55 protein-coding genes, 3 tRNA genes, 2 rRNA genes and 1 pseudogene (1 of these 61 running past the window's edge) are annotated in these 87,601 nt (G+C 63.8%); 31 read left to right on the top strand and 30 right to left on the bottom strand.

Annotation, left to right across the window (positions count from 1 at the left end; genetic code table 11):
• The 6 genes from KIH81_RS06620 to KIH81_RS06595 form a co-directional block, all read right to left on the bottom strand.
• A 23S ribosomal RNA gene (locus KIH81_RS06620) occupies positions 1–2,367 on the bottom strand; the annotation flags it as partial.
• Between the two features lie 460 nt (positions 2,368–2,827).
• A 16S ribosomal RNA gene (locus KIH81_RS06615) occupies positions 2,828–4,355 on the bottom strand.
• A 734-nt stretch (positions 4,356–5,089) separates the two neighbouring features.
• Entirely contained in the window at positions 5,090–7,993 is a 2,904-nt protein-coding gene (locus KIH81_RS06610) for a glycoside hydrolase family 3 N-terminal domain-containing protein (protein ID WP_214304623.1), read from the bottom strand.
• A gap of 176 nt (positions 7,994–8,169) precedes the next feature.
• Positions 8,170–9,471, bottom strand: a complete 1,302-nt coding sequence (locus KIH81_RS06605) for an ATP-binding protein (protein WP_214304622.1) — start codon at positions 9,469–9,471, stop codon at positions 8,170–8,172.
• Positions 9,472–9,477: 6 nt separating this feature from the next.
• Positions 9,478–10,236: a LytR/AlgR family response regulator transcription factor gene (locus tag KIH81_RS06600; RefSeq protein ID WP_214304621.1), complete on the bottom strand. Its 759-nt coding sequence runs from the start codon at positions 10,234–10,236 to the stop codon at positions 9,478–9,480.
• A 187-nt stretch (positions 10,237–10,423) separates the two neighbouring features.
• Positions 10,424–13,330 (bottom strand): glycoside hydrolase family 3 N-terminal domain-containing protein, encoded by a 2,907-nt coding sequence (locus tag KIH81_RS06595; RefSeq protein ID WP_214304620.1) that lies wholly within the window; start codon positions 13,328–13,330, stop codon positions 10,424–10,426.
• A 347-nt stretch (positions 13,331–13,677) separates the two neighbouring features.
• Here KIH81_RS06595 and KIH81_RS12365 point away from each other — a divergent pair, with 347 nt between their 5' ends.
• The 7 genes from KIH81_RS12365 to KIH81_RS06560 all read left to right on the top strand — a co-directional run bounded on the left by KIH81_RS12365 (position 13,678) and on the right by KIH81_RS06560 (position 22,357).
• Positions 13,678–16,344: a serine/threonine-protein kinase gene (locus tag KIH81_RS12365; protein ID WP_236029360.1), complete on the top strand. Its 2,667-nt coding sequence runs from the start codon at positions 13,678–13,680 to the stop codon at positions 16,342–16,344.
• A 147-nt stretch (positions 16,345–16,491) separates the two neighbouring features.
• Complete coding sequence (locus KIH81_RS06585) at positions 16,492–17,460, top strand: thioredoxin domain-containing protein (RefSeq protein WP_214304619.1); 969 nt, start codon at positions 16,492–16,494, stop codon at positions 17,458–17,460.
• A 196-nt stretch (positions 17,461–17,656) separates the two neighbouring features.
• Positions 17,657–17,730: transfer RNA gene (locus tag KIH81_RS06580), tRNA-Thr, on the top strand.
• Positions 17,731–18,035: 305 nt separating this feature from the next.
• Positions 18,036–19,595 carry an aggregation-promoting factor C-terminal-like domain-containing protein gene (locus KIH81_RS06575; protein ID WP_214304618.1) on the top strand — a complete coding sequence of 520 codons (1,560 nt, stop codon included), beginning with the start codon at positions 18,036–18,038 and terminating at the stop codon, positions 19,593–19,595.
• A gap of 105 nt (positions 19,596–19,700) precedes the next feature.
• The gene (gene rsmA / locus KIH81_RS06570) at positions 19,701–20,663 is read left to right on the top strand and encodes a 16S rRNA (adenine(1518)-N(6)/adenine(1519)-N(6))-dimethyltransferase RsmA (protein ID WP_214304617.1); all 963 of its coding nucleotides are present in this window, start codon (positions 19,701–19,703) and stop codon (positions 20,661–20,663) included.
• Positions 20,663–21,640 carry a 4-(cytidine 5'-diphospho)-2-C-methyl-D-erythritol kinase gene (locus KIH81_RS06565; protein WP_214304635.1) on the top strand — a complete coding sequence of 326 codons (978 nt, stop codon included), beginning with the start codon at positions 20,663–20,665 and terminating at the stop codon, positions 21,638–21,640. The genes rsmA and KIH81_RS06565 overlap by 1 nt, the downstream gene beginning before the upstream one ends.
• Positions 21,641–21,685: 45 nt before the next feature.
• Entirely contained in the window at positions 21,686–22,357 is a 672-nt protein-coding gene (locus KIH81_RS06560) for a LytR C-terminal domain-containing protein (protein WP_214304616.1), read from the top strand.
• Positions 22,358–22,609: 252 nt separating this feature from the next.
• On the opposite strand, the gene KIH81_RS06555 is transcribed toward KIH81_RS06560, so the two are convergent.
• Positions 22,610–24,028 (bottom strand): CCA tRNA nucleotidyltransferase, encoded by a 1,419-nt coding sequence (locus tag KIH81_RS06555; RefSeq protein ID WP_214304615.1) that lies wholly within the window; start codon positions 24,026–24,028, stop codon positions 22,610–22,612.
• An 87-nt stretch (positions 24,029–24,115) separates the two neighbouring features.
• Here KIH81_RS06555 and KIH81_RS12185 point away from each other — a divergent pair, with 87 nt between their 5' ends.
• From KIH81_RS12185 to KIH81_RS06525, 5 genes are all read left to right on the top strand, one after another.
• Positions 24,116–25,453 carry an NUDIX hydrolase gene (locus KIH81_RS12185; protein ID WP_214304614.1) on the top strand — a complete coding sequence of 446 codons (1,338 nt, stop codon included), beginning with the start codon at positions 24,116–24,118 and terminating at the stop codon, positions 25,451–25,453.
• 65 nt (positions 25,454–25,518) lie between these two features.
• Positions 25,519–27,813: a DUF6049 family protein gene (locus KIH81_RS06545; protein WP_420829135.1), complete on the top strand. Its 2,295-nt coding sequence runs from the start codon at positions 25,519–25,521 to the stop codon at positions 27,811–27,813.
• Positions 27,810–31,841: a murein biosynthesis integral membrane protein MurJ gene (gene murJ, locus KIH81_RS12065; RefSeq protein WP_236029358.1), complete on the top strand. Its 4,032-nt coding sequence runs from the start codon at positions 27,810–27,812 to the stop codon at positions 31,839–31,841. Before KIH81_RS06545 ends, murJ begins: the two co-directional genes overlap by 4 nt.
• 132 nt (positions 31,842–31,973) lie before the next feature.
• A complete protein-coding gene (locus tag KIH81_RS06530) occupies positions 31,974–32,405 on the top strand; it encodes an endonuclease domain-containing protein (RefSeq protein WP_214304613.1) in 432 nt (143 codons plus the stop codon).
• Between the two features lie 174 nt (positions 32,406–32,579).
• Complete coding sequence (locus KIH81_RS06525; protein ID WP_214304612.1) at positions 32,580–33,761, top strand: NAD(P)/FAD-dependent oxidoreductase; 1,182 nt, start codon at positions 32,580–32,582, stop codon at positions 33,759–33,761.
• Between the two features lie 154 nt (positions 33,762–33,915).
• Here the strand turns inward: KIH81_RS06525 and KIH81_RS06520 are convergent, their stop codons facing one another.
• From KIH81_RS06520 to rpmH, 8 genes are all read right to left on the bottom strand, one after another.
• Complete coding sequence (locus KIH81_RS06520) at positions 33,916–35,358, bottom strand: ParB/RepB/Spo0J family partition protein (protein WP_214304611.1); 1,443 nt, start codon at positions 35,356–35,358, stop codon at positions 33,916–33,918.
• Positions 35,355–36,332 (bottom strand): ParA family protein, encoded by a 978-nt coding sequence (locus tag KIH81_RS06515; protein ID WP_193852550.1) that lies wholly within the window; start codon positions 36,330–36,332, stop codon positions 35,355–35,357. Before KIH81_RS06515 ends, KIH81_RS06520 begins: the two co-directional genes overlap by 4 nt.
• Positions 36,333–36,590: 258 nt before the next feature.
• Positions 36,591–37,256, bottom strand: coding sequence for a 16S rRNA (guanine(527)-N(7))-methyltransferase RsmG (gene rsmG, locus KIH81_RS06510; protein WP_214304610.1), 666 nt, complete (start codon positions 37,254–37,256; stop codon positions 36,591–36,593).
• A 268-nt stretch (positions 37,257–37,524) separates the two neighbouring features.
• Positions 37,525–38,049: a Jag family protein gene (locus tag KIH81_RS06505; protein WP_109055918.1), complete on the bottom strand. Its 525-nt coding sequence runs from the start codon at positions 38,047–38,049 to the stop codon at positions 37,525–37,527.
• Positions 38,050–38,186: 137 nt separating this feature from the next.
• A complete protein-coding gene (gene yidC, locus KIH81_RS06500; RefSeq protein WP_109055919.1) occupies positions 38,187–39,200 on the bottom strand; it encodes a membrane protein insertase YidC in 1,014 nt (337 codons plus the stop codon).
• The gene (gene yidD, locus KIH81_RS06495) at positions 39,197–39,514 is read right to left on the bottom strand and encodes a membrane protein insertion efficiency factor YidD (protein WP_109055920.1); all 318 of its coding nucleotides are present in this window, start codon (positions 39,512–39,514) and stop codon (positions 39,197–39,199) included. Before yidD ends, yidC begins: the two co-directional genes overlap by 4 nt.
• 3 nt (positions 39,515–39,517) lie before the next feature.
• Positions 39,518–39,871, bottom strand: coding sequence for a ribonuclease P protein component (gene rnpA, locus KIH81_RS06490; protein ID WP_109055921.1), 354 nt, complete (start codon positions 39,869–39,871; stop codon positions 39,518–39,520).
• Between the two features lie 35 nt (positions 39,872–39,906).
• The gene (gene rpmH, locus KIH81_RS06485) at positions 39,907–40,041 is read right to left on the bottom strand and encodes a 50S ribosomal protein L34 (protein WP_007054596.1); all 135 of its coding nucleotides are present in this window, start codon (positions 40,039–40,041) and stop codon (positions 39,907–39,909) included.
• A 314-nt stretch (positions 40,042–40,355) separates the two neighbouring features.
• Here rpmH and dnaA point away from each other — a divergent pair, with 314 nt between their 5' ends.
• The 7 genes and pseudogenes from dnaA (at position 40,356) to KIH81_RS06450 (ending at position 51,482) form a co-directional block, all read left to right on the top strand.
• The gene (gene dnaA, locus KIH81_RS06480; protein ID WP_214304609.1) at positions 40,356–41,858 is read left to right on the top strand and encodes a chromosomal replication initiator protein DnaA; all 1,503 of its coding nucleotides are present in this window, start codon (positions 40,356–40,358) and stop codon (positions 41,856–41,858) included.
• An 850-nt stretch (positions 41,859–42,708) separates the two neighbouring features.
• The gene (gene dnaN, locus KIH81_RS06475; RefSeq protein ID WP_109055923.1) at positions 42,709–43,833 is read left to right on the top strand and encodes a DNA polymerase III subunit beta; all 1,125 of its coding nucleotides are present in this window, start codon (positions 42,709–42,711) and stop codon (positions 43,831–43,833) included.
• A pseudogene (gene recF / locus KIH81_RS06470) lies at positions 43,833–44,957 on the top strand (DNA replication/repair protein RecF); the annotation flags it as partial. The gene dnaN and the pseudogene recF, both read left to right, overlap by 1 nt.
• A gap of 275 nt (positions 44,958–45,232) precedes the next feature.
• A complete protein-coding gene (locus KIH81_RS06465) occupies positions 45,233–45,703 on the top strand; it encodes a DciA family protein (protein WP_214304608.1) in 471 nt (156 codons plus the stop codon).
• Positions 45,704–45,987: 284 nt separating this feature from the next.
• Positions 45,988–48,078, top strand: coding sequence for a DNA topoisomerase (ATP-hydrolyzing) subunit B (gene gyrB, locus KIH81_RS06460; RefSeq protein WP_214304607.1), 2,091 nt, complete (start codon positions 45,988–45,990; stop codon positions 48,076–48,078).
• Between the two features lie 56 nt (positions 48,079–48,134).
• A complete protein-coding gene (gyrA, locus tag KIH81_RS06455) occupies positions 48,135–50,822 on the top strand; it encodes a DNA gyrase subunit A (RefSeq protein ID WP_420829132.1) in 2,688 nt (895 codons plus the stop codon).
• A gap of 135 nt (positions 50,823–50,957) precedes the next feature.
• A complete protein-coding gene (locus KIH81_RS06450; protein WP_109055926.1) occupies positions 50,958–51,482 on the top strand; it encodes a DUF3566 domain-containing protein in 525 nt (174 codons plus the stop codon).
• Between the two features lie 312 nt (positions 51,483–51,794).
• Here the strand turns inward: KIH81_RS06450 and KIH81_RS06445 are convergent, their stop codons facing one another.
• On the bottom strand, positions 51,795–52,841 hold the full coding sequence (locus KIH81_RS06445; RefSeq protein WP_214304606.1) for a LacI family DNA-binding transcriptional regulator: 1,047 nt from the start codon (positions 52,839–52,841) through the stop codon (positions 51,795–51,797).
• 115 nt (positions 52,842–52,956) lie between these two features.
• Entirely contained in the window at positions 52,957–53,976 is a 1,020-nt protein-coding gene (locus tag KIH81_RS06440) for a LacI family DNA-binding transcriptional regulator (protein ID WP_236029357.1), read from the bottom strand.
• A gap of 212 nt (positions 53,977–54,188) precedes the next feature.
• Here KIH81_RS06440 and lacZ point away from each other — a divergent pair, with 212 nt between their 5' ends.
• Together lacZ and KIH81_RS06430 are read left to right on the top strand one after the other, a co-directional pair.
• Entirely contained in the window at positions 54,189–57,506 is a 3,318-nt protein-coding gene (gene lacZ, locus KIH81_RS06435) for a beta-galactosidase, LacZ type (RefSeq protein ID WP_236029356.1), read from the top strand.
• A gap of 278 nt (positions 57,507–57,784) precedes the next feature.
• Positions 57,785–58,870, top strand: a complete 1,086-nt coding sequence (locus KIH81_RS06430) for a VanZ family protein (protein ID WP_214304605.1) — start codon at positions 57,785–57,787, stop codon at positions 58,868–58,870.
• A gap of 299 nt (positions 58,871–59,169) precedes the next feature.
• On the opposite strand, the gene gdhA is transcribed toward KIH81_RS06430, so the two are convergent.
• Both gdhA and KIH81_RS06420 read right to left on the bottom strand, forming a co-directional pair.
• Positions 59,170–60,516 carry an NADP-specific glutamate dehydrogenase gene (gene gdhA / locus KIH81_RS06425; protein ID WP_214304604.1) on the bottom strand — a complete coding sequence of 449 codons (1,347 nt, stop codon included), beginning with the start codon at positions 60,514–60,516 and terminating at the stop codon, positions 59,170–59,172.
• 118 nt (positions 60,517–60,634) lie between these two features.
• Complete coding sequence (locus KIH81_RS06420; protein ID WP_214304603.1) at positions 60,635–61,069, bottom strand: Lrp/AsnC family transcriptional regulator; 435 nt, start codon at positions 61,067–61,069, stop codon at positions 60,635–60,637.
• A gap of 376 nt (positions 61,070–61,445) precedes the next feature.
• Between KIH81_RS06420 and KIH81_RS06415 the strand changes: the two genes are divergently transcribed.
• The gene (locus tag KIH81_RS06415; RefSeq protein WP_420829134.1) at positions 61,446–62,714 is read left to right on the top strand and encodes a pyridoxal phosphate-dependent aminotransferase; all 1,269 of its coding nucleotides are present in this window, start codon (positions 61,446–61,448) and stop codon (positions 62,712–62,714) included.
• A 329-nt stretch (positions 62,715–63,043) separates the two neighbouring features.
• Here the strand turns inward: KIH81_RS06415 and KIH81_RS06410 are convergent, their stop codons facing one another.
• From KIH81_RS06410 to KIH81_RS06400, 3 genes are all read right to left on the bottom strand, one after another.
• Positions 63,044–64,018 (bottom strand): DUF5692 family protein, encoded by a 975-nt coding sequence (locus KIH81_RS06410; protein WP_214304602.1) that lies wholly within the window; start codon positions 64,016–64,018, stop codon positions 63,044–63,046.
• A 252-nt stretch (positions 64,019–64,270) separates the two neighbouring features.
• Positions 64,271–64,346 (bottom strand) — tRNA-Ala (locus KIH81_RS06405).
• 41 nt (positions 64,347–64,387) lie between these two features.
• A tRNA-Ile gene (locus KIH81_RS06400) sits at positions 64,388–64,461 on the bottom strand.
• 215 nt (positions 64,462–64,676) lie between these two features.
• Here KIH81_RS06400 and KIH81_RS06395 point away from each other — a divergent pair.
• Both KIH81_RS06395 and KIH81_RS06390 read left to right on the top strand, forming a co-directional pair.
• Complete coding sequence (locus tag KIH81_RS06395) at positions 64,677–65,555, top strand: acyltransferase domain-containing protein (RefSeq protein ID WP_214304601.1); 879 nt, start codon at positions 64,677–64,679, stop codon at positions 65,553–65,555.
• 192 nt (positions 65,556–65,747) lie between these two features.
• A complete protein-coding gene (locus KIH81_RS06390; RefSeq protein ID WP_214304600.1) occupies positions 65,748–66,458 on the top strand; it encodes a YgjP family zinc-dependent metalloprotease in 711 nt (236 codons plus the stop codon).
• 17 nt (positions 66,459–66,475) lie between these two features.
• Here the strand turns inward: KIH81_RS06390 and KIH81_RS06385 are convergent, their stop codons facing one another.
• Complete coding sequence (locus KIH81_RS06385) at positions 66,476–67,339, bottom strand: FadR/GntR family transcriptional regulator (RefSeq protein ID WP_214304599.1); 864 nt, start codon at positions 67,337–67,339, stop codon at positions 66,476–66,478.
• Positions 67,340–67,509: 170 nt separating this feature from the next.
• Here KIH81_RS06385 and KIH81_RS06380 point away from each other — a divergent pair, with 170 nt between their 5' ends.
• From KIH81_RS06380 to gnd, 3 genes are all read left to right on the top strand, one after another.
• A complete protein-coding gene (locus KIH81_RS06380) occupies positions 67,510–68,934 on the top strand; it encodes a GntP family permease (protein ID WP_214304598.1) in 1,425 nt (474 codons plus the stop codon).
• A 143-nt stretch (positions 68,935–69,077) separates the two neighbouring features.
• On the top strand, positions 69,078–69,647 hold the full coding sequence (locus tag KIH81_RS06375; RefSeq protein ID WP_236029355.1) for a gluconokinase: 570 nt from the start codon (positions 69,078–69,080) through the stop codon (positions 69,645–69,647).
• Between the two features lie 69 nt (positions 69,648–69,716).
• Entirely contained in the window at positions 69,717–70,610 is an 894-nt protein-coding gene (gene gnd, locus KIH81_RS06370) for a phosphogluconate dehydrogenase (NAD(+)-dependent, decarboxylating) (protein WP_214304597.1), read from the top strand.
• Positions 70,611–71,092: 482 nt separating this feature from the next.
• Here gnd and KIH81_RS06365 read toward each other — a convergent pair whose 3' ends face one another.
• On the bottom strand, positions 71,093–72,148 hold the full coding sequence (locus KIH81_RS06365) for a LacI family DNA-binding transcriptional regulator (RefSeq protein ID WP_214304596.1): 1,056 nt from the start codon (positions 72,146–72,148) through the stop codon (positions 71,093–71,095).
• Between the two features lie 21 nt (positions 72,149–72,169).
• Positions 72,170–72,409, bottom strand: a complete 240-nt coding sequence (locus KIH81_RS06360) for a hypothetical protein (protein WP_214304595.1) — start codon at positions 72,407–72,409, stop codon at positions 72,170–72,172.
• 248 nt (positions 72,410–72,657) lie between these two features.
• Here KIH81_RS06360 and KIH81_RS06355 point away from each other — a divergent pair, with 248 nt between their 5' ends.
• Together KIH81_RS06355 and KIH81_RS06350 are read left to right on the top strand one after the other, a co-directional pair.
• Positions 72,658–73,965: an MFS transporter gene (locus tag KIH81_RS06355; protein WP_214304594.1), complete on the top strand. Its 1,308-nt coding sequence runs from the start codon at positions 72,658–72,660 to the stop codon at positions 73,963–73,965.
• A 25-nt stretch (positions 73,966–73,990) separates the two neighbouring features.
• Positions 73,991–76,078, top strand: coding sequence for a beta-galactosidase (locus KIH81_RS06350; protein WP_214304593.1), 2,088 nt, complete (start codon positions 73,991–73,993; stop codon positions 76,076–76,078).
• A 208-nt stretch (positions 76,079–76,286) separates the two neighbouring features.
• Here KIH81_RS06350 and KIH81_RS06345 read toward each other — a convergent pair whose 3' ends face one another.
• The 4 genes from KIH81_RS06345 to KIH81_RS06330 form a co-directional block, all read right to left on the bottom strand.
• A complete protein-coding gene (locus KIH81_RS06345; protein ID WP_214304592.1) occupies positions 76,287–76,766 on the bottom strand; it encodes a Dps family protein in 480 nt (159 codons plus the stop codon).
• Positions 76,767–76,853: 87 nt separating this feature from the next.
• Entirely contained in the window at positions 76,854–78,188 is a 1,335-nt protein-coding gene (locus tag KIH81_RS06340; RefSeq protein WP_214304591.1) for a hemolysin family protein, read from the bottom strand.
• Positions 78,189–78,336: 148 nt separating this feature from the next.
• On the bottom strand, positions 78,337–81,312 hold the full coding sequence (locus tag KIH81_RS06335; RefSeq protein WP_214304590.1) for an FHA domain-containing protein: 2,976 nt from the start codon (positions 81,310–81,312) through the stop codon (positions 78,337–78,339).
• A 335-nt stretch (positions 81,313–81,647) separates the two neighbouring features.
• Entirely contained in the window at positions 81,648–82,328 is a 681-nt protein-coding gene (locus KIH81_RS06330) for a carbonic anhydrase (protein ID WP_214304589.1), read from the bottom strand.
• Between the two features lie 276 nt (positions 82,329–82,604).
• Between KIH81_RS06330 and ahpC the strand changes: the two genes are divergently transcribed.
• Positions 82,605–83,168: an alkyl hydroperoxide reductase subunit C gene (ahpC, locus tag KIH81_RS06325; RefSeq protein WP_100493703.1), complete on the top strand. Its 564-nt coding sequence runs from the start codon at positions 82,605–82,607 to the stop codon at positions 83,166–83,168.
• Between the two features lie 94 nt (positions 83,169–83,262).
• Positions 83,263–85,161 (top strand): FAD-dependent oxidoreductase, encoded by a 1,899-nt coding sequence (locus tag KIH81_RS06320; RefSeq protein WP_214304588.1) that lies wholly within the window; start codon positions 83,263–83,265, stop codon positions 85,159–85,161.
• Positions 85,162–85,336: 175 nt separating this feature from the next.
• On the opposite strand, the gene KIH81_RS06315 is transcribed toward KIH81_RS06320, so the two are convergent.
• Positions 85,337–87,601, bottom strand: the final stretch of a protein-coding gene (locus KIH81_RS06315; protein ID WP_214304587.1) for an Ig-like domain-containing protein. The gene runs 2,682 nt beyond the window's last position; the window shows 2,265 of its 4,947 coding nt (coding positions 2,683–4,947); its start codon lies off the right edge, out of view; it ends in the stop codon at positions 85,337–85,339.

Genomic DNA, 87,601 nt, shown 5'->3' with positions numbered 1-87,601 from the left:
TGGCCGAGGTTAGACATCCAATGCGAACAGAGCGGTATTTCACCTTGCGACTCCACACCGGCTGGCGCCGGCGCTTCGAAGTCTCCCGCCTATGCTACACAATCCACACCGAATGCCAATACCAAGGTATAGTAAAGGTCCCGGGGTCTTTTCGTCCTTCTGCGCTTAACGAGCATCTTTACTCGTACTGCAATTTCGCCGAGCTCCTGGTCGAGACAGTGGGGAAGTCGTTACGCCATTCGTGCAGGTCGGAACTTACCCGACAAGGAATTTCGCTACCTTAGGATGGTTATAGTTACCACCGCCGTTTACCGGGGCTTGAATTCACCGCTTCACCCTGAAGGGCTGACGGATCCTCTTAACCTTCCGGCACCGGGCAGGCGTCAGTGCATATACAGCGACTTGCGTCTTCGCATGCACCTGTGTTTTTGGTAAACAGTCGCTACCCCCTGGTCTGTGCCACCCCCAACAGCTCCAGGAGCAAGTCCTTTCACCATCGGGGGTCTCCCTTAAACCGAAGGAACGGGAGTGATTTGCCGAGTTCCTTGACCAGGATTCGCTCGATCGCCTTGGTATTCTCTACCTGACCACCAGTGTCGGTTTGGGGTACGGGCGGACTGACGCCCTCACGCCGAAGCTTTTCTCGACGGCCGGGATCACCGGATCCACGCTAACGCGCGTCCCATCGCACCTCACCCTACATGCCCCCGGATTTGCCTGGGGGACGGGCTGCGTGCTTGGCCCCGGAAAACCACCTCCGGAGCCGGCCACCCTTCCGTGTCACTCCTGCGCTGACCTACTACCGCTACAGTCCCAACGGAACCACCATCCGACCCCCGAAGGGGAATTCAGGAGGAACCGGAGGTTAGTACTCACGGGCTCGGTTTTGCCGGTCGCCAGCCGGTACGGGAATATCGACCCGTTCATCCATTCGACTACGCCTGTCGGCCTCGCCTTAGGACCCGACTCACCCAGGGACGATGAACGTGGCCCTGGAACCCTTGGTCATCCAGCGGCGGGGATCTTCACCCCGCTTTCGCTACTCATGTCTGCATTCTCACTCCCCTGCAGTCCACGGCCGGTTTCCACCGCCGCTTCGCCCCGCAGGGGACGCTCTCCTACCCAACAATCCAAAAAGACTGTTGCCGCGTCTTCGGTGGCGTGCTTGAGCCCCGCTACATTGTCGGCGCGGAACCACTAGACCAGTGAGCTGTTACGCACTCTTTCAAGGGTGGCTGCTTCTGAGCCAACCTCCTGGCTGTCTATGCGACTCCACATCCTTTCCCACTTAGCACGCGCTTGGGGACCTTAGACGACGGTCTGGGCTGTTTCCCTTTCCACGACGAAGCTTATCCCCCGCCGGGTCACTGCCAGGATACACGTCACGGGTATTCGGAGTTTGGTTGCTATTGGTACCCGATACGGGCCCGCAAGCATCCAGTAGCTCTACCCCCCGGACGCAATCACCTGACGCTGCACCTAAATGCATTTCGGAGAGAACCAGCTATCACGGAATTTGATTGGCCTTTCACCCCTAACCCCAAGTCATCCCCCCGGTTTTCAACCCAGGTGGGTTCGGTCCTCCACACGGTCTTACCCGCGCTTCAACCTGCTCAGGGCTAGATCATCCCGCTTCGGGTCCAGGACACGCGACTAAAACGCCTTTTAAGACTCGCTTTCGCTACGCATACCCCACACGGGTTATGCTCGCCACGCACCACTGACTCGCAGACTCATTTTTCGATAGGCACGCCGTCACCCCGCAGGGCTCCGACGGTTTGTAGGCGCACGGTTTCAGGGACTGTTTCACTCCCCTCCCGGGGTGCTTTTCACCTTTCCCTCACGGTACTAGTTCACTATCGGTCAGACAGGAATATTTAGGCTTATCTCACGGTCGAGACGGATTCGCACGGGGTTCCACGGGACCCGTGCTACTTGGGAGGCGCGATCGACGGGACATGCGCATACGGGTACGGGGCCCTCACCCTCTACGGCCCGGCATTCAATCCGGTTCCCCTCGCACACGTCTTTATCACCGCCGCCCGGCACGTCGGCACCGGGACACACGCTCCCACAACACCCCACACGCAACCCCCGACGGGTATCACACGCATGAGGTTTGGCCTGATCCGCTTTCGCTCGCCACTACTCACGGAATATCCTTTCCTGCAGGTACTGAGATGTTTCACTTCCCTGCGTACCCCCCGCAAAAGCGGTAACCGCCCATGACGGCGGCTGGGTTCCCCCATTCGGAAATCCTCGGATCAAAGCCCGGTCGGCGGCTCCCCGAGGCCTATCGCGGCCCCCCACGTCCTTCATCGGTCCTGTCTGCCAAGGCATCCACCATACGCCCTTCAAGACAACACACAACACACAACAGGCGTTGCGTGATCCCGAAAACAGCTAACTCTGGACTCCCAGACAACAAATCAACACATCAAACGATCACAAAACGATCGAAACGAACAACAAAAACAATAATCTCATTTTCGAGTTCGAAACGAAATCAACAACAAGAAAAGAATCAAAAGAAACTTTCTTGCTCGCGTCCACTATCCAGTTCTCAAACCACCACGCACCCACCAGCCGACCACCGGGCCGAAACCCAGGCAACCAAACCCATGGGGCAGCGAATCGCACCCGAGAATAACCTCGGGGGTGGCGATCCGGGAGCCCAAAAGCGCATCCATACCACTCCACGGCCATCCCACGACGGACAGGCCGAAAGCCCATGATCTCTTCCACACCAGCAACCCCGACCGAACCGCGACTGTCGCGGACGCGGGGCACACACCGGCCAGCGAACACTGGCCTGAATACTCCGTAGAAAGGAGGTGATCCAGCCGCACCTTCCGGTACGGCTACCTTGTTACGACTTAGTCCCAATCACGAGCCTCACCTTAGACGGCTCCCCCCTCCAAAAGGAGGTTAGGCCACCGGCTTCGGGTGCTGCCCACTTTCATGACTTGACGGGCGGTGTGTACAAGGCCCGGGAACGCATTCACCGCGACGTTGCTGATTCGCGATTACTAGCGACTCCGCCTTCACGCAGTCGAGTTGCAGACTGCGATCCGAACTGAGACCGGTTTTCAGGGATCCGCTCCGCCTCACGGCGTCGCATCCCGTTGTACCGGCCATTGTAGCATGCGTGAAGCCCTGGACGTAAGGGGCATGATGATCTGACGTCATCCCCACCTTCCTCCGAGTTAACCCCGGCGGTCCCCCGTGAGTTCCCATCCTAACATGCTGGCAACACGGGGCGAGGGTTGCGCTCGTTGCGGGACTTAACCCAACATCTCACGACACGAGCTGACGACGACCATGCACCACCTGTGAACCCGCCCCGAAGGGAAACCACATCTCTGCGGCTGTCGGGAACATGTCAAGCCCAGGTAAGGTTCTTCGCGTTGCATCGAATTAATCCGCATGCTCCGCCGCTTGTGCGGGCCCCCGTCAATTTCTTTGAGTTTTAGCCTTGCGGCCGTACTCCCCAGGCGGGATGCTTAACGCGTTGGCTCCGACACGGAACACGTGGAACGTGCCCCACATCCAGCATCCACCGTTTACGGCGTGGACTACCAGGGTATCTAATCCTGTTCGCTCCCCACGCTTTCGCTCCTCAGCGTCAGTAACGGCCCAGAGACCTGCCTTCGCCATTGGTGTTCTTCCCGATATCTACACATTCCACCGTTACACCGGGAATTCCAGTCTCCCCTACCGCACTCCAGCCCGCCCGTACCCGGCGCAGATCCACCGTTAAGCGATGGACTTTCACACCGGACGCGACGAACCGCCTACGAGCCCTTTACGCCCAATAATTCCGGATAACGCTTGCACCCTACGTATTACCGCGGCTGCTGGCACGTAGTTAGCCGGTGCTTATTCAACAGGTACACTCACAAACGCTTGCTCCCTGCTAAAAGAGGTTTACAACCCGAAGGCCTCCATCCCTCACGCGGCGTCGCTGCATCAGGCTTGCGCCCATTGTGCAATATTCCCCACTGCTGCCTCCCGTAGGAGTCTGGGCCGTATCTCAGTCCCAATGTGGCCGGTCGCCCTCTCAGGCCGGCTACCCGTCGAAGCCATGGTGGGCCGTTACCCCGCCATCAAGCTGATAGGACGCGACCCCATCCCACGCCGCAAAAGCTTTCCCACAATCGCATGCGCTCATGTGGAACATCCGGCATTACCACCCGTTTCCAGGAGCTATTCCGGAGCATGGGGCAGGTCGGTCACGCATTACTCACCCGTTCGCCACTCTCACCAACCAGCAAGCTGGCCGGATCCCGTTCGACTTGCATGTGTTAAGCACGCCGCCAGCGTTCATCCTGAGCCAGAATCGAACCCTCCACAAAAAAACTTGCAGAAAAGCCAATAGATGACTCTCAAAAACAAAATTGACAAGCAATCCTTTTAAGGAAAAGGACACACTCACAAAAACCACACCCCAATTCAACCCCTCCCAGGGAACCCAACCAAAACAAGGCCGGGCTTGAGGCATACTGGCAATCATTGACTATAAAGAAGTAGTACAAACACGCTCTTGAGTTCTCAAACCACCACCACACACAAACCAACCCGAACACCGTAAAACCATTGAAATGGAAGGAATCCGAACCGCTCAGCGGCAGCGAATGAATAACTTACACGAAACCAAAAACAAACGCAAACCGAGGCATGACAAAACCCGAGAAAACCGCACCATAGCAACGTTCTCTCGGCGTGTCGCAAACAGCCGATTTCACCCCTGCTACTGCCAATATAACGCCACCAAACACGGCGAAATGCCCTAAAAATTGTTTAGTATCGGCGTGTTCTCCATAAATTCATTTGCGCAGACACATCAGCACAACGCAAACTAGCCGAATCCAGGGAGGCCATCGGTTGGGCAGTGATGGCCGGCTCGGATTCGGCTGGTTATTTGGTTATTCGGGCGTCCGGGTCAGGAGAAGAACAACCCGGCACACGATTTCTGGGCGATGACCACCTTGCCCGTCTTGCTCCACTTCCCCATGCCGCCAACGAACACGGAAGGACTCAATGCGAGAGGCAGAAAACAGGCAAGGTGCACATCAAGGATGATCGGACACTACTTATCGATGTCACCGGCTTCCACAATCACAACCGGCTTACGGCGGACCAGGAAGCGGCGGATGGCGACGGTCTCCAGGCCGATGAACAGCACAGCGGCGACGGCCCAGACCACATACATGGCCACGCGCCACAGAGGCGTATCAACGTCCGGCTCACCGTTCTCGTACATCCAGCTATTGGCTGTGGCGTACAGGATGTTGTGCGCCGCATTACGCATCGCTTTCACGGAAGTGGCGGAACGATCGGACACATGGTTCGTCACGTCGAGTGTGGCCAGCATGAGGTCGTTGCCGTTGCGAATCTCCTGATCGGCGTTCTGGAACAGGTCGTAATTGCCGAAGTAATCCGTCACCACCATGCCGCGGAAGCCCCACTCATCGCGCAGCACATTCTGCAGCAGGTGTGCGTTGGCGCCCGAGTATGTGGTGCCGATGTAATTGAACGAGCTCATCATGGCGGTGGCATGGCCATCCTTCACCGCCGCTTCGAACGGCTTGAGGTAAATCTCGCGGATCGCCTGCTCATTCGACCACGTGCACAGCATGTTGGTGCGGTTGGTTTCCTGATCGTTCAAGGCGAAGTGCTTCACGAAGGCATACACCCCTTGCTTCTGTACGGCACCAACTTCCGACGACACCATGGCGGCGGAAAGCACGCTATCTTCCGAGAAGTACTCGAAGGTACGTCCGGCGAACGCATTGCGGTGAATGTTCACGGCTGGCGCATACCAGCCGGTGATATGCATGTCATGTGCCATCTGGGCGATCATCTTGCCGAAGCGTTGGGCCAGATCGACGTTCCAGGTGCAGGCGAATGCGGTGGCGGCGGGGAAACCAATCGAGCCAATGCCGGTGAAGTTGTTGTTCAACGCAGCAGGACCGTCCGCATCGACCAGCTGGATCTTGCCGATGGAGTTGATGGCTGCGTTACCGAAGCCGCCATTGGCGATCAGATTGTCCATATCGTCGACAGTCAGCTCGTCCAACAACTTGTTCCACTGGGGATCGTCGTAGTCCTTGCCGGTCAGATCGGCCAGACGCACGCCGTTCTTGGCGCCGGTGGTCGGCATCTCATCGGAATCGTCGTTGTGATCCGTCGCCTTGTAATTGCCGTTGTTGACGAACTTGGACTTCGCTTCGTCGGACATCGACAGGCTGACCGGAGCGGCGGTCGCCTTGCTGTAGTTCGCAAAATGATCGGCGCGCGACAGGTAGGTCACATCGCCCGCGGCATCATCGAACTGATTGGTGGCCGCGGTCTGATCGCCGTTGTGGGTGTTATCGTCGGAATCGTAGGTGATGGTCTTCGGCACATTCACGGTCCGATCTTCGAGCACGGTATGCGAGTCGGAGCGAATCGACACCTCATAATCGCCCTGTTCGAGCACCCAGGCCTTGGCGTTCCGGTAATCGTACGATGCCATATCATCGTCATCGAACTCGATGGACAGAGTCTGCGATTCGCCAGGCTTGAGTTCGTCGGTCTTGTCGAACGCCATAAGGTTGGCCGAGGCCTTCTCGATGCCGCCGTTGGTGTACGGCGGATTCACATACGCCTCCACCACATCGCGGCCAGCACGGTCACCGGTATTGGTGACGGTCACGTCGAAGCCGATCTTGCCGTCCTTATAGGAGACGTCGCCCATCTTCTGCGTGAACTTCGTATAGCTCAGGCCATAACCGAACGGGTATTGCACGGTCGAAGCGTAGTCGATGAGTCCTTCGTCTGCGGCGGTCTCATAGAACTTGTACCCCACGTAGATGCCTTCGACGTAGTTGACGAACGTAGGCGTCACGTCCTGGCCGGAGAAGGAGCTGGTCATCGCGAACTCGTCGACGTTGTCGTAGGTGAAGTTGCCGACGTTGTTGAAGGTCGGCGCGGCGGTCAGATCCTTGACGAAGGTGTCCGATGTCTTGCCGGAGGGGTTCAGCTCGCCGCTGAGCACCTCGCCGAGGGCGGAGAAGCCGGTCTGGCCGGCGGGCGGACACCAGACAACGGACTTGATCTGCGGGTAGGAATCAAGGAAGTCGAACTGGAACGCATTCGCGCCGTTGTATACCAGCGTGACCTTGTCGAAGTTCTTGGTGACCAGGTCGAGCATGTTCTTCTCGGTCTGGGAGAGCTGCAGGAAGTGGTCACCCTTCTGGAAGTCCTCGTAATCCTTGGAATTGTTGTGGTAGGTGACGCCGTCGGCCTTCATGTCCTTCGGCAGGTCAGTGCCCTCGCCACCGACTCGGGTGATCACCACGATGGCGGCGTCGGAGAAGTCCTTCGCGTCCTTGATCAGACTGTCCGAATAGTCGGAAGCGGGCACTTCAGGCAACGTCCAATCGACGTTGAACATGCCGACTTCCGGACGATCCTTGCGGTAGTCGGTGTACAGCTTGGATAGTTCGGTGTTGGTTTTGATGCCCGCCTCATGCAGTCCGTCAAGCAGGGAAATGGTCGGGTACTGGTCCGACATCGATCCGGAGCCGGTGCCGCCGTACACGGGATTGGTGGAGCCCCAGCCGAACACGTTGACCTTCTTGGAGGACAGCGGCAGGTTAGCGTCATCGTTCTGCAACAGGGTGATCGCTTCCGACTGCACGTCCTTGGCGAGCTTGTTCGCAGCAGCGACTGTGCTGCTGGACAGCGTGTACTTCTTGGCCGAGGCATTGTTCAGAATGGTGGACAGCGGGCCGCTCACCATTATCGAGGCGGCGACCACCACGGCCACCAACACCACCAGCCAAGACTCGGAATGGATGAGCTTGCGCATGGACACGGACTTGACGGTCTTCTTGTTGACCGCAAACGTGATGATCACAGCCAGCACCAGAATCACACCGGCCGCTGCCAGATACGGAACCAACGATCCCATGACTGCGGCAACATCGGCCATGTTGATATCCAACATGACAGGTCTCCTTAACTCTCATTATGCGTGGGCGCAACAGCCGCCGCAGGTTTCGTTGCCTGTCGTTCGGCTACTGTGCCGGTGAACAATTCCGAGGATATGAATCTGCTCTTGCCGCCACAGCGCACCTCGCATGAGAGGTCAAGTCGAACGCATGAATGGGAGGGACCGCGCTTTCACGCGGGGATGGGAAGCACCACGCTGACGGAGAAGATGCCGTCCTCGGCCTTCATGGCCATCTCACCTTGGTATTTATGCACCTGCCAGGCCATGGACCGCGTGCCGAATCCATGTTCGGCAGCATCGGCCTTCGTGGTGCACGGCAGACCATCACGGAACACTGGCTGCCGTTCGGGAGCATAGCTGTTCTCCTCTTCCGCCACCAGAAGACCACCTTTCGCCGTGAGGGTGAAGTTGATGATCTTCCGCTCGGGCTGCCGGACCGCATCCACGCTTTCGATGGCGTTGTCCAGCATGTTGCCGAACAACGCATACACGTCCGCGTCGCTCATGAATCCAAGACGGCTGCCGTCCGCGATGCAGGTGAAGGTGATGCCCTTGCCGGTGCAGTACAGCCCCTTTTCCGTCAATAAGACGTCCAGGCATTCGTTGCCGGTGTGGAACATGGAATCGTAGATGCGGATGTTGTTCTCGATCTTTTTAGCCATGTCAGCCGTAAGTCCGCCGCCGCTCAGTGAGGCGATGGACTTGCGGATATCGTGGCATCGGATATTGATCAGTTCGATGTTCTCCTTGGCCAGTTCATGGTGATGTTCGGCCAGTCTCGCCTGCTGGCGCATCACTTCCAGGTCACCGTAGAGATGGTCGCTTGAGGAGATCAGCACCAGAATGACCAGCAGAAGCATGGAGGTTATCGCGTCGTAGCTGAATCCGACGAACATGACTTGCTCGGACTGCCCGTCCAGCATCACCATGTTGAATACGATGACGAACGCGAGCGCGACGACGCTGATCAAAACCCAGGTGACACGGCTGCGAACCTTCGCGTACTCGATGACGAACGATCGCCCCAGAATCAGGTAGGCCACCAGATATACCACCGCGAAAAACGCGAGACTGGCCGCCTGGGAACGAAGGAACGTCAGATGAGACCCCAGCGGAGAGTGGGTCAACGATGCGAGAAGCCCCACCGCGATATGCTGCAGGGTGTATCCCGCCGCAACGACGACCAGTGATTCCAACCATGCTGATTTGGTGCATTCGCGCAACAACGCGATGAGCGATGCCGCGCATATCGCGTAATAGCCGGTCAACGACAGCACTTGGACGAGGTGCCCGGCGGCGAAGTGGGACAGTACCGCCATAAGCAGCTGATACAGCACGTCACCGATGATCACGTATGCCGGCAAGGTCAGCAGCCAGACGGTTTTACGCCACATCAGCTGTTTGGAGAACACCGCGGCGCCGCACATCAGCAGCAAAGGAAACAATCCGTATCCGAACCAGTCAGCAAGCATGATCGTTCACCTTCCGTAATACGCGGCTAGGGCCTGCATGAGGGGTTTACGTTTGGAGCGGGAGACGGGTAGGGTCTGGCCGTCCACCACCACGGTGTCGCCGTTGACGGCCTGCACCCATTCGAGGTTGACCAGGCAGTAACGGTTCGAGGCAGCGAAATGCACGGGCTCCAGCAGCGCGGCGGCCTCCTTGAGGCTGGACCAGACCTTGTACGCCACACGCTCGGTGTGATAGATGACCTCGTGGCCGAGCACCTCCACGTACCGCACGTCATGCGAGGAAAGGAACTGCGTGCCTGTGCCCACGGTAAGCGGGATGGTGACGCCCTGGCGTTTGGCCACCAGATCCTCCACCTTGCGCATCTTGAGCGCGAATCCGAAGTAATCAATGGGCTTGACGAGGTAGCCAATGGCGTCCACGTCGTAGCCGACGGCCGCGTACTGGGCCATTTTGGTGGTGAAGACGAGCACGACATGGCTGTCGATCTCGCGCAACCGGTGCGCGGTTTCGAGGCCGTCGATGCCGGGCATTTCCACGTCCAGGAACATCGCGTCGAATTCGGCCTTGTAGTCGTCCAGGAAGGACTCGCCGTCCGTGAATCGGGTGATGGTGTAGGCGGGGTGCGATTGGGTGCCGGAGCGGGCATCATGCTCGGCCGCCGTGCCGCGCGATTCGTCTTCACGCTCGGCGTAGTACCGTTCGATCATCTCCGCGGTGCGTGCGGCGTCGGTATCGTCGTCATCGACGATGGCAATGCGAATCATCGGCGATTCTTCCTTTCCCAGCCAATACATCGGGTGACTCCCCTCAGTCGCCTATGGCGACAGCTCCCCTCAGCGAGGGGAGCCGGAAATCTCTCTCCAGTCTCGCATATGCGAAACGGCTCGTCCGGTATTGGGACGAGCCGTTTGGCTATTCAATTATTCAGTTATCCGGGCCATCGCGCGGGTCTCAGGCCTGAGTGGTCGGAGCCACTGCAGCAACGACCTGCTTGCGGCGCTTGAGGAACTTCATGATGGTCAGGACCTCAAGGGCGATCACCAGGACGGCGGTCACGCCCCAGGCCACGTACATGGCGGTCTTCCACATCGGGGTGTCGACCTCGGGCTCGCCGTTCTCGTACTGCCAGCCGTTGGCCACGGTGTACAGAATGTTGTGGGCGGCCGTGCGCATGGCCTTCACGGAGGTGGCGGACTTGTCGGTGATGTGGTTGGTGATGGAGGTGGTGGCCAGCATCGCGTCGTTGCCGGCTCGGACGAGCTGGTCGGCGTTCTGGTAGCCGTTGCCGGAGAAGTAATCGGTCAGCACGAAGCCCTGGAAGCCCCATTCGTTGCGCAGCACGTTCTGCTGGAGCGGAGCGTAGGCGCCGGCGTAGGTGTTGCCGATGTAGTTGAAGGCGCTCATCACGGCCTGTGCGCCGCCTTCCTTCACGCTCATCTCGAACGGCTTCAGGTAGATCTCACGGATCGCCTGTTCGTTGGCCCAGGTGCACAGCATCAGGTCTCGGTTGGTTTCCTGATCGTTCAGGGCGAAGTGCTTCATGAAGGAGTACACGCCCTTCTCCTTGGCGCCGGCGATCTGGTTGGAGGCCATCACGCCGGAGAGCAGGCCGTCCTCGGAGAAGTACTCGAAGGTACGTCCGGAGAAGGCGTTGCGGTGGATGTTCATGGCGGGTGCATACCAGCCGGCCACGTGCATGTCGCGGGCCATCTGGCCGATCATCTCGCCGAACTGCTTGGCCAGGTCCTTATTCCACGTGCAGGCGAAGGCGGTGGAGGCCGGGAAGCCGATGGAGCCCACGCCGGTGAAGTTATTGTTCAGGGAGGCCGGGCCGTCGGCGTCGGTCACCTGGATCTTGCCGATGGAGGTCACGGCCTGGGTGCCGTAGCCGGCGTTGGCGATCAGGTTGTCCATGTCGTCGAAGGTGAGTTCGTCGAGCAGCTTGTCCCACTGCGGGTCGTCGTAGTCCTTGCCGGTCAGATCGGCCAGACGCACGCCGTTCTTGGCGCCGGTGGTCGGCATCTGGTCATCGGCGTTGTCGAACTTGGTGGGATCGTAGTTGCCGTTGTTGTAGAAGGTGGACTTGGCTTCGTCGCTCATGGAGAAGTCGGTCGGAGCGGCGGTCGCCTGCTTGTAGTTGGCGAAGTGGTTCGCACGGGACAGGTACGTCACGTCACCGGCGGCATCGTCGAACTGGTTGGTGGCCGCGGTCTTGTCGCCGTTGTGCGTGTTGCTGTCGGAGTCGTAGGTGATGGTCTCCGGCACGTTCACGGTCTGCTCGTCGATCACGGTGTGGGAGTCGGACTGGATGGACACCTCGTAGTCGCCCTTCTCCAGCACATACGCCTTGGCGTTCTTGGAGTCGTAGGAGGCCATGTCGTCGTCATCGAAGGAAATCTTGACGGTCTCGGACTCGCCCGGCTTGAGCTCCTTCGTCTTCTCGAAGGCCACCAGGTTCACGGAGGCCTTCTCGATGCCGCCATCGGTGTACGGCGGGTTGTAGTACGCCTCAACCACGTCCTTGCCGGCCACATCGCCCGTGTTGGTCACGGTCACGTCGAACGAGATCTTGCCATCGGAGTACGTCACGTCGCCCATCTTCTGATCGAACGTCGTGTACGACAGGCCGTAGCCGAACGGGTACTGCACCACGTCGTCGTACTTGATCAGGCCCTCGTCGTCGGCGGTCTCGTAGAACTTGTAGCCCACGTAAATGCCCTCGACGTAGTTCACGAAGCTCGGGGTGGCGGTCACGGCACCGGCGAAGGAGTTGAAGGAGACCTCGAACTCATCGGCGTTGTCGTAGTTGAAGTTGCCGAAGTTGTTGTAGGAGACGGACTTGGTGAGGTCCTTGAGGAAGGTGTCGGAGGTCTTGCCGGACGGGTTCACGTCACCGGCGAGCACCTCGCCGAGGGCGGAGAAGCCGGTCTGGCCGGCGGGCGGGCACCACAGCACGGACTTGATCTGCGGGTAGTCGGCGAGGAAGTCGAACTGGAAGGTGTTGGCGCCGTTGTAGATCAGCGTGACCTTGCTGAAGTTCTTGGTGACCAGGTCGAGCATGTTGCGCTCGGTCTGGGAGAGCTGCAGGAAGCTCTGGCCCTTCTGGAAGTCCTTGTAATCCTTGGAATTGTCGGTGTAGGTGATGCCGTCGGCGGTCATGTCCATCGGCAGGTCGGCGCCCTCGCCGCCGACACGGGTGAGCACCACGACGGCCTCGTCGGAGAAGGACTTGGCGTCGGAGATCAGGGAATCGGAGTACTGGTCGGCCGGCACTTCGGGCAGGGTCCAATCCTGGGCCCACATGCCCACTTCCGGACGGTCCTTGCGGTAGTCGGTGTACAGCTTGGTCAGCTCGCTGTTGGTCTCGATGCCGGCTTCCTTCATACCGTCAAGCAGGGAGACGGTCTCGTACTGGTCGGACATGGAACCGGAACCGGTGCCGCCGTAGACCGGATTGGTGGAGCCCCAGCCGAACACGTTGATCTTCTTGTTGGCCAGCGGCAGGTTGGAGTCGTCGTTCTTGAGCATGGTGACGGCCTCGGTCTGCACGTCCTTGGCCAGCTTGTTCGCGGCGGCCACGGTCGAATCGGACAGCTGGTACTTGGTGATGGTCGCGTTGTTGAGCAGCGTGGCCAGCGGGCCGGACAGCATCATGGACACGGCCACGACGATGCCGACGAGCGCCACGAGCCAGGATTCGGAATGAATGAGCTTGCGGTTGGCCACGGCCTTCACCGTCTTCTTGTTGACGGCGAACGTGATGACGATGGCCAGTACCAGCAGCACGCCGATGGCGATGAGATACGGTGTCAGCGAACCGATGACGTTCAATACGTCGGCCATGTTGATCTGCAGCATGGGGTCTCCTCCTTGATTCTTACCTTTGCGCGGCATGCCTGCCCGAATCCGATATCGTTATCGAATCCGAACGGCGGCCCGGTGGCACTGCCCTAGCCACGCTGGCCGCCGGATGCGTCCGTCCGGCTCTCCTTTGGGGCCGACGGCACATCCTTGATGCCGATGACCTTAGGTTCGCAGATTCGCATCCGCCGTGTAAGGCGATACCCCCATCCTGTCATTTCGGGCGCATAATCTGCTAGCACACGTCACCCGCGACGCACAGGAGAAATGCGCGAACGGTCGCTTTCGGTGCAAGAACGGCTCATCCGAAAGGACCACGGCGCTCCAGCGGGGGCCCGGCTAGGATGGAGTCCATGAGCGATCTGAACGCATTGAATCTTGAACCGGGCGAAGTGGTGGGCGGCTACACGCTGATATCCCGCCTCGGTTCGGGGGCCATGGGTTCGGTCTGGCGCGTGCGGGACGACGGCGGCCAGACGTACGCGATGAAGATCCTGCGTGATTCCCTGGCCGAGGAGTCGGACGACGCGATGGCGGCGGGCGCGGGCCCGGCCGCGGAACAGGACCCCAATCTCAAGCCGGACGTGACCCCGCGCGAACGCCTGCGCCGCGAGGCCATGGCTTTGAAGAAGGTCAACCATCCGGGCGTGTGCGGCATCGTGGATATGGAGCTGGACGATTCGCTGGCGTTCATCGTCACCGAACTCATCGAGGGCCGCAACCTCAAGGATGACGTGGCCGTCAACGGCCGGTACATCGGCGACGATCTCGAACGGCTGGCCCGCAAGCTCATCGAGGCGGTCAAGGCCGTGCATGCGGCCGGCATCGTCCACCGCGACATCAAGCCCACCAATGTGATGGTCTCCGCGTCCGGCCCGGTGCTGGTCGATTTCGGCATCGCGATGGGCGAAGGCGAAAGCCACGTGACCCGCACGGGGCTGGTGATGGGCACGCCCGGATTCATCGCCCCGGAAATCATCGAGGGCGCCGAATCGGACGAGGCGACCGACTGGTGGTCGGTGGCGTCCGTGCTGGCGTTCGCGGCCACCGGCGCACCCGTGTTCGGTGTCAAGCCGATGATGGCGGTGCTGGAGCGCGCGGCCTCGGGCAATGCGAACCTTACCGGTCTGCCGGCCGGCACGCTGGCGGCCTTCCGCGCGGCGCTCAGCCCGGATCGCAGCAAACGTTGTACGCCCGATCAGCTGTTGCACGCCATCGCCCTGGACGCGCTCAATCCCGCCGCATGGCAGGGTACGCAGGCCGGGCCGTTCGGTGCCGGCGCGATCGCGGGAGGCGTGGCCGCGCTGGCCGGAGTCGGAGCCGGAACGTCCGACGGAACCGAGGCGATGCCCCCTTTTGGTTCGGCCTCCGGCGCAACCGCTGGCGCTGACCCCGACAATCCCCGCACGGTCTGGCGGACCGCGGACGACGCCGACATCATTCGCACCGAAGCCGTGTCGGGAGGCCCACCCGCACCGCCGGCACCGCACTCCGCGACCGCCGTGCTGTCCGCGGGGGCTCCCGCGACCACCGTCTTCCCCGCATCCCCGGCAGGCACGACCATCGCCAACGCGACGGTGCCGCTGGCGGACGCCTCCGGCACCCGCGGTGCGGACGCACCCACGCGCACGCTGGTGGGACGCGCGACCGGCGCCGACCATGGCACACGGGTGTTGCCCGAAACGAACGTCCAAACGGCCGCAGCGGCACCGGACTCCGTGCGCGACATCCGCGGAACCGCGCCGCGCACGGCCGGCATGGCCGCACTCTCGCGAGAATCCGCACAACCGACCGGCAATGTGCCGGCGTTCCTGCAATCGCAGGAGACCGTGGCGCCCACGTCGTTGGCCGGTGCGACGGTTCCGTTGGCCGAACGCACCGCGGTGATGCCCTCGGGCGCCACGGCCGCAACTACACCTGCACCGCTGCAACCCATGCCTTCCGTATTCCCACCCGTGCAGGCCGGCGGCATACTGGCCGGACAGAACGGACAGACGGGCCAGAGCGCGCAAAGTGGACAGGCGTATGCCCCGAACGGTTCGCCGTACGGCACCTATGGCCAGCCGCAGCCCGCCTATGGCTCGCCTGGCTACGGCTCACCCACCTACGGCGCAATGGGCGACACCCAGCCCACGATCGCCGATCCGACCATCCGGCCGGCGTTGCAGCGCATCATTGACCAGACCGCGCAGGCCTCCCCAACCGAGGCGATCGCACAGGCAAGCGCGCAGACACTCGCCCAGTCGCAGCCGGGGCCGAATCCCGCGGACGTACGTCGTGGCGAATACCTCTCGCGCGGCACGCTGCCGTTGTGGCTGATCGCGGTCCCGTTGGCGCTGCTGGCCTCCGTACTACCGGTCATCGCCCTGTTCACCGCCGCCGCGGTGTTGTGGCTGCTGCTCACGTTGGCATACAACGCCGAATCGCAGCTGGAGCGCGAGGGCCGGCGAGGCGGCGAACGTAAGGGCTCCGATTCGCTGATTCGCGCGGCCACGCTCCCCTGGCATCTGCTCAAGGGACTGCTGCTCATGCTGCCGCGACTGGCATTGATGACAACGATCGCCGCAGTCGGCACGTCATTGGCCGCGGCGCTGCTCAACCTGCCCGTGGAGACGGTGGATTGGGTCGCGGGTCCGTGGACCCTGCCGATTCCGGTGCTGACCGACATGTCGACCTCCCCGACCGGACTGGTGTTGGGCGGGTTCACGGCGGCTGGCTGGCTGGTCACGGCGTTCGGGCCGCGGGCCGTGATGGTCCGTCTCGGCGCCGGCGTGCTGCGTGGCATCCGCAGGCCATCCTCAGCCGCGGCCGCGGGCATTACGCCGGCAGGTGAAGCGCTGTTGGCCTCCGCGTCCCCCGCGCTCGGACCGAACGGTTCGCCGAATACCGCCGCCGCTCCCAAGGGCGGACGACGGGACGCCGTTTTGATTGTCGTCTGGCTGATCGCCTTCGTGGCGCTGGGCGCACTGTCGCTGTCCAGCCAGCCGATCGACTGGACGCCGCTGCTGTAACGCTATGCCAGCTGTGCCATTCAAGTGGCACAGCAAGGGCGGCACTTTTACGCAGAATTCACCTCAGAGCCGACCTTCGCGGCCGCTTCCTCAGGCCCGGCCATTATGATGGGGCCCATCCATTGAACTGTTTTCAGGGGGAGATTCATGGCAGATCCAAAGCGTCAGGCCAAGCGCGTCACGCGCGCCGAGCGCCGTGCGGCAGAGGAGGCGGCCCAGAAGGCCCAGGCCGAACGTGCGGCCAAGGAGCGCAAGCAGCAGACCATCATCGGATGCATCGTGGTGGCCATCATCGTGGTGCTGGTGGCCATCGGCGGATTCGCGGTGTACAAGGCCACGCATTCCAGCAGCAGCAGCCAGACCACCGCCTCGGATGTGAACGAGGCCTACAAGACGCTGCAGTCCGTGAAGACCAAGCCCGCCAACGCCGACGACAAGGCCGGCTTCACCATCTCCAGCAAGGGCTACGGCAAGTCCGTGGACGGCGCCCCTACCGTGGGTATTTATATGGAGCCGTTGTGCCCGGGCTGCGCGGCCGTGAACCGGCAGCTCGACCCCACGCTCGTCAAGCTCATGGACGCGGGCCAGCTCAATCTGGAGCTGCATTTCCTGAACTTCCAGGACAACAAGAGCTCGGACAACTACTCCAACCGTGCCTTCAACGGCGCCATTTACATCGCCGAGCATGACAGCGACCCGAACCACCTCATGAACTACCTGTCCAACATCTACGCCGAGGACTTTCAGCCCGGCGAGCTGACCAACTACGTGCCGGTGGACAACAGCAAGCTTGAGGAGCAGGCCGTCAAGGCCGGGGTCAGCAAGGACGTGGCGGCCGCGGCGTTCAGCGGCAAGAACGAGTATGTGGACTGGCTCACCGCCTCGAACAACTACACGATCCAGCGCCCGGAGCTCTTCTCCTCGTCCGGCAGCTTCTCCTCCCCCACGCTCACCATCAACGGCGAGTACTGGGCCCTCAACAACGTCTCCCTGGCCGGTCTCGACCTGAAGGACGGCTTCCTCAAGGCCATCGGACTGGACTCCGATCAGGTGGGCGTGGAAGGCAAGATGCCCTCGATCGGCTCCAGCAAGAAGCCCATCGACATCACGGCCTGATAATCGGCCCGATCCCCGTGCGGGGCAACGGGGGCATACGTAAGGGAAGTCGCGGTTCGTCCGCGGCTTCCCTTTTTTGCTCTCTGTTCAACCAAGATCGACATGAAACCGAGGTGACAGGCGACACAGCGGCCGCGCATTCGGGGACTGCTGGTATGCTATTCATTTGTTCCGAACGATTGATGTTCGGTAACACGCCTCTTTAGCTCAGATGGCCAGAGCGGCCGCCTTGTAAGCGGCAGGTCGTCGGTTCGATCCCGACAAGAGGCTCGTCGCGTGGGAAAAAAGCGTATCATGGATATGCGCGGTTTTTCCGGCGCACTGAATTCTTGCCTTGGGTAAGTAATCCAGGAGCCTTCCCCCAACTATGGGCTTCCTGGACTTAAGGGCGGAGCGTCCCCCAACCAGCTCCGCGCCTTCAAGGGGGCGGGAACATCCCCTTCTCTCCCGCCCCCCTTTCTTCTTTTTCTGCGCAACCGGGCAGGAATGGTGACGGTGAGGAGCGCAACGGGCGGCGCGGCCGGGGCAACCATTACGATGGTGGGCGTAAGTCTTCGTACAACGGAAAGGGAACCATGGCACGGCGTTGGACCCCGCAGCGGTTTGTTGCACTGCGTCGCATCCGCGTGATCGCCAGCGTTCTATCGCTCAGTCTGGCCATGGGCGGCACGTTCGCCTTCACCGCCCGCAAATCCGTGGCCTTGAACGTCAACGGCGAGACCACGCAGGTCACCACCTACGCCATGACCGCCACCCGTCTGTTGCAGGAGCAGGGCATCGACGTCAAAACCCACGACATCGTGCAGACCTCCTCGGGCAATACGCTCGCCGACCATGCCGTGGTCACCGTGCGTTCCGCCTACCAGACCACCATCAACATCGATGGCGTCTCCGTGCCGTTCTGGACCGTGGCCACCAGCGCCGAACAGCTGCTGGGCTTCTTCGAGGAGAACGAGACCAACGCCACCAAGATTACGGTGGACATCGACAACGTATACAACCAGCTCACCGGCGGACTGGTAATCAACAGGAAGGGCCCGGTCACCGTCATCGCGGACGGCAAAAGCTCGGTGGCCCCGAACGGCAAGCTCCCGGCCGCATCCATCCTCGATTCCAAGGGCATCGTGCTGGGCAAGGAGGATCGCGTCAGCGTCGAGAAGGACGGCGACAAGACCATCCTGCGCGTGCGCCGCGTGACCCATGGCGAGGAGACGCGCACCGTGACGATTCCGTTCTCCACCCGCACGATCGTGGATAATTCGCTGGCCGCCGGACAGACGGAAGTGCGCCAGCAGGGCGTCAACGGCGAGAAGACGCAGGTGTACGACGTCACGTACGTGGACGGCGAGGCCGAATCGGAGACGCTGAAGTCCGAAACCGTGACCAAGATGGCCGTCGACCAGATCATCGCCGTGGGCCCGTCCGCCACCGTCAACAAGAACGATTCCAGCACGACCAACGGCAGCGGCAGTTCGTCCGCGAACGGTTCCGCAAACGACTCGACGTCCGGCGATTCCGGTTCCGGCAGCGAGGGCAGCGGCTCCACCGACAACGGCGGCAACGCCGACAACGGAAACAGCTCCGGTAACGGAAACGGCAACACCGGCGGAGGCAACGGCACCGGAGACAATTCCGGTAGCAATACGGACAATAACGGCACCGATAACAACGGTAACGCCAATAACGGCGGCACCAGCAACGATTCCGGTTCCGACAACAACGGCAGCGCCGACGACGATTCGGGCAACAGCGGAGGCAACACCACCCCCGATCCGACGCCCACGCCCTCCCCGGACAACGGCTCCTCCTCCGGCCGACTCTGGCATCCGACCCCGGCGCAAGCCCAGGCCTATGCGGCAGGAGCGGCGGCCCAGCGCGGCTGGACCGGCAACGAATGGGATTGCCTGGTCAAGCTGTGGACGCGCGAGTCAAGCTGGCTGTGGTACGCCGAGAACGCCTCCTCCGGCGCGTACGGCATCCCGCAGGCCCTGCCGGCCGACAAGATGGCCACGTTCGGCGCCAACTACCGTGACGACGCCGCCGTGCAGATCGACTGGGGACTGGCGTACATCGCCGAGCGGTACGGCAGCCCGTCGGTGGCCTGGCAGCATTCCGAAGACGTCGGCTGGTACTGACCGCCGGACGATAACCGAAACGGCGACGACCAATCGCATCGGGCGCAACCACAACACAGCATCGCCGGAACACCACGGCAACCACCAAGGCATAAGGGACAGCGTATGAACAACGAAACCACCACCGCGCAGACCGGACAGGACGCCGGCAACCAGCCGGCCGGGCACCTGTTGGGCGCGGCCGACATCCGCCGCATCGCGGCCGAAGCCGGCGTGAGCCCCACCAAGAAGTTCGGGCAGAACTTCGTGATCGACCCGGGCACGGTCCGTCGCATCGTCCGCGAGGCGGGCGTGACCGCCAATGATCACGTCATGGAGGTGGGTCCTGGCCTCGGCTCGCTGACCTTGGCGATCCTGGAAACCGGCGCTTCGATGACCGCGGTGGAGATCGACCCGCCGCTGGCCGAACGCCTGCCGGACACCGTGGCCGAGTTCATGCCCGAGGCTTCCGGTCGTCTGGCCGTGGTCAACCGGGACGCCCTGACCGTGACGCCCGAGAACGTGCCGGATTTCAACGATGACCAATCGTTCACGCTGGTGGCCAACCTGCCGTACAACGTGGCCACGCCGATTCTGCTCACCCTGCTGGAGCGGTTCGATAACCTCGGCTCGTTCCTGGTGATGGTGCAGAAGGAGGTGGCCGACCGCCTGTCCGCCAAACCCGGCTCCAAGATCTACGGCACGCCGAGCGTGAAGCTCGCCTGGTACGGCACCGCCGAGCGCGTGGGCACGATCGGCCGCAACGTGTTCTGGCCGGCCCCGAACGTGGATTCCGCGCTGGTGAAGTTCACCCGTTATGCCGCGGACGATGCCTCGGCCCCCGGTACCGGTCCGGATGCGGCCCCGCGCGAGCTCACGTTCCAGCTCATCGATGCCGCGTTCGGCCAGCGCCGCAAGACGCTGCACGCCGCATTGAAGCATATGGTGCCCGCCGAGGTGTTCGAGGCCGCCGGCATCGACGCCACGCGGCGCGGCGAGACCCTGACCATCGACGAGTTCGCCGCATTGGCCAAGGCGCTGGACCAGTACAACGGCCGATCCCAGGCGACGCAGGGCGGGGCGGCATGATGAGCCCGGTACTGACCCGTCCGCGTGCGACGCAGCATCGCGCGGCACAGCATCTCACCAAGGACGAACTGGCGCAGACTCCGGCCGGCGCGATGACGGTGAGCGTCGATTGCCCGGCCAAGACGAACCTCACGCTTGAAGTGGGGCCCACGCATGACGAGTGGGGCGGCAGGCATGCCCTGGACACCGTGTACTGCGCGGTGGGCGTGTACGACACGGTGACCGCCACCGCCAAGTATCCGGGCGCGGGATTCTCGCTGGACATCGAGGGCACGCATCTGGGCGATCTGGCCGCATCCAGCAGTGATATGCGCCGCAATCACGCGGTCTTGGCCCTGTTCGCCATGGCCGAGGCCGCCGGACGGGATCCGGATGTGGCGTTGACCATCACCAAGCGCATTCCCGTGGGGGCCGGTCTCGGCGGCGGTTCGGCGGATGCCGCGGCCACGCTGCTGGCCGTCAACCGACTGTGGGATCTCGATTGGCCCGTCGACCGGCTGCGTGCGATCGCCGCCACGTTGGGCGCGGATATGCCGTTCTGCGTGGCCGGCGGATTCGCTCACGGCACCGGATACGGCGAACGCATCGAGGACATCACGCCGGACAGCCCGCGGGGGCGCGAGCTTGCGGCCCAAGGCTTTGCCGGGGATGTGCTGGTGGGCGCCTATCAGTCGCAGCTGAGCACGCCCGAGGTGTACCGCACGTTCGATGCGGTGGGCGCCGGCGAGGGCGACCGGAATCATCTCCAGGCCGCCGCGATCAATCTGCATCCACGCAGTGGCCGGGCGGTCGACGCCGCGGCGCAGGCGGGCGCACGGCATGCGTTCGTGTCCGGATCGGGCCCGTCGGTGGTGGCGTTCGTGGATGGCGGGGCGGCCGCGCAGCGCGTGATCGACGCCTGGCGTGCGGACGGTCTGGTGGACCGCATCATCCGCGCCAAGGCACCAGCCAAACCGCTCGTGCGCGTCAGCCAGTGACGCTAAGGTAGCAACAAGCCATAGGACCCAGAAGGAAGTCGAACGATGACGCAACAGGTAGACGAACGTGAGGCTCGCAAGGCGTATGTACGCCACCGTCAGACCGTCGTATTCTCCATCACCGGCGCGGCGCTGGCGGTCATCATGGTCGTCTCGCTGCTGTTCAACTTCCATGTGTTCGGACTGGGCGCGTACGTGACGCCCACCACCGAGCCGAATTACGGCAACGCCGCCCCTTGCGCAGTCAAGGGCAAGGACGGCAAGGCCAAGTACGTGGCCAACGGCTCCGTGGGTATCCAGGTGCTCAACGGCACCGGTCATCTCGGATTCGCCTCGGCCGTGGGCAACGCGCTGACCAAGCGCGGCTTCAGCGTGCAGTTCATCGGCAACTACCAGGTCAAGAAGGGCAAGGTGATGGTGGCCAAGACGGACGTGGAACGCACCACCATCTACTTCGGCAAGAACGCCGTGAACGAGGCGTACACGCTGGCCGGCAACTTCACCGATGCCACGATGATCATGACGGCCCGTGAGGACCAGCTCATCGACGTGGTGCTCGGCGCCACCTTCACCGACCTGCAGGATACGAACGCCTCACCGCAGGAAGGCAAGGAAATCACCAGCATCGAAGGCTGCAAGGCCGCCGACAAGATGACCAACCTGCCGGCCGACACCGATCACACCGCCTACACGGCCCAGCAGACCCAGCAGCAGTAAATAAAATAGCAGTAAGTAACGGAATCGGCCTTTGGCCGATAGAGTATTCCGCGGTCTTATGACCACTTCTCTTCTCTCCCCCACCCGGCTTCGCCGGGAGCCCCCTCGTCAGAGGGGGCCGAGAACCTACACGTATACACCTTGCCTCCCTCTGACGAGGGAGGTGGCATCGCGAAGCGATGACGAAAGGAGAGAAGAACCGCAAGCATAAGCTTGCGGAATACTCTATCGGCCAAAGGCCGATTCCTCTTTTTATTGCGTCACCTCGGCGTACCAGCGCTTCAGTTCGGCCACGGCGACGTCGTGTTCCACCGGGCCGTTATCGAGACGATAGTCGAGCATGTGCTTGTAGGCCTTGCCCACCATGGGGCCGGGTTCCAGTCCCAGCAGCTCCATGATCTCGTTGCCGTCCACATCCGGGCGGATCGCGTCGAAGTCCTCCTTCTCCTTCAACGCGCGCACGCGCTCCTCCATCTCGTCCATCGCGTCGGAGAAGATCTGCGCCTTGCGCTTGTTCTGCGTGGTGGCGTCCGCGCGGGTGAGGCGGTTGAGGCGCTCGTACAGGTGGCCGGAGTCCTTGACGTAGCGGCGCACGGCCGAATCGGTCCACGGCTCGTCCACATATCCGTGGAAGCGCAGGTGCATGTTCACCAGTTCGGACACGTCCTCCACGATGTGATGGTCGAATCGCAGCGCCTTCAGACGCTTGCGGGTCATCTTGGCGCCCACCGCGTCGTGATGGTGGAAGCTCACCTTGCCGCCCGGCTCGAACCGGCGGGTCTTCGGCTTGCCGATGTCGTGCATCACGGCCGCCAGACGTAGCGTCAGGTCGGGGGCCGGCACCGGGCCGTCCGGGCCGGTTTCCAGCGCGATCGCGCGCTCCAGCACGATCATTGTGTGCTCGAACACATCCTTGTGACGGTGGTGCTCATCGATCTGCAGCTGCAGGGCCGGAATCTCGGGGAAGACGATGTCCGCGAGGCCGGATTCCACCAGCGCTTCAAGGCCGGCGCGCGGCCGGTCGGACAGCAGCAGCTTGGTCAGTTCGTCGCGCACGCGCTCGGCGGAGACGATCTCGATGCGGTCGCGCATGGAGGTGATGGCCTCGGCCGCGTCCGGCGCGATATGGAAACCGAGCTGGGCCACGAACCGCACGGCGCGCATCATACGCAGCGGATCGTCATCGAAGGACTGACGCGGATCCACCGGCGTACGCAGCACGCCCTTGGCGAGGTCGCTCGCACCGCCGAACGGATCCACGAACTCCAGTTCCGGCACACGCAGCGCCATCGCGTTCACCGTGAAATCACGACGGGAGAGGTCGCCTTCAAGCGTGTCACCGTAGTTGACCTCCGGCTTGCGGGAGTCGGGATCATAGGTGTCCGAACGGTAGGTGGTCACCTCCACCTTGACTTCGGTGCCGTCCGGGCGGCGACGCATGGCACCCAACGTGCCGAACTTGCGGCCCATGTCCCAGAAGCCGTCGTGCCCCCAGCGGCGCAGGATCGGCTCGAACTGTTCGGGCCGGGCAGACGAGCAGAAGTCGAGGTCGTGGCTGGGCCGGTGCAGCAGCAGGTCCCTGACCGGTCCGCCGACCAACGCCAGCTCATAGCCTTGCTCGGCGAACATTCGACCAAGTTCGATGGCTTCGGGCCACACTTCGAAATCCAATGGGCACTCTCCCGCATATCACGTTTTTTCTGCCCTACCAGCATACCGTTACCCCACCTGCACACGGGGTTGAGTATGGTGGAGAATATGATTACGCCCGCCGACCTTGCCCGCATGCTGCGGCAAACACCAGATTCGGCGGACAACCGTACCCAAGACCAGCTGCTGTATACGTCCGAAACTCCGCGTCATTCCGCCGATTCCGCCGCCGATGCACACGATGGCGCCCCGGCTTCCGCCGCGCAATCGTCCAGCGCCGAATCGGATGACGCCGATGCTCCGGCGGCCGCGGCTCCCGTTTCCGCCGTCCGCTCGGACGCCCGAAACGACAGGCCGTCCGCATCGCGGTCATCTTCCGATTCATTTGTGGACAGCTCCCCCGCAGCGGCGTCGCCACGCCCGCAGGCCCCGGTGATGCCCACGCCGGCGACCGTGTTCGGCATGCGTGCGATGGTGACCATCGCCACCGCCAACGGCACCATCGCCGGCCAGTCCGACGGCATCGTGGCGGAGGCCGGCGCCGAGGCCATCGTGGCCCCGCATGCCGCCGATTCGGCCGTGGTCGTGTCCGATTCCGTCGAGAACCCGATTGCCGCCGCTGGACTGCCGGTGCCGCCCGAATCACCGGAATTGCCTGAATCGCAGGCCCCCGCGGCAGCGGAACAGGCCGAACCCAGCGGCCCTACACCGGCCAGCGTGTTCGGCCGGCGCGGGCAGAACACGCGCGGCTCTCACCCCGGACAGAACGGCCATAACAACGGGCAGAACGGCGGCCGCAGAGGCAATCGCAAAGGCACCAATCCGGCGGCACGCATCGCCGCTGCGGCAGCGGCCGCACGATTGGCCGGCGCCTCGCAAGGCACGGGGACCGCGGTCCCCGCTCCGGCCCAGCCTTCGGTTCCCAGCGGCCCCACACCGGCCATGATGCCGCAGCGCCGCACCTCCGACGGCCCCACCACGTTCGCGTCCCTGGATGCTCAGGAATTGCCAGTGGTGCGCGAATATTCGGCCGGCGGACTGATCTTCGACGACCAGAACCGTGTGGCCATCATCGCCCGTCACTCCCGGTCCGGGCATCTCGAATGGTGTCTGCCCAAGGGCCATATCGAAAAGGGTGAGACCCCGCAGCAGACCGCCGTGCGCGAGGTGCACGAGGAGACCGGCATCCTGGGCGAGGTCATCGACTCCATCGCCACCATCGATTACTGGTTCACCGGCACCACGCAGCGTGTGCACAAACTGGTGCATCATTTCGCCTTGCGTCAGACCGGCGGCGAACTGACCGTGGAGGGCGATCCGGATCATGAGGCGGAGGACGCCATCTGGGTGCGGTTCGACGATTTGGACGACGTGCTGAGTTACCCGAACGAACGGAAAATCGCATGGTTGTACGCCAGGAAGAAGAACAGGCAGGCAAACGAGTGAATCTACCCGCAGTATTCCGCCGTCACGGGCTCCTCGCGCGCGTGCTGATCACGATGCTGACCCTGGTGGCGCTGGTGGTGGCCCCGCTTTCCCCCGTGTCTGCCTGGGCGGAGGGAACGGACGATCAGAACGGGTCCAGCGCGACCGCCGACGCCGGCGACACCAATAATGATGCCGGCGATGGTACCGATGCCGACAACGGCGACCGTCCCAAGCAATCCCTGACCATCGAGCAGAGCACCGCCGTGGTCACCGATACGTCCGGCTTCCATCTCAAGGTGATGGTGGCCAACAACAGCGACAAGCCCACGGCGTCCGGCACGCTGGAAGTCAGCACCAATGCGCTGCTCACCTTCATCTCCCGCGCGGACATCCAGTCCTGGGCGGAAGGCACCGCGCCGATCCCCACGCCGAACGAGATCGGGCACGTCACCGTGCCGGCGATCCCGGCCGGTGGCACCGTGACGGTGAACCTGGACGTGGCATCGGACCGGCCCGCCCTGCAGGTCATCGAGACATGGGGCCCGAAGCCGCTCCTTCTGTCGTACATCGTCAACGACCAAATATTGGTCAATCTGACTAGTTTTTTGACCCGCTCGCCGGACGGGCTCAACACCGCGCAGACGCCGGCCATGGGTTTGACGGTGGCCATGCCGCTGACCTCGGATAACTGGCAGGTCAACGCCACCGCCGTCAACAATCTCGTCACGGACAATACCGGCACCGGCGATGCCAAGCAGGGCGCGGCCACCAGCAGCGGCAAGCCCGGCACCATCACCAACGGCAAGGGCGAGAACAAGGACGAGAAAGACACAGGCACCGGCGACAGCAACGCCAGCGGCCAGCTCATCACCCTGTCCGAACAGGACGAGACGGCCGCCCAGGCACTGGCCCAGGCACTGAACCGCCATCGCAAACTGCAGGTGGTGGCCGATCCGGTGTATCTCAAGGCCTCGGATATCGACCCGGACGTGGACGGCGTGATGCAGCCCGCCGACTTCGACATCACCACGTACTCCGCGCTGGACAGCGGCAAGTCGTACGCCAAGGCCGGCGTCACGGACGACCAGTGGAGCGCGGACCAGTCGCAGACGCTGTACGCCGACGAGGAGGGCGAGGACATGCAGTCCGCCGCCAAGACCAGCACGTATGCCTGGCAGGGCAATGCCGGCTGGTCGCTGGATGCCCTGACCAAAGCCAGCGAACAGGGGTACTCCACGGTGATCGCGGACGCCTCGTTCGACAGCGAACAGTCGGACACCGTGCATACCGGCACCTACGTGGTGAACACGGACGCCGGCGACGTGACCGTGCTCAAGGAGCAGGCGGAACTCGGCAAACTGGCCCAGGGCCAGCCCACCAGCAAGGACGCGAACGGCGAGGCCAGCGACGCCGGCCGTCTCGCACGCCTGCTCGCCCAGAGCGCGTTCTACCAGATGGAGCAGCCCTACACGTCCCGCAACCTGCTCATGACCTTCTCCCGCGACAGCTCCGCGGTCTGGATCGATCAGGTGATGGGTGCCCTCGAACAGGCCTCCTGGCTCAATCTCACGGATCTGGAGACCATGGCCAAGGCCGAGCCGTACAGCGTGAGCGACACGGTGAATCTCGACGATTCGGGCAAGTCCCAGGTGTCCGCAGCCCGCACGGCGTTGAAGCAGCTGGCCGGCAGCCGCCAGGACATCATGCGTCTGGCCGGTGCCGTGCTCAAGCACAGCGTGGATTCCGACGACGTCTCCTCGGTGGTGGATATCAGCGCGCTCGATCCGCAGGCGCTGGCCCGGCAGGACGCCGCGGCCACGGCCGCCAGCAACGGCGACCCGACCTCATGGGTGGCCTCGCTGCTCGCTGCGCATGACAGCATGGCCCTGCGCGCGCTGTCCGGTTCGCAGCAGACGGACACCGGTCAGCGCATGACCGTCGCCACCCGCGCGTTGGCGGATACCCTGCTCGGCAAGGTCTCCATCACGCCTTCGGAATCCGTGTCGGTGTTCAGCGAATCCGCGAAGATGCCGGTGACCGTGAGCAACAAACTGCCGTATGCGGTGAGCGTCAGGGTCAATTCGATCACCGATTCCATGCAGATCGTGACCTCGCGCACCACGGACATCGAAATTCCGGCGAACGGCGAGGCCCAGGTCTCGTTCACCATCCGAGTCTCCACTTCAGGCTCCACCGTCGCCCATGTCTCGCTGGCGGATCGTAACGGCCAGGCGTTCGGCAACGTGCAGAACACCGCCATCACCAGCGTGATGCGCATCAGCGACATGAGCGGCTTCATCATCATCGGCTTCGCGGTGCTGCTGGGCATCGTGGGTCTGTGGCGTCAGTTCAACCGTAAGAAGGATCCCGACGAATGAGTTCGACCGTTGGCCGTAATTCCCTGATCATGGCGTCCGGAACCGCGGCCTCCCGCGTGACCGGTCAGCTCCGTACGATTCTCCTGGCCGCCGCGATCGGCACCACCGGACTTGCGGCCAACGCCTATCAGGCGGGATCGATGATTCCGCAATCCGTGTTCACGCTGGTCTCGGGTGGCATTTTCAACGCCGTGCTGGTGCCGCAGATCGTGCGCACGATGAAGGAGAAGGACGCCCAGGAGCGTCTGAACCGACTCATCACGCTGGCCATCGGTCTGCTGCTGGCGATGACCCTGATCATGGCCGCCGCCGCTCCCCTGCTCGCCCGACTGTACGTGGGCAGCAACGACCATCAGATGATGGCGCTGACCACCGCGTTCACGCTGTGGTGCATGCCGCAGGTGTTCTTCTACGGCCTGTATACGGTGTTGGGGCAGATCCTGGCCGCACGAGACCATTTCGTCACCTATGCGTGGAGCTCCACGGGTGCGAACGTGATCAGCTGCGCCGGCTTCACGGCGTTCATCCTGCTGTTCGGCAAGGCCAACGAGCAGCCACTCGACTTCTGGACGGCGGACAAGATCGCGCTGACCGCCGGCACCTGGACGCTGGGCGTGGCGTTCCAAGCGCTGATCCTGTTCCTGCCGCTGGCGCGTATCGGCTTCAAATACCGGCCAAGTTTCGGCCTGACCGGCTTCGGCCTTAAGGCCATGGGCCCGGTGGCGCTGGGCTCACTCGGCGTGGTCATCACCAGCGAGATTTCGGGCATCGTGCTGACCCGCGTGGCCACGCTGGCCCCGCAGCGCGCTCATGAACTGACCGGCGCGAGCCTGTTTGACATCGCCGGTAACGCCACCTACCAGAACGCCTACACGTTGTTCGTGCTGCCGTATTCACTGCTCGCCGTATCCGTGTCCACGGCGATGTTCCCGAAGATCTCCCGGTCCGTGGCCGCGCATGATCTCGACGAGGCCCGGCATGACCTGGGCAGCGCGCTGAACAACGTGGGACTGCTCATCATGTTCTTCGCGGCCGCGATGATCGTGTTCCCCGAACCGATCATCCGCGCGCTGCTGCCCTCGGTCTCGATGGACGAGACCATGCTCATCTCCTATGCGTTGATAGCATTGTCTGTTGGGATTCCTGCATGCTCAGCCTTTCTGCTCATTCAGCGTACGTTCTACGCATTCGAAGACGGCTTGCATCCATTCCTATCAGCGCTCATACAGTACGGATCCGTTTCCGCTCTTATCGTCGCCGGCACGCTGATCCTGCCACCCGAGCACTGGGTCACCGGCATCGCCTGCTCCGTCACCCTCGCGGCATTCCTTGCGATGCCGCCCACGATCATCATGCTGCGCAAACGGTTCGACGGCAGTCTCGGCGGCCGGGCCATCATGCTCACGTACGGCAAGGCCACGCTCGCCGCGGTGGCAGGCGGACTGGTCACCTGGCTCATCAAGAAGCCAATCACCGCACTGTTCGGCGTGAGCATCCAGCCGACCGGCGGCCATATGGGATGGTTCGCCGCGCTCGGCATCTGCGTGGTGCTCACCATCGTGCTGGCGGTGGTGTACGTGGGTGTGCTGTGGGTGCTGCGCACGCCGGAACTGACCGGTGCGGCGCGGATGGTCGGTGCACGGCTCGGACTGGGCCGACGCCGCGGACCGCAGGCCACGCAGTCGCAGGATGTACAGTCGCAGGCACAGCAGCCCGCTCAGCCCGCGCAACCGCAGCCGCAGGATGCCGGGGCAGACCAAGCCGTCAATTCCCTTGCAAAGGACCAGCGGAACCCCGGCGACGAGAGCGAACCGGACGGTATTGCAGACGGTGTCTCAGACGATGCCGCAGACCGCTCCGCACAGGGCGCCTCCCCCGCCTGGCCGGCCGAGTCGATCCCCGCGCTCATCCCGTCCACATCATCCTCGGGAACCATTCGCCGGGCCATCCCGACGGATAGAATGTCAAAGACACTTTCGAAGAACATCACCAACAACCATACGGAGCCGGACGAGCTTATGAAACCGCATCTGGGAGATACCATTCTCAATCGATACACGCTGGTGTCCTCGTTGCGCGAGGAACCCGGCATCGAGGCATGGAAGGCGAACGACCGCGTGCTGGCCAAGGACTGCCAGCTGTTCCTCGTCTCCAACAGCCAGGTGCTCACCGCCATCGACACCATCGCCGGCCGTATCGTGGCCACCAAACCGGAACGTCATACGCCGGTGCTCAAGTACCGCCTGCAGTCCGGCGTACTGCTGGCCGTGATGCCGTTGGACAACGGCCTGTCCGTCACCGATTACCTGACCGGCGCGGGCAACGTGCTCAGCCATGACGCCATGCGTTCCATTATCGGCGAGACGCTGCAGGGCATTCGTCCGATGCTGTCCGGCACGCCCATCAACGTGGCGATCACCACCGACACCGTGCGCGTGACCACCACCGGCGTGGAGATCGCGGACGGTCCGTTCACCCCGATGCTGGCCGATACGCTGGGACTCACCACGCCGCTGGAAAGCGCCGAGCAGCTGGCCATCCGTCAGCTTTCCGCGCTGCTGTACTCGCTGCTCACGCGCACGCCGAGCGAGACCGACCCCCACTTCGACCTGAATCAACTGCCGCAGGACGCTCCGGGCGAGTTCCGCGTGATCCTGAAGCGCGGCCTGAACCTCATCGAGGCCGATGATCCGACCCTGCCGATGGCTTCCTTGGTGGAGCTCGAGGCGCTGCTGGGCGACTGGAAGCCGCTGACCGAGCTGGGTGCGGAGGACATCGCCCTGCCGAACGTGAGCGGCGAATGCTCCATCGCCACCGCACCGCTGTGCCCGGTGGCCGAACCGGACATCAACCCCATTCCGGACGGTCTGGTGAGCAACCAGCAGCTGCCGACCCTGTCCATTGCCACCAGCACCCCCGCCATCGCCCTGCCGCCGAACCCGGCGCAGAAGAACGGTGACGCCGCCGGCGAAGGCGACGCGAACGACGGCCGCCGCCTGTTCGATTTCAACTTCTCCGACGCCTGGCAGAACGAGAATCTGTCCGGCGAGGATACCGGCGACTGGTACAACAGCTTCAATCCCGCCCCTACCACGGCCGTGGGCAACTCCCGGCTGACCGTGCCGATTCCCACCGGTTCGCTCAACCCCGAGCAGGCACCCGGCGAGACCACAAGCCGCATTCCGGTGTATGACGCAGCCGGCCGCGCGGTGGCCCCCGGCGAGGAGTCCCTGCGTGCGTTGGAGGAGGAGCAGGCCCGCATCGCGGAGATCGCCGCGATTCCGCCGAGCTTCGAGCCCAAGGATCCGCCGAAGCGTACGGAGGGCGATGAGCTGCCGAACGCGCATCTGTTCGGCAAGTTCAGCACCAAGGTCGTGGCCATCGTGGCTGCCGTGCTCGTGGTGATCGCCGCTACGGTCTGGGCCGTGGCCGCCTTCCGCAACAGCTCCGGCAACCCGTCCGACACCACCGGCAAGTCCGTGAGCGAGGGCGAGTGGCCCGAGTTCGACGAAAGCCAGGTTCCGTTCGGTGACGGCACCGGCGCCAGCGCCACGAAGGGCGAGAGCACCGATAGCAGCTCCTCGTCCGATTCCTCCTCGTCCAGCTCCGACAGCACCAAGAAGAAGAGCACGACGACCAAGAAGGCCACGAATGAAGACAAGGATTCGAAGGCCGTTCCCACGCCGAAGCATGTGAATAACACCGCGTACACCATCTCCAGCGCGAACTTCCTGTCCAATCCGGGCGGCCAGTCCGGCTATGCGTACTACATGCATCTCGATCAGGCGCATGACGTGTACCGCATGACGGTGACCATCCGCACCTCCGGCGGCAAGGGCTACATCCGCGCGAACACCACCGGCGACCCGACCCAGGGCGAGCAGGTGGCCGAGTTCACCTTCGCCGAGGGCGGTACCACCGAGATCAAGTTCACCAAGACGGTCAACACCCAGGACCTTATCCTCTGGGTCCCGGTCGATAGCATGCCCCAAAACCAGCTCTACATCGAAAAGGTCGAGGTCTTCTAACCTTCCTCTTTTCCCTCTTACCCAGGCCTGTGGAACCCAAATTCCACAGGCCTTTTTCGTATAGGACCTTGGCCCCCTCTGTCGAGGGGGCTGTCAGCAAAGCTGACTGGGGGAGAGTAGCAATGCAGGCGAATGCCTGCGGAGAAATCCATCGGTCGCAGACCGATGCCGCTACCGCAGCTTGACAGCTATGCTGTACCAATGAAGGATTACAACCCCGATAACGTCAGCAAAGCAAGGAAGCTACGACGAGATATGACACCATGGGAAAGGAAACTCTGGTATGGATTTCTCAGCTCCTACCCAGTCCGATGGCAGCGTCAGAAGCCTATAGGCAACCGTATCGTGGATTTCTATTGCGCCAAAGCCGGTTTGGCGGTGGAGCTTGATGGCGGCGGTCACTATATAGTGAACCAGCAGCAAGCCGATGCAATACGCACGAAAGAGCTTGAGGCTGCAGGGGTGTCAGTGCTGCGGTTCGCCAACAATGAAGTTGACTTCATGTTCCATGAGGTATGCCAGCGGATTGATAGCACTGTCCGGACGAGCATGAGAGATAGCTAGATCCAACTTATGTAATCGCGCTTCGGTAAATTAGCATCGACCTGCGGTCGATAGAGTTTCCCGCAGGCTCCGCCTGCTCCGCTACTCTCCCCCAGTCAGCTTCGCTGACAGCCCCCTCGACAGAGGGGGCCAAGGTTTATAGCGGAGGGCGGAAGGTCTTATGACAATGTGAGAATGTTTCACGTGAAACATCGCGTCATCATTATCGGTTCCGGTCCTGCCGGATACACCGCGGCCATCTATCTGGGCCGCGCCGGCTTCAATCCTCTCGTCATCACGGGCGCGCTGGCACCCGGCGGCCAGCTCGTCAACACCACGGAGGTGGAGAACTTCCCTGGTTTCCCGGAGGGCATTCTCGGCCCCGAACTGATGGATCGCATGCGCAAGCAGGCCGAACGCTTCGGTGCCGAATTCCTTCCCGCCGATGTCGAATCGGTGGAAGCACTCCCCCAGCATGACGGTCACCCGCAATACCGCCTGACCACCTCGGACGACGAAACGCTCGAAACCTCGGCCGTCATCGTGGCCACCGGCTCCAACGTACGCAAGCTCGGCGTCCCCGGCGAAGAGGAACTGTCCGGTCATGGCGTCTCCTACTGCGCCACCTGCGACGGCTTCTTCTTCAAGGACAAGCCCATCGTCGTGGTCGGCGGCGGTGACTCCGCTTTCGAGGAGGCCCTGTTCCTCACCCGCTTCGGTTCGTCAGTCACCCTGATTCATCGCCGCGACAGCTTCCGCGCCTCGCAGATCATGGTCGAACGCGCCAAAGCCGATCCGAAACTAACGCTCGTCACCAACACCGTCGTCACCGCCATCACAAGCGACGCACCCTCCACCGCTGCAGCTGACGAAACCAGTACAGCCAACAGCAGTGCGCGGTCCGGCGATCAAGCCCCGTCCGCGCCGTCCATCAAGACCGCCGGTGTCTCCCTGAATATCGGTGCAGGCATCGGTCTGACCAAGCCCGGCACAGCCACCGACGACAAGCCGGCCATCACACTCCCCGGTCTCGGCGGCAATGCTTTGGGCGGCGGACTACTGTCCGGCTTGGCAAAGCAGCCGCAAAAGCATGTCACCGGCGTCACGTTGCGCAGCACCGTGACCGGTGAGGAAAGCACGCTGGACTGCAACGCCGTGTTCGTGGCCATCGGCCACACCCCCGCCACCGATTTCGTGGCCGATGTGGTCAAGCGCGATGCCGACGGCTACATCGCCGTGGACGGCGGCAGCACCGTCACCAGCGCCCCCGGCATCTTCGCCGCGGGTGACTGCGTGGACCGCACCTACCGCCAGGCCATCAGCGCAGCCGGTATGGGTTGCCGAGCCGCCCTCGACGCCCAGGCTTACCTGGAATAAAAAACAATATCCCGTAGCTGATGGAATAGGGGTATGTCTCCCGACCGTAAGCTTGGCCGAACGGCCTTGAGTGTGTCGGGAGGCATACCCCTATTCCATCAGCGTCCAGATACGCTATTCGGCCATCTCTAGGCCATCAACCGCCAAGACGAGTTCACACCCACTTGGAGTCGCCAGAACCGGACGCAGCGGCGTCACCCTGTCCGGGAACCAACAACTGCAGGATGCGATCCATATCCTCCGGCGACGAGAACACAATCTCGATGCGACCATGCTTCTGTGTGCCCTTGATGGACACCTTGGTGTCGAAGTGGTTCTCCAGGCTTTGCTGGATGGCGGATCCGACCCACGGGTTGGTCTTGGAGGTCTTCGGCTTCTTGGGCTGCTCCCCCGAGGCGATCTTCATCGAGACGATCTCCTCGGCACTGCGCACGGACAGTCCCTCCGCGATGATGCGGGAGGCCAGCTTGTCCATCTCCTCAGGATCGGTCAATCCCAGCAGCGCACGTGCGTGACCGGACGACAGCACGCCGGCCGCCACCTTCTTCTGCACCGCGGCAGGTAGGTTGAGCAGTCGCAGCGTATTGGCGATCTGCGGACGGGACTTGGACACCGACTTGGACAGCTGCGCCTGAGTCAGGCCGAACTCGTCGATCATCTGCTGATAGGCTGCCGCCTCTTCCAGCGGATTCAGGGCGACACGATGCAGGTTCTCCAGCAAGGCGTCGCGCAGCATGTCATCGTCTGCCGTGGTCTTGACGATGGCCGGGATGGTCTCCAGTCCAGCGAGCTGGGACGCGCGCCAACGGCGTTCACCCATGATGAGCTCATACGGGCTGTCCATACGCCCGGCGAACGGATTGGCGTTCGACTCCGTATCGGAGGACTGCTGCTCGGCCTTGGCCGCGGCGATCTGATCCGCCGGTCGGCGGCGCACCACGATGGGCTGCAGCACGCCGACTTCCTTGATGGAAGCGGACAGCTCGTTGAGTTCGTCCTCGTCGAAGATGGTACGCGGCTGATGCGCATTCGGCCCGATGTCGGACAGCTTCAGTTCGGCGAGGTAGCCGCCCTCCACCGGCTTCAGCTCCACCGGCTTATCCTCGCCCGACTGCTCGGACGAACCAGTGGAATCCTTCGCATCCTTATCCTTGCCCGCCGACGCCGGCTGAGATGTTTCACGTGAAACATCCTTGCTTTCGTCCGCACGCACGGCATGCTGGGCCGCGCCCGGAATCGGCATGAAGGTATCGATCGGCGTGGTGGCGGTGGGAACGTCCTCACCGCCGAAGAACAGATCACTTGGGTGGGCGATCGCGCCGATGCTCGGCATGGAGGCACGCTTGCCCGCGGTCTTCTTCTGATGCTTGCTGGCGGACTGCTTCGCGGTCGTACCGGACTCCCCCGCTACGGCACCGGCGTTACCGGACTTCACCGAGTCCTTCACGGCAGTGGCACCGGCCCCGGCCTGCGCTTCGGCTCCATCATGCTTATCGGTATCCGGCAGCAGTTCCAGTTGCGCGTTGGCATCCTGCTCCCCCGGCAGCGTGGGGAACAATGCACCGAGGCCCTTGCCGAGTCGAGATTTCGATGTCATGAGTTGTTCTTCCTCCTCGCATCAATGGCGTCGAGCACCTGCTGGGAATGCTTGGCAATCTCCAGAGCGGCCTCGCCGTAGGCGATCGCGCCGATGCCGCGTGGGTCATAGGCGATCACCGACTGCGAGAAGCTGGGTGCCTCGGAGATCTTCACGGAACGTGGAATGGTGGTGTTGAGCACGATGCTCGGGTAGTGTCCCTTGACCTCGCCATACACCTCGCGGCTCAGCAGGGTGCGGCGGTCGAACATGGTGACCAGCATGGTGGACACCAGCAGCACCGGATTGAAGTGCGTCTGCACCAGACCGATGGTGTTGATGAGCTGGCCCAGACCCTCCAGTGCGTAGTACTCGGCCTGAATCGGGATAAGCATCTCCGTGACCGCGCACATGGCATTGATCACGAGCAGACCCAGGCTCGGCGGGCAGTCGATGAACACGTAGTCATAGTGCTTCTCGGACTGGCGCAGGTACAGGTCCAGCGCCTCCTTGAGCAGGGTGTTACGGTTGGGCAGGTCCGCCACCTCAAGTTCGGCACCGCTCAGGTCGATGGAGGCCGGCACCACGTCCAGCGTGGCGAAGTCCGGGCAGACCGTCAGCACATCCCCCAGTCCGGCGCGTCCTTCGATGACGTCATACACGGACTTGTCCCCCGAGGCATGCGGCACGCCAAGAGCCGTGGAGGCGTTGCCCTGCGGATCCATGTCGATGACCAGCACCTGCGCGCCCTTGTTGGCCAGCGCGGCGGCGACGTTCACCGTGGACGTGGTCTTGCCCACGCCGCCCTTCTGGTTGGCGACGGCGATGCGACGGGTCTTCGCCGGCTTGGGGAAGACCGCCTGCTTGAGTGCCTCGTAGCGGGAGGATTCGTCGGCAATCTGGTTACCCAGCACGGAACCCTGCCCATCAAAAATACGATGAAGGGTTTCGGAAGCTGTTTCCATCGGTTCCGATTGATGATCCTTCGAGGCCATCGTTCCTCCTTGCACAGACGTATGTTCCAGTGTTCTCATTCGTGTGGACATGGTTTGAGTTATCCACTATTTCGACCCGCATTGTGGATAACTGTGGATAACGTGGACGATTCCCTCGTTATCGCATCCACAAGAGCCCTCTATAACCGTTGATTTTGCAACGTTTTGCGAGTTGTGCACTTCTCTGGCCGAAATTGTGGATAACTTTTCGGCGGACCTGCGATTGTGGATAACTGCCATGCCATGACCGTCTCTCCCCTATCGCTTATCCACCAGCACCACATGCGTGGGTTCCAGGCCGGGGCCAACCGGGGCCTCCACCACGCGCGGACGCAGGCCACCGAAACGGGCGATCTCCTTGGCGGCCTTATCGATTTCGGCTTGGGCCGAACGTCCCTTCAATGCGACCAGACGTCCCTGCGACTTCAGCAACGGCAGCGTCCAGCCGGACAGCTTCGTCATCGGTGCCACGGCACGGCAGGTGACCACCGCGAACGGATGCACCTTACGCTTGCGCACGGCGGCGATGACCTCATCGGAGCGGCCGCGCACGATCGTCACGTTCTTCAGCTCTAGTAGATCGACGCATTCATGCAGCCATTCGATACGGCGCTCCATCGGTTCGATCAAAGTGAACTCATGATCAGGCAGGCAGGCCGCAGCCACCACGCCGGGAAATCCACCACCACTGCCCACATCGGCCACGGTCTTGAAGCGCATGCCATCGGTCACCTCGCGCACGTACGGCACGATGGCGGCCGAGTTCAGGATATGCCGCTCCCAGATGATGTCCACGTCACGAGGTCCGATCAGGCCACGCGGCTCCCCCTCTTCGGCGAGCTTGGCATGAAAACGTTCGAGCTGAGGCAGTGCGTCACCCAGCACTTCGGCCAGTACCGGCGAACCGGTCAGCTGATCCGTCATAGCCATTCCCCTTGTCGTCCTTGTTTCACGTGAAACATCCGGCTTATCCGTACTACGTATCCAGGTATTCGGCATGGAAAAGGCGCCGTGCCTTACGACGCCATCTCCATCATCCGAATACTTCACACGCTGATTGACCCGATCCCACACGACCGGCGGATCGGTCGGCGTAACGCCGGTGGATGATCCTCCCTAGTAAACCATCCACCGGCGCAACGCGCCATCCACCACCGTATGTGGGGAATCGGTCAATCAAGTCTTGACTCTATCACTCCTCGTCTTCGAGTTCATCATCCTCGGCCTTGCTCCGCATGTACACCGTCACATAACGGTGCGGCTCTTCACCATGGGAGCGAGACTTGAGGCCTTCCTCACGCACCACATCGTGCACGACCTTACGTTCAAACGAGTTCATCGGCTTGAGGTCCACCGGTTCGCCGGTGTCCTTGACCGCATCGATGGCGTCCAGCGCGATGTCACGCAGACGCTGGCGCTTACGCTTGAGGAAACCGTCGACGTCCACGATGAGGTGGGAGCGTTCGCCGGTCTTCTGCTGCACGGCCAGTCGGGTGAGCTGCTGCAGGGCATCCACCACTTCACCGTTGCGTCCGATGAGGTGCTTGATGTCGGTGTCATCGTCGGCGACGATCTGCACGGTGGGACGATCGTTGCGCACGCCCATTTCGATGTCGCCTTCGTAGTCGGCGATGTCCAGTAGTCCTTCGAGGTAATCGGCAGCGATGTCAGCTTCCTCGTTGAGCTGATCGATCGTCTTCACATCATCCTGTGCCATATGCCTCTCCTTTATGTCAGGTATGAATTCCAAGTCTAAGCCCAGTCCGCCCGAAACCGGTGGACCGGTGTTGCGGGTGTCCGGTGTTTCACGTGAAACATCGGACACCCATCCCCCAGTCGCGCTCCCCTATCGCGCTACTTCTTCTTCCTCTTGCGCACCGGCTGCTGGCGCTGGTAGCCACGCGCGTCCTTGCGCTCGGCTTCCTCCTTGGCCTTGACCAGGGCCTCCTCCTCCAGAGAGGGGCGGCCTTCCTTGGCGCGGCGTGCGTTCTCGATGCGGTGGTCGCGCTTCTCCTTGTCCTCGGCCGCCGGGGAGCCGGGGGTCGGGAAGTAGTAGACCTGCCAGAGCGTACGCACCAGGTTGCACACGTTGTTCGTCAGCCAGTAGACCAGCACGGCGAACGGCATGGTCACGCCGGAGAAGATGTACATGACCGGGAAGATCCACAGCATCATCTTCTGCATGGACTCGGCCTGCTTGTTCATCGAGGCGGCGGCCATGTTGCGCTTCATGCTGAAGTACTGCACGAACCACAGGCAGAAGCACATCAGCGCCACGAAGATGCCGATGACGATCTTGCCACCGAACGCGGCGGATGTGAAGTTGTCGGTGACGCTCACGATGCCGAACACGTCGGTCTGCGTGAACTGCTTGGCCGTGGCCACGTCGAAGGCACCCAGCGGTTCCTCGCGTACGCCGTTCGCGATGTACGGGATGGCGGACAGCGTGTAGAACATCGCCATGAACACCGGGCCTTGGATGAGCATCGGCAGGCAGGATCCGGCGGGGTTGGCGTCGTTGTCCTGGTAGAGCTTCATCATCTCACGGCTCAGGGCTTCCTTCGAAGCCTGATCCGTCTTGCCCTTGTACTTGTTCTGGATGCGCTGCATCTTCGGCGCGAGGGCCTGCATCTTGCGCATCGACTTGATCTGCTTGTAGAACAGCGGGAAGATGCACGCCTGCACCACCAGCACCAGGAAGATGATGGCAAGGACCCACGAAACGCCGATCTCGTTCATGCCGAGCAGCACGAAGAAATCATGAACCAGCTTCAGGATCCAGGTCTGCAGCCATTCGACCGGGGTCAGAATCTTATAGAAGAATCCCCAGAAACCGCTGTCCAGAAGGAATTGGTTTGGGTTAGTCATCGATGGGCCTCTCCTTGAGTTGTGGCCAATGGGGTCAGTCGAGGCTCCTCATGGGCCTTCGACCACGAAAATCGATAGAACACGGAATAGCGCTGGGGAACATCATCGATGCCCCCGCGGCTCCACGGCCTGCAACGCAGCAGACGCAACACGGCAAGCAACCCGCCCTTGAATGCGCCATATCGTTCAAGCGCCTGAATGGCATAGTTCGAGCAACTTGGGTAATACTTGCAACAGGGCGGTGTGTTTGCGGAAATGTTGCGCTGGTACCAGCGCACTCCCGCAATCAACACCGCCCTGAAGGAAAAAGCCATGATTCAAGCCGTCTTCCGTGCCACCGCAGCGAAAGCCTTGGCGATCTGCTCGTCCAATGACGAGAAATCCGCGGTCGCGGCGCTCGGCTTGGCGCGCAGCACGATATCGCATTGCTCCGGAAGCAGATGCTCGTGGGCCCGGGCCGATACCCGGAACCTACGCTTCACCGTATTGCGCGTGACCGCTTTGCCGACCGATTTGGATACGGCCAATCCCAGACGTCGGTGATTCGACGTCTGTTCCTCATCGCGAACCGCGCCGGGCACCAGATAGTGCACGACGATATCCTTGCCACCCACCTTGCGCCGGCGCTTGAGCACGGTGACAAAATCACGATGGCTTTGTAGCCGCTCCACCTCGACTATGCCGCTGTGGTAATGGTCCGACCGAATCAGGCGGACAGGGACTTGCGGCCCTTGGCGCGACGGCGGTTGATCACCGCGCGGCCGGAACGGGTGCGCATGCGCAGACGGAAGCCGTGCTTCATGTGACGACGGCGGTTGTTCGGCTGGAACGTCCTCTTCATAATTGCTCCTAGGTCTATTCGGCAACGCTTCGCGCTGCCCTCACGTGAGTCAAGCTATACCAAGCTACCCTCACCCCTAGTCCGAAGTCAAAACGAGAGGGGAGTTTTCACATTTCGACACGGCCCACGACACGCCGGAGCAACCCGCGAAACGGCGGAAAATCAGGCATTCAGGGCCGAAAGTTATCCACAAATTACATGTATGTTATTCACATTCCAGTGTTTTCAACACGCAACGCGGTGGATAACTTCCCCATATCGGAGTAAACATAGTTAGTTGTATTATCCACGCCAGAGCGAAGAAAGGGCCGACCATGGTGCATACTTCCGGCGACCCTGCCGTCGAGGCCGCTCACATCTGGGCCAACACCCTGACGGTGCTCAAGCATAACTCATCGCTGAGCGCCCGCGAGAAGGGTTGGCTGGAGGGCGTGGTGCCCGAAGGCGTCTACGGTTCGACCATCGTGCTGTGCGTCGACAACAACGTCACGCTGCGTGCGGTCCAGGGCGACCTCAACGGCCCGCTGGTCCAGGCACTCCATACGGCCACCGGCCAGGACATGTTCCCTGCGTTCAAGGTGGTGCCGCATACCGAGCCCGAACGCAGGAAGCCGAACGCGCCGTTCACGATGGAGGCTAATCCGACCGTCGCCGATTTCGGCAAGGAACCGTTCGGCGGTCCGTCCGCATCCTCCGCCCCCGAGCCGAAGCCGATGGTGCCCCAGTCGGAGCCGCGCTTCCCGGTGGGCCAGCAGAAGATGAACCGGGATCCTGAGACCCATCTCAATAAGAACTTCACGTTCGATTCGTTCGTGCCGGGCGATTCCAACCGGTTCGCCCGTACCGTGGCCTTGGCCGTGGCCGAGGGCTCGGGCCAGGACTTCAATCCGTTGTGTATCTACGGCGGCTCCGGCCTGGGCAAGACCCACCTGCTCAACGCCATCGGCAACTACGCGCTCGTCAAGGACCCCAGCCTCAAGGTCCGGTACGTCACCAGCGAGGAATTCACCAACGAATTCATCGACGCCCTGCAGAACCCCAACCAAAGCCAGGGCCAGATCGCCGAATTCAACCGACGCTACCGCCAGGTCGACGTGCTGCTCATCGACGACATCCAGTTCCTCGGCGGCAAGGAAGCGACCCTCGACCAGTTCTTCCACACGTTCAACTCCCTGCACCAGGCCAACAAGCGCATCGTCATCGCCTCCGACGTCGCCCCCAAGAACCTCAAGGGCTTCGAAGCCAGGCTCATCTCCCGCTTCGAATCGGGACTCACCGTGGACGTCAAGCCGCCGGACCTCGAGACCCGCATCGCCATCCTGAGGATGATCGCGTCGATGAACGGGTCCAAGATCCCCAACGACGTGCTCGACCTGATCGCCGAACGCTTCACGGAGAACATCCGCGAACTCGAAGGCGCCCTGACCCGCGTGACCGCCGTCGCCTCCCTGAGCAACCAACCCGTCACCCGCGCCCTGGCCGAACAGACCCTCCAGGACTTCTTCACCACCGACGTGGAGATCAAGCCCACCGACATCATCGGACAGGTCGCCAAGTACTTCCACCTGACGTTCGACGATCTCGTGGGCCGTTCGCGCACCAAGAACGTGGCTTTGGCCCGCCAGATCGCCATGTACCTCGCCCGTGAGATGACCAGCATGAGCCTGCTCGACATCGGCGAGGTCTTCGGCGGCCGCGACCACACCACGGTGATGCACGCCTACACGCGCGTGAGCGACGAGATGCAGCAGAAGCAGGAGATCTACAACTACGTCATGGAGCTCACCGTGCGTCTCAAGCAGAACAGCAGCGACTGAGCCACCCGTTCGCCCGTCTCGTACGATCCGTCTGACAGACCGTTTTCGGCCCTTTTCCGTCCGTGCGATGGAAAAGGGCCTTTTTCGTTCGTCAGAAACGATTCTCCCGGACGCCGATTCTCACCGGTCCGGCGATTTTCAACGCTCGATTGAGAACTCATCCCGTCTTCTCGGCGCCCCTCTCTGAGGGGAGCTGTCGTCGAAGACGACTGAGGGGAGCAGAAAAAGGGTGCTCACGCGGACTCCCCCTCAGTCACGCTTCGCGTGCCAGCTCCCCTCGAAGAGGGGCACCAAGTTCTCTCTGGCGCCCAAGTCACAACCCCAAACCAGCAGAATCGATCCTGGAGACCGATTTCGGCACTTTGTGCGCCCGGCGCCGGAAAACCCTCGAAAACGGTCGCTGAAAACGATTCTCCCAGCCGGATCGGGTCCGCAACACGCCGTGCGGGAGACGAAAGTGGGGAAAAGTTATCCACATACTTATTCACAAATGTGGGTAAACTCTGCGGATAAGTCGTGGATTACCCACTGTTTTTCAGTGGAAAACTCGTGCATAAATCGGCTTCGAAAGTGGAAAACCGAAATCAATCGAAGCGCCTGTGGATAAGTCGGCTAGTTGTCCACCATCTATGCAGAAGTTATCCACAGTTCTGCAAAAGTTATCAACCGTTATGGCAGTAGGTCTCGGCCCCACTTATCCACACTATCCACAGCGCTTATTATGGCTATTACCTACAGTGCTTACGAATTCACCATCGCCATAATAACGCCGGACCAACCGAACGTACTGGACCAAGTCGCCAGCCGCTAGAATGTTGCTCAGATCATCCGACGAAGGGAACAATCACACATGAAAGTCGAAATCGATACCGCCGCACTGGCCGATGCCGTCGCCTGGACCTCTCGCGTCATCGATGCACGCCCCTCCAACCCGATTCTGGCGGGCGTCCGCCTTGAAGCCATCGACGGAACGCTGCAGTTCTCGGCCTTCAACTACGAAATCTCCGCCCGTCACCACATCGAGGCCGGTGTCGACGAATCCGGTTCCGCCCTAGTGCTCGGCAAACTGCTCGCCGACATCACCAAATCGCTGCGCAGCGAGAAGACCTACCTCGTCACCAACGAATCGACCCTGACCATCACCTCCGGCAAGTCGACCTTCACCCTGCAGCTCATGCCCGATGCCGAATACCCGGATCTGCCCACCGTGCCGCCGGCGCTCGGCCAGGTCGACACTCCCACGTTCGTGCAGGCGGTGGGCCAGGCGTGCGTCGCGGTCTCCCGCGAGGAGAACCGCCCGGTGCTGACCGGCGTTCGCATGCAGTTCCAGGGCAACAAGGTGGTCATGACCTCCACCGATCGTTTCCGTCTGGCCCGCGCCACCTTCACCTGGACTCCGCAGGATCCGAACGTGGAGACCACCACCTTGGTGCGCGGTTCGCTGCTCAAGGATGTGGCCCGTTCCCTCGACGAACACCAGAACATCCGCCTCGATTTCGACGCCGACTCCCCCACGCTGCTGGGCTTCGAGAACGCCGGTCGCGTCTCCACCTCGCAGCTCATCGACGGAGAGTTCCCCGCGGTGGATCGCCTGTTCGCCGACGAATACCCAATCCAGGCCGTGGTCAGCAAGCAGGATCTGCTCGACGCGATCAGCCGCGTGGCCCTGGTGGCCGAGCGCAACGCCCCGATCCGCATGGTCTTCTCCGGCCAGGAAGTGCAGCTTTCCGCCGGTTCCGCCGATGAGGCCCAGGCCAACGAAACGCTTGAAGTGGACATGGACGGCGACGACATCACCGTGGCGTTCAACCCGAGCTATCTGAAGGAAGGTCTGTCCGCCATCGCCGAACCGTTCGTGCGCATCAAGATGACCACCCCGGTCAAGCCGGTCGAATTCAACGGTCAGCAGGAGGCCGACTCCGACGAATCCATGGACTACCGCTACCTGCTGGTGCCCATGCGCTTCAACAACTGATGTACATCTCCCGTCTCGCACTAGACCACTACCGCTCCTGGAGTCAGGTAGTGGTCGATTTCGTTCCGGGCGTCAACATTCTGGTGGGCCGCAACGGATTGGGCAAAACCAATCTGGTCGAGGCCGTCGAAGTGCTGTCGACCGGGGCGAGCCATCGCACTTCCGGCACGTTGCCGCTCATCGAACGCGGGCAGCCGACCGCCACGATCCGCGCGAACGTCGTATTCGATGACGATTCGTCCGACGAGACCACGTATGAGGCGGCGATTCACGCGCACGGCGCGAACCGGGCCCGCATCAATTCCGGAAAATCGCTGTATCTGCGCGACATCATCGGCCAGATTCCCAGCGTTTCGTTCACTCCCGAGGACCAGCGGCTGGTCGCCGGCGATCCCGGGGCGCGCCGGGCCATGCTGAACCAGGCCGGGGCGTTGCTGGAACCTGGATATTCCGCGGCTTTGCAGCAATTCACCCGCATCGGCAAGCAGCGGGCGACGCTGCTGAAGCAGATCGGCGCCAATGCGAACGCCGGAGTTCCGGTCGATGCGGCGTTGAGCGGATTGGAAATCTGGACCGGCCAGTTCATCGAGGCCGGCATGGCCCTGACCCGCATGAGACGGCGGGTGATCGACCTGCTCGCCGAACCGTTCGCCGCGATTTACGGACAGCTGGCCTCGCAGGCCGGGGCGGTCCGGCTCACCTATGCGCCTTCGTTCGACGAGGTGCTGCTGTATGACGATCCGCATCCGGCGATCAGCGAGCATTTCCAACGCATCTACCCCGGCGAGGTGGCGCGCGGCGTGAATCTCATCGGGCCCCAGCGCGACGATATGGAACTGGAGCTCGACGGCATGGCCGCGCGCGAGTTCGCGTCGAACGGCGAGATGTGGACCATGGCGTTGGCGCTCAAGATGGCGTTGTTCCAGGTGGTGCGCGAACGGTTGGGCGTCAAGCCCATCGTGATCCTCGATGATGTGTTCGCCCAGTTGGACGACAACCGTCGCCGGCAGATCCTCGATTTCGCCGGCAAGCAGGACCAGGTGCTCGTCACCGTGGCCGCCGAAGGCGATGTTCCCGCGCACCGGGACGCACATCTCATCGACGTTGCGGCCCTGGTCGAGCCGGATCCCAACGAACGGTTGGTTTCGGAATTATTGTCCGGTTTGCGAGAAAAGCGAAACAAGGGTATCGAGTGGGGAGAAGAGGGGTGCGCTGCGGGTGAGGGCGACAGGCCTGCGTCCGAAGCCAATGCATCCCCGGCGCTGATTCCCGCGGCGGCCGAGCCCGCGGTGGCCGACTCTCCGAAGGTCGGTCGGGGCGCCGATATGGAGCCGGGGCGAGCCGGTGGCGTTGTGGACTCATCGGCGGCCGATGAGAAGCCCGTCGGGAAGGATGCGGCATGAGGCCGCCGATCGCCGAGGCGCTGCATCTGGATGCCGCAAAACTGCCCGCAGAGGTGTTCGAGCGGCTCTCCCGGCGCGGGGCGCTGCTCAAGGACCGACGCCGGCGCGAGGAGGAGTCGCTGGAGAACTTCGGCAAGCCCGGCCGCGACCCGGCCGAACTGGGGTCGGTCATGACCACCATCGCCGGCAGCGGCGTCTGGGCCTCGAACCTCAAGCTCGCCCAGCTGCGCAACCATTGGGACCAGGTGGTGGGCCCGGCGATCGCCCAGCATTCCGCCGTGGCCGACTTCCGCGACGGCATCCTGATCATCCGCGCCGAATCCACCGTCTGGGCCACGCAGCTGACCTACCTCATCCCCCAGCTGACTGAAACCATCCGCCGCAACCTCAAGGGACTGACCATCAACGAGATCCGCGTGACCGGCCCCGCCGCCGGATACACCCGCAAATGGGCCCGTCGCAAATAGCCGATCCTTCCTTTGGCTTCCCCATCAGCGGGGGGCGGATCGTGGAGCGGGGTTGAACGGCGACCATTCGGCGATGAGAGGGCGGCTTCCCGGCCCAATGGAGCCGTGAATCCTTGAAAAATGCTTCAGAGGCCTCGCTATGGCGCTCGTCGTGTTAGACGAGTAAAATCACATGCAGTATGGTCAAACGGCTGGAAGAGCCCTTTACGAGCCTCCTAAGCCATATCACCCTTGCAAATGACCTTCGTTTGCGAGCTGACCTTGAAGTTACGGAAGGAAGCCTGTTGGCAGACGAAACCAGCAAAGAGGAACAGCTGAAGGCGGCTGACGAGCATATCAACAATGCGGAGCTGACCGAAGGCGAGCTCGACGAATCCATGGCTCCCGAGCACTACGAAGCATCCGATCTGCGCGTGCTGGAAGGCCTTGAGGCGGTGCGCATCCGCCCGGGCATGTACATCGGCTCCACCGGCCCGCGCGGCCTGCACCACCTGGTCTACGAGATCGTGGACAACTCCGTGGACGAGGCCCTGGCCGGATACGCCAGCCATATCGAAGTCACCATCCTGCCGGACAACGGCATCCGCGTGGTGGACGACGGCCGCGGCATCCCCGTGGACGAGGTGCCCGGCGAGGGCGTCTCCGGCGTGGAGACCGTGATGACCAAGCTGCACGCCGGCGGCAAGTTCGGCGGCGGCGGCTACGCCGTCTCCGGCGGCCTGCACGGCGTGGGCATCTCCGTGGTCAACGCCCTGTCCACCCGCGTGGACATCGAGGTGCGCCGCCAGGGCTTCCACTGGACCCAGACGTATATCGACCAGCACCCCACCGCCCGCCTCAAGCAGGGCGAGCCGATGGCCGAGGGCGAGTCCACCGGCACGTCCGTGACGTTCTGGCCGGACCCGAAGATCTTCGAGACCACCGTCTACGACTTCGAGACGCTGCGCTCCCGCTTCCAGCAGATGGCCTTCCTCAACAAGGGCCTCAAGATCAGCCTGACCGACCTGCGCGAGCCCGACCAGGCCGGCGACGAGGTCACCGGCGACGGCGTACCGGACGCCGGCGAGACCAACCAGACCGTCACCTACCAGTACGCCAACGGCATCAAGGACTACGTGGACTACCTGGTCAAGGTGCGCAAGACCACCCCGGTGGAGGACGAGGTCATCAGCTTCGAGGCCGAGGACCTCAAGCTCGGCATCTCCGCCGAACTGGCCATGCAGTGGACCACCGCCTACTCCGAGTCCGTGCACACCTTCGCCAACACCATCTCCACCACCGAGGGCGGCACCCACGAAGAGGGCTTCCGCGCCGCGCTGACCAGCCTGGTCAACCGCTACGCACGCGAGAAGGGCATCCTCAAGGACAAGGACGAGAACCTCTCTGGCGACGACGTGCGCGAGGGCCTGACCGCCGTCATCTCCGTGAAGCTCACCAACCCGCAGTTCGAGGGCCAGACCAAGACCAAGCTCGGCAACTCCGAGGCCAAGACCTTCGTGCAGCGCGTGATGACCGACAAGCTCGGCGACTGGTTCGACGCCCACCCGAACGAGGCCAAGAACATCATCCAGAAGGCCATCGAGGCCTCCCGCGCCCGCCTGGCCGCCAAGAAGGCCCGCGAGAACACGCGCCGCAAGTCCATCTTCGAGTCCGCCGGCATGCCGGACAAGCTCAAGGACTGCCAGTCCTCGAATCCGGAGGAGTGCGAGCTGTTCATCGTGGAGGGCGACTCCGCAGGCGGCTCCGCCATCCAGGGACGCAACCCGATCACGCAGGCCATCCTGCCGCTTCGAGGCAAGATCCTCAACACCGAGCGCGCCAGCCTGGACCGCATGATGAAGTCGGACACCATCGAATCGCTGATCACCGCCGTGGGCGGCGGCTACGGTGAGGACTTCGACATCTCCAAGGTGCGCTATCACAAGGTCATCATCATGGCCGATGCCGATGTGGACGGCGCACACATCGCCACGCTGAACCTCACGCTGTTCTTCCGCTACATGCGCCCGATGATCACCGCGGGCTACGTGTACGTGGCCATGCCGCCGCTGTACCGCCTCAAGTGGACCAAGGGCCCGCACGACTTCGTGTACACCGACGCCGAGCGCGACCGCGTGCTCGCCGAGGGCAAGGCCAAGGGCCGTCAGCTGCCCAAGGGCGAGGGCATCCAGCGCTACAAGGGTCTGGGCGAGATGAGCTACCAGGAGCTGTGGGAGACCACCATGGACCCCGAGCACCGCATCCTGAAGCAGGTGCACATCGAGGACGCCGCGGCCGCGGACGAGACCTTCTCGATGCTCATGGGCGACGAGGTGGAGCCCCGCCGACTCTTCATCCAGCGCAACGCCAAGAACGTCAGCTGGATCGATGCGTGATTGATGATTGGCTCACCCTCAGAGAGGGGAGCCGCAGGACGGAAAAAGGAACTTAAGTGGCAGACGAAAACAACACCATGCCGGGCGGTGCCAACCCCGCCGGCGGCGACAACGGCGATGAGCAGTTCACGCCGGACGGTTCGATGGAGCCGTTGAGCCCGCAGGAGGCGGACACCACCGACTACGGCCTGCTGGCCGGCGAACGCATCCAGCGCAAGGACCTGCAGCAGGAGATGCGCGAGTCCTACCTCGCCTACGCGATGAGCGTGATCGTGGACCGCGCCCTGCCGGACGTGCGCGACGGCCTGAAGCCCGTGCACCGCCGCGTGATCTACGCGATGTACGACGGCGGCTACCGTCCCGACCGCGGCTACAACAAGTGCTCGCGCGTGGTGGGCGACGTCATGGGTAAGTACCACCCGCACGGCGACTCCGCCATCTACGACACCCTCGTGCGCATGGCCCAGTCGTGGTCGATGCGCTACATGCTCGTGGACGGCCAGGGCAACTTCGGCTCCCCCGGCGACGACCCGGCCGCCGCCATGCGTTACACCGAATGCCGTATGGCGCCGCTGTCGATGGAGATGGTGCGCGACATCGACAAGGAGACGGTCGATTTCCTGCCGAACTACGACGGCAAGACCCAGGAGCCCACCGTGCTGCCCGCGCGTTTCCCGAACCTGCTGGTCAACGGCTCGTCCGGCATCGCCGTGGGCATGGCCACCAACATCCCGCCGCACAACATGCGCGAGGTGGCGGACGGCGTCCATTGGGCGCTCGACCACCCGGACGCGAGCCGCGAGGAGCTGCTGGAGGCCCTGATCCAGCGCATCAAGGGCCCCGACTTCCCCACCGGCGCCACCATCCTGGGCCACAAGGGCATCGAGCAGGCCTACCGCACCGGCCGAGGCCTGATCACCATGCGTGCCGTGGTGAACACCGAGGAGATCAACGGCCGCATGTGCCTGGTCGTCACCGAGCTGCCCTACCAGGTCAACCCGGACCGACTGGTCGTCTCCATCCGAGAGGCCGTGCGCGACGGCAAGATCCAGGGCATCGCGGACATGCGCGACGAGACTTCCGGCCGCACCGGCCAGCGCCTCGTGCTCGTGCTCAAGCGCGACGCCGTGCCGAAGGTGGTCCTCAACAACCTGTACAAGCACTCCCAGCTGCAGCAGACGTTCGGCGCCAACATGCTGGCCCTCGTGGACGGCGTGCCGCGCACGCTCTCGCTGGACGCCTTCATCCGCCACTGGGTGGGCCACCAGCTCGACGTGATCGCCCGCCGCACCGCCTACCTGAAGCGCGAGGCCGAGGAGCGCGACCACATCCTGCAGGGCTACCTCAAGGCCCTCGACATGCTGGACGAGGTCATCGCCCTCATCCGCGCCTCCGAGGACACGGACGCGGCCCGCACGGGCCTGATGCAGCTGCTCGACATCGACCAGGTGCAGGCGGACGCCATCCTGGCCATGCAGCTGCGCACGCTGACCCGCATGAACCGCGACAAGATCGTGGCCGAGCACGAGGAGCTGCAGCGCAAGATCGCCGACTACATCGACATCCTCGCCAAGCCGGAACGCCAGCGCAAGATCATCGGCGACGAGCTTGACGAGATCGTGGCCAAGTACGGCGACGGCCGTCGCACCAAGATCCTGCCGTTCTCCGGCGAGATGAACGTCGAGGACCTGATCGCCGAGGAGAACGTGGTGGTCACCGTCACGCACTCCGGCTTCATCAAGCGCACCAAGGCGGACGAATACCGCGCCCAGCACCGCGGCGGCAAGGGCATCAAGGGCACCAAGCTGCGCGAGGACGACGTGGTGGACCACTTCTTCCTGACCTCCACGCACAACTGGCTGCTGTTCTTCACCAACAAGGGCCGCGTGTACCGCATCAAGGCGTACGAGCTGCCCGAGGGCTCGCGCGACTCCAAGGGCCAGCATGTGGCCAACCTGCTGCAGTTCGCGCCGGACGAGGCCATCCAGACCGTGCTGTCCATCCCGAACTACGAGGTGGCCAAGTACCTGGTGCTCGCCACCCGTTCGGGCAAGGTCAAGAAGACGCCGCTGGCCGAATACGATTCGCCGCGTCAGGGCGGCCTGATCGCCGTGCGACTCATGGCGGACGAGAACGGTGAGAACGCCGACGAGCTCATCGGCGCCGCGCTGTGCAACGCCGAGGACGACATCATCCTGGTCTCCAAGCTCGGCATGAGCCTGAAGTTCGAGGCGGACGACGATCAGCTGCGCCCGATGGGCCGCCAGACCGCCGGCGTGCAGGGCATGAAGTTCCGCGACGGCGATGAGCTGCTGGCCATGGACGTGGTCCCGGCCGACTCCGACAAGGACCTGTTCGTCGTGACCAACGAGGGCTTCGCCAAGCGCACCGCGATCTCGGAATACCGCCTGCAGGGCCGTAACGGCTACGGCGTCAAGGCCGTGCAGCTGGTCGAGGGCCGCGGCTCGCTGGTGGGCGCGCTTGTGGTCTCCGAGGACGATCAGGTCATGGCCATCATGAAGTCCGGTAAGGTGATCCGCTCCAACGTGGACGAGGTCAAGCGCACCGGACGCGCCACGCAGGGCGTGACCTTCGCCAAGCCGGACAAGGGCGACGAGATCCTGTCCATCGCCCGCAACGAGGAGAAGGACGAGGAGGACGCCGAGGAGACTGCGGAGGCTGCTGAGACCGCTGCTGCCGACGCCACGGAGTCCGCTGCCACCGAGGCTCCTACCGAGGAGTGACCGTTTTCGGTTCCCTTCACAGAGGGGAGCCGAGATAAGACGAAAAACAACGCGGACGAGGCGCGAGCGGAGTCCTGAAACACTGGTAGCCTCGCTAACAACGAGGCTACCGATTAAGCCCTTGAAGGAGAAACGATGAGCGAGAATCTCGAAAACGACGAGCCCGCAGCGATCCAGCCCACCAACGAGCATGCTGCACCGCGTGTGGCCCGCTCCGTTTCCAGCGACCCGGAGGAATCCACGCTGCCGCCGTCCGGCACCACCCCGGTCCGTCCGGCCGTGCGCCGCGCCGCGCCGCGCGCCCGCCGCATGAGCCTGTCCCTGACCCGCGTGGACGCCTGGTCCGTGGCCAAGGTCTCGTTCCTGCTGTCGATCGCCGGCGCCATCATCCAGGTGGTCGCCGCCACCATCGTCTGGCTGCTGCTGGACGCCGTCGGCGTGTTCGGCCAGATTACGCAGATCGTCTCCTCCACCGGCCTGGATGCCGATTCCTTCAACCTGGGCAACGTGTTGTCCCTGCCCACCGTGGTGTCCGCCGTGACCATTTTCTCGATCGTCGAAGTGGTGATCATCACGCTGCTCACCACCATCGTGGCGCTGATCTACAACGTGGTCAGCACCCTGGTCGGCGGCGTGCACCTCACGCTCGGCGACGACTGATACGGACTTTTCGTCAAGCATTGAAAAAGCGGCCTATGCGGGCCGCTTTTTTGTTGTGTTGGTGAGGCGGTAGAGGAATCGGCCTGCGGTCGATGCGGCGTTTCCGCAGGCTCGCGCCTGCTTGGCTTCTCTCCCTCCGTCATCGGCTTCGCCGATGCCACCTCCCTCGTCAGAGGGAGGCAAGACCTTATACGGTGTAGTTCTTGGCTCCCTCTGACGAGGGAGCTGGACGCCGCAGGCGGACTGAGGGAGAGAAGCGGAGCAGGCGTGAGCCTGCGGAAAACACAGCATCGGCCCGTAGGGCCGATGCCGTCACGCGGATTCGCGTCGTTCGATGTGGAAGTCGGCCACGATGCGCTGGCGCTCGCGGTCCGATTCGTCATCGATGCGCTCGATGAGCATGTCCACGGCCTTCTGCGCGACCATGGGGATGTCCACCGCCACCGTGGTCAGCGACGGCACCATCGTGGCGCCCATCTCGATGCCGTCGAATCCCATGACGGCGATGTCCTCGGGCACGCTCAGCCCCAGGTCCTTCAGTCCGCGGATCACGCCGAACGCGGTGGTATCGGTCATGCAGAACAGCGCGTCGCAGGAACGGATCACATCGGCATACTGTTTGACGGCTTGACGGGCCTCCACATCGTTCCAGGGCGTGGGAATGATCGGCACTTCCCACCAGTCCACGCCCAGCTTCTCGAAGGCCTTCCTGCAGCCCATCAGGCGGCGATGGCGGGTGTCGTACGAATCGGCGGTCTCATGCTCGTCCGACCCCTCCCCCAGGCCTCCCACGATGCCGATATGCCGCTTGCCGCCGGCCCACAGATACTCGATGGCCGCCTGCGCGCCAAGCTCGCTCGGCGTGAGGATCGTATCGATGTCATGCTGCGGGCGGTCGTCGTCCAGCAGCACGGTCGGCCGGTGATTGGACAACTGCTCGATCTCCGCGGCGGACAGTCGGCTGGAGCTGAAGATCAGCCCGTCGCAGAACTGGTTGGACACCCGCTCGATGATGGAGCGTTCGTTCTCCGCGTTGATGCGGGTCTCCTGCACCACGGTCTGGTAGCCGCGCTTCTCCGCCGCCTGCGAGATCAGCGAGGCGAGCTGGGAGGGGTACGGCCGGTCGAGCTCGAAGATGGCCAGTCCGATGGTGCCGAACGTGCGGCCCCGGCGGCTGGTGGAGACGCGCAGGCTGCGTGCGGACAGGCTGGTGGTGTTGAGACGGTAGTGCAGCCGGTCGGCGGCCTCGCGCACGCGCTTCGCCGTCTCCGGGGCGACGTTGTCGTTGCCGCGCAGCACGTTCGAGACGGTCATGGCCGAGACTCCGGCCTCGCGCCCGACATCCTTCATGGTGACCATAGAAACCCCTTTACTGAGCACCAACTATACAAAACAAGCTTCGATTGCGGATGTCCCGGCTCCTCTCAGCGAGGGGAGTTTTTCGTATGCGTGCGGCTTGGTTTCTTACGCCCCATCACGCCGACTGACGGTCCACGATGGTCGTGGGCAGCAGTCGCACGTAATCGGGCTCGACCTGCGCGCCGTGCATCATCGAAAGGACCAGTTCGGCCATCGCGCGGCCGTGCAGCTGCGAATCCTGCCTCACCGTGGTGATCTTCGGCCGCGAGAGCACGGCGATCGGCGAATCGTCGAAACCGGTCACGGCGATGTCCTCCGGCACCCGGTAGCCGAACCGGTTCAGCTGGTTGATGACACCGAAGGCGATGTCGTCGTTGGCGCACACGATGCCATCCAAATCGTCCAGCATCGGCTGGAAATCGGCCGTGGCCATCTCGCCGTTGGTCATCTCCCAATCGTCTGAGAAGTACACGAGACGCTCGTCGAACCGCTCCCCCATCGCCTCGCGGAAGCCCTTGAAACGGTTCGTGGCGGTCGGTGAATAGCCGGGGCCGCACACGTACGCGAGCCGCGTGCGTCCGGCCTCGATGAGATGTCGCGTGATGTCGCGCTGCCCGTCCTCGTTGGCGAAGTCGACGGCGGGGAACGGCAGATCGCTGCGGTTGCTGACCTCCGAAATCACCACCGGACGGTCCGTGGTGAGGAAAGCGTCGGCCAGCACGTCGTCCTCGCTCAGGGAGAACAGCATGTAGCCGTCCGCGAAGTCGCTGTTGACCAGTTGCGCGATGCGGCTGGTGGAGGCGTCCGTGTTGGCGATGAGCGTGACCATCTGATAGCCCGCGTCGCCGATGGTCTGGTTCGCGCCGATCATCGCGCGGGCCACACTGGACTGGATGAGCGTCTCGTTCGATTCGACCTGAATCACCAGGGCGATGGTTTGCGTGCGCTGCTGGGCCAGTGAACGGGCCGCCTGGTTCGGCGTGTACCGGGCGTCCTGGATGGCCTGGGCGATGCGCTCGGCGGCCGCCGGGGATACGTGCGCGCTGCCGTTGAGGTATCGGGAGACGGTGCCGTAGGACACGCCCGCCAGTCGCGCAACGTCGCGGATGGTCGCTTTCTTACCTGCCTTGGTCATGCTCCTCATCGTATTCGCGATTCTGGCGTTTTGCGGGGAACTGGCGTTTGCGACACACGCTCACCTTCGTTTGCGTGACCGGTTACACAGCGGATACACTGGGAGATGACGTGGATGCCGCCCGCCCTGGTCATCGGTTATCGTAGGGCAGGCGAATCGTATGCTCCGGCACGGTGCCGTGCCGCGGGCGGACAAGGAAAGGTGAGGTTTTGATGACTGATGTGACTGGCCTGGGCAACGTTCCTGAGATGCCCGATGCCGCCGGTTCGGCCGGCGCGGGCGACGCCGGTGGTGCCGCGGGTGGCGAGACCCGTGCCGCCGCGGCCCCCGCGGTGCCGACCGCCGAACGCTTCGATCCGGCCTGGATCGCCGACCCGCGCGTGTTCGCCGTCAACCGGCTCGCCGCGCACTCCAGCCACCGGTTCTACGACCACGTGCCGGCCGCGGGCGAATCGATGGATCTCAAGCAAAGCCTCGACGGTACCTGGCGTGTGACCGTCACCGATCTGGCCGACTGGGCCGATCTTGCCGATGTGGAGGACGGCGCCGAGGAGGTGGCTGACGCCGATTTCGCGCGCCCCGGCTTCCCTGACGACGACTTCGACCAGATCGACGTGCCCTCCTGTCTGGAGGTCAAGGGCCTGCTCAAGCACCAGTACGTCAACCAGCAGTACCCGTGGTCCGGCCATGAGTCACCGCAGGCCCCGGATATCCCGGAGCACAACCATGTGGCCCTCTACCGCCGCATCTTCACGCCGAGCCCGAAGGTGGCCGAGGCGATCGAGGCCGGGCGCACGGTCACACTCACCTTCCACGGCGCCTCCACGGCCATCGCCGTATGGCTCAACGGCACGTTCGTGGGCTACTCCGAGGATTCCTACACGCCCAGCGAATTCGATGTGACCCCGCTGCTCACCACCGGCGAGAACCTGCTCGCGGTGGCCGTCTTCGAGTTCGCCTCCGCCAGCTGGCTGGAGGACCAGGACTTCTGGCGCATGCACGGTCTGTTCCGCTCCGTGGAGCTCACCGCCCAGCCGGCAGTGCACGTCGAGGACCTGCGCGTCACCGCGGACTACGACCACGTCAGCGGCGAGGGCGAGCTGTCCGTGGACGCCTTCGTGCGCAATGCGGCCGGCGCGGCATCGTTCGAGGCGGTGCTGACGGATGCGGCCGGCGCCGAGGTCTGGCGTGAGTCGCGTGCCGCTGGGTCTACGGTGTCCGGTGACGTTCCGGCGGGCGAGGCCCTGACCTGGCGTGCGAACGTTGGCCATGTCGACCCGTGGAGCGCCGAGGAGCCGACCCTCTACACGCTCACCGTCACCGCGCTGGACGCGGACGGCCGCGTCATCGAAACCGTGCCGCAGCGCGTGGGCTTCCGTCACTTCGCCATCGAGGGCGGGCTCATGAAGCTCAATGGCAAGCGCATCGTATTCAAGGGCGTCAACCGCCACGAATTCGACGCCCGTGTCGGCCGCGCCCTCACTGAGGATGTGATGCTGCAGGACATCCGCGAGTTCAAGCGCCTCAACATCAACGCCGTGCGCACCTGCCACTACCCCAACCAGTCCCGCTGGTACGAGCTGTGCGACGAATACGGCATCTACATGATCGACGAGACCAACCTCGAGACCCACGGCACCTGGACCTACGGCGACGGTTCGTTCCACCCGGAGACCGCCGTGCCCGGCAGCCGCGACGAATGGCGCGCCGCCTGCGTGGACCGTCTCAACAGCATGATGCGCCGCGACTGGAACCATCCGAGCGTGGTCATCTGGTCGCTGGGCAACGAGTCATTCGGTGGCGACGTGTTCCGTACCATGCGCGACTTCGTGCATGCCACGGACCCCGCCCGCCCGGTGCATTATGAGAGCGTATTCAACGACCCCGAGTACAGCGACGTCACGGACATCATGAGCCGTATGTACGCCAAGCCGGACGAGATTAGGGAACTGTACCTGTTCGGCGAGGACCAGAAGCCGTACATCTCCTGCGAATATTCGCACTCGATGGGCAACTCCACCGGCGGCCTGCACCTGTACACCGCGCTGGAGCAGTACCCCAAGTACCAGGGCGGCTTCATCTGGGATTACGTGGACCAGGCCCTCTTCCAGCGGCTCCCGGACGGCACCGAACGGCTCGCATACGGCGGCGACTTCGGGGACCGCCCCACCGACTACGAATTCAGCGGCAACGGCATCGTCTTCGCGGACCGCAGCGTCACACCCAAGGCCCAGGAGGTCAAGCAGCTGTATGCCAACGTTCGCCTCGTGCCGGACGAAAGCGGCGTGACCATCACCAATGACAACCTGTTCATCTCCACCGCTGGCTTCCGCTTCACCGCGCGCGTGCTGGTGAACGGCGTGGAGCGCTGGCATGCCGACTACCGCTTCGACGTGCCCGCCGGCGAGACGCAGCGCCTGCCCATCGCCTTCCCGCGCGTGACCGACCTGGTGCCGCTCGCCGGACGGTTCGAGGTGACCTACGAGGTCGACCAGCGGCTTGACGCGGCCACCGACTGGGCGCCCGCCGGTTACGAGCTGGCGTTCGGTCAGTACGTGGCCACCGTGTCGTTCGACGATGGCGTTGCGGCCGGCGACGGTGATTCCGCCGACGCCGACGGTAGCTTCTGGCCGCTGGCGATCACCGCCGAGGACGGCTTCAACGCCGGCATCCACACCGATTACGGCGAGGTGCTGCTCCCCAAGACCGCCGGCGGCATGGTCTCGTTCGTGCGCGACGGCCGCGAGATGGTCATCCGCCGCCCGAACCTCACGACGTTCCGCGCCCTGGTGGACAACGACCGCGGCTACGGCTCCGGATTCGAGCGCGCCCAGTGGTTCGCCGCCGGCCGCTACGCCCGTGTGACCGGCACGTCCATCGAGCGTAATGACGCCGGACTGCGTGCGGTCTACCGCTACGAGCTGGCGGACGCCGCGCACACGCCCGTCACGGTGACCTACGAGGTCGATACGGCCCTGCGCGTGCACCTGACCGCCGAATACCCCGGCGAGGCGGACGCGGCCACGCTGCCCGCGTTCGGCATCGAATGGATGCTGCCGGCCCAGTACGACCGTCTGCGCTTCTACGGCCTCGGCCCCGAGGAGACGTACGCCGACCGCCTGCACGGCGCCAAGCTGGGCGTCTTCTCGCGCACCGCAAAGCAGGACTTCGCGCCGTACCTGGTGCCGCAGGAGACCGGCAACCACGAGGGCGTGCGCTGGGCGGAGATCACCGATGCGACCGGCCACGGCATGCGCGTGACGGCCGGTGCAGGCGTTGGCTCGGGGACGGATCTGGGGTCGGGCTCCGGCGAGCCGTTCGCGATGAGCCTGCTGCCGTACAGCTCCCTGATGATCGAGGAGGCCACGCACGCCGACGAACTGCCGCCCGTGCGCCACACCTTCCTGCGCCTGCTGGCCGCCCAGATGGGCATCGGCGGCGACGACACCTGGGGCGCGCCCGTGCATCCCGAGTTCCAGCTGCCCTCCGACCGCCCGCTCAAGCTCGACGTGACGTTGGAGCTCATCTGACATCACTGCTTCTTTGAGGGCTCTTGAGAGGGGCTTGAAGCCTTCCGTGCGGGACGATGCGCCGTTTTCTTGGTTTTCGGCGCATCGTCCCGCAGCTGTTAGTGCCGGTGTCGGGGCGGCCGCCATACAAAATGGCGTATTTCCAGGGTTTTGTGCTGCGATGATGCGGGACGATGCGGTTATGAAGTGACGAATGGGCGTATTGTCCCGCACCTTTGCGGGACAATACGGAGTTTTGTCCGATATTCCCGCATCGTCCCGCGCGATAGGGTGGAGTTATGCTGCGGTATCTGAGTTACTTCTCCACGTCGTTCATCATCGCGGGCGTGCTGTGGCCCATCGTCTCGGCGGTGCTGACCCTGCCGATCCTGGCGGTGCATTACCACCGTCACCATCGCCTGCGTCTGCTGTCGGCGGCGGCCGACTACCTGACCGTGCTGTACGTGCTGGGTCTCGTGGCGTTCACGCTCTACCCGATGCCGGACGAGCCGGAGGCCTTCTGCGAGGCCACGTCCGGCCAGTACGCCCCGCAGCTCGATCCGATGCGCTTCATCGAGGACGTGCGGTATTCCGGCATGACCGGCGTGCTGCAACTCGTGATGAACGTGGTGCTGTTCGTGCCGCTCGGCTTCGTCGTCGCCCGATGGCTTCGCTGGCGATGGTGGGCGGTGCTGGCCTCTGGATTCGTGGTCTCCCTACTCATCGAAACCACGCAGCTCACCGGTTTCTGGGGCCTGTACCCGTGCGCCTACCGTCAGTTCGATGTGGACGATCTGATCACGAACGCGATGGGCGCGTTGGTCGGCTGCTGGCTGGCCGTGGCGTTCGGCCGATGGGTGCCGACGGCCTCGACGCCGGGGCGCGGTGACGTGAACCGCAAGCCGGGCGCGCTGCACCGGGCCGTGGCGTTCGCGATCGACATGATCTTCGTGGTGCTGGTGTATTTCCCGATTACGTTCGGCGTGGTGCTGCTGTTCTACAAGGTGGCCGAACCGTTGCAGAACGGTGATTTCACGCTGTTCGGCGGACGGGTGACGGTCGGCGTGGATTGGCTGAACTTCGTGGCGCCTGCGGTGGGGTTGCTGGCGTTCCTGATATTCCAACTGCTGATTCCGGTGTGCCATCGCGGGCAGACGCTCGGCGGCATGTACACGCATATGACCGTGGAAACCAGGGATCGGCGCGGTGGATGGCGCGCGGCGTTCTACGTGCTGCGCACGGCGATGTTGGGCGCGATGACGTTTGCGTTGATCGCGGGCATCGCCTTCGGTGGATTGACTCTTCGGTATGCGCTGTACGCCTTCGCGGCGCTGTTCCTCTTCGAACTGGTGGTCCGCCGCGCCCCATGGGATCTGCTGCCATGATGCTGCCATGACTGCTGGCGGCGGGGCGGCAGGCGTGTCAGAACAAAAAGTCCGACGCATGGAGCAGAGAGGATTCGCCCCACACGCCGGACGTGTAAGCGCCCGCGGCGGGCCTTGTGGGCCCCTCGCGCCAGCGGGCAAGTCTTATGTAGTTGTCAGGGTGTCATAGTTTTTGGCTCCCCTCGCTGAGGGGAGCTGGCGGCGATAGCCGACTGAGGGGAGCTATACCGAGCTGAGATACTCCTCTCAGTCACGCTTCGCGTGTCAGCTCCTTCTTGCCAAAGAAGCCAAAAATCAGATCACAGCACGCCCTGAGCGACCATCGCGTTGGCCACCTTGACGAAGCCGGCGATGTTCGCACCGGCCATCAGGTCGCCCTCCTCGCCGTATTCCTTGGCGGCGGCCAGGGAGGCGGCGACGATGGACTCCATGATGGACTTGAGCTTGGCGTCGGTTTCCTCGAAGGTCCAGGACAGACGGTAGCTATTCTGGCTCATCTCCAGGCCGGAGACGGCCACGCCACCGGCGTTCGCGGCCTTGGCCGGGCCGTACAGCAGGCCGTTGGACTTGTAGACCTCGATGGCCTCCGGGGTGGACGGCATGTTGGCGCCCTCGCAGACCACCTTGCAGCCATTGGCGACCAGGGCCTTGGCGGACTCCTCGTTGATCTCGTTCTGGGTGGCGCACGGCAGGGCGATGTCACACGGCACGGTCCACACGCCGGCGCAGCCCTCGTGGTATTCGGCTCCCGGCACGCGCTCTGCGTACTCCTTGATGCGGCCGCGTTCGACCTCCTTGATCTGCTTGACCACATCCAGCTTGATGCCGTTCGGATCGTAGACGTAGCCGTTGGAATCGGAGGCGGTGACCACCTTGGCGCCCAGCTGCTGGGCCTTCTCGGTGGCGTAGATGGCCACGTTGCCGGAGCCGGAGATGACCACGGTCTTGCCGGCGAAGGAATCGTTCTTCAGGACGCGCAGGGCCTCCTGGGTGTAGTAGCACAGGCCGTAACCGGTGGCCTCGGTGCGGGCGAGGGAACCGCCGAACTCCAGTCCCTTGCCGGTGAGCACGCCGGAGTATTCGTCGCGGATGCGCTTGTACTGGCCGAACAGGTAGCCGATCTCACGGCCGCCCACGTTGATGTCGCCGGCCGGAACGTCGGTGAACTGGCCGATGTGACGGCACAGCTCGGTCATGAAGGCCTGGCAGAAGCGCATGACCTCGGCGTCGGACTTGCCCTTCGGGTTGAAGTCGGAGCCGCCCTTGCCGCCGCCCATCGGCAGCGTGGTCAGGGAGTTCTTGAGAATCTGCTCGAAGCCGAGGAACTTGATGACGCCCTCGTTCACGGTCGGGTGGAAGCGCAGGCCGCCCTTGTACGGGCCGATGGCGGAGTTGAACTGGATGCGGTAGCCGCGGTTGACCTGCACCTTGCCGGCGTCGTCCACCCAGGCCACGCGGAACTTGATCACGCGCTCCGGCTCCACCAGACGTTCGAGCACGCCGTTCGCCTCGTATTCAGGGTGCTTGGCGATGACCGGCTGCAGGGTGTCGAGCACCTCGTACACGGCCTGCAGGAACTCCGGCTGATCGCCATCGCGCTTCTGGACCTGATCGTAGACGCGCTTGACGTACTCATTGGTAAGCATAGTGAAACTCCCCCTTGGGTTGGACTATCAAATAAGGCGCTTTCATTGTAGGTCCCAAGGGGGTGCCTGCCAAGGGTCTCGCTCGGATTACGGGAATTCGCGCGCGTGCCGTCCGCTCTCAGTGCGCGAAGTAGGTTTGCAGAATCACCGTGGTTTCGGTGCTGACCGGCACCGTGCGGTGGATGAGGTTGAGCAGCTCCTCCAGCGCGCCTGGCGAGGCCACGCGCACCACCAGCACGAAGCTGGGCGCGCCGGCTACCGAATAGCAGGAGACGATGCCCTCGATGTCCCTGAGCTTGTCCGGAATCGAGGATTCGGCGGAATAGTCGAGCGGCGTCACGTTGACGAACGCGCTGATCGGCAGGCCACGCTGCTCCTGATCGACGATCGCCTTGTACCCCTTGATGACCCCGCGCTTCTCCAGCTTCTGCACACGCGACTGCGCCGCCGAGACGGACAGTCCGGTTGCCTGCGCCAACTGCGCGAGCGTGGCGCGGCCGTCGGCCTCGAGCATGGTGAGGATGCGCTGGTCAGTGTCGTCGATGCCGGTCATGCTGCCTCCGTTTCCCGTGCGGTTCGTTTCTGGTTCCGTCGCCTCTTCGAGCCACTGTACCCGCTGCCGTCCGCCCGGTGTGACTATTCCGGTGACTTGGCCTGTGAAATGTAATGTTTACATCGATAGTTAGTTAATTATGTAATAATTACATTAAAAGGTTTTGTGGAATGTAATTATTTCCGTATTGGTGGTATCGATTGCCCTGCTTGTGCCGACGGTGCGCCTGGTTGCGCGAGGTGTTCGATGCCGGGCGAATGGAGGATTGGACATGCGGCAGTATTCCGTCGTTGCGCAGGCTGTGAAGTCCGGGACTACGGCACCCTCGTCCGCGTCGTCCGATTCTGCGATGCCGTCGGTCCCGGCGTCGCGGGCCATGATGATTTCACCGGCGATGCCGCTCTCCCCTGCTGCGCTCGATATCCCGCGCTCCGGAATCCGCGACGTGTTCGACCGCGTGGAGCGGGTTCCGGACGCTATTTCCCTGACCGTGGGCGAGCCGAGCGCTACCGCGGCCCCGCATATCGTCGAGGCCGCCTGTGCCGCCGCGCGCGACGGGCGGACGCGCTACACGAACGTGCTCGGCATTCCCGAGTATCGCCGTGCGGTGGCGGACTATTCCGCTCGCGTGGAGGGACTTTCCTATGATCCCGAGTGTGAGATCCAGGCCGTGGATGGTGCCACAGTTGGCCTGTATCTGGCGTTGGCGGCCGTGGTGGGTCCGGGTGATGAGGTGATCATTCCCTCGCCGTTCTTCACCTCGTACGATGCGGAGGTGATGCTGGTGGGCGGTCGGCCGGTCATGGTGGCGTTGCGTCCCGAGAACGGCATGCGGGTCAATGCGGCGGACATCGAGGCGGCGATCACCCCGCGGACCCGTGCGGTGATCATCAACTCCCCCGGCAACCCGACCGGCGCGGTGACGTCGGCGGCCGAGATGGCGCGTATCGCCGACGTGTGCAAACGGCACGGCATCTGGGCGATTGCGGACGAGGTGTACCACCCGTTTGTGTTCGACGGCGATGGCGGTGCTGGCGGCGCTGGCGGCGCTGGCGGTGCGGTGGCGCCGTCGATCGCCGCGGTGCCCGGCATGAAGGAACGCACGATCGTGGTGGAAAGCCTGTCGAAGACGTACGCGATGACCGGCTGGCGCATCGGCTACCTGCTGGCGCCCGCGGCGGTCATCGAACAGACGGGCAAAATCGCCGAGCTCATGCATTCCTCGGTCAATTCGTTGTCTCAATATGCCGGCGTGGCCGCACTGACCGGACCGCAGGACCACGTCGCCGTGATGCGCGAGGACTATCGGACCAAGCGGCAGATCGTGGTCGACGGGCTTGCCGATTGCCCGGTGCTGCGCCTCATCCGTCCGCAAGGCGCGTTCTACGCCTTCGTGGACGTGAGGCTCACGGGGCTTGATTCGGACGGGTTTTCGCGTCGTCTGCTGGATGAGGAGCGGGTGGCCGTGGTGCCGGGCGAGGCGTTCGGCGAGGAGGGGCGTGGTTTCATGCGGCTCTCGTATGCGGGCGACGCCGATGAGCTACGTGAGGGCGTGGCGCGTCTGCGGGCCTTCGCCGAACGGGTTTGGAACCCCGTCACCGGGAGGCACAGCGTGTCGTACCACCCGGTGACGGTCATGGCGTGACGTATGCGCCGGCGCACTCGGCCAATCGGACGGATGCGGATGGGGCGGATGGTGTGCGGCTGGGCGCGGATGAATAACCGGCGTTATGTTTGCGCGTCGACGAAGGGCGCGCAAACATAACGCCGGTTTGGGGATGTAAAAAGGCGCTATGTTTGCGGGGCCTTGGTCGGGCCGCAAACATAGCGCCGGTTTTGTCGGCTCCGCTGTCGAACGACGGTGACTGTGGGCCGGTCACGCCGCGTGGGCGACGATTTGCTCACGGAGCCGTGAAGCGGGAAGCCCGGTGGGGTTCCCGTAGGCGACGCCGAACGACGACAGTCGTGAGGGCATCACGCTGCGCGGGCGATAGCCTGCTCGTAGTCGCGGGTGCCCTTGAAGATCTCCTGCAGCCACGGGTTGACGCCCTGCTTCTTGGCGCGGACGAGGATGTAGCCGAGCGCCAGCACGTTGGCCACGAGGGCGATCAGCGAGACCACGAGGTTCACGTTCGGGTTGTTCACGGACTGGGTGGAGAACACGGAGTAGTCCTGGAACATCGGGAAGACCTGCGCGAACATGCACCAGATGGCCAGCGTGAAGGCGCGGTTCTGGATCCAGCCGCCCTTGTTCCAGAAGAAGTTGGCCACGGTCGGGGCCAGCAGCAGCGCCAGGCCGCAGTACCAGGAGTGCGTGGGCAGGCAGTTGTAGGTGTAGCAGAAGTTCCACAGATCGTAAGCCACGATGAACACCCAGGTCATGTCCGGCCAGAGCATGTCGTCCTTCTTCTTGGAGGCGTAGATGCCGAACCAGCCGGTCATGCAGAAGATGTTGAGGATGCCGGCCACGCCGTTGAACACGTTGTGCCAGCCGCCGTACAGGGTCACGCCTTCGGTGGAGATCCAGGTGGTGCCCCAGCCGCGGATGGCGGATTCGAAGTCGGAGACCACGGCGATGAGGATGTTGATGGCCACGATCACGAACGGGAAGCACTTGAACCATTGCGATTTGCCGATGGAGCCCCACTTGTATTTGAGGGCCATGAAGCCGATGCAGCCGATGGTGGCCGCGTACAGCTTGGCGTAGTGGAACCACGAGGTCATGTGCACGTAGGTGGGGTTGTTCAGGGCCCAATCGGCACCCATGGCGGCGGCCGTGTAGATGGTGATGAAGTAGACGGTCAGGATGGCCGGCACAACGAGGAAGGCGATGACGCCGCCCGTCTTGGTGCGGCGGGCCAGCTCGTTGGCGCCGATGAGGCAGCAGAAGACGAGAATCCATCCGATCCATTGATACACGGCATTGTCGCCGTAGACCTGAAACAGCATTGCTGTCCTTTCCTTTGTGGCTGTACGCCCGTCATCCTCGCTGGTGCCGGGCCGTTCGTGGGCCATTGGCGCTGGGCCGAGGCGTCATGCGCTGCCATGCGCACGGTGTTGACGGAGCGTCAATTTCTCTCGCGGCTTATTGTAGCGCGCATTTTGACGCAGTGTCAACGTGGTGTGTTCCGCGGGATACGTTCGTCGGTGATCGGGAAAACGAAAAAACCCTTGGAATTGGCTTGATTCCAAGGGTTTTGGTGGTGGAGCATACCGGATTCGAACCGGTGACCCTCTGCTTGCAAAGCAGATGCGCTACCAGCTGCGCTAATGCCCCGTGGGAAAAAAATAGCGGCATGAAGCCGCTGTTATTTTCTGTGGGCCCAGGAGGACTTGAACCTCCGACCTCATCCTTATCAGGGATGCGCTCTAACCAGCTGAGCTATGGGCCCGATCCATGCACTTCAAAAGCGCACAAGTGATTACAATACCACCGAACGTGCAGGTGTCAACGAGGTTGGTGCTTCGGCGTGTCGCGTTGAATGACAGTGCTTCGTCTGTTTCGGGGCGCTGAGCGCGTCGCGCGCAATCGTTGCGTACGGGCGATGATAGAACCAAGATGATTGGTGATTGGTCCTGAACGGCGAAGGCGGGCGAAGGGGCGAAGATGGGCGGATTGGATAATCGCGATAGTTCCTCGGCGGTTCTGACGGTACTGGAGGTGGCCGGGCGCATCGGCATGGCCGAACCGGTCGTCGCCGAACTTCGGTGCATCGACGAATCCGGCGAAACGCTATCGGAAAGCGGTATGGAAGCCGTGCGTGGCCTTGCCGACCCGCGCGAACGAGTCGAATCATGGGAAACGCTCAAAGCCGAGCTCGCCGGCGGCGACCCAAACGGCCTGCGCATGCTCTACTGGATGCTGCACGCGGCCGGCCGGTACACGTTCCCCACATACCGCCGCATGGGCATTCCCGACGACATATTCGATGCCACCATGGGCTGCTTCACGCGGTTCGTCGGCGAACATCGGACCAGCTATGGGCGGTACGGGTTCGACCGTGACTTCTGGACATACCGCGAGCTGAGCGCACGACTGTTCCGGCTTGGGTCGCTGGAATTCGAATTGGCCTACGATGCAGCCGACGTGCCGACAATCGCGGGCTTGCCGCGCGTCATCAACGTGCATATTCCGTCCGATGCGTCGCTCGACCCCGCCCAATGCGACCGGTCCGTCGACGAATCACGTGAGTTCCTCGCCGAGTTCTTCCCCGACTGGACGGGCCTGCCGTACTGGTGCGAATCGTGGCTGCTCTCCCCCGCACTCGAACGACTGCTGCCCGAAAGCTCGCGTATCCTCGCCTTCCAGCGTCGATTCGACATCCGCGAGACCCATCCGGACGCGCCGGACTGGCGCGAGTGGGTGTTCCAGCGGTGCGATGCGCCGATTGCCGAGCTGCCCGAGCACACGTCGCTGCAGCGCAATATGAAGCGGTTCCTGCTGGACGGCGGCAAGGTCGGCGTCGGCATCGGGTGCCTGCGGTGAGGTGCGCAGATGGCCGTTTGCGGGCTGTCGGTGGTTGATTCGTGTGATGCGTGGATTGTCGGTTGTGCGACTTCACGCAACTGGTTTTACCGGCAATCTCCCTGAGAATCGGACCGCGCAGAAAGGGTGCGAATGGTTGCATCATTGGTCCGATGGCATTGCGGTGTCGCGCGACGATTGCACAATGACCGCATGAATATCGACGGGCTTGAAGTGCAGGTGGTACGCAAACCCATCAAGAACATGTATCTGCGCATTAAGCCGCCGAACGGTGAGATTGTGATCTCCGCACCCCGGCGCATGTCCGATCGCACCATCGTCGACTTCGTGCGGGGCCGCCGTTCGTGGATCGACATGCACGTGCGGAAGATGGCCGAGGCGCGCAGACGGTCGCTGGATATGGGCGGACTGGCCGGCGGCGTCCTTCCGCGTGACGGGCGTGACGGGCATGGCAGCCGTCCCGGCGTTGGCGGGAATCGCGAATCAAACAACGGCAGGCCTGGCGGTGATGGTCGTGCGAACGACGCCGGAGCGACCCCGCCCACCTTCGACCGCACCGCAATCTGGACCGACGAGCGCAAGGCGCGGGCCGCGGCCGGCATCAACGCGCAACTGCCGGGATTGCTGGCCAAGTGGGGTCCGGTGATCGGCCGGACGCCCACGCATATCACGTTGCGCGTCATGACCTCGCGCTGGGGCTCGTGCACGCCGGCCACCGGCCGCATCAGGCTGAACCTGCAATTGGGGCTGATGGAACCGCGATTCCTGGAGTACGTGCTGGTGCATGAGCTGACGCACCTGTGGGAGCGCGGCCACGGCGCCGGATTCCAGCGGCGCATGACCGCCTATCTGCCGAATTGGCGGCAGTTGCGCCGCGAACTCAATCGCCGCGTGGTGCTGTAGCCCGGCTGCCCGCCCTGTTACCGCCGGTCGCCGGCGATGTGGCTGATGGCCTGGTCGGATTCGTCCACGATGCGCCGCATGGTGGCTTCGGCCGCCGCGCCGTCGCCCTTGCGGATCAGGGCCGCGACCTCGGTATGCCAGTTCAATGCGGTCTGGTCGGCCGTCTTGGGCATGAGCTCGTGCTGCGTGCGGCCGGTCAGCGTGGAGGCGATCACCTCCCCCAGGGCCGCGAACATCAGATTGCCGGACGCCTCCAACAGCGTGCGGTGGAAGAGGATATCCGCCTCCAGATACTCGGATTCGTCGGCGTGGTCGGAATGCGCCACCATGCCGATGGCCGCCTCGGTCAGCGTGGCCCAATGTTCCGGAGTGGCCGCTGTGGCCGCCAATCGGGCCGCCGCGGGCTCCACGGCCGCGCGCAGCTGAGACAGCTCGTGCAGTGCCGCGATACGATGCGGGCCGCGCAACCGCCAACGGATCACCTGCGGATCCAGAATGTTCCAAGCCTCGATTGGATTGGCGGTGGCGCCTGCCTTGCGTTTGACGCTGACCAGTCCCATCGATTCCAGCACGCGCGTCACCTCGCGCGTCACCGTGCGCGACGGCGTCGCGTCGCCTCCCATGTCCGGCTCGGGCAGCCGCTCCCCCGCCGCGACGGCGCCGCCGACCACGGCCATACCCCACTCGTCCAGCAGTCGGTCGTGCAGCGACATTTCCGAGGTGACGATGGTCTGGGCGGCGCCGGCGGCCGTGCTGCCCGCATCGCCAGAGCCGGCCTTGATGCCGGTCGCGGCAACGGTGCCATTACCGGCGTCACCGGTGGCAAAACTCACGTCGGCGGCACCCGTCGTATCGGAATCAATGGAGCGTTCGGAAGTCATAACGCAAGTATCCCACGTGCCGACGAATATGGCATACATATTCAACACGCCGAACGTAACACGTATTGCGTAATCCATAAAACAGCTTTATATTGGATGTCAACATACAAAATGTATGAGATGACAATGAAACGTCATCCAAATACAACGACTCAAAGAAGAGATGGATTATGAATACACTCGTTCTGGCCGAAACCGCGCAGGCCGTCCAGCTCAATAGCACCCAGCTCGGCATCAGTGTGGTGGCCAGCATCGTGGTGCTGATCCTGCTGGTCACCGTGGCCAAGTTGCACCCGTTCGTCTCGCTGCTGCTCTCCTCGCTGGTGGTCGGCATCGGCTCCGGCTACGGTCCGGTGGCCACCGTCGAGAGCTTCTCCACCACCTTCGGCTCCACGATGGCCTCCGTGGGCATCCTCGTGGGCCTGGGCGCCATGCTCGGCCGCGTGCTCATGGACACCGGCGCCGCGGACAGCATCGTCGACACACTGCTCGCCAAGACCTCCACCAAGATGATCCCGTGGACCATGGCCCTGATCGGCGCCCTCATCGGCCTGCCGATGTTCTTCGAGGTCGGCCTCGTGGTGCTCGTGCCGGTGATCATCCTCATCACCCGCCGCTCCAAGCTCCCGCTCATGCGCGTGGCCATCCCCACCCTCGCCGGCCTGTCCGTGATGCACGCATGCATGCCGCCGCAGCCCGGCCCGCTCGCCGCCCTGAGCTGCTTCAAGAACGGTTCCGTGGGCATCACCATGATGTTCGGCCTGCCCATCGCCGTGATTACCGCCGCGCTCGTGGGCCCGCTGTTCTCCAAGTTCGCCGCCCAGTGGGTACCGGTCGGCGCCCCCGCCAACTTCGACACCGGCAAGGGCCGCGTCGACGCCGACGGCAACCCCGTGACCAGCAAGCCGCCGTTCGCCCTGTCCGTGCTGTGCATCCTCGTGCCGGCCATCCTCATGCTCGGCAACGCCATCTTCGAGATCGCCGCCCCTGACCAGGCCAACTCCAGCGTCCTGTACGCCCAGGTGTTCGCCTTCTTCGGCAAGCCCGCCATCGCCTTGGCGACCGCCGTGATCTTCGCGATGATCGTGCTCGGCCGCACCACCCATATGACCTGGAAGGCCGTCAACGACTCCCTCAAGGCCGCCCTGCCCCCGATCGCCGGCATCCTGCTCATCGTCGGCGCCGGCGGCGGCTACAAGGGCGTGCTCGTGGACACCGGCATCGGCGAGATCATCGGCAAGTTCGTGGAAAGCTCCTCCATCTCCATCTTCCTGCTCGCCTGGATCATCGCCGCGTTCGTCCGCGTGGCCACCGGCTCCGCCACCGTGGCCATCATCACCACCGCCGGCATCCTCGGCCCGGTCGTGGATCAGATGGGCGTCACCGCACCGGCCATCGCCCTGCTGGTGATCGCCATCGGCGCGGGCTCCGTGTTCCTCTCCCACGTCAACGACGCCGGTTTCTGGCTCATCAAGGAGTACTTCGGCCTGGAGGTCGGCGAGACCTTCAAGACCTGGACCGTGCTCGAATGCCTGCTGTCCGTGGTGGTGCTCGCCCTCGTCATGATCTGCAGCATCTTCGTGCCGCTGGTCTAGCCGAGTCCCGCAAGCCCCACGATTCCGCAAACCCGACCGGTGCCGCCTGGTCTCCTTCCTTCCTTTCCGCCGACGGCACCGGCCCCACTCCCCCACCAATCGTTCGTAATCCACTTCCCCATCACCGCTGAAAAGAGACTTCCATGACCATCGCGACCGCCGAACACACCGACATCATCACCGCCAACACCATCCCCGCGGACTACTTCGCCACCACCAAGCCGATCATCGTGCTCATGGGCGTGTGCGGCTGCGGCAAGAGCACCGTCGCCACCCACCTGACCGAGCGCTACGGCCTGAAGTACGCCGAGGCCGACGACTTCCACCCGCAGGCCAACATCGACAAGATGGCCGCCGGCATCCCGCTGACCGACGAGGACCGCTGGCCGTGGCTCGACACCCTCGCCTCCTGGATCGACGAGCGCGTGGTCGCCGGGGAAGCCGCCGTGGTGACCTGCTCCGCCCTGAAGAAGGTCTACCGCGACAAGCTGCGCCGCCCGGGCGTGGTGTTCGTCTACATGCAGGGCACCTTCGACGAGGTGATGGACCGCCTCTCCCACCGCGAGGGCCACTTCATGAAGCCGAGCATGCTCAAGAGCCAGTTCGACATCCTCGAGGAGCCGGGCGACGACGAGGTGCATGTCAACGTGCATATCGGACTGGCCGATCCGGACCAGGAGGCCATGGCCGTGGCCGGCGCGCTGAACCTGTGATTTTCGAAGACCTGTAGACCTGACGACATAGACCCAACGAACTTGCGAAATTTGAAAGAAGGCAACGAAATGCAGATGGGAATGATCGGCCTCGGCCGAATGGGCGGCAACATGGTCAAGCGCCTGCGCGAGGACGGACATACGATCGTGGGCTTCGACATGAACCCCGACTCCGGCCGCGACGTGGACTCGCTGGAGGCCCTGGTGGCGGCGCTCGACGCCCCGCGCGTGGTGTGGGTCATGGTGCCGGCCGGCGCCCCCACCGACTCCACCGTGGAGCGACTCGGCGAGCTGCTGGAGCCGGGCGACATCGTGGTCGACGGCGGCAACTCTAAGTACACCGAGGACCGCGAGCACGCGGCCGCCTTGGCCGAAAAGGGCATCGGCTTCCTGGACTGCGGCGTCTCCGGCGGCGTGTGGGGCGCCGAGCGCGGCTACGCGCTGATGATCGGCGGCTCGGACAAGGATTACGAGACCGTCCTGCCGATCTTCCAAAGCCTCAAGCCGGAAGGCGAGTACGGCCTGGTGCACGCCGGCCCGGTGGGCGGCGGCCACTTCGCCAAGATGGTGCACAACGGCATCGAATACGGCATGATGCAGGCGTTCGGCGAAGGCTTCGCCACCATGCTGCGCAGCGAATACGTCACCAACCCGGCCGAGACCATGACCTCCTGGCGCACCGGTTCCGTGGTGGCCAGCTGGCTGCTCGACCTGCTCGACAACGCCACCAAGGACGATCCGGAGCTCAAGAGCGTGCCGGCCGTGGCCAACGAGTCCGGCGAGGCCAAGTGGATGGTCGAGGCGGCCCTGGAGCTCGGCGTGCCGGTGCCCACCACCGCGGCCGCCCTGTGGCAGCGCCAGACCTCCCGCGGCGGCGCCGACGACATCCTGCGCGTGGTGACCGCCCTGCGCGCCCAGTTCGGCGGCCACGTGACCAAGGTGGACGAGATTGCCACGCACTGAGCGGCCAAAGGCACCCTCGCCGTCGAGGAATGACATAATCCTGGCTCCCCTCTCCGAGGGGAGCCCAAAGCTGTTTGTGCCCCGGTAATTTCATCAATCGGTTGACATGCACGCCGGGGCAATTTTTCGTGCCCCGATAAGCGATTTTGCGTGTTTTTTTGATTGCCGGGGCAAGAGTGGCTGGATCGACAACGAAGTCGCGGATTGAAGATTGGCGGAATTCCGCGGTTTTGGGCAAATGCGGTCTGTGGCGAATCCGTATTGCACGAGAGCATTTTGCCCCGGTATGCGAAAATCGGCCGAAATGGGCTGTCGGGGCAAGCGAATTTGTCCCCGGTACGCCTGTCTGTCGATTGACAGTTATTTGGGGGCATCGCGGGAGCCTATTCCCCACAATCACGGCCTCACCGACTGCGGATTGGTCCAAGAATGACCCACGTTGCGCGGCCGCGCAACGGCTCTCGTACGGCTACGGACGCCCGTTACCGCGTGGTCTCGCGCTGCACGAGGTCGAACGTGGTGGTGTAGGTGCCCGGCGCCGCATCGGAACCCTCGATGCGGGCGATGAGCAGGTCGATGGAGAGCTGCGCGTACTGCTCGATATGCGGGTTGATGGTGGTGAGCTTCGGGCTGGCGAACCGCGCGTCCGGGGTGTTGTCGAAGCCGATGACCTGCACGTCTTCAGGGATGGAGATGTGGTGGTTGGCCAGCGCCGACATGGCGCCTAGGGCCACGGCGTCGTTCGCGCAGCACAGCGCGTCGAGCGGTGCGCCGGAACGGATGATGGCCTCGGCGGCGGCCTCGCCGTCCTCGCGGTCGAGTCGCCGGCAAATGCCTACCAGAGCCGGGTCGATGGGCATGCCGGACTCCTGCATGGCCGTGACATAGCCCTTGAAACGCAATGGCGCGTTGCCTTCGCTGGCCGCGGCGATGTCGGCGCACGCCGTGGGGTCCCCTCCCCGGCCCGTCAGCTGTTCGGGAGCTCCTATGAATCCGACATGTCGGGCGCCGTGATTCAGCAGCCATGCGGTGGCGTGCCGCGCGCCCTCCAGATTGGGGAACATGACCGTGTCCACCGCGTCGTGCGCCAGGTAGTCGCCGGTGAGCACCACCGGGTACGACTGCTTCAGATAGTTATGCTGCTCGGGAATCGGCGAATCGGACAGGAACACCCAGCCGTCCGCGCCGATGCTGTAGGTCTCCTCGATCAGCGCGGGCAGTCCGCCGTCCAGCCCGTAGTAAGTGGCGATGATGACGCGATAACCCTTGGTCTTGGCGTATTGGGTGAGCGTGTCCGCGAAATTGCCGTTGAATGGCTGCGCGAAATTCGGCAGTGCCAGGCCGATGGTGTGGCTCATGCCGGTACGCAGGGTGCGGGCCGCGGCGTTGGCATGGTAGCCGAGTTCGCGCATGCTGGCGATGATGCGCTCGCGGGTTTCCGGGCGCATGCGTCCGCGGTCGTGGATCACGTCCGAGACTGTTTTCGGCGAGACCTGCGCGTGGGCCGCGACTTCGGCGAGCGTGACACGTTTGGCCATGATCCTCCAGCACTACTTCCTCTACTGCAACGCTATGGTTCCGCCCATTCCGGGCGTGGGGTCCGGTTTGGGCTCGTCGGCGGCGCGGGTCCGGGACGGGCCTGCGATTGCTCCGAACGGGTCCGCCGGGCCGTCGGCCGACGTGTCGCCCGTGTTGCCGGCGCGGGCCGGACGGGTGGCCGTCCTGTCCGCGCTGATGGCCGTCCATCCTGAATCGGATGAGCCTCGGCTGTCAGCGGTCGAACCAAGGAACCAAGCCATGCGAACCCTGCCATTGTAGGCATCCGTGCCGCCGGAAGCTGGGTTTTTCGGGGATTCGGGCACGATTCCGCAACGAAACAACAGCGCGCGACACGCCGAAGCACATTTTGACTCAACGATTACGCAAAGAGGTGTATCGTAGGTGGCACAACGTTGAGGCAAGCAGGGACGCCATATTGACTCAACGCTGAGTCAATATCGACATCGCAGTGGTATAACGCAACAAAAGACAATCGAAAGGACGCAGGATGTCCACTAACGAACAGACCGCAGCAGTGTGGAGCGGCCACGTCACCGACGAGGAGCAGCCCAAGGCCCCCATCATCATCGGCATCGCCACCGGAGTCGGCGCTCTGCTGTGGCTGGCCCCGTTCATGGGCCTCAACTCCGTGCTCAACCCGGCCAAGCTGGCCGCCATCATGGGCGGCGCCGGCGCCGAGGTCAACAACTACCTCGCCATGCTGGGCACGCTGGGCGCCATCGTCTCCACCATCACCACGATCATCATCGGCGCCCTGACCGACATCACCCGTTCCCGCCTCGGCCGCCGCACCCCGTGGATCCTCGCCGGCTCCCTGCTCACCGCGGCCGTCATGGTGGGCCTCGGCCTGGTCCAGGACCGCGCGCACCTGTGGATCTTCACCGTGCTGTGGTGCCTCATCCAGACCTTCATCAACATGATCGTGGCCCCGCTCATCGCCGTGATCGCCGACCGCACCGCCCCCAAGCACCGCGGCCTGATCTCCTCCGTGTACGCCATCGGCTACATCATCGGCCAGTACGGCGGCCCGGTCATCGGCGGCTTCTTCATGTCCGACGCCAACCCCGGCCTCGTGAACACCGGCTACTACGCGCTCGCCGTCATGATGCTGCTCTCCGGCCCGGTGGCCGCGGTCCTCATGCGTGAGAAGTCCAGCCTCGGCATGCCCAAGAAGAGCTTCGACGCCAAGGTCTTCGCCGACACCTTCAAGTTCCCGACCAAGGGCGCCTCCGATCTGTACAAGGCCCTGTTTGGCAAGATGATGATCAACATCGCCGTCACCGGCTTCTCCGTGTACCAGGTCTTCTACCTGACCTCCGGCATGGGCGCCGACCAGTCCACCGCCGGCAAGTACATCTCCGCCATGGGCGTGGCCACCATGATCACCGCCATCATCTTCGCCCCGCTGTCCGGCCCGGTCTCCGACTTCCTCAAGACCCGCAAGAAGCTCGTGGCCTTCTCCGCCGTGCTCACCGCCATCGGCACCATCATCCCGTTCATCTACCGCGAGCCGGTTTCCATGGTCTGGTACGGCGTGGTCGCCGGCATCGGCGCGGGCATCTTCTTCTCCGTGGACCAGGCCCTCAACATCGAGGTGCTGCCCAACCCGGAGAACGCCGCCAAGGACCTCGGCATCCTCAACTTCGCCAACACGGGCGCCCAGATCCTCGCCCCGGTAGTCGGCGCCGTCCTGTTCAACATCCTCGGCGGCCAGTACATGCCGATCCTGCCGTGCCTGTCCGTCATCGCCCTGGTCGGCGCCGTGCTGGTCATGACGATCAAGAAGGTCCGCTAAGGGCCCGGACGCAAAGGAAAACGCCATGAGCAAGACACTCGACCATATTCTCTTCGGTGCCGCCTACTACGACGAGTACATGCCGGAGGACCGCCTCGACAAGGACATCGCGCTGATGAAGGCCGCGCACATCAACACCGTGCGCATCGCCGAATCCACCTGGAGCACGATGGAACCGCAGCCCGGCGTGTTCGACTTCTCCCACATCGACCGCGTGCTCGACGCCATGGGCGCGGCCGGCATCGACGTGATCATCGGCACCCCCACGTACGCCTTCCCGTCCTGGCTGTCCAACATGTACCCGGACGTGCTGGAGACCACCCACAAGGGCAAGGCCATCTACGGCGGCCGCCAGATCATGAACATCACCGACGCCTCGTTCCTGTTCTACGCCGAACGCGCCATCCGCAAGCTCATCGCGCACGTGGCCGGCCACAAGGCCGTCATCGGCTACCAGGTGGACAACGAGTGCAAGTACTACGACGTGGTGTCCAACAACGTGCAGAAGCTGTTCGTCAAGCACCTGCGCGCGAAGTTCCATGACGACCTCGACGCCATGAACCTCGCCTACGGCCTCGACTACTGGTCCAACCGCATCAACTCCTGGGACGACTTCCCGGACGTGACCGGCGCCACCGGCACGATCAACGGCTCGCTCGGCTCCGAATTCGACACCTTCCGCCGCAAGCTCGTCACCGACTACATCGGCTGGCAGGCGGACATCGTGCGCGAGTACGCCCGCCCCGGCCAGTTCGTCACCCACAACTACGACCTCGAATGGCGCGGCTACTCCTACGGCCTGCAGCCGTGGGCGGACGACTACGAGACCTCCAAGCACCTGGACATCGCCGGCGTGGACATCTACCATCCAGGTGAATCGCATCTGACCGGCCGCGAGATCGGCATGGGCGGCGACCTGACCCGCTCCTTCAAGGGCGGCGAGAACTGGTTGCTCATCGAGACCCAGGCGCAGGGCCAGAACGGCTGGCTCCCCTACCCCGGCCAGCTGCGCCTGCAGGCCTACTCGCACCTGGCCAATGGCGCCGATTCAGTGATGTACTGGCACTGGCACTCCATCCACAACTCCTTCGAGACGTACTGGAAGGGCCTGCTGAGTCACGATTTCGAGCCGAACCCCACCTATGAGGAGGCCGGCGTCTTCGGCGGCGAGATCGAGCGCGTGGGCTCGCACCTGGTGAACCTGAAGAAGCGCAACAAGGTCGCCATCATGATGAGCAACAAGGCCCTGACCGCGCTCACCCGATTCACCATCGAAACCGGCTTCCCGGACCCGAACCCGTACGACGAGGGCGTCTCCGGCCTGACCACGTACAACGACGTGATGCGTTGGCTGTACGACGCGCTCTTCGACCTCAACATCGAGGCCGACTTCGTGCCGTACACCGCGCCGCTCGCCGTGCTGGAGCAGTACAGGCTGCTCATCACGCCGGCCCTGTACGTGGCGGACGAGGACCTGATCGGCCGCGTGCGCGCCTACGTGGAGCACGGCGGCAACGTGCTCGCCACGTTCAAGTCGTTCGTGACGGACGACAACGTGAAGGTCTACCACGACCGTCAGCCGCACAACCTCACCGACGTGTTCGGCGTGAGCTACAACCAGTTCACCAACGACATGACCGATGTGGAGGTGACCTTCAAGGGCGCCCTGGACGGCACGGAAACTGTGCGTCCGCAGCACTTCCTGGAACTGCTCAAGCCGGCCGAAGGCACCGAGGTGCTGGCCGACTACGGCGAGTCCGTGTGGGGCCAGGCCGGGTACGCGGCGATCACGCGCCACGGGTTCGGCAAGGGTTCCGCCGAATGGGTCGGCACGATGACCTCCACCGACGAGGTCAAGCCCGTGCTGCTGGAGGCTGCCCACCGCGCCGGTGTGGTGGATTGGTCCACCGACGACTTCGCGGGCACCCCGGTGCGCGTGCGTCGCGGCGTGAACGAGGCCGGCAAGTCCGTGACCTACTTCCTGAACTATTCCGGCAAGGCCGTGCAGTTCAAGGCGCCGATCGCCGGTACCGATTTGCTGGCCGGTACTTCGGTGGCCGTCGGCGACGAGGTCGGCATCCCCGCCTGGGGCGTCCTCATCATCGAGGGCTGATTCGGCACGAATGCAGGCATAACGTAAGGCTCTGTTAAACCAAGATCGACATGAATCCATGTCTGACTACCCCTCAGTCGGCTTCGCCGACAGCTCCCCTGACAAGGGGAGCCAAGAATAAAGGGCCGATGCCGATCTTGGTTTAACAGAGCCTAACGTAATCTGGCTCCCCTCTCTGAGGGGAGCCAGAACCATGTTTGCGGCTATCTCACGCCAGATGGCTGCGCATGAACCACTGGAACTTTTCGAGCTGCTGGACGTGGTCCTGGATGATGTTGGAGCTCACGAAGTCCAACTCGTCCAGTTCGGCCACGGCCTTGCGGTCGTCGGCGATGAAGGCGTCGTAGTACTCGATGAGAGCCTTGAGGTACTCCTCGGTGCCGGCGCGGCCGTCCACGTCGAACGGCTTCCATGTGCGGTTGCGTACGATGGCGTCCGCGCGGCCGTCCGGAGTGCCTCCCAGCGTGGCGATGCGCTCGGCGGTCTCGTCCGCCTGGGCCAGCACGGATTCGACCTCGGGGTCGAGCATCTCGTGCACGGCGATGAAGTTCGGTCCGGTCACGTTCCAGTGCGCGTGCTTCAGGACCAGGGCGGCCTCCTGCTCCTGGCTCAGGCGGTTCTGCAGGATGGCGATGGCCTTCTCGCTGGCCGCCTCATCGAGACCGGGAACCACGAATGCAAGTGTCATGATATTCCTTCCTTTCATGTTTGGGAACAGTCATTCCAGTCTAGGTGTTCCGCCATTCGCACAGGCCCGGAGCGAACGTGGGAAGAATCACTTGATGGCTGAGGCCTCGGCGACCGGCGCATGATCAGGGGCGCCGGCCTTGCGCACCTCGATGGTCTCGATGCGGCGGCCGTCGACCTTGGTGACGACCATGTCGTAGCCGTCGTCCGAATGCAGCACGTCGCCCGTCGCGCCCATCTTGCCGGTGTGGGCCAGGAAGTAGCCGGCCACGGTCTCGTATGGGCCGTCCTCCAGTTCGATGCCGGTCAGGTCGGCGAAGTCCTCGATGGTCATGCTGGCCTCGATGGTGGCCACGCCGTTGACGAACGCGGTGCGGGTGGTGCGCTCGCCGCCTTTCTCGGTGGGCAGGTCGTACTCGTCGCGGATATCGCCCACAAGCTCCTCGGTCATGTCCTCAAGCGTCACGATGCCGTCCGTACCGCCGTACTCGTCGATGACCACGGCCAGATGGATGCCGCGCTTGCGCAGCATCTCCAGGGACGGCAGCAGCTTGGACGTGCCGGGCAGCGAGATGCCCTCGCGCGTCACGTCGCGCACGGTCTTGGCGTTCGGGTCGCGCACGTCCAGCAGGTCGCGCACATGCACGAAGCCGATCACGTCGTCGAAGTCCTTGCCGGTCACCGGGTAGCGGGAGTACGGCTGGTCGCGCACGAACGCGGCGGCATCGGCGATGGGCTGGTCGCCCTCGATGAACACCACGTCGGCGCGCGGGCGCATCACCTCGGCCACGATGGTCTCGGAGGCGTCGAACACGTCGTCCAGAATCGTGCGCTCGTCCTTCGACAGGTTCGTATTGGAGCTCACCAGCACGCGCAGCTCGTCGTCGCTCACTTCGGACTCGGTCTGCTGCGGGTCGAAGCCCAGGAGACGCACGATGCCGTTCGTGTTCTTGCCGATGAGCCAGATGATCGGGCGGCAGACGGTGGCGAACACGTCGATGGCCGGCACCACGGCGCGCGCGATCTGCTCGGTGCGCTGCATGGCGATGCGCTTGGGCACCATCTCCGAGATCACGATGGAGCAGTAGGAGATGATGAGCGTCAGGATGATGTTCACCAGTCCGCCGGCGATGCCGGTGGGCACGCCCCAGCTTTCCACCGTGGGGATCAGGTAGGGGGCGATCGAGGAGGCGCCGAACGATGCGGACAGGAAGCCGGAGAGCGTCACGCCGATCTGCACGGTGGACAGGAAGGTATTCGGGTCGCGCGCGATCTTGGCCACCTTCGCGCCGCGGGCGTCCTCCTGCTCCATCTGCTCGATCTGCGAGCCTCGCAGGGAGACCAGTGCCAGCTCGGTGCCGGAGAACACGGAGCCGATGACCAGGAACACGAAGATCAGGAGGATGTTCAAACCAAGTGACATACCGCCAACTCTAGGGGAGTGGGGAGTCAATACCCGCGGCAGCGCGGTGGATTACGCGATTCGTGTGCAATCCACCATGCTGCTGTTTCCGGCATCCCCGCGTTCCGTTGCCATCGGCATCATCGCCGGTAATTACCGTGAGTCGCCGCTACCGCCGGCGCATTTTGGCCGCCGCGTTGCTCACGCACACGCGCAGCACCACGGTGAACACCACCACCATCAGCGCGAGGATGCCCAGGTCGAACCAGAACTGGTCCGCGGTGTGCTCCCACAGGTCGTCCTTCTTGAACGTCGGCACCTTGGTGGGCCCGTACAGCAGGCCGTTCAAGTCGATGTCCGAGGCGGCCGCGGAGAAGCCCCAGCGGCCCGGGAACACCATGCTCAGCTGGTCGAGTCCGTCGCGCCCGGTCACCGGGATCATGCCGCCGGAGAACACGAGTTGGGCCATCACCAGAATCACCAGAAGCGGCATGGTCTGCTCGCCGGACTTGACCAGCGCCGAGCCCACCTCGCCCAGCATGGCCGAGGACCACGCGGTGAGCCACACCACCAGCACCAGTTCGGGAATGCCCGAATTGGTGAGCACGCCCTGATCCGGGTGCGGTTTGCCCAGACTCACGGCCGTCACGAGCAACGCGGCCTGCAGCAGCGTCTGCAAGCCCATGACGATGAGCTTCGAGCACGTGTACGACGTGGGGGAGAGGCCCACCGCGCGCTCGCGGTCGTAGATGGCCCTCTCGGAGACGATGTCCCTCACGGACAGGGCCGAACCCATGAAGCAGGCGCCCAGGATGATGAGCGAGAGCAGCTGGTTCGGTTCGGTGGCGGCGTCCTTGAAATCGGGTTCGCCCAGGCCGTGCGAGCCGGGCACCACGAGCGAAAGCAGTCCCAGGAACAGCGGCAGCAGCACCAGGAAGATGAGCAGACCGGGGTCGGCCGCGATCAAATGCAGTTGGCGGGCCACGAGAGTCACGGTCTGCTTGATGCGGAACGGCTTGGCGGGCTTCTCATGGTCGCCGTGCGGGCGGACGGTCTGTTTGGCCGCCATCGCCCGTTGCCGCGAATCGGTGATGGAGTAGACGCGGTCGGGATTGGCGGTCACGGCATTGAAGATGTCCGCCCATTCCTGGCCGTGGAACGCCTGCTGCATCTCGGCGACGGATCCGAAGAACGCCGGTTTACCACCGGGCGCGAGCATGAGCACGTTGTCGCACAGCTTGTTGATGTACGCCAGCGAATGCGTCACCACGATCACCACACGGCCCGCATCCGCGAGCTGGCGCAGCATGGTCATCACCGTCAGGTCCAGCGCCGGGTCGAGGCCGGAGGTCGGCTCGTCGAGGATGAGCAGCTCAGGGCTGGTGAGCAGTTCGATGGCCGTGGAGACGCGCTTGCGCTGGCCGCCGGAGAGCTGGTCCACGCGATTGCCGCGGCGGCCGGTGAGCTCCAGTTCCTCCAGCACGTGATTGATGATTTCGGCGCGCTCGGCCTTGGTGGAGCCGGGCAGACGCAGTTTGGCGGCGTATTCGAGCGCCGCGTCCACGGTGAGCTTGCGGTGCACCACGTCGTCCTGCGGTACGAAACCGATACGGCTGCGCAGCAGTTCGATGTTCTGCTGCACGTCGTAGCCGTCGAACAGCACATGGCCCTCGGTGGGGGAGCTCAGGCCCGCCACGATGGACGTGAACGTGGTCTTGCCCGCGCCGGACGGGCCGATCACGGCGGTCAACGTGCCCTTGGCGAACACGGCGTTGATGCCCTTGAGCAGTCGTGTGCCCTTGCCCACGGTCAGGCCCACGTTCTCGGCGATCACCGCGTCCGTGCCGGCCAGCGGCTCGCGGTCGCACAGCACGCCCTCGTGCACGATGAGGTCCGTGTTGCCCACGGTGACCAAATCGCCCTCCTCAAGCCAGATCTTGGCCACGCGACGGCCGTTGACGTACGTGCCGTTGGCCGAGTCGAGGTCGGTCAGGAGGATGCCGTTCGGCGTGGACGCCAGCGAGCAATGCCTGCGGGAGACGAGGAAATCGTTGATGCGGATCTGGCAGGAGGCGTCGCGGCCGAGTGTGCCCTCCTTGTCCTTGGTCGGGTCGAACGAGCCGGTCACGCGGTGCGAGGTCAGCTGCGACTCGAGGTGCGCCGCCTGCGTGCTGCCCGCCAGCACGGTGGCAGTGGCCGATTTCGGTGCGGGTGAGACGGGACGTGTCGGTTGAGTTGACTGATTCAGCTGCGATTGCGGCTGGTTCGCCGGTGCAGTGCCGGTTACGTGCGTTGTGGTCGGTCGCGCGGCGATGGGGGAGACCGGGACGTCAGGTGCGGATGTCGGCTTTACGGAGGTTGGACGATGTGCGTCGGACAGTACGGTGATTCCATCGCCGGGGTCGCCGGGATTGGCCGGGGACGTGACGGGCTGATGGGGGAGCGCTGGTGCTACCGGTGGGTTCGTGGGGGCCGTGGCGCGCGGCGGCAGTGGGTTCGGATTTTGGGCTGATGGGGCCGTCGGTTTGACTGGAATGGCAGGTGCTTGAGGGGTTGCGATCGTTGTGCCGGTGGCGGGAGCCGGACGTGCGGGGACCGCGGGAATTGCGTGAGCTGTTGCCGATGGCCTGCGGGTTCCGCCCGGCTGCCGTTGTACCGCCGCCTCAGTGGTTTGCTGGGGGATTGCGGGCGAGGCTACGGGCCTCTGCTGCTGTCGTTGCCGTGAAGACTGAGGCTGTGCGTCCGATTGTGCGGCGGTCGGTCGCACGCCTGATGGCATGTTTTCCTGAACCGATGCGTTGGGGCGCGTTGGGGTTGCCGGCGCCTGTGCCGGCAACGGACGCGACTGCGGGGCCTGATCGCCCACCACGCAGGTGATGACGGCGTCGCGCGCCAACGCCACGGTGACGGTCGAGGTCAGCAGTACGGAATTGGTGTGCATGCCCTGGATGGTCAGGCCGTTCGCGCTGCCCATGTCCGCCAGCAGCCAGCCGTCCTCGGTCCAGGTGATGCGGGCGTGATGATGCGAGACGTACGGATTGCGGATCACCAGATCGCAATCGGGCGAGCGTCCGATGATGGTGGTGCGTTCCGGGCTGACGGTGTATTTGGTCGAGCCGTAATAGACGGTAAGAGCAGGTGGCATGGGTCCGACTTCTTCCGGTTGTCTTCTCTCTGACAACCCTTATCATCCCCGCATTATTGGTGTGATGCAAGGCGTCGGGCCTTATCCTGGCTTTCCTCTCCGGATTTTGGCTCCCCTCTCTGAGGGGAGCTGGCAGCGAAGCTGACTGAGGGGAGTTTCATCGCAAACGGAACTCCCCTCAGTCTCACTCCGTTCGACAGCTGCCCTGCAATTAAGGACGAACTTCGTTCGCGTCTTTCTGGGGCTCGACTGCCGTCTCGCACATTGCCTACAAACAGTCCACCGGACTGTTTGCTTCACGGCAATGTCCTCTCGGAGGGGAGCTGAGGCAAGAGCTAGAAGCTCAGCACCTCGACCTTGCCGGAGTCGAGCTGGTATCGCGCGCCCACGATCATGAGCTTTTCATTCGCCAGGGCCTGCTGGATCACCTCGGAGCGGTCCACCAGCGATTCGATGGTGCGCGCCACATGCACGCGCTCGATGTCGTCCAGGCAGTCGAGTTCGGCCTCGCGGGCCTGCCAGACGGACATGCCGGCCTGGCGCAGGACGATGGAATCGGACTGGGCCAGCTGCTCGTCCAGATTGTCCAGGATGTCCGCGGCCTCCAGCGAGCCTTCCGCCTCGGCGGTGATCGACTCCAGCATGGCGTCGAACTCGCGTTCGGCGGTCTCCAGCGCGCCGCAACGGCCGTGGCCGAGCACGCAAATCAGGCTCACATGCAGCTTCTTGACCGCATACTCCAGCGAGGCGATGACCGCGTCGTCGATCATCTGGCCGGCGGTGCGCACGGTGAACAGATCGCCCAGGCCCTGATCGAAGATGATTTCGGGAGGCACGCGCGAGTCGGAGCAGGAAAACACCGCGGCATCCGGGTTCTGCCCGTCGGTGAGCATGTGCCGGGTCTCCTTGTCCTGCCACGGGTGCTCCGCCTTGCCCTCGGAGAAACGCCGGTTGCCCTGCAGCATGCGGCTCCATGTGGCGTTTGCGGTGGTTTCCTGGGTGAACTCTTGAGCCATGACACCTCCATGTTTCGATGGTTCTGCTGTGTTCCATACTAGCCGGGGCGGTGGTATCGGCTTGGCTGTGGGAGGAAGCGGTACTTTTCCCCAAAATCAAGGGCGATCGTGGGGAAAAGTACCGTGATTATGGTCCGGCGGTCCGGTGAGGCGCCGCACGCCGTCGCACTGTGATAAAGGCTGTGATAAGGCTCATAGGGAACAGCCGGCCCGTCACGACCCGGCGACGTTACGATGGGAGATGGCAACGTTTCTGACGTCATGAAAGGACCGATGATGACTCTTCTGCAGCACGAGCTGACCGATTTCAAGGTGCAGGCCTTCCAGAACAACGAATTCCATGAGGTGACCAAGGAGGATGTGCTCGGCCACTGGTCCGTGTTCTTCTTCTACCCGGCCGATTTCACGTTCGTGTGCCCCACCGAGCTTGAGGACCTCGCCAACAAGTACGAGGAATTCAAGAAGATCGGCTGCGAGATCTACTCCGTGTCCTGCGACACCCACTTCGTGCACAAGGCCTGGCACGACGCCAGCGAGAAGATCGCCAAGATCCAGTACCCGATGCTCGCCGACCCGACCGCCCTGCTGGCCCGCGACCTCGACACCTACAACGAGGCCGACGGCATGGCCGAACGTGGCGACTTCATCATCAACCCGGAGGGCAAGGTCGTGGCCTACGAGGTCACCAGTTCCAACGTGGGCCGCAACGCCGACGAGCTGCTGCGCCGCGTGCAGGCCTCCCAGTTCGTCTACGAGCATGGCGACCAGGTCTGCCCCGCCAACTGGACCCCGGGCGAGGAGACCATCGAGCCCAGCCTCGACCTCGTCGGCCAGCTGTGATTGTGGCATAGCGCTGAGTCGTTAAACGAACGGTTTGTTTTTCTGGCTCCCCTCAGAGAGGGGAGCCGCTTTTATACATATCAAGGAGCTTTTCATGACCGAAACTCAAGACAACCTCTACGACGTCGTCGTCATCGGCGGCGGCCCGGCGGGACTCACGGCGGGCCTGTACCTTGCCCGCGCCCGCTACCGTGTGCTCATCCTCGAAAAGGACGATTTCGGCGGCCAGATCACCATCACCAACGAAGTCGTGAACTATCCGGGCGTCGGCCGCACCACCGGCCGCGCGCTCACCCGGACCATGCGCCAGCAGGCCCAGGACTTCGGCGCCGAGTTCCTCTCCGCCGAGGCCACCGGACTGGACGTCGAGGGCGACGTCAAGACCGTGCACACCTCCCGCGGCGATCTCAGGACCTTCGGCATCCTCATCGCCACCGGCGCCTCCCCGCGCAAGCTCGGCTTCACGGGCGAGGCCGAATACGCCGGTCGCGGCGTGGCCTACTGCGCCACCTGTGACGGCGAGTTCTTCACCGGCAAGGAGGTCCTCGTGATCGGCGGCGGATTCGCCGCGGCCGAGGAGTCCGTGTTCCTGACCAAGTACGCCAGCAAGGTCACGATCCTCGTGCGCGAACCCGACTTCACCTGCGACGCTTCCGTGGCCGCCGAGGCCAAGAACAACCCGAAAATCGAGGTGCGCTACAACACGGTTCTTGACGGCGTCACCGCAGGTCAGGGCGGCCTGCACGAAGCCACGGTCCGCAACGTCGAAACCGGCGAGATAACGACCTGGAAGCCGGCCGACAACGGCACGTTCGGCGTCTTCGTGTTCGCCGGATACGTGCCCGCCACCGATCTGGTGCGCGGTGTGGTCGAGCTCGACGACCACGGCTACGTGGTCACGCACGGCTACCTCGAAACCTCCGTGCCCGGCGTGTATGCGGCCGGCGACCTGCGCGTCAAGAACCTGCGCCAGGTGGTCACCGCCACTGCCGACGGCGCCATCGCCGCAGTGGAACTGGAACGTTACGCCAAGCAGCTGAGCGAGAAGACCGGTCTGGTGCCGCCGCGCCCCAACACCTCAGCCTACGAGCAGGCCGAAGCCGCGGCCGCTTCCAAGGCGGCCTCCGCCGCGAACGCCGGTACCTCGCCGGCCCCCGCGCCGGCCAAGCGCAGCGCCGATGCCGCGGCAGCCGCCAAGAAGCCCGGCGAACTGTTCTCCGCCGCCATCAAGCAGCAGCTCGGCGTGGTGTTCGGCCGCATGAACCGCCCGGCGACGCTGGTCCTGGAACTCGACAACACCCCGCTTTCCACGGAATTGCAAGGATTCGTGGGGGAGATGGTCGCCCTGTCCGGCGGCAAGCTGAACTCCGTGGCCGTGGACGCCGCGGGTCTCGTCACCGCCATCGACGGTGAGACCGCGCCGGCCTCGCTGGTCGTCGGAGAACCGCTTGAGGTCACGCTGCCGGACGGCGCCGCCCTGCCTGTCTATGGTTCCCTTGACGATTCCGGTCGCGCCGAGTTCGATCCGGCCGGTGTGCTGCCGTCGGCCCGCCCGGCCGTGCGCATCTGCCTGCCGGCTGACGGCGATGACGGCAAGCTGACCTTCACCGGACTCGCCTTCCACGGCGTGCCCTCCGGCCACGAGTTCAACTCGTTCGTGCTGGGTCTCTACAACGCGGCCGGCCCCGGCCAGCCGCTCGGCGACGACCTCAAGGAACGCATCGCGGCCATCAAGGAGCCGGTGAACGTGACGGTTCTGGTCTCCCTGACCTGCACGATGTGCCCGGAGACCGTGCTGTCCGCCCAGCGCATCGCCTCGCTCAACCCGGCCGTACGTGCCGAGGCGTACGACGTCTCGCACTTCCCGGAGCTCAGGGACCAGTACGGCGCGATGAGCGTGCCCTGCATCGTCATCGACAAGGCCGACGGCGCCCAGACCGTCGAATTCGGCAAGAAGAACATCCCCCAGATGCTCGACCTGTTGGGCGCGTAGCCGAACCGCGCATCGCCTCGCCGCCGCCGGTTTCCCGACAATCGGGGTCGAGGCGATGGGATCGTTGTTGTTGACGGAAAAGGCCGGCCGGTTCTCTTGACGGGAACCGGCCGGCCTTTGACATTGATCAGGCTAGGAAACTCATCGATTCATTGGATGGGCATCACCTGACCTTTCACTGTTCCGGGACGATCGCGACGTGGTAGGTGCGGGTGGTGATGCCGTCCTCGGAGGTGACGATCACTTGGGCCTCGCCGTTCGCGGCCGCGGTGTTCACCACGGTCACGGCGGCGTTGCCCTCGCCGGGCAGCGCCTGGATTTCGGGCGTCTCGCCGGCAGGTGCCGCCGTCTCGTAGCTCTCGACCGCAGGGTCGAAGCCGGCGACCTCCTTGCCGTCCACCAACAGGCCACCGATCACGGCCTCGCTGTGCTGGGCGGGGATGCGGGCGTCGCCGCGCACCTCGGTGATGGCCACGACCTTGCCCTCGGCGGACGTGAACGTGATCCTGATGCGGGACGTGCGCACCATGTCGAAGGAGTACGTGGTCTCGTCGCCCTTCGAGCTCATCGAGGAGCCGGGCTTGTCGCCGACCGTCGCGTACACCCAGGCCGCATCGTTGGTCTGCTCGACCGGATGCGAGGTCGCGGACAGGCCACGCACCGGCTGCCAGGAACCGTCGGACTCCAGGTACTCCACGGCCACGGACTCCGGCAGCGCCACGTTCTCGCCGTCAAGGCAGTAGTAGACGGTGAAGGAGTTGAGCATGAACGGCGTCTCCTCGCCGTAGCCGAAGCGGTACTCCAGCCATGCGGTGCGTGACGGGTCGCCGGTGGTGGACCAGCGGTTCTTCAGGTTGTAGCCCACGCGCGGCGTGTAGGACACGATGCCGTCCATGAGCAGGGAGGCATCCTCCTGGGCCTTCGGATCCGGGTTGGTGTAGGAGGCGCGCACCTGCGGGTACACGTCGTTGCGGTAGGAGAACAGGTCGCGGTTCTGCACGTAGTCGTCGGTCACGCGCACATGGGCGATGGCCTTCTCCTCCAGTCCGTCCACCGTGCCGAGCAGCGTGAACGTGCCGGCATTGCGGTACAGGGAGGCCTCGGGCTTGTCCCAGGTCACCGCGCGCTGCTCCTTGGCGCCGTCGGACCAGTAGACGGTCACTTCCGGCGCGCTCTCGCCCACCAGCGGCTCGATGCCGGTGATGGTGGCCAGGGAGACGGACTGCACGGCCAGCACCTTGACCACATGCACGGTGGCGGCCACGTCCAGATCGAAGCGGGCGACATGACCCTGCACGCTTACCTCGCCGGCCTGAGAGTAAGCCTCGGCGGGCACGGCGTCCCACTCGACCGGCAGCGGCGCGTCCACGCCGTGGTCGAAGCTCACGGTCACGGCGGCGGGCAGTTCGGGCGTCTCGCCGGCGACGGTGCGCACGGTGGGCGCCGCGACGCCGGTCGGCCTCTTCGGCTCCGCGCCCTCGGAGACGGTCACGATGGCCGGTGCGCTGGTCTTGGCCACGCCGCCATACGTCACGGTGGCGGTCACGTTCGAGCTGCCGGACAGACGGCCGGTGACGGTGCCGTCGTCGGCCACGCCGGCCACGGACTCGTCACCGGAGGCGAACGTCACGACGGCCTCGCTGCCCTCACCCAGGTCGATGGCGGCGCCGGTCTCGTCCGTGGCGGTCACGATGAGGCGTGTGGTCTCGTCCTCGCCCACGGTGAAGGCGGGCGGAATCACGGTGACTTCGGCCACCGGTGCCGGCGGCACGTCCAGGTCGAGCGCGTAGGCGGCATGCTGTTCGCCGTCCTCGGAGACCACGCGGATCACGTACGAGCCGTACGGGTAGTGCAGCGGCGGCACCACGTAGGCCACCGCGTTGTCCTTGGCCTCGACGGCGATTTCGGGGGCGCCCGCGGTGTAGGCGCGGTGCAGCACGGCGCGGTTCTCGCTGTCGAAGGAGACGGCCTTGCCGTCCACCGTCACGCGGGCCAATTCGGTGGTGTCATGGGCGAGGGATTCGGCGTCCTTGACATCGGCCGGATCGGCCACGCGCACGCTGGCGGTTACGGGCAGGCCGTAGCCTTCGACGGTGCCGTTCACCGTGACGGTGCCCGGGGTCCAGGAGGCGGCTTCGCCGTCGGTGGTCCAGGCGGCCGGCGCGTCCACGCTGCTGCCGTCATCGAAGATGACCATGACGCGGGCGGGCAGTGCGGGCACGGTTCCGGCGGCGGAGGCCAGGGAGACCGGGCGTACGGAGACCGGGTGGGCCACGGTGACGGTGACGGTGACCGGAAGGCCAGCGGCCTCGCCGGCGACGGTGAACGACTGTGCGCCGGACTTGCCTTCGGCGGCGGCCACGGCGTCCAGCAGATCGGCCGTGTTCCATTCCACCGGCACCTCGGCGCTGGTGTTGTCCGCGAGCAGGGCGGTCACCGT

It is taken from the genome of Bifidobacterium miconisargentati (assembly GCF_019331675.1).
Lineage (GTDB): Bacteria > Actinomycetota > Actinomycetes > Actinomycetales > Bifidobacteriaceae > Bifidobacterium > Bifidobacterium miconisargentati.
The sequence above is the reverse complement of the archived record's forward strand: the minus strand, read 5'-3'. Positions and strand labels throughout refer to the sequence as shown.

Excerpts from the sequence above, each read along its gene's own strand:
- KIH81_RS06605 (WP_214304622.1), bottom strand. The coding sequence starts at position 9,471 with ATGCTTGCTGACTGGTTCGGATACGGATTGTTTCCTTTGCTGCTGATG.
- KIH81_RS06575 (WP_214304618.1), top strand. The coding sequence starts at position 18,036 with ATGGCACGGCGTTGGACCCCGCAGCGGTTTGTTGCACTGCGTCGCATC.
- KIH81_RS06565 (WP_214304635.1), top strand. The coding sequence starts at position 20,663 with ATGAGCCCGGTACTGACCCGTCCGCGTGCGACGCAGCATCGCGCGGCA.
- gdhA (WP_214304604.1), bottom strand. The coding sequence starts at position 60,516 with ATGCTTACCAATGAGTACGTCAAGCGCGTCTACGATCAGGTCCAGAAG.
- KIH81_RS06450 (WP_109055926.1), top strand. The coding sequence starts at position 50,958 with ATGAGCGAGAATCTCGAAAACGACGAGCCCGCAGCGATCCAGCCCACC.
- KIH81_RS06440 (WP_236029357.1), bottom strand. The coding sequence starts at position 53,976 with ATGACCAAGGCAGGTAAGAAAGCGACCATCCGCGACGTTGCGCGACTG.
- KIH81_RS06430 (WP_214304605.1), top strand. The coding sequence starts at position 57,785 with ATGCTGCGGTATCTGAGTTACTTCTCCACGTCGTTCATCATCGCGGGC.
- KIH81_RS06410 (WP_214304602.1), bottom strand. The coding sequence starts at position 64,018 with ATGCTGTTTCAGGTCTACGGCGACAATGCCGTGTATCAATGGATCGGA.
- lacZ (WP_236029356.1), top strand. The coding sequence starts at position 54,189 with ATGACTGATGTGACTGGCCTGGGCAACGTTCCTGAGATGCCCGATGCC.
- KIH81_RS06355 (WP_214304594.1), top strand. The coding sequence starts at position 72,658 with ATGTCCACTAACGAACAGACCGCAGCAGTGTGGAGCGGCCACGTCACC.
- KIH81_RS06385 (WP_214304599.1), bottom strand. The coding sequence starts at position 67,339 with ATGACTTCCGAACGCTCCATTGATTCCGATACGACGGGTGCCGCCGAC.
- dnaN (WP_109055923.1), top strand. The coding sequence starts at position 42,709 with ATGAAAGTCGAAATCGATACCGCCGCACTGGCCGATGCCGTCGCCTGG.
- KIH81_RS06560 (WP_214304616.1), top strand. The coding sequence starts at position 21,686 with ATGACGCAACAGGTAGACGAACGTGAGGCTCGCAAGGCGTATGTACGC.
- rsmG (WP_214304610.1), bottom strand. The coding sequence starts at position 37,256 with ATGACGGATCAGCTGACCGGTTCGCCGGTACTGGCCGAAGTGCTGGGT.
- KIH81_RS06350 (WP_214304593.1), top strand. The coding sequence starts at position 73,991 with ATGAGCAAGACACTCGACCATATTCTCTTCGGTGCCGCCTACTACGAC.
- KIH81_RS06395 (WP_214304601.1), top strand. The coding sequence starts at position 64,677 with ATGGGCGGATTGGATAATCGCGATAGTTCCTCGGCGGTTCTGACGGTA.
- KIH81_RS06595 (WP_214304620.1), bottom strand. The coding sequence starts at position 13,330 with ATGCTGCAGATCAACATGGCCGACGTATTGAACGTCATCGGTTCGCTG.
- rsmA (WP_214304617.1), top strand. The coding sequence starts at position 19,701 with ATGAACAACGAAACCACCACCGCGCAGACCGGACAGGACGCCGGCAAC.
- KIH81_RS06585 (WP_214304619.1), top strand. The coding sequence starts at position 16,492 with ATGGCAGATCCAAAGCGTCAGGCCAAGCGCGTCACGCGCGCCGAGCGC.
- KIH81_RS06505 (WP_109055918.1), bottom strand. The coding sequence starts at position 38,049 with ATGGCACAGGATGATGTGAAGACGATCGATCAGCTCAACGAGGAAGCT.
- KIH81_RS06445 (WP_214304606.1), bottom strand. The coding sequence starts at position 52,841 with ATGGTCACCATGAAGGATGTCGGGCGCGAGGCCGGAGTCTCGGCCATG.
- KIH81_RS06360 (WP_214304595.1), bottom strand. The coding sequence starts at position 72,409 with ATGGCTTGGTTCCTTGGTTCGACCGCTGACAGCCGAGGCTCATCCGAT.
- murJ (WP_236029358.1), top strand. The coding sequence starts at position 27,810 with ATGAGTTCGACCGTTGGCCGTAATTCCCTGATCATGGCGTCCGGAACC.
- KIH81_RS06610 (WP_214304623.1), bottom strand. The coding sequence starts at position 7,993 with ATGTTGGATATCAACATGGCCGATGTTGCCGCAGTCATGGGATCGTTG.
- KIH81_RS06320 (WP_214304588.1), top strand. The coding sequence starts at position 83,263 with ATGACCGAAACTCAAGACAACCTCTACGACGTCGTCGTCATCGGCGGC.
- KIH81_RS06365 (WP_214304596.1), bottom strand. The coding sequence starts at position 72,148 with ATGGCCAAACGTGTCACGCTCGCCGAAGTCGCGGCCCACGCGCAGGTC.
- gnd (WP_214304597.1), top strand. The coding sequence starts at position 69,717 with ATGCAGATGGGAATGATCGGCCTCGGCCGAATGGGCGGCAACATGGTC.
- KIH81_RS06525 (WP_214304612.1), top strand. The coding sequence starts at position 32,580 with ATGTTTCACGTGAAACATCGCGTCATCATTATCGGTTCCGGTCCTGCC.
- KIH81_RS06340 (WP_214304591.1), bottom strand. The coding sequence starts at position 78,188 with ATGTCACTTGGTTTGAACATCCTCCTGATCTTCGTGTTCCTGGTCATC.
- KIH81_RS06345 (WP_214304592.1), bottom strand. The coding sequence starts at position 76,766 with ATGACACTTGCATTCGTGGTTCCCGGTCTCGATGAGGCGGCCAGCGAG.
- KIH81_RS06415 (WP_420829134.1), top strand. The coding sequence starts at position 61,446 with ATGATGATTTCACCGGCGATGCCGCTCTCCCCTGCTGCGCTCGATATC.
- yidC (WP_109055919.1), bottom strand. The coding sequence starts at position 39,200 with ATGACTAACCCAAACCAATTCCTTCTGGACAGCGGTTTCTGGGGATTC.
- KIH81_RS06530 (WP_214304613.1), top strand. The coding sequence starts at position 31,974 with ATGCCTGCGGAGAAATCCATCGGTCGCAGACCGATGCCGCTACCGCAG.
- KIH81_RS06600 (WP_214304621.1), bottom strand. The coding sequence starts at position 10,236 with ATGATTCGCATTGCCATCGTCGATGACGACGATACCGACGCCGCACGC.
- yidD (WP_109055920.1), bottom strand. The coding sequence starts at position 39,514 with ATGGCTTTTTCCTTCAGGGCGGTGTTGATTGCGGGAGTGCGCTGGTAC.
- KIH81_RS06380 (WP_214304598.1), top strand. The coding sequence starts at position 67,510 with ATGAATACACTCGTTCTGGCCGAAACCGCGCAGGCCGTCCAGCTCAAT.
- KIH81_RS06520 (WP_214304611.1), bottom strand. The coding sequence starts at position 35,358 with ATGACATCGAAATCTCGACTCGGCAAGGGCCTCGGTGCATTGTTCCCC.
- KIH81_RS06515 (WP_193852550.1), bottom strand. The coding sequence starts at position 36,332 with ATGGCCTCGAAGGATCATCAATCGGAACCGATGGAAACAGCTTCCGAA.
- ahpC (WP_100493703.1), top strand. The coding sequence starts at position 82,605 with ATGACTCTTCTGCAGCACGAGCTGACCGATTTCAAGGTGCAGGCCTTC.
- KIH81_RS06390 (WP_214304600.1), top strand. The coding sequence starts at position 65,748 with ATGAATATCGACGGGCTTGAAGTGCAGGTGGTACGCAAACCCATCAAG.
- KIH81_RS06375 (WP_236029355.1), top strand. The coding sequence starts at position 69,078 with ATGACCATCGCGACCGCCGAACACACCGACATCATCACCGCCAACACC.
- KIH81_RS06335 (WP_214304590.1), bottom strand. The coding sequence starts at position 81,312 with ATGCCACCTGCTCTTACCGTCTATTACGGCTCGACCAAATACACCGTC.
- KIH81_RS12185 (WP_214304614.1), top strand. The coding sequence starts at position 24,116 with ATGATTACGCCCGCCGACCTTGCCCGCATGCTGCGGCAAACACCAGAT.
- KIH81_RS06465 (WP_214304608.1), top strand. The coding sequence starts at position 45,233 with ATGAGGCCGCCGATCGCCGAGGCGCTGCATCTGGATGCCGCAAAACTG.
- rpmH (WP_007054596.1), bottom strand. The coding sequence starts at position 40,041 with ATGAAGAGGACGTTCCAGCCGAACAACCGCCGTCGTCACATGAAGCAC.
- KIH81_RS12365 (WP_236029360.1), top strand. The coding sequence starts at position 13,678 with ATGGAGTCCATGAGCGATCTGAACGCATTGAATCTTGAACCGGGCGAA.
- KIH81_RS06330 (WP_214304589.1), bottom strand. The coding sequence starts at position 82,328 with ATGGCTCAAGAGTTCACCCAGGAAACCACCGCAAACGCCACATGGAGC.
- KIH81_RS06420 (WP_214304603.1), bottom strand. The coding sequence starts at position 61,069 with ATGACCGGCATCGACGACACTGACCAGCGCATCCTCACCATGCTCGAG.
- dnaA (WP_214304609.1), top strand. The coding sequence starts at position 40,356 with ATGGTGCATACTTCCGGCGACCCTGCCGTCGAGGCCGCTCACATCTGG.